This window comes from Streptomyces sp. NPDC005794, assembly GCF_042871445.1.
In the GTDB taxonomy this organism is placed as follows: Bacteria; Actinomycetota; Actinomycetes; order Streptomycetales; family Streptomycetaceae; genus Streptomyces.
Genome location: NZ_JBIAIN010000018.1, coordinates 1 through 115,343 on the forward strand (window position 1 = coordinate 1; position 115,343 = coordinate 115,343).

The 115,343-nt window shown below is 71.2% G+C and carries 98 protein-coding genes, 1 rRNA gene and 2 pseudogenes (1 of these 101 running past the window's edge); 68 read left to right on the top strand and 33 right to left on the bottom strand.

Going from position 1 to position 115,343, the window contains the following annotated elements:
- From rrf to ACFYQ5_RS26265, 3 genes are all read left to right on the top strand, one after another.
- Positions 1-92 (top strand): 5S ribosomal RNA (gene rrf, locus ACFYQ5_RS26255); the annotation flags it as partial.
- Positions 93-318: 226 nt separating this feature from the next.
- Positions 319-1,845, top strand: a complete 1,527-nt coding sequence (locus ACFYQ5_RS26260; protein ID WP_389200966.1) for a hypothetical protein — start codon at positions 319-321, stop codon at positions 1,843-1,845.
- A complete protein-coding gene (locus tag ACFYQ5_RS26265; RefSeq protein ID WP_389200968.1) occupies positions 1,845-2,624 on the top strand; it encodes a hypothetical protein in 780 nt (259 codons plus the stop codon). The genes ACFYQ5_RS26260 and ACFYQ5_RS26265 overlap by 1 nt, the downstream gene beginning before the upstream one ends.
- Positions 2,625-2,722: 98 nt before the next feature.
- Here ACFYQ5_RS26265 and ACFYQ5_RS26270 read toward each other — a convergent pair whose 3' ends face one another.
- Both ACFYQ5_RS26270 and ACFYQ5_RS26275 read right to left on the bottom strand, forming a co-directional pair.
- Positions 2,723-2,890, bottom strand: a complete 168-nt coding sequence (locus ACFYQ5_RS26270) for a hypothetical protein (RefSeq protein WP_389200970.1) — start codon at positions 2,888-2,890, stop codon at positions 2,723-2,725.
- Between the two features lie 137 nt (positions 2,891-3,027).
- Positions 3,028-4,308 carry a DUF1015 family protein gene (locus ACFYQ5_RS26275; RefSeq protein ID WP_389200971.1) on the bottom strand — a complete coding sequence of 427 codons (1,281 nt, stop codon included), beginning with the start codon at positions 4,306-4,308 and terminating at the stop codon, positions 3,028-3,030.
- A 72-nt stretch (positions 4,309-4,380) separates the two neighbouring features.
- Here ACFYQ5_RS26275 and ACFYQ5_RS26280 point away from each other — a divergent pair, with 72 nt between their 5' ends.
- From ACFYQ5_RS26280 to ACFYQ5_RS26295, 4 genes are all read left to right on the top strand, one after another.
- Positions 4,381-5,412, top strand: a complete 1,032-nt coding sequence (locus ACFYQ5_RS26280) for an HAD hydrolase-like protein (protein ID WP_389200974.1) — start codon at positions 4,381-4,383, stop codon at positions 5,410-5,412.
- A gap of 287 nt (positions 5,413-5,699) precedes the next feature.
- The gene (locus tag ACFYQ5_RS26285; RefSeq protein WP_389201213.1) at positions 5,700-6,701 is read left to right on the top strand and encodes a FecCD family ABC transporter permease; all 1,002 of its coding nucleotides are present in this window, start codon (positions 5,700-5,702) and stop codon (positions 6,699-6,701) included.
- Entirely contained in the window at positions 6,698-7,756 is a 1,059-nt protein-coding gene (locus ACFYQ5_RS26290) for a FecCD family ABC transporter permease (protein ID WP_389200976.1), read from the top strand. Before ACFYQ5_RS26285 ends, ACFYQ5_RS26290 begins: the two co-directional genes overlap by 4 nt.
- 56 nt (positions 7,757-7,812) lie before the next feature.
- A complete protein-coding gene (locus ACFYQ5_RS26295) occupies positions 7,813-8,616 on the top strand; it encodes an ABC transporter ATP-binding protein (RefSeq protein WP_389200978.1) in 804 nt (267 codons plus the stop codon).
- A gap of 12 nt (positions 8,617-8,628) precedes the next feature.
- Here the strand turns inward: ACFYQ5_RS26295 and ACFYQ5_RS26300 are convergent, their stop codons facing one another.
- Positions 8,629-8,976, bottom strand: a complete 348-nt coding sequence (locus ACFYQ5_RS26300; RefSeq protein ID WP_389200980.1) for an alkyl sulfatase C-terminal domain-containing protein — start codon at positions 8,974-8,976, stop codon at positions 8,629-8,631.
- A gap of 42 nt (positions 8,977-9,018) precedes the next feature.
- On the opposite strand from ACFYQ5_RS26300, the gene ACFYQ5_RS26305 reads away from it, so the two are divergent.
- From ACFYQ5_RS26305 to ACFYQ5_RS26325, 5 genes are all read left to right on the top strand, one after another.
- Positions 9,019-9,333, top strand: coding sequence for a hypothetical protein (locus ACFYQ5_RS26305; protein WP_389200982.1), 315 nt, complete (start codon positions 9,019-9,021; stop codon positions 9,331-9,333).
- Between the two features lie 7 nt (positions 9,334-9,340).
- On the top strand, positions 9,341-10,156 hold the full coding sequence (locus ACFYQ5_RS26310; protein WP_389200983.1) for a TlyA family RNA methyltransferase: 816 nt from the start codon (positions 9,341-9,343) through the stop codon (positions 10,154-10,156).
- The gene (locus tag ACFYQ5_RS26315) at positions 10,153-11,076 is read left to right on the top strand and encodes an NAD kinase (protein ID WP_389200984.1); all 924 of its coding nucleotides are present in this window, start codon (positions 10,153-10,155) and stop codon (positions 11,074-11,076) included. The genes ACFYQ5_RS26310 and ACFYQ5_RS26315 overlap by 4 nt, the downstream gene beginning before the upstream one ends.
- Positions 11,077-11,159: 83 nt before the next feature.
- Positions 11,160-12,905 (top strand): DNA repair protein RecN, encoded by a 1,746-nt coding sequence (gene recN, locus ACFYQ5_RS26320; RefSeq protein ID WP_389200986.1) that lies wholly within the window; start codon positions 11,160-11,162, stop codon positions 12,903-12,905.
- Positions 12,906-13,080: 175 nt separating this feature from the next.
- Positions 13,081-14,160: a glycosyltransferase family 4 protein gene (locus tag ACFYQ5_RS26325; RefSeq protein ID WP_389200988.1), complete on the top strand. Its 1,080-nt coding sequence runs from the start codon at positions 13,081-13,083 to the stop codon at positions 14,158-14,160.
- 3 nt (positions 14,161-14,163) lie between these two features.
- On the opposite strand, the gene ACFYQ5_RS26330 is transcribed toward ACFYQ5_RS26325, so the two are convergent.
- The 3 genes from ACFYQ5_RS26330 to ACFYQ5_RS26340 all read right to left on the bottom strand — a co-directional run bounded on the left by ACFYQ5_RS26330 (position 14,164) and on the right by ACFYQ5_RS26340 (position 19,343).
- Positions 14,164-15,792 (bottom strand): PucR family transcriptional regulator, encoded by a 1,629-nt coding sequence (locus ACFYQ5_RS26330; RefSeq protein ID WP_389201215.1) that lies wholly within the window; start codon positions 15,790-15,792, stop codon positions 14,164-14,166.
- A gap of 107 nt (positions 15,793-15,899) precedes the next feature.
- Positions 15,900-17,300, bottom strand: a complete 1,401-nt coding sequence (locus ACFYQ5_RS26335; RefSeq protein WP_389200990.1) for an FAD-binding oxidoreductase — start codon at positions 17,298-17,300, stop codon at positions 15,900-15,902.
- 240 nt (positions 17,301-17,540) lie between these two features.
- Entirely contained in the window at positions 17,541-19,343 is a 1,803-nt protein-coding gene (locus tag ACFYQ5_RS26340) for a glycoside hydrolase family 15 protein (RefSeq protein ID WP_389201216.1), read from the bottom strand.
- A gap of 439 nt (positions 19,344-19,782) precedes the next feature.
- Here ACFYQ5_RS26340 and ACFYQ5_RS26345 point away from each other — a divergent pair, with 439 nt between their 5' ends.
- The 14 genes from ACFYQ5_RS26345 (at position 19,783) to ACFYQ5_RS26410 (ending at position 35,136) form a co-directional block, all read left to right on the top strand.
- On the top strand, positions 19,783-21,453 hold the full coding sequence (locus ACFYQ5_RS26345; RefSeq protein WP_389200992.1) for a CTP synthase: 1,671 nt from the start codon (positions 19,783-19,785) through the stop codon (positions 21,451-21,453).
- A 77-nt stretch (positions 21,454-21,530) separates the two neighbouring features.
- On the top strand, positions 21,531-22,157 hold the full coding sequence (locus tag ACFYQ5_RS26350) for an NUDIX domain-containing protein (RefSeq protein ID WP_389200994.1): 627 nt from the start codon (positions 21,531-21,533) through the stop codon (positions 22,155-22,157).
- Between the two features lie 218 nt (positions 22,158-22,375).
- The gene (locus ACFYQ5_RS26355) at positions 22,376-24,451 is read left to right on the top strand and encodes a tetratricopeptide repeat protein (RefSeq protein WP_389200995.1); all 2,076 of its coding nucleotides are present in this window, start codon (positions 22,376-22,378) and stop codon (positions 24,449-24,451) included.
- Positions 24,452-24,614: 163 nt separating this feature from the next.
- A complete protein-coding gene (gene ald / locus ACFYQ5_RS26360; RefSeq protein WP_389201218.1) occupies positions 24,615-25,730 on the top strand; it encodes an alanine dehydrogenase in 1,116 nt (371 codons plus the stop codon).
- Between the two features lie 358 nt (positions 25,731-26,088).
- Entirely contained in the window at positions 26,089-27,207 is a 1,119-nt protein-coding gene (locus tag ACFYQ5_RS26365; RefSeq protein ID WP_389200996.1) for a ParA family protein, read from the top strand.
- Entirely contained in the window at positions 27,192-27,785 is a 594-nt protein-coding gene (locus tag ACFYQ5_RS26370) for a hypothetical protein (RefSeq protein WP_389200998.1), read from the top strand. The genes ACFYQ5_RS26365 and ACFYQ5_RS26370 overlap by 16 nt, the downstream gene beginning before the upstream one ends.
- Positions 27,786-27,886: 101 nt before the next feature.
- On the top strand, positions 27,887-28,936 hold the full coding sequence (locus tag ACFYQ5_RS26375; protein ID WP_389200999.1) for a segregation and condensation protein A: 1,050 nt from the start codon (positions 27,887-27,889) through the stop codon (positions 28,934-28,936).
- A complete protein-coding gene (gene scpB, locus ACFYQ5_RS26380; protein WP_389201001.1) occupies positions 28,933-29,583 on the top strand; it encodes an SMC-Scp complex subunit ScpB in 651 nt (216 codons plus the stop codon). The genes ACFYQ5_RS26375 and scpB overlap by 4 nt, the downstream gene beginning before the upstream one ends.
- Positions 29,583-30,719 carry a pseudouridine synthase gene (locus ACFYQ5_RS26385; protein ID WP_389201004.1) on the top strand — a complete coding sequence of 379 codons (1,137 nt, stop codon included), beginning with the start codon at positions 29,583-29,585 and terminating at the stop codon, positions 30,717-30,719. The genes scpB and ACFYQ5_RS26385 overlap by 1 nt, the downstream gene beginning before the upstream one ends.
- Before the next feature lie 130 nt (positions 30,720-30,849).
- Positions 30,850-31,503, top strand: coding sequence for a nicotinamide riboside transporter PnuC (pnuC, locus tag ACFYQ5_RS26390; RefSeq protein WP_389201005.1), 654 nt, complete (start codon positions 30,850-30,852; stop codon positions 31,501-31,503).
- Positions 31,500-32,579: an AAA family ATPase gene (locus ACFYQ5_RS26395; protein WP_389201008.1), complete on the top strand. Its 1,080-nt coding sequence runs from the start codon at positions 31,500-31,502 to the stop codon at positions 32,577-32,579. Before pnuC ends, ACFYQ5_RS26395 begins: the two co-directional genes overlap by 4 nt.
- Entirely contained in the window at positions 32,576-33,319 is a 744-nt protein-coding gene (locus ACFYQ5_RS26400) for an NUDIX domain-containing protein (protein ID WP_389201010.1), read from the top strand. The genes ACFYQ5_RS26395 and ACFYQ5_RS26400 overlap by 4 nt, the downstream gene beginning before the upstream one ends.
- The gene (locus tag ACFYQ5_RS26405; protein WP_389201012.1) at positions 33,316-34,338 is read left to right on the top strand and encodes an ADP-ribosylglycohydrolase family protein; all 1,023 of its coding nucleotides are present in this window, start codon (positions 33,316-33,318) and stop codon (positions 34,336-34,338) included. The genes ACFYQ5_RS26400 and ACFYQ5_RS26405 overlap by 4 nt, the downstream gene beginning before the upstream one ends.
- A 3-nt stretch (positions 34,339-34,341) precedes the next feature.
- Complete coding sequence (locus tag ACFYQ5_RS26410; RefSeq protein ID WP_389201014.1) at positions 34,342-35,136, top strand: DNA polymerase beta superfamily protein; 795 nt, start codon at positions 34,342-34,344, stop codon at positions 35,134-35,136.
- A 19-nt stretch (positions 35,137-35,155) separates the two neighbouring features.
- On the opposite strand, the gene ACFYQ5_RS26415 is transcribed toward ACFYQ5_RS26410, so the two are convergent.
- Positions 35,156-35,722 (bottom strand): helix-turn-helix domain-containing protein, encoded by a 567-nt coding sequence (locus ACFYQ5_RS26415; RefSeq protein WP_389201015.1) that lies wholly within the window; start codon positions 35,720-35,722, stop codon positions 35,156-35,158.
- Between the two features lie 47 nt (positions 35,723-35,769).
- Between ACFYQ5_RS26415 and ACFYQ5_RS26420 the strand changes: the two genes are divergently transcribed.
- Positions 35,770-36,663, top strand: a complete 894-nt coding sequence (locus tag ACFYQ5_RS26420) for a class I SAM-dependent methyltransferase (RefSeq protein WP_389201017.1) — start codon at positions 35,770-35,772, stop codon at positions 36,661-36,663.
- A 59-nt stretch (positions 36,664-36,722) separates the two neighbouring features.
- Positions 36,723-37,442, top strand: coding sequence for an NUDIX hydrolase (locus tag ACFYQ5_RS26425; RefSeq protein ID WP_389201019.1), 720 nt, complete (start codon positions 36,723-36,725; stop codon positions 37,440-37,442).
- 4 nt (positions 37,443-37,446) lie between these two features.
- Here ACFYQ5_RS26425 and ACFYQ5_RS26430 read toward each other — a convergent pair whose 3' ends face one another.
- From ACFYQ5_RS26430 to ACFYQ5_RS26445, 4 genes are all read right to left on the bottom strand, one after another.
- Positions 37,447-37,668: a helix-turn-helix domain-containing protein gene (locus ACFYQ5_RS26430; RefSeq protein WP_389201020.1), complete on the bottom strand. Its 222-nt coding sequence runs from the start codon at positions 37,666-37,668 to the stop codon at positions 37,447-37,449.
- The gene (locus ACFYQ5_RS26435; RefSeq protein WP_389201022.1) at positions 37,668-38,165 is read right to left on the bottom strand and encodes a DUF2975 domain-containing protein; all 498 of its coding nucleotides are present in this window, start codon (positions 38,163-38,165) and stop codon (positions 37,668-37,670) included. Before ACFYQ5_RS26435 ends, ACFYQ5_RS26430 begins: the two co-directional genes overlap by 1 nt.
- A gap of 62 nt (positions 38,166-38,227) precedes the next feature.
- On the bottom strand, positions 38,228-38,920 hold the full coding sequence (locus ACFYQ5_RS26440; RefSeq protein ID WP_389201023.1) for a DNA polymerase beta superfamily protein: 693 nt from the start codon (positions 38,918-38,920) through the stop codon (positions 38,228-38,230).
- Positions 38,921-38,939: 19 nt separating this feature from the next.
- Positions 38,940-39,347 (bottom strand): Rieske (2Fe-2S) protein, encoded by a 408-nt coding sequence (locus tag ACFYQ5_RS26445; RefSeq protein ID WP_389201026.1) that lies wholly within the window; start codon positions 39,345-39,347, stop codon positions 38,940-38,942.
- A 136-nt stretch (positions 39,348-39,483) separates the two neighbouring features.
- On the opposite strand from ACFYQ5_RS26445, the gene ACFYQ5_RS26450 reads away from it, so the two are divergent.
- From ACFYQ5_RS26450 to der, 7 genes are all read left to right on the top strand, one after another.
- Positions 39,484-39,846 (top strand): DUF1304 domain-containing protein, encoded by a 363-nt coding sequence (locus ACFYQ5_RS26450; protein ID WP_389201027.1) that lies wholly within the window; start codon positions 39,484-39,486, stop codon positions 39,844-39,846.
- Between the two features lie 4 nt (positions 39,847-39,850).
- Positions 39,851-40,480 carry a TetR/AcrR family transcriptional regulator gene (locus ACFYQ5_RS26455; RefSeq protein WP_389201028.1) on the top strand — a complete coding sequence of 210 codons (630 nt, stop codon included), beginning with the start codon at positions 39,851-39,853 and terminating at the stop codon, positions 40,478-40,480.
- Positions 40,481-40,515: 35 nt separating this feature from the next.
- Positions 40,516-40,878 carry a chorismate mutase gene (aroH, locus tag ACFYQ5_RS26460; protein WP_389201030.1) on the top strand — a complete coding sequence of 121 codons (363 nt, stop codon included), beginning with the start codon at positions 40,516-40,518 and terminating at the stop codon, positions 40,876-40,878.
- Positions 40,875-41,960: a prephenate dehydrogenase gene (locus tag ACFYQ5_RS26465; RefSeq protein ID WP_389201032.1), complete on the top strand. Its 1,086-nt coding sequence runs from the start codon at positions 40,875-40,877 to the stop codon at positions 41,958-41,960. Before aroH ends, ACFYQ5_RS26465 begins: the two co-directional genes overlap by 4 nt.
- Before the next feature lie 122 nt (positions 41,961-42,082).
- Positions 42,083-42,799 (top strand): (d)CMP kinase, encoded by a 717-nt coding sequence (gene cmk, locus ACFYQ5_RS26470; protein ID WP_389201033.1) that lies wholly within the window; start codon positions 42,083-42,085, stop codon positions 42,797-42,799.
- Positions 42,796-43,464: a lysophospholipid acyltransferase family protein gene (locus ACFYQ5_RS26475; RefSeq protein WP_389201034.1), complete on the top strand. Its 669-nt coding sequence runs from the start codon at positions 42,796-42,798 to the stop codon at positions 43,462-43,464. Before cmk ends, ACFYQ5_RS26475 begins: the two co-directional genes overlap by 4 nt.
- A 56-nt stretch (positions 43,465-43,520) precedes the next feature.
- Entirely contained in the window at positions 43,521-44,990 is a 1,470-nt protein-coding gene (gene der / locus ACFYQ5_RS26480; protein ID WP_389201036.1) for a ribosome biogenesis GTPase Der, read from the top strand.
- A gap of 70 nt (positions 44,991-45,060) precedes the next feature.
- Here der and ACFYQ5_RS26485 read toward each other — a convergent pair whose 3' ends face one another.
- Positions 45,061-45,369, bottom strand: a complete 309-nt coding sequence (locus ACFYQ5_RS26485) for a hypothetical protein (RefSeq protein WP_389201038.1) — start codon at positions 45,367-45,369, stop codon at positions 45,061-45,063.
- A 140-nt stretch (positions 45,370-45,509) separates the two neighbouring features.
- Positions 45,510-46,292 (bottom strand): hypothetical protein, encoded by a 783-nt coding sequence (locus ACFYQ5_RS26490; protein WP_389201041.1) that lies wholly within the window; start codon positions 46,290-46,292, stop codon positions 45,510-45,512.
- Between the two features lie 312 nt (positions 46,293-46,604).
- On the opposite strand from ACFYQ5_RS26490, the gene ACFYQ5_RS26495 reads away from it, so the two are divergent.
- On the top strand, positions 46,605-47,885 hold the full coding sequence (locus tag ACFYQ5_RS26495; protein ID WP_389201043.1) for a glycosyltransferase family 4 protein: 1,281 nt from the start codon (positions 46,605-46,607) through the stop codon (positions 47,883-47,885).
- A 429-nt stretch (positions 47,886-48,314) separates the two neighbouring features.
- Positions 48,315-48,530, top strand: a complete 216-nt coding sequence (locus ACFYQ5_RS26500) for an I78 family peptidase inhibitor (RefSeq protein WP_389201045.1) — start codon at positions 48,315-48,317, stop codon at positions 48,528-48,530.
- A 94-nt stretch (positions 48,531-48,624) separates the two neighbouring features.
- Here ACFYQ5_RS26500 and ACFYQ5_RS26505 read toward each other — a convergent pair whose 3' ends face one another.
- Positions 48,625-49,659, bottom strand: coding sequence for a phosphatase PAP2 family protein (locus tag ACFYQ5_RS26505; protein WP_389201047.1), 1,035 nt, complete (start codon positions 49,657-49,659; stop codon positions 48,625-48,627).
- A gap of 481 nt (positions 49,660-50,140) precedes the next feature.
- Between ACFYQ5_RS26505 and ACFYQ5_RS26510 the strand changes: the two genes are divergently transcribed.
- Together ACFYQ5_RS26510 and ACFYQ5_RS26515 are read left to right on the top strand one after the other, a co-directional pair.
- Positions 50,141-51,853, top strand: a complete 1,713-nt coding sequence (locus ACFYQ5_RS26510; protein WP_389201049.1) for an MFS transporter — start codon at positions 50,141-50,143, stop codon at positions 51,851-51,853.
- Between the two features lie 89 nt (positions 51,854-51,942).
- A complete protein-coding gene (locus tag ACFYQ5_RS26515) occupies positions 51,943-53,163 on the top strand; it encodes an acyl-CoA dehydrogenase family protein (protein ID WP_389201050.1) in 1,221 nt (406 codons plus the stop codon).
- Positions 53,164-53,185: 22 nt separating this feature from the next.
- Here ACFYQ5_RS26515 and ACFYQ5_RS26520 read toward each other — a convergent pair whose 3' ends face one another.
- On the bottom strand, positions 53,186-53,626 hold the full coding sequence (locus ACFYQ5_RS26520; protein ID WP_389201052.1) for a cell division protein SepF: 441 nt from the start codon (positions 53,624-53,626) through the stop codon (positions 53,186-53,188).
- Positions 53,627-53,913: 287 nt separating this feature from the next.
- Here ACFYQ5_RS26520 and ACFYQ5_RS26525 point away from each other — a divergent pair, with 287 nt between their 5' ends.
- The gene (locus ACFYQ5_RS26525; protein ID WP_389201053.1) at positions 53,914-55,140 is read left to right on the top strand and encodes a DUF5685 family protein; all 1,227 of its coding nucleotides are present in this window, start codon (positions 53,914-53,916) and stop codon (positions 55,138-55,140) included.
- A gap of 30 nt (positions 55,141-55,170) precedes the next feature.
- Here ACFYQ5_RS26525 and ACFYQ5_RS26530 read toward each other — a convergent pair whose 3' ends face one another.
- Positions 55,171-56,106 (bottom strand): ABC transporter substrate-binding protein, encoded by a 936-nt coding sequence (locus ACFYQ5_RS26530; RefSeq protein ID WP_389201055.1) that lies wholly within the window; start codon positions 56,104-56,106, stop codon positions 55,171-55,173.
- A gap of 449 nt (positions 56,107-56,555) precedes the next feature.
- On the opposite strand from ACFYQ5_RS26530, the gene ACFYQ5_RS26535 reads away from it, so the two are divergent.
- From ACFYQ5_RS26535 to ACFYQ5_RS26580, 10 genes are all read left to right on the top strand, one after another.
- Positions 56,556-57,419, top strand: coding sequence for an amino acid ABC transporter permease (locus ACFYQ5_RS26535; RefSeq protein ID WP_389201057.1), 864 nt, complete (start codon positions 56,556-56,558; stop codon positions 57,417-57,419).
- Complete coding sequence (locus tag ACFYQ5_RS26540) at positions 57,416-59,257, top strand: FAD/NAD(P)-binding protein (RefSeq protein ID WP_389201059.1); 1,842 nt, start codon at positions 57,416-57,418, stop codon at positions 59,255-59,257. Before ACFYQ5_RS26535 ends, ACFYQ5_RS26540 begins: the two co-directional genes overlap by 4 nt.
- Before the next feature lie 44 nt (positions 59,258-59,301).
- Complete coding sequence (locus tag ACFYQ5_RS26545) at positions 59,302-60,207, top strand: amino acid ABC transporter permease (protein ID WP_389201060.1); 906 nt, start codon at positions 59,302-59,304, stop codon at positions 60,205-60,207.
- Positions 60,208-60,242: 35 nt separating this feature from the next.
- Positions 60,243-60,995, top strand: a complete 753-nt coding sequence (locus tag ACFYQ5_RS26550) for an amino acid ABC transporter ATP-binding protein (RefSeq protein ID WP_389201220.1) — start codon at positions 60,243-60,245, stop codon at positions 60,993-60,995.
- A 30-nt stretch (positions 60,996-61,025) separates the two neighbouring features.
- Positions 61,026-62,000, top strand: coding sequence for an ABC transporter substrate-binding protein (locus tag ACFYQ5_RS26555; RefSeq protein ID WP_389201062.1), 975 nt, complete (start codon positions 61,026-61,028; stop codon positions 61,998-62,000).
- A 15-nt stretch (positions 62,001-62,015) separates the two neighbouring features.
- Positions 62,016-63,095, top strand: coding sequence for an LLM class flavin-dependent oxidoreductase (locus ACFYQ5_RS26560; protein WP_389201064.1), 1,080 nt, complete (start codon positions 62,016-62,018; stop codon positions 63,093-63,095).
- The gene (locus tag ACFYQ5_RS26565) at positions 63,092-64,381 is read left to right on the top strand and encodes an NtaA/DmoA family FMN-dependent monooxygenase (protein ID WP_389201066.1); all 1,290 of its coding nucleotides are present in this window, start codon (positions 63,092-63,094) and stop codon (positions 64,379-64,381) included. Before ACFYQ5_RS26560 ends, ACFYQ5_RS26565 begins: the two co-directional genes overlap by 4 nt.
- A 4-nt stretch (positions 64,382-64,385) precedes the next feature.
- Positions 64,386-65,192 (top strand): DUF1684 domain-containing protein, encoded by an 807-nt coding sequence (locus ACFYQ5_RS26570; protein ID WP_389201067.1) that lies wholly within the window; start codon positions 64,386-64,388, stop codon positions 65,190-65,192.
- A 274-nt stretch (positions 65,193-65,466) separates the two neighbouring features.
- Positions 65,467-66,369, top strand: coding sequence for a S1 family peptidase (locus ACFYQ5_RS26575; protein WP_389201069.1), 903 nt, complete (start codon positions 65,467-65,469; stop codon positions 66,367-66,369).
- 187 nt (positions 66,370-66,556) lie between these two features.
- A complete protein-coding gene (locus ACFYQ5_RS26580; RefSeq protein WP_389201072.1) occupies positions 66,557-67,039 on the top strand; it encodes a hypothetical protein in 483 nt (160 codons plus the stop codon).
- 10 nt (positions 67,040-67,049) lie between these two features.
- Here ACFYQ5_RS26580 and ACFYQ5_RS26585 read toward each other — a convergent pair whose 3' ends face one another.
- Positions 67,050-67,979, bottom strand: a complete 930-nt coding sequence (locus tag ACFYQ5_RS26585) for a DUF4231 domain-containing protein (RefSeq protein WP_389201074.1) — start codon at positions 67,977-67,979, stop codon at positions 67,050-67,052.
- A 212-nt stretch (positions 67,980-68,191) separates the two neighbouring features.
- On the opposite strand from ACFYQ5_RS26585, the gene fxsA reads away from it, so the two are divergent.
- The 4 genes from fxsA (at position 68,192) to fxsT (ending at position 76,124) form a co-directional block, all read left to right on the top strand.
- Entirely contained in the window at positions 68,192-68,356 is a 165-nt protein-coding gene (gene fxsA / locus ACFYQ5_RS26590; protein ID WP_389201075.1) for an FxSxx-COOH cyclophane-containing RiPP peptide, read from the top strand.
- 110 nt (positions 68,357-68,466) lie between these two features.
- Positions 68,467-70,743 (top strand): radical SAM/SPASM protein FxsBH, inactivated beta-hydroxylase extension form, encoded by a 2,277-nt coding sequence (fxsBH, locus tag ACFYQ5_RS26595; RefSeq protein WP_389201077.1) that lies wholly within the window; start codon positions 68,467-68,469, stop codon positions 70,741-70,743.
- 150 nt (positions 70,744-70,893) lie between these two features.
- A complete protein-coding gene (gene fsxC, locus ACFYQ5_RS26600; protein ID WP_389201079.1) occupies positions 70,894-72,195 on the top strand; it encodes an FxsC protein in 1,302 nt (433 codons plus the stop codon).
- Positions 72,192-76,124 carry an FxSxx-COOH system tetratricopeptide repeat protein gene (gene fxsT, locus ACFYQ5_RS26605; protein ID WP_389201080.1) on the top strand — a complete coding sequence of 1,311 codons (3,933 nt, stop codon included), beginning with the start codon at positions 72,192-72,194 and terminating at the stop codon, positions 76,122-76,124. Before fsxC ends, fxsT begins: the two co-directional genes overlap by 4 nt.
- 51 nt (positions 76,125-76,175) lie before the next feature.
- Here the strand turns inward: fxsT and ACFYQ5_RS26610 are convergent, their stop codons facing one another.
- Complete coding sequence (locus ACFYQ5_RS26610; protein ID WP_389201082.1) at positions 76,176-77,042, bottom strand: alpha/beta fold hydrolase; 867 nt, start codon at positions 77,040-77,042, stop codon at positions 76,176-76,178.
- 455 nt (positions 77,043-77,497) lie between these two features.
- Here ACFYQ5_RS26610 and ACFYQ5_RS26615 point away from each other — a divergent pair, with 455 nt between their 5' ends.
- Positions 77,498-78,583, top strand: a complete 1,086-nt coding sequence (locus ACFYQ5_RS26615; protein WP_389201084.1) for a S1 family peptidase — start codon at positions 77,498-77,500, stop codon at positions 78,581-78,583.
- Between the two features lie 91 nt (positions 78,584-78,674).
- On the opposite strand, the gene ACFYQ5_RS26620 is transcribed toward ACFYQ5_RS26615, so the two are convergent.
- The 4 genes from ACFYQ5_RS26620 to ACFYQ5_RS26635 form a co-directional block, all read right to left on the bottom strand.
- On the bottom strand, positions 78,675-80,678 hold the full coding sequence (locus ACFYQ5_RS26620) for an N-6 DNA methylase (RefSeq protein ID WP_389201086.1): 2,004 nt from the start codon (positions 80,676-80,678) through the stop codon (positions 78,675-78,677).
- Between the two features lie 322 nt (positions 80,679-81,000).
- Positions 81,001-81,207 carry a DUF397 domain-containing protein gene (locus tag ACFYQ5_RS26625; protein ID WP_389201088.1) on the bottom strand — a complete coding sequence of 69 codons (207 nt, stop codon included), beginning with the start codon at positions 81,205-81,207 and terminating at the stop codon, positions 81,001-81,003.
- Positions 81,204-82,055, bottom strand: a complete 852-nt coding sequence (locus tag ACFYQ5_RS26630) for a helix-turn-helix transcriptional regulator (RefSeq protein ID WP_389201090.1) — start codon at positions 82,053-82,055, stop codon at positions 81,204-81,206. Before ACFYQ5_RS26630 ends, ACFYQ5_RS26625 begins: the two co-directional genes overlap by 4 nt.
- 120 nt (positions 82,056-82,175) lie before the next feature.
- On the bottom strand, positions 82,176-83,507 hold the full coding sequence (locus ACFYQ5_RS26635; protein ID WP_389201091.1) for a serine hydrolase domain-containing protein: 1,332 nt from the start codon (positions 83,505-83,507) through the stop codon (positions 82,176-82,178).
- A 286-nt stretch (positions 83,508-83,793) separates the two neighbouring features.
- Here ACFYQ5_RS26635 and ACFYQ5_RS26640 point away from each other — a divergent pair.
- Positions 83,794-84,021: pseudogene (locus ACFYQ5_RS26640) on the top strand (leucine-rich repeat domain-containing protein); the annotation flags it as partial.
- A 202-nt stretch (positions 84,022-84,223) separates the two neighbouring features.
- Here the strand turns inward: ACFYQ5_RS26640 and ACFYQ5_RS26645 are convergent.
- On the bottom strand, positions 84,224-85,366 hold the full coding sequence (locus ACFYQ5_RS26645; protein WP_389201221.1) for a Dyp-type peroxidase: 1,143 nt from the start codon (positions 85,364-85,366) through the stop codon (positions 84,224-84,226).
- A 215-nt stretch (positions 85,367-85,581) separates the two neighbouring features.
- Here ACFYQ5_RS26645 and ACFYQ5_RS26650 point away from each other — a divergent pair, with 215 nt between their 5' ends.
- Entirely contained in the window at positions 85,582-86,793 is a 1,212-nt protein-coding gene (locus ACFYQ5_RS26650) for a right-handed parallel beta-helix repeat-containing protein (protein WP_389201093.1), read from the top strand.
- 7 nt (positions 86,794-86,800) lie between these two features.
- On the opposite strand, the gene ACFYQ5_RS26655 is transcribed toward ACFYQ5_RS26650, so the two are convergent.
- The 3 genes from ACFYQ5_RS26655 to ACFYQ5_RS26665 form a co-directional block, all read right to left on the bottom strand.
- Positions 86,801-87,481 (bottom strand): hypothetical protein, encoded by a 681-nt coding sequence (locus ACFYQ5_RS26655; protein ID WP_389201222.1) that lies wholly within the window; start codon positions 87,479-87,481, stop codon positions 86,801-86,803.
- A 308-nt stretch (positions 87,482-87,789) separates the two neighbouring features.
- Entirely contained in the window at positions 87,790-90,207 is a 2,418-nt protein-coding gene (locus ACFYQ5_RS26660; RefSeq protein WP_389201224.1) for an SdrD B-like domain-containing protein, read from the bottom strand.
- A gap of 371 nt (positions 90,208-90,578) precedes the next feature.
- On the bottom strand, positions 90,579-90,920 hold the full coding sequence (locus ACFYQ5_RS26665) for a hypothetical protein (protein ID WP_389201095.1): 342 nt from the start codon (positions 90,918-90,920) through the stop codon (positions 90,579-90,581).
- A 138-nt stretch (positions 90,921-91,058) separates the two neighbouring features.
- Between ACFYQ5_RS26665 and ACFYQ5_RS26670 the strand changes: the two are divergent.
- A pseudogene (locus ACFYQ5_RS26670) lies at positions 91,059-91,310 on the top strand (transposase family protein); the annotation flags it as partial.
- Between the two features lie 351 nt (positions 91,311-91,661).
- Positions 91,662-95,201 carry a HelD family protein gene (locus tag ACFYQ5_RS26675; protein WP_389201097.1) on the top strand — a complete coding sequence of 1,180 codons (3,540 nt, stop codon included), beginning with the start codon at positions 91,662-91,664 and terminating at the stop codon, positions 95,199-95,201.
- A 120-nt stretch (positions 95,202-95,321) separates the two neighbouring features.
- Here ACFYQ5_RS26675 and ACFYQ5_RS26680 read toward each other — a convergent pair whose 3' ends face one another.
- Positions 95,322-96,386 (bottom strand): DUF3533 domain-containing protein, encoded by a 1,065-nt coding sequence (locus tag ACFYQ5_RS26680; RefSeq protein WP_389201099.1) that lies wholly within the window; start codon positions 96,384-96,386, stop codon positions 95,322-95,324.
- Between the two features lie 156 nt (positions 96,387-96,542).
- On the opposite strand from ACFYQ5_RS26680, the gene ACFYQ5_RS26685 reads away from it, so the two are divergent.
- The gene (locus tag ACFYQ5_RS26685; protein ID WP_389201101.1) at positions 96,543-100,046 is read left to right on the top strand and encodes a DNA polymerase III subunit alpha; all 3,504 of its coding nucleotides are present in this window, start codon (positions 96,543-96,545) and stop codon (positions 100,044-100,046) included.
- Positions 100,043-101,041: a hypothetical protein gene (locus ACFYQ5_RS26690; protein ID WP_389201103.1), complete on the top strand. Its 999-nt coding sequence runs from the start codon at positions 100,043-100,045 to the stop codon at positions 101,039-101,041. Before ACFYQ5_RS26685 ends, ACFYQ5_RS26690 begins: the two co-directional genes overlap by 4 nt.
- A gap of 94 nt (positions 101,042-101,135) precedes the next feature.
- Here ACFYQ5_RS26690 and ACFYQ5_RS26695 read toward each other — a convergent pair whose 3' ends face one another.
- The 3 genes from ACFYQ5_RS26695 to ACFYQ5_RS26705 all read right to left on the bottom strand — a co-directional run bounded on the left by ACFYQ5_RS26695 (position 101,136) and on the right by ACFYQ5_RS26705 (position 104,788).
- On the bottom strand, positions 101,136-102,161 hold the full coding sequence (locus tag ACFYQ5_RS26695; protein WP_389201105.1) for a lytic polysaccharide monooxygenase: 1,026 nt from the start codon (positions 102,159-102,161) through the stop codon (positions 101,136-101,138).
- Positions 102,162-102,387: 226 nt separating this feature from the next.
- Positions 102,388-103,962 carry an alkaline phosphatase D family protein gene (locus ACFYQ5_RS26700; protein WP_389201106.1) on the bottom strand — a complete coding sequence of 525 codons (1,575 nt, stop codon included), beginning with the start codon at positions 103,960-103,962 and terminating at the stop codon, positions 102,388-102,390.
- 127 nt (positions 103,963-104,089) lie between these two features.
- Positions 104,090-104,788 carry a response regulator gene (locus tag ACFYQ5_RS26705; protein WP_389201108.1) on the bottom strand — a complete coding sequence of 233 codons (699 nt, stop codon included), beginning with the start codon at positions 104,786-104,788 and terminating at the stop codon, positions 104,090-104,092.
- Positions 104,789-104,920: 132 nt separating this feature from the next.
- On the opposite strand from ACFYQ5_RS26705, the gene ACFYQ5_RS26710 reads away from it, so the two are divergent.
- The 4 genes from ACFYQ5_RS26710 to ACFYQ5_RS26725 are packed head-to-tail and all read left to right on the top strand — an operon-like array spanning position 104,921 to position 109,435.
- The gene (locus ACFYQ5_RS26710; protein WP_389201110.1) at positions 104,921-105,904 is read left to right on the top strand and encodes a Bug family tripartite tricarboxylate transporter substrate binding protein; all 984 of its coding nucleotides are present in this window, start codon (positions 104,921-104,923) and stop codon (positions 105,902-105,904) included.
- Positions 105,901-106,431, top strand: a complete 531-nt coding sequence (locus ACFYQ5_RS26715; RefSeq protein WP_389201111.1) for a tripartite tricarboxylate transporter TctB family protein — start codon at positions 105,901-105,903, stop codon at positions 106,429-106,431. Before ACFYQ5_RS26710 ends, ACFYQ5_RS26715 begins: the two co-directional genes overlap by 4 nt.
- 3 nt (positions 106,432-106,434) lie before the next feature.
- A complete protein-coding gene (locus ACFYQ5_RS26720) occupies positions 106,435-107,922 on the top strand; it encodes a tripartite tricarboxylate transporter permease (RefSeq protein ID WP_389201113.1) in 1,488 nt (495 codons plus the stop codon).
- 34 nt (positions 107,923-107,956) lie between these two features.
- Positions 107,957-109,435, top strand: a complete 1,479-nt coding sequence (locus ACFYQ5_RS26725) for a trifunctional class I SAM-dependent methyltransferase/NUDIX hydrolase/VOC family protein (RefSeq protein ID WP_389201115.1) — start codon at positions 107,957-107,959, stop codon at positions 109,433-109,435.
- 45 nt (positions 109,436-109,480) lie between these two features.
- Here ACFYQ5_RS26725 and ACFYQ5_RS26730 read toward each other — a convergent pair whose 3' ends face one another.
- Complete coding sequence (locus ACFYQ5_RS26730; protein ID WP_389201117.1) at positions 109,481-111,319, bottom strand: AMP-binding protein; 1,839 nt, start codon at positions 111,317-111,319, stop codon at positions 109,481-109,483.
- A 173-nt stretch (positions 111,320-111,492) separates the two neighbouring features.
- Between ACFYQ5_RS26730 and ACFYQ5_RS26735 the strand changes: the two genes are divergently transcribed.
- Together ACFYQ5_RS26735 and ACFYQ5_RS26740 are read left to right on the top strand one after the other, a co-directional pair.
- Entirely contained in the window at positions 111,493-112,338 is an 846-nt protein-coding gene (locus tag ACFYQ5_RS26735) for an alpha/beta fold hydrolase (RefSeq protein WP_389201118.1), read from the top strand.
- A 1-nt stretch (position 112,339) separates the two neighbouring features.
- Positions 112,340-113,599, top strand: coding sequence for a hypothetical protein (locus ACFYQ5_RS26740; protein ID WP_389201121.1), 1,260 nt, complete (start codon positions 112,340-112,342; stop codon positions 113,597-113,599).
- 9 nt (positions 113,600-113,608) lie between these two features.
- On the opposite strand, the gene ACFYQ5_RS26745 is transcribed toward ACFYQ5_RS26740, so the two are convergent.
- A complete protein-coding gene (locus tag ACFYQ5_RS26745) occupies positions 113,609-114,109 on the bottom strand; it encodes a DUF402 domain-containing protein (protein WP_389201122.1) in 501 nt (166 codons plus the stop codon).
- On the bottom strand, positions 114,090-115,010 hold the full coding sequence (locus tag ACFYQ5_RS26750) for a GNAT family N-acetyltransferase (protein ID WP_389201125.1): 921 nt from the start codon (positions 115,008-115,010) through the stop codon (positions 114,090-114,092). Before ACFYQ5_RS26750 ends, ACFYQ5_RS26745 begins: the two co-directional genes overlap by 20 nt.
- A gap of 96 nt (positions 115,011-115,106) precedes the next feature.
- On the opposite strand from ACFYQ5_RS26750, the gene ACFYQ5_RS26755 reads away from it, so the two are divergent.
- Positions 115,107-115,343: the 5' portion of a GntR family transcriptional regulator gene (locus tag ACFYQ5_RS26755; RefSeq protein ID WP_389201127.1), read on the top strand. The gene runs 138 nt beyond the window's last position; the window shows 237 of its 375 coding nt (coding positions 1-237); its start codon is at positions 115,107-115,109; its stop codon lies off the right edge, out of view.

Genomic DNA, 115,343 nt, shown 5'->3' on the forward strand with positions numbered 1-115,343 from the left:
CGCCCGGTTACATTCCGAACCCGGAAGCTAAGCCTTTCAGCGCCGATGGTACTGCAGGGGGGACCCTGTGGGAGAGTAGGACGCCGCCGAACAATCTTTCAGGACCCTTGGTCCCAGCGTTCATGCTGGGGCCGAGGGTCCTTTTTTGTTTGCCGAAGCGCGTCGGATGGTCGGCTGCGCGAGAATGTCTGTGGTACCCGATGACAGGAGTCACCCCCATGTCCACCAACTCTTCCGACGACCGTCCGGAGCGCGAGCCGCGTCGCCGGGACGGGGGTGACAAGGGCGGCTTCCGAGGCGGTCGTGACGACCGGTCCGGTGCGCCTCGACGTGACAACGACCGTGGTGGCTTCCGCCGCGACGACCGCGACCGGGACCGTGGCCCGCGCCGTGACGACAGTCGTGGTGCTGCCGGCACCGGTGGCGGTTTCCGCCGCGACGACCGCGACCGGGACCGTGCTCCGCGCCGTGAGGACGACCGTGGTGGGTACCGCGGTGGTCAGCGTGATGACCGTGGTGGTCGTCCCGCCGGCGGTGGTTTCGAGCGTCGTGACGACCGGCCGCGTGGCCCGCGCCGTGACGACGAGCGTGGTGGCAGCACCGGCGGCGGCTTCCGCCGAGACGACAATCGCGGCTCAGGCGGCGGTGGTGGTTTCCGCCGTGACGACAGCCGTGGTGGTAGCGCCGGTGGTGGTTTCCGCCGCGACGACAGCCGTGGTGGCAGCGCCGGTGGCGGTTTCCGTCGCGACGACCGCGACCGGGACCGTGGCCCGCGCCGTGATGACGACCGGCCCAGCAGCTTCCGTCGTGACGACCGTGCTCCGCGCCGTGAGGACGACCGTGGTGGGTACCGCGGTGGTCAGCGTGATGACCGTGGTGGTCGTCCCGCCGGCGGTGGCTTCGAGCGTCGTGACGACCGGCCGCGTGGCCCGCGCCGCGACGACGACCGTGGTGGCAGCACCGGCGGCGGCTTCCGCCGAGACGACAGCCGAGGCGGCAGTACCGGTGGCGGTTTCCGTCGCGACGACCGCGACCGGGACCGTGCTCCGCGCCGTGAGGACGACCGTGGTGGGTACCGCGGTGGTCAGCGTGATGACCGTGGTGGTCGTCCCGCCGGCGGTGGCTTCGAGCGTCGTGACGACCGGCCGCGTGGCCCGCGCCGTGACGACGAGCGTGGTGGCAGCACCGGCGGCGGCTTCCGCCGAGACGACAATCGCGGCTCAGGCGGCGGTGGTGGTTTCCGCCGCGATGACAGTCGTGGTGCTGCCGGCACCGGTGGCGGTTTCCGTCGCGACGACCGCGACCGGGACCGTGGCCCGCGCCGGGATGACGACCGGCCCAGCAGCTTCCGTCGTGACGACCGTGCTCCGCGCCGTGAGGACGACCGTGGTGGGTACCGCGGTGGTCAGCGTGATGACCGTGGTGGTCGTCCCGCCGGCGGTGGCTTCGAGCGTCGTGACGACCGGCCGCGTGGCCCGCGCCGCGACGACGACCGTGGTGGCAGCACCGGCGGCGGCTTCCGCCGAGACGACAATCGCGGCTCAGGCGGCGGTGGTGGTTTCCGCCGTGACGACAGCCGTGGTGGTAGCGCCGGTGGTGGTTTCCGCCGCGACGACAGCCGTGGTGGCAGCGCCGGTGGCGGTTTCCGTCGCGACGACCGCGACCGGGACCGTGGCCCGCGCCGTGACAACGACAGGGGCAACGACCGTGGTGGCTACCGGGGTCGTGACGACCGTGGCGGTTACCAGGGACGTGACGACCGGGACCGTGAGCCCATCAAGCGGCTTCCCATTCCTGACGAGGTCACCGGCGACGAGATCGACAAGGACGTCCGACAGGAGCTGATGAGCCTGCCGAAGACCCTCGCCGAGGATGTCGCACGGAACCTCGTCATGGTCGCCCGTCTGATCGACGAGGACCCTGAGCAGGCCTACGCCTATTCGCGTATCGCCCTTCGGCTGGCGTCGAGGGTCGCCGCGGTACGTGAGGCGGCGGGCTTCGCCGCGTACGCCACCCAGAAGTACGCCGAAGCGCTGGCCGAGTTCCGGGCGTCGCGTCGGATGACCGGCTCCGTGGAGCTGTGGCCCGTCATGGCTGACTGCGAGCGCGGACTGGGCCGGCCCGAGCGGGCCATGGCCATGGCCGGTGAGCCCGAGGTGCAGAAGCTGGACAAGGCCGGCCAGGTCGAGATGCGCCTGGTCGCCGCAGGCGCCCGCAGGGACATGGGGCAGATCGACGCTGCGATCGTCACGCTGCAGAGCCCTGAGCTCGCCTCCAGCGCCGTCCACTCGTGGACGCCGCGCCTGCGTTACGCCTACGCCGACGCGCTCCTGGAAGCAGGTCGCAAGGACGAGGCCCGTGAGTGGTTCGGGAAGGCCCTGGAGGCCGACAAGGACGGTGCGACCGACGCGTCCGACCGGCTGGCCGAACTCGAAGGTGTGGAGTTCGTCGATGTGCTCGACGACGACGAGCACACCGGCCGAGCGGACGACGCCGAAGGCGTCGAAGGCCGGACCACGGACGACCAGGACGAGGCCGACGAGGCCGAGTTCGACGACGCGGACGACGCGGACGACGTGGACGGCGAAGAGGACGGCGACGTCGACGGGCCCGCGAAGGCCTGAGTACCGCTGACAAACGGAACATGAAGAGGGCGGCACCCACAACGGGCGCCGCCCTCTTTTGCGTGCGGGGGCCTCGAAGCCCATGGCATCAGGCGATGTCAGGCCTGACCGGTCGGCCTGACCAGGAGTTCAGCGACAGCCACGTGGCGTGGACGGGTGACGACACAGGTGAGGGCGTCGGCCACGAGGTGGCTTTCCCCGTCGGCGGTGAGGCCGGCGGGGAAGACATGGGCGCTGCCTCCAAAGGCGCGTATGCCGACGGCCACGGAGCGGGCGGCAGCCTCACCTGCACCGCAACGACCGCCGGCCCCGTGGCCCGACCGCCCCGTGCCCCGACCACGAGCGCCGCCGCGTCGGTCTCGCCACAGCCGTGCGCCGCGCCTTCGCGCCTGAGGGGATCTGCTCAGCCTGCGCCGAGACTGCGCAGGACCAGCCCCGTGGCCGGCTTGGGGCCGAACGAGGTCGACTTGCGGGGCATCGTGACGCCCTGTCTGGCCAGGTCCCGGACCACGTCCTCGCGCACGGGGTGCATCAGTACCGCCGTGGCGCCGTGCCGTTCCGCCTGCTCGACCGCCGCCGCCGTGTCATGGATGTAGGCGATGTGCTCGGGGGCGTCAGGGATCCGCCATACGTCGTCGAGGAGCGTGGAATGCAGCACGGTCGCGTCGAGCGCACGCCAGGCGTCCGGCCGGTCGGCACGGATCGTGCGGGCCAGCAGCTGCTCGTCGGGCCGGTCGACCAGGTGGAACCGGCCGTCGCCCGCGAGAAGGAAGGCGTTGCCCTCCGTGGCGGCGTCCGCGAGCGCGTCGAGCGCCCGGGGCAGCGGCCCGTCGACGGACCGGACGCGGAAGCGGCCGTCGAGGGCGCGGAGCGCCTGGGCGACCGGGAGGCGGTGCAGCAGCCGGTGGATGGCGCGCACCCGCAGCGGATAACGGGCGGTGTCCACGAGCAGGACGAGACCGAAGTCCCAGGGGCCGGGTACGGACTGCTCCTGCTGGAGCCGCAGATACGTGGCCCAGCGGTGGTGGCCGTCGGCGATCAGGGCCTGGCGGCGGGAGAGGTCGGACTCGATCTCCGCCTGCTCCGCAGGATCGGTGACGGCCCAGAGACGGTGGCTGAAACCGTCCTCGGTCGTCGTGGTGAGGAGCGGAAGGCGTTCCACCACCCGCTCGATGACGGCCGTCGTGCCGCTCGGCGTGCCGTCACCCGCGTAGCTGAGGAGCAGGGGTTCGAGGTGGGCGGCCGCCGTGCGCATCAGGTCGGCGCGGTCCTCCACGACATCGGCCATGACGTCCTCGTGCGGCAGGACGACGCCCTCCGACGCGGGGGACAGCGCCAGGGCCCCGATCACACCGCGCTGAAGGATGTCGTCGGCGCGCTGCTCGTAGACGTACAGCACGGGCACCGGGTCCGGGGCGAGGACGCCCTCCGCGAGCCAGTGCTTCAGGGTGTCGGCTGCCTGCCGGTGACGCTCGGAGGCCGTGCCGGCCTGCGGGAGGATCAGCCGCACGATGTTGTGCGGGTCGGCGGACTCCAGGTGGTGCAGACCGTCCGGCCGTACGACGACGTCGTACGGAGGTGAGGTGACCGCCGCCAGGCTGCCGACCCGCTCGGGGACGTATCGCAGTCCACGGAAGGGGATCAGCCGTAGTCCCTGGCCGGCGGCGCACCCGGTTGTGTTCATCCGGGCATCGTATGTGCGCTCCGGCGATGGGCGATGATCGGGGGAGAGGCATGGAATGAGGAGCACAGGTATATGAGTCATCAGCAGTACAGGTCCCGGCCGCTCGGAAGCGCCGTGGCGCTGAGCGAGGCGTACGACACGGCCCTGCTCGATCTCGACGGAGTGGTCTACGCGGGCGGGCACGCGATCGTGCACGCCGTCGGGTCGCTGGGCAGCGCACGCGCGGGCGGCATGCATCTGGCATACGTGACGAACAACGCGCTGCGGACGCCGGACGCGGTGGCGGAGCACCTGACGGAGCTCGGGGTGCCGGCCGATGCCGCTGATGTGATCACGTCGGCGCAGGCGGTGGCCCGGCTGATGGCCGATCAGCTGCCGGCCGGGGCCAGGGTGCTCGTGGTCGGTGGCGAAGGGCTGCGGGTCGCGCTGCGCGAGCGGGGCCTGGTGCCGGTGGAGTCGGCGGACGACGAGCCGGTGGCCGTGGCGCAGGGTTTCGGCGGGCCCGATCTGCCGTGGGGACGGTTCGCCGAAGCGGCGTACGCGATCTCGCGCGGGGCCGTGTGGTTCGCGTCCAACACGGACCTGACGATCCCGGGTGCCCGGGGTATCGCCCCTGGCAACGGTGCGGCGGTGGAGGTCGTACGCATCGCCACCGGTGCCGAGCCGCAGGTCGCCGGCAAGCCGCTGCCGCCGATGCACCGCGAGACCGTGCTGCGGACGGGGGCGAAGCGGCCGTTGGTCGTCGGGGACCGGCTGGACACGGACATCGAGGGAGCGTTCAACGGCGGCGTGGACTCGCTGCTCGTCCTCACCGGGGTGACCGACGCGGCACAGCTGATCGCGGCCGAACCCAAGTACCGCCCGACCTATGTGGACCGGGACCTGCGGGGGCTGCTCACCGGGCAGCCCGAGGTGCCGGAGGAGGACGGCGTCTTCCGCTGCGGCGGCTGGACGGCCGTGGCGCGCGGGGACGTGCTCGTGCTGGAGGGCGACGGCGACACGATCGACGGGCTGCGGGCCCTGTGCGGGGCCGCGTGGACGCATGCCGGGGAGGGCTCGTGCGGGCTGGACGCGGGGAAGGCAGTGGCCAGGCTCGGGCTGTAGCCGCGGACGCCCGGGGCACGCTCCGCGGAGCCGTGGCCCCGGGCCGGATGTCGCGGCGTCCCCACGGGCGCCGTGTGCGGAGCCCGCGCGATCGGTCCGCGCGGAGCGCGTGGCATCCGGGGCCGAGAGCGGGCTGATCGCTGAAAGGCGCAGGGCCGGGGCCTACGACGTATGCCTCCGGCACCCATGGGTCGCCGGATCGGAGGGTAGGCTACCCTAACCCGGTGTTGGTCGAGAGTCCTTCTGAAACGAACGCCGCCGCTCGCGCGGCCGCGCCGGACGAACCCGTGCGCGCCGGGCGCCATGCGGTACGAGCCGCCGGCCTGCTGGTCGCCGTAGGTGTGCTGGTGCTGGTGTGCCTCGCGAGTGTCGCGATCGGCGCCAAGGCCCTCCCGCTCTCCGAGGTGTGGCACGGTCTGTTCCACTACGCGGGCACCAGCGGGGACGTCCTCGTACGGGATGTACGGGTCCCGCGCACCGTGCTGGGGCTGATCGTCGGGGCCGCGCTGGGGCTGGCCGGCGCGGTGATGCAGGCGCTGACCCGTAACCCGCTCGCCGAGCCCGGTCTGCTGGGCGTCAACGCGGGCGCGGCGGCGGCCGTCGTCTCGGCCATCGCCTTCTTCGGCGTCACCTCGCTGACCGGGTACGTCTGGTTCGCGTTCGGCGGTGCCGCGATCGTCTCCGTGGCGGTGTACCTGCTCGGCGGAAGCCGCTCCGCGAACCCCGTGCGCCTGGCGCTCGCCGGTACGGCGGTCACCGCGGCGCTGTTCGGTTACGTCAACGCCGTACAGCTGCTGGACTCGGCGGCGCTGGACCGGTTGCGCTTCTGGACCGTGGGGTCGCTGGCCTCGGCGAACCCGGAGACCGTGGGCAAGGTGTGGCCGTTCATCGCGCTCGGGGTGCTGCTGGCCCTCTTCCTCGCCCGGCCGCTCAACGCGCTGGAGATGGGCGACGACACGGCCAGGGCGCTCGGCGCGCACCTGACCCGTACCCGCGTCCTCGCGATGGTGGCCGTCACCCTGCTCTGCGGGGCGGCGACCGCCGCCTGCGGGCCGATCGTCTTCATCGGGCTGATGATCCCGCACCTGGTCCGCACCCTCACAGGCCCGGACATGCGGTGGATTCTGCCCTACGCGGCCGTCCTCGCGCCCGTGCTGCTGCTGGGCGCCGACGTGGTGGGCAGGGTCATCGCCCGCCCCTCCGAGCTGCAGGTCGGCATCGTCACCGCGTTGCTGGGCGGGCCCGTCTTCATCCATCTCGTACGGCGCAAAAGGATGGCCCAGCTGTGAAGGCCGCGCAGGACACCACCAGAACCGTCCACGCCCTGCGGACGGCCGGCGGGCTCTCCTTCCGGGTGGACGCGCGCGCGTCCGCCGTGATCGCGCTGCTCGTCGCGGCGGCCGCCTTCGCCGCCGTGGTGCTGATCGGCAGCGGCGACTACGCCATGTCACCCGGGCAGGTCGTCACCACGCTGTTCGGCAACGGAACCTTCCAGCAGGAGTTCATCGTCACCGAACTCCGGCTGCCCAGGGTCCTGGTCGGGCTGCTGGTCGGCGCCGCGCTCGGTGTCGGCGGCGCCGTGTTCCAGAGCGTCTCCCGCAATCCGCTCGGCAGCCCCGACGTCCTCGGCTTCGGCCAGGGTTCCGCGGTCGGCGCACTCATCGTGATCGTGCTCTTCCACGGCGGACCCACCGAGGTCGCGGCGGGTGCCGTCGGCGGCGGCCTGCTGACGGGCGCCGCCGTCTACCTGCTGGCCTGGAAGCGTGGGGTGCACGGCTACCGGCTCGTGCTCGTCGGCATCGGCGCCGCCGCGATGCTCACCGCGGCGACCCACTATCTGATCACCAAGGCCAACCTCGTCGACGCCACCCGCGCGGTCGTCTGGATGACCGGCTCGCTGGACGGCCGGGACTGGGCCCAGGTCTGGCCGCTGCTCGCGGTCTGCTGTGTCCTGATGCCCCTGATCCTCGGCCACGGCCGGGCCCTGCGCATGATCGAGATGGGGGACGACGCCGCCCACGCCCTGGGCGTACAGGTGGAACGCACCCGGCTCGTCCTGCTGTCCTGCGCCGTGCTGCTCGTCGCCGTCGCCACCGCCGCCGCCGGGCCCATCGTCTTCGTCTCGCTCAGCGCCCCGCAGGTCGCCCGCCGCCTCACGCGCGCACCCGGCCCCAACCTGGCGGCCGCGGCCGCCACGGGCGCGGCCCTGCTGCTGGTCGCCGACTGGACCGCCATGAACGCCTTCGGGGACCGCCAGCTCCCGGTGGGCGTCGTCACGGGCGTGCTCGGCGGCTGCTACCTGCTGTGGCTCCTCGTGTCGGAGCGCAGGGCGGGGCGCGTATGAACCAGGGAACGCCGGGCACCTCGCAGACCATCCCCACAGACTCCGGGAGTACGACCATGCAGCGCCTCACCGCGGATTCGGTGACCCTCGGCTACGACCGGCGGGTCATCGCCGAGAACCTCTCGGTCGAGATCCCCGACAACTCCTTCACGGTCATCGTCGGCCCCAACGCCTGCGGCAAGTCGACCCTGCTGCGCGCCCTCTCCCGGATGCTGAAGCCGACAGGCGGAGACGTCCTGCTGGACGGGCAGTCCATCCACCGGATGCCCGCGAAGAAGGTCGCCAGGACCCTGGGCCTGCTGCCCCAGTCCTCCATAGCCCCGGACGGCATCACCGTCGCCGACCTCGTCTCGCGCGGCCGCTACCCCCATCAGGGGCTGCTGCGCCAGTGGTCGCCCGAGGACGAGCGGATCGTGAAGGAGTCCATGGAGTCGACCGGCGTCGGCGAGCTCGCCGACCGCTACGTCGACGAACTGTCCGGCGGCCAGCGCCAGCGGGTCTGGATCGCCATGGCCCTCGCCCAGCAGACGCCGCTCCTGCTGCTCGACGAGCCGACGACGTACCTCGACATCCAGCACCAGATCGACGTACTCGACCTCTGCGCGGAACTGCACGAGACGCAGGGCCGCACCCTGGTCGCCGTGCTGCACGACCTCAACCACGCCGCCCGGTACGCCACCCACCTCATCGCCCTGCGCGAGGGCGAGATCATCGCCGAGGGCGCGCCCGGGGACGTCGTCACCGCACAGCTCGTGGAGGAGGTCTTCGGGATGCGGTGCCAGGTCATCGACGACCCCGAGACGGGAACCCCGCTCGTCGTCCCCGCCGCCCGCAGGAAGCGCACGGCGGCCTCCGTCTGAGCCCCTGACGGGCTACAGCAGCGACTTGAGCTTCAGCAGATCGCGGAACCCGGCCTCCAGCCGCACCCGGCCGGACGCCCAGGCCTTCGCGAAATGCAGCTCGCCGCCCACCATGGCCACCAGGTCGTCCCCGGTCATCGCGAGCCGGATCTCGGCCTTCTCCCTGGGCGGGCCGTCGTGCGTGTCCAGCACCCGGATCCGGCCGTTCGCCAGCCGTCCGGTGAACGTCACGTCGAGATCCCTGATGTGGCAGCTCAGCGAGCGGTCGAGGTCGGCGGCGCCGCGTACGTCGCCGTCGGCCCCCGCCAGATTGCCGGAAAGTGTGTCGAGTGCGCTGCGGCACTCCTCCATGGTCGCCATCGTCACCGACGGTACACCGGCCCTTCGAGGTAGCGTTCCCGCATGAGTGACTGGATGCCGGGGCCGGACACGGCGCAGCGGGACGAGGCGGACGAAGCGGCCGCGACGCTGCCCGCCGCGCCTCCCGCGCCCTCCCTCGACCCCGTCCCGCCCGCGCCCCTCGGGGTCGCGCGCACCCCCACCGGGCACCCCGGTGTCGATGGGCGACTGGAGCGGCTGGCCGACGCGGACCACCTCGCGGCGGACGGCCACGCCGAGGTGTACGAGGATGTACACCGTGGGCTGCGCGACGAACTCACCGCACTGGACGCACGGCCCGCACCCGCACCGACGCCCGCGCACGACAACAGGAGCTGAACCGAACGTGGCAGGAGTGGCACGTCGCCGCCTCGACGCCGAGCTGGTACGCCGCAAGCTGGCCCGCTCGCGCGAGCACGCGAGCCAACTGATCGCAGCGGGGCGGGTGACCGTCGGCGGGAACACCGCGACCAAGCCCGCCACCCAGGTCGAGACCAGCGCCGCCGTCGTCGTCGTCAAGGACGACAGCGACCCCGAGTACGTCTCGCGCGGCGGGCACAAACTCGCGGGCGCCCTCGCCGCCTTCGTTCCGCTGGGTCTGCAGGTCGAGGGGCGGCGGGCACTGGACGCCGGGGCCTCGACCGGCGGCTTCACCGATGTACTGCTGCGGGCCGGCGCCGGCCATGTCGTCGCCGTCGACGTCGGCTACGGACAGCTCGCCTGGTCGCTGCAGTCCGATGAACGCGTCACCGTCAAGGACCGCACCAACGTACGGGAGTTGACGTTGGAGCAGATCGACGGGAAGGCGGTGGACCTGGTGGTGGGAGACCTCTCGTTCATCCCGCTCGGCCTGGTGCTGCCCGCCCTCGCGCGCTGCGCCGCCCCCGATGCCGACCTGGTGCTCATGGTCAAGCCGCAGTTCGAGGTGGGCAAGGAGCGCCTCGGCAGCGGCGGTGTGGTCCGCAGCCCCGAGCTGCGGGCCGAAGCCGTACGGGAAGTGGCGCGCCGGGCCGGTCTGCTGGGCCTCGGCGTCCACGGGGTCACGGCGAGCCCGCTGCCCGGCCCGTCGGGAAATGTCGAGTACTTTCTGTGGCTGCGGGCCGGCGCACCTGAGCTGGATCCCGCGGATGTCGACCGTGCAGTGGCGGAGGGGCCCCGTTGACGACGCATGCGGCACAACCGGAGAACGCGGAACGCACTGTCTTCCTGCTGGCGCACACCGGCCGTCCGGCTGCGATCCGCAGCGCCGAGCTGGTGGTCCAGGGCCTGCTGAGGAACGGCCTCGGCGTCCGGGTGCTGGCCGTGGAGGCGCAGGACCTGCCGCTGCCGCCCTCGGTGGTGACGGTCACGGACGCGACGCCCACCGCCGTGGACGGCTGCGAACTGCTGATCGTGCTCGGCGGGGACGGGACGCTGCTGCGCGGCGCCGAGATCTCCCGCGCCTCGGGCGTACCGATGCTCGGCGTCAACCTCGGACGGGTGGGATTCCTGGCCGAGGCCGAACGTGACGACCTGGACAAGGTGGTCGACCGGGTCGTCACCCGGGCGTACCAGGTCGAGGAGCGCATGACCCTCGACGTCGTCGTGCACAGCAACGGTGACATCGTGCACACCGACTGGGCGCTCAACGAGGCCGCCGTCCAGAAGGTCTCGCCCGAGCGGATGCTGGAGGTCGTCCTGGAGATCGACGGACGGCCGGTGACCGGCTTCGGATGCGACGGGATCGTCTGCGCCACCCCGACCGGCTCGACCGCGTACGCCTTCTCGGCGGGCGGCCCCGTCGTCTGGCCGGAGGTCGAGGCCCTGCTCATGGTGCCGATCAGCGCCCACGCGCTGTTCGCGAAGCCGCTGGTGACCTCGCCCGACTCCGTGCTGGCCGTGGAGGTCCAGCCGCACACCCCGCACGGGGTGCTGTGGTGCGACGGGCGGCGGACCGTCGAGCTGCCCGCCGGGGCCAGGGTGGAGGTACGGCGCGGCACGGTGCCCGTACGGCTCGCGCGACTGCACCAGGCGTCGTTCACCGACCGTCTGGTGGCCAAGTTCGCGTTGCCCGTACAGGGCTGGCGGGGCGCTCCGCACTGATTTCCCGGGCCGCTGCGCACACCCGCGTGAGTGAATCCGTCACCGGGGTCCGTCACACACCGGGCTCCGGACCTCGTAAGGTCATGTCCGTGTTGGAGGAGATGCGGATACGGTCGCTCGGAGTCATCGACGACGCGGTGGTGGAGCTGTCACCCGGTTTCACCGCGGTGACGGGCGAGACCGGCGCGGGCAAGACCATGGTCGTCACCAGCCTCGGGCTGCTGCTCGGCGGGCGCGCCGACCCCGCCCTGGTGCGGGTCGGTGCCAAGGCCGCGGTCGTCGAGGGGCGGATCACGGTGTCCCGGGGCGACGCGGCGGCGGTGCGCGCCGAGGAGGCCGGGGGCGAGATCGAGGACGGTGCGCTGCTCATCAGCCGTACCGTTTCGGCGGAAGGGCGCTCCCGGGCCTATCTCGGGGGCAGATCCGTGCCCGTGGGAGTGCTCGCCGAGCTCGCCGACGAACTCGTCGCCGTGCACGGCCAGACCGACCAGCAGGGCCTGCTCAAGCCGGCACGGCAGCGTCAGGCCCTGGACCGTTACGCCGGTGGCCGTGTGGAGGGCCCGCACACCGAGTACGCCGCCGCCTACCGGCGGCTGCGCGCGGTCGTCGCGGAGCTCGACGAGCTGACCACCCGGGCCAGGGAGCGCGCCCAGGAAGCGGATCTGCTGCGCTTCGGCCTCGACGAGGTCGCCGCCGTGGAGCCCTTGCCGGGGGAGGACACCGAACTCGCCGCGGAGGCCGAACGGCTCGGCCACGCCGAGGCCCTCGCCTCTGCGGCGGCCCTCGCCCACGCGGCGCTCGCGGGCGATCCGGAGGACCAGGAGGGCCTGGACGCCACCACGGTGGTCGCCGCCGCCGGGCAGTCCCTGGACGCCGTACGGGCGCACGACTCCGCGCTGGCCGCGCTCGCCGACCGGATCGGCGAGATCTCGATCCTGCTGGCCGACGTGGCCGGTGAACTCGCCGGATACGCCGATCAGCTGGACGCCGACCCGCTGCGGCTCGCCGCCGTGGAGGAGCGGCGGGCGGCGCTCACCGCGCTGACCCGCAAGTACGGACAGGACATCACCTCCGTGCTCACCTGGGCCGAGGACGGCGCCTCCCGGCTGACCGAGCTGGAGGGCGACGACGACCGCATCGGTGAGCTGACGGCGGAGCGCGACGCACTGCGCGCCGAGCTCTCCGTCCTCGGGCAGGCGCTGACCGACGCGCGGACGGAGGCGGCGGCGCGGTTCGCCGCCGCCGTCACGGAGGAGCTGGCGTCGCTCGCGATGCCGCACGCACGGGTCTCCTTCGCCATCGGGCAGACCGAGGCGCCGGACGAGGCGTCCGGCATCGACATCGGAGGCCGGAGCGTGCTCTACGGGCCGTCCGGCGCCGACGAGGTGGAGCTCCTGCTGGCCCCGCACCCCGGGGCCCAGCCCCGGCCGATCGCCAAGGGCGCCTCGGGCGGTGAGCTGTCCCGGGTGATGCTCGCCGTGGAGGTGGTCTTCGCGGGCTCAGACCCCGTGCCCACGTACCTCTTCGACGAGGTCGACGCGGGTGTCGGCGGCAAGGCGGCCGTCGAGGTCGGCCGGCGGCTGGCGAAGCTGGCCAGGTCCGCGCAGGTCGTCGTGGTCACCCACCTGCCGCAGGTGGCGGCCTTCGCCGACCGGCAGTTGCTGGTCGAGAAGACCGTGGACGGATCGGTGACCAGGAGCGGCGTCACGGTCCTGGAAGGTGAGGACCGCGTGCGGGAGCTCTCCCGGATGCTCGCCGGGCAGGAGGACTCGGAGACCGCCCGGGCACACGCCGAGGAGCTGCTGGAGACCGCGCGGGCCGACGGATAGCGGGCCGACGGCGTCAGTTCCGCGCCGCCCTGCTCACTCGTACGAGTGGGGCGGCCCGATCCGCTGTCGCCGTGACGGCGGGAAGAACGTTTCGTCGGTGCCGGAACGTGCGTACGGACTGGCATCCTTGGAGCTGTACATACCGCCGAGTCGGGAGCCCCGGGAGCCAATCAACGTGTCACAGCTGCGTACGGTCCAAGTCCTGGGCGGCGGTGCCGGAAGCAGCGCTCATGTCAGCTCGCTCGCCGCGGGTCTGGTCGCGAGGGGCGTACAGGTCACCGTCTGCGCCCCGGCCGGTTCCGGCCACGCCCACGGCCTTCCCGCGACGGGCGCCCGCTTCGTCGCGGTGCCCCGGCGCAGTGACCCCGCCGCCGTCGCCGCGCTCCGGACCGCCTGCACCGGGGCGGACATCGTCCACGCGCACGGGCTGCACGCCGCCGTACGCGCCGGGATCGCGCTCAGCGGCCGGGGCACCCCGCTGGTCGTGACCTGGCACACCCGCGCCCATGCCGAGGGCGCCCGCGGCCGGCTGCTGCGGCTGCTGGAGCGAAGGGCCGCCCGCGCGGCCGCCGTCGTGCTGGGCACCTCGTGGGAGCTGGTCGACCGAGCCCGCCGCCGGGGCGCCAGGGACGCGCGGCTCGCGCCGGCCGCGATGCCCGCGAGTCGCTTCCCCAGTGCGCCGGAGTCCCCCGACGACGGCAAGACGCGCGCCGAACTGGGCGCGATCGGAAGGCCGTTACTGGTATCGGTGGCGCAGCGCGGTCACGAGACGCTGCTGGACGCGGTACGCGAGTGGCGCGCGCTGGACCCAGTTCCCCTGCTGGCTGTCGTGGGGGAGGGGCCCCGGTCCGGTGCCCTGCGGCGCCGGATCGCGGCGGAAGGGCTGCCCGTCGTCCTCGCCGGCGGCTCGGACGACATCGGCGAACTCCTCGCCGCCGCAGACATCGCCGTACTGTCCGGTCAGGGGGAGGGAGGGTCGCTGCTCGCCCGGGGAGCCCTGCGGCTGGGCATCCCGCTGGTCGCGGCCCGCGCCGACGGACTGCCCGAACTCGTGGGCGAAGCAGCCCAGTTGGTCCCGTACGGGGATGCCGGAGCGCTGGCCGGTGCCGTCGTGCGGCTCCTCGGCGACCCCGGGCAGCGGGAGCGACTCGCCGACTCGGGGCGCGCGCAGGCCGCGAACTGGCCGACCGAGGACGACACGATCGCCCATGTGCTCTCCGTCTACGACGAGTTGGCGCAATCGCCGACGGGGTAGGCCTCAGCGCGTGTGGCGGCGGGCCCGCAGGGCCAGGCTCAGGGCGAGCACCGACTGCGGGTCGTCCAGGTCCGTGCCGAGCAGTTCGCCGATGCGGGCCAGCCGGTTGTAGAGCGTCTGCCGGTTCAGATGCAGTTCGCGTGCCGCCTCCGCCTTGCGGCCCGCGTGGGCGAGGTACGCCTCCAGCGTGGGCAGCAGCGCCGGGCGCGAGGTCCGGTCGTGCTCACGCAGCGGCCCGATCGCCCGGTCCACGAACGACTCCAGATCCGGATGGTCACGCAGCCGCCACAGCAGCAGGTCGATGTCCAGGCGGCGCGCGTCGTACCAGGGGCGCTCCGTGAGCCCCTGCGCGGCGGTCGCCGCCTCCGCCGCGTGCCGCAGCCCCGGGCCCGCCGCCGCCCAGCCGACCGCGGCGCCGACCACCACGACGACCGGCGTACGGTCCCCGGCCCGCTCCAGGCCCGCCCGGCCGGTCCCGGTCCGCAGTGCCGCCGCCACCCGGTCAGCGAGCGCCGTACGCGTCGTCCCGGGGCGCAGCGCCAGCAACAGCGGAACCCTGCCCTCCACCGGGCGCACCCCCACCAGTGCGGGCGCACCCACCGCGGCGAGCTCCTCCGCCACCGCCCGGGCCAGCAGCGCCCAGCTGCCCGACGGCGCCGACTCGGGCGCGAGCCGCATCACCACCGGCAGCAGCGGATCCCCGCCCGGCCTGAACCCCAGCACCCCGGCCTGCGCGGGGGCGTCCTCGGGAGCGACCCGCCCCTCCGCGAGGTCCGTGAGGAAGTCCCCGCGTCCCCGGGCCGCCAGTTCGTCCTCCTGACGGGCCTGCATCAGCACGACCGCCAGGATGCCCGCCGCCCGCTCGGCCGCCATCCGGTGCACCGTCACCAGGGGGCCCGACACCGCGAGCAGTACCAGCCGGGCCCGTACGGAACCGGCACCGAGCCCGCCTCCCGGTACCTCCACCAGGACCGCGCCGGCCGGTGGCGCCTCACGGGCCGCGCGTGCACCGCGCAGCCCCTCCCAGACCTGCAGCGGATCGGCGCCCACCGGCCCGGTCCCGGTCCCCGCGGCGAACAGCAGCCGGCCGTCCGGGGTCTCCAGGAAGACCGGGTTCGCGGCGAAGTCCGCCAGGATCCCCAGGACCTGCGGCACCCCGCCGCCGCCGAGCACCGCCTGGGTACACCGCCGGTGGACCTCCTCCGCCCGCTGGAGCAGGGTGTAGTGGCCGTTGACGATCTCGGTGTGGATCTCCTCGGTCACCGCTACGAACGGCACCTCGCGGTGCAGCTGGACGAGCGGCAGCCCCGCTGTCCGCGCGGCCTCCACGATCGCCGCGGGCAGCCGGCCGAAGCGCGGGCCGAGTTCCACGACCAGGGCCGCGATGCCGCGGTCGGCCAGCTTGCGGACGAAGGCGCGCTGGTCGGCGGGCCGTGACCCGAGGCCGAGACCCGTCGTGAGCAGCAGCTCGCCGCCCTTCAGCAGGGCGGGGATGTTCGGCGCCTCACCGGCGTGCACCCAGCGCACCGCACGGTCCAGCCGGTCCGCGCAGGTCAGCACCTCCGGGAGCCCGCCGCGCAGCCCCGGCAGTTCCAGCGCCCGCCGCACGGTGATCCCGCCCTCTGTCTCCACCGGCTCCGGCCTCGTACTTCCGTTCGTGCGCATCCGCGCTCGTGCCCTCGTGTACGAGGGGCGCGAACACCCCCGGTCAGGAAGTTACCGGCCCTCGCCCGGGCACGTCACACCACGGCCACGGCCGGCTTGACGTTGTGGTTCAGATGGAACACGTTGTCCGGGTCGTAGCGAGCCTTCACGCGGGACAGCCGCTCGTAGGCGTGCTCCCCGAACCCGGCGACGACCCGTTCCTGGCCCTCGCGTCCGATGAAGTTGAGGTAGACCGCCCCGCTCGCCCACGGCATGACGGCGCGGCGTACCTCGCGCACCCATGCTGTGGCCCGCTCGTCGTCCGCCGCGCTCTCCCAGACACCGAACGGATGTACGGCCCACGGGGAGGAGCGCCACGGCAGCGGGTAGTCGGCCGGCCCCCGGGCCACCGCGCCGCCCATCGGGAACAGCACGTGCTGGGAACCGGAAGGGACGGGCATCGTGGCGGCGCCGGCACAGAAGGCGGCTGCGGCCTCGTCGGGAAAGCCGTCCAGATACTCCGCCGACCAGTGGTTCCGCATGCCGGGCGGATCGTCGAGCATGCACTGCAGGTCCGCGTAGGGAATGGCGGTGATCATGTCCGCCTCGCGCTCCAGGGCCAGCAGGGGGGCCGCCACGTCGCGCAGCTCCGCCTCCGTACCGGCGTAGGTGACCAGGACCGCGCACACGAGGCCGCCCACCATGGCCTCGGGCACCCACTCCTCGGGCGGCCCGGTGATGTAGAGGCAGGCGCCGCCCGCCGCGTCCGGGGCGGACTCCATCACGTCCCGGTACGCACGGACCGCTTCCGGGCCGTTCTCGGGGCGGAGGAGGAGCAGCGCCATGCTCATCGCCGGCAGGTCGTGCAGCCGGAGCGTCAGGGAGGTGACCACCCCGAAATTGCCGCCGCCGCCGTGCAGGGCCCAGAAGAGCTCCGGGTTCTCGTCCGCGCTCGCGTGTACGGTGCCGCCGTCCGCCGTCACCACATCGGCGGCCAGCAGATTGTCACAGGCCAGTCCGAAGGCGCGCTCCAGCCACCCCGACCCGCCGCCCAGGGTGAAGCCGCCGACACCGGTGGTGGAGACCCGCCCGCCCGTGGTCGCCAGGGCGTACGGCTGGGTGGCCCGGTCCAGGTCTCCCATGGTGGCGCCGCCGCCCACGCGGGCCGAGCGGGCGTCCCTGTCGACGTCCACCGCGCTCATCCGGCGCAGATCGATCACCAGGCCGCCTTCGCTCAGGGCCATGCCCGCCACGCTGTGACCGCCTCCGCGGACGGCGACCTCCAGGTCCTCGTCGCGTGCGAAGCGCAGCGCCCGCGCGACATCCGCCTCGGTGACGCACTGGGCCACCACTGCGGGTCTGCGGTCGATCATGCTGTTGAAAACGGCACGGGCCTCGTCGTAGCCCGGGTCGCCGGGGACGTGGATCTCACCGGTGAAACCGGAGCGGAAGCCGGTCGGGGCGGCGCCCGTCGTCGAAGGCGTGCGGGGTGTCATGTGAACCCCCTTTGCAGGGCTTAGCAGGACCCTCCCAGCGTAGGCCCGGCCGCGGACATCGGCCGTTCCGCAGGGGCACCGCCCGAGGGGTCGAGCCGGCACCGGACGGCCAGGCTTCCTCCCGCTGTACGCGAGGAGGGGATCACCCGGGCAGGGGCATGGACCCCGCCCCCTGTCCTGTCGGCCACGCGGCGGACATCGCCGGGGGAGAGGGACACGGGGGCGGGATCCCACGCAGGATCAGCCGACGTACGCCCCACTGGCCGTCAGCCGCAGCGCCGTGTCGATCAGCGGCACATGGCTGAACGCCTGCGGGAAGTTGCCCACCTGGCGCTGGAGCCCGGAGTCCCACTCCTCGGCCAGCAGGCCGAGGTCGTTGCGGAGGGAGAGCAGCTTCTCGAAGAGCCGGCGGGCCTCGTCGACCCGGCCGATCATCGCCAGGTCGTCCGCCAGCCAGAACGAGCAGGCCAGGAACGCACCCTCGTCGCCCTCCAGGCCGTCGACACCCGCGTCGTCGCCCTCGGTGGGGTAGCGCAGGACGAAACCGTCCTCCGTGGACAGCTCCCGCTGGATCGCCTCGATCGTGCCGATGACGCGCTTGTCGTCCGGAGGCAGGAAGCCCATCTGCGGAATCAGCAGCAGGGACGCGTCCAGCTCCTGGGATCCGTAGGACTGGGTGAAGGTGTTGCGTTCGGGGTCGTAGCCCCGCTCGCAGACATCGCGGTGGATGTCGTCACGGAGCTGGAGCCACCGCTCCAGCGGCCCCTCCGCGTCCCCGGACTCGATCAGCTTGATCGTGCGGTCGACCGCGACCCAGGCCATCACCTTGGAGTGCACGAAGTGCCGGCGCGGCCCGCGCACCTCCCAGATGCCCTCGTCGGGTTCCTCCCAGTGCTTCTCCAGGTAGCTGATCAGCTTGAGCTGGAGGCCCATCGCGTAGTCGTTGCGGGTCAGCCCCGTCATGTGCGCCAGGTGCAGCGCCTCGGTGACCTCGCCGTACACATCGAGCTGCAGCTGGTTCGCGGCGCCGTTGCCGACCCGGACCGGGCCGGAGTTCTCGTATCCGGGCAGCCAGTCCAGCTCCGCCTCGCCGAGCTCCCGCTCACCCGCGATGCCATACATGATCTGCAGGTTCTCCGGGTCGCCCGCGACGGCCCGGAGCAGCCACTCGCGCCAGGCGCGGGCCTCCTCGCGGTAACCGGTGCGCAGCAGGGAGGACAGGGTGATCGCCGCGTCCCGCAGCCAGGTGTAGCGGTAGTCCCAGTTCCGCGAACCGCCGATGTCCTCCGGCAGCGAGGTGGTCGGGGCCGCCACGATGCCGCCGGTCGGTGCGTAGGTGAGCGCCTTCAGCGTGATCAGCGAGCGGACGACCGCCTCACGGTAGGGCCCGTGGTACGTGCACTGCTCGACCCACTCACGCCAGAAGTTCTCCGTCGCCTCCAGGGAGGCCTCGGGTTCCGGCATGGCCGGCGGCTCGTGGTGGGAGGGCTGCCAGCTGATGGTGAAGGCGATCCGGTCGCCGGGGGACACGGTGAAATCGGAGTACGTGGTCAGATTCTGGCCGTACGTCTCCGTGTCGGTGTCCAGCCAGACAGAGTCGGGGCCCGCGACGGCGACCGTGCGGCCGTCGACCTTGTGCACCCAGGGGGTGACCCGTCCGTAGCTGAAACGCATGCGGAGTTCGGAGCGCATCGGCACCCGGCCGCTCACGCCCTCCACGATGCGGATGAGCTGCGGCGCTCCGTCACGCGGCGGCATGAAATCGGTCACGCGGACCGTGCCGCGGGGGGTGTCCCACTCCGATTCCAGGATGAGTGAGTCGCCGCGGTAGCGGCGCCGGTCCGCAGCAGGGGGCTCCGCCCCCTCGGGACGGGCGGGTCCCAGCCGCCAGAAACCGTGCTCCTCGGTACCGAGAAGTCCGGCGAAAATCGCGTGTGAATCGAAACGGGGCAGGCACAGCCAGTCCGCTGTGCCGTCCCGGCAGACCAGGGCTGCGGTCTGCATGTCTCCGATGAGTGCGTAATCCTCGATGCGCCCGGCCACGTGCGTCTCCAGTCGAACGGCCATGTCGCCCCGAAGGGCGCTTACTGCTGGTCAAGGGGTCGTTGTAATAGAACCGACGAGCTCTTGCGCGGGTGAGCGGGCTGGGGTGGAGCCGCTGGGCCGGCCAACTCGGCAGCGAGTGTTTGAGCAGGATACGACGCACCAGAGGGTTCCGCGCGACACTGTCCACAGGTTGTCCGTCGCCTGGTACCGGCGAATGGGTGGGACCTGAAACGGTCGTGATGATCTTGTGTTCGTGAGGAAGGGGCATGGCCGGAAGCGGCCTCTCTTCGTCGCTGTTACCCTGGTAGCCCGTGGACCGGTGGTCGTCCCCCCAGTGGACGAGGCCCCCGAACCGCAGCGACGGCGCCTCCGGAATTCTCCGTACGGCATGCCGGCACGCACCTCACGATCGCGACCACGGGAGCCCCCTTTGGCTATGCAGCCCACATCCACGACGACCAAGCACATCTTCGTCACCGGGGGTGTCGCCTCCTCCCTCGGCAAGGGTCTGACTGCCTCCAGCCTGGGTGCCCTGCTCAAGGCACGTGGCCTGCGGGTCACCATGCAGAAGCTCGACCCCTACCTGAACGTCGACCCCGGCACGATGAATCCCTTCCAGCACGGTGAGGTGTTCGTCACCAACGACGGCGCCGAGACCGACCTGGACATCGGTCACTACGAGCGCTTCCTCGACGTCGACCTCGACGGTTCGGCCAACGTCACGACCGGCCAGGTCTACTCGCAGGTCATCGCCAAGGAGCGGCGCGGCGAGTACCTCGGCGACACCGTCCAGGTCATCCCGCACATCACCAACGAGATCAAGCACCGCATCCGCCGCATGGCGACCGACGACGTGGACGTCGTCATCACCGAGGTCGGCGGCACGGTCGGCGACATCGAGTCGCTTCCCTTCCTGGAGACGGTCCGCCAGGTCCGCCACGAGGTCGGCCGCGACAACGTCTTCGTCGTGCACATCTCGCTCCTGCCCTACATCGGCCCGTCCGGCGAACTGAAGACGAAGCCGACCCAGCACTCCGTCGCGGCCCTGCGCAACATCGGTATCCAGCCGGACGCCATCGTGCTGCGCGCCGACCGCGACGTCCCGACCGCCATCAAGCGCAAGATCTCGTTGATGTGCGACGTCGACGAGACCGCAGTGGTGGCCTGCCCGGACGCCCGGTCGATCTACGACATCCCCAAGGTGCTGCACACCGAGGGCCTGGACGCCTACGTCGTCCGCAAGCTGGACCTGCCGTTCCGTGATGTGGACTGGACCACCTGGGACGACCTGCTGGACCGGGTCCACAACCCCGACCACGAGGTCACCGTCGCCCTGGTCGGCAAGTACATCGACCTGCCCGACGCCTACCTCTCGGTCACCGAGGCCATCCGGGCCGGCGGCTTCGCGAACAAGGCGCGGGTCAAGGTCAAGTGGGTCGCCTCCGACGACTGCAAGACCCCGGCGGGCGCGCAGCAGCAGCTCGGCGACGTCGACGCGATCTGCATCCCCGGCGGCTTCGGCGAGCGCGGTGTGGTCGGCAAGGTCGGCGCGATCCAGTACGCCCGCGAGAACAAGGTGCCGCTGCTCGGCCTCTGTCTCGGCCTCCAGTGCATCGTGATCGAGGCCGCGCGGAACCTCGCCGGGATCCCCGACGCCAACTCCACCGAGTTCGACGCGGCCACCTCCCACCCCGTCATCTCGACGATGGAGGAGCAGCTCGCGTACGTGGAGGGCGCGGGCGACCTGGGCGGCACCATGCGGCTGGGCCTGTACCCGGCGAAGCTCGCCGAGGGCTCCCTGGTCCGTGAGGCCTACGCGGGCGAGCCGTACGTCGAGGAGCGCCACCGCCACCGCTACGAGGTCAACAACGGCTACCGCGCCGAGCTCGAGAAGAAGGCAGGGCTGGTCTTCTCCGGCACCTCCCCGGACAACAAGCTCGTCGAGTACGTCGAGTACCCGCGCGAGGCGCACCCCTACCTGGTCGCCACCCAGGCGCACCCGGAGCTGCGCTCCCGCCCCACCCGCCCCCACCCGCTCTTCGCCGGTCTGGTGAAGGCCGCCGTGGAGCGCAAGGTCGCGGCGCACGGGACGGACGCCGACGCGTAAGGCGCTACGGTTGACCGGGGTACGGATCCTTCACGGGATGCGTGCCCCGGTTTCTGTTTGTTCGTGGGAGGACGTACATGGGTTTCCAGGACACGCCCGAGGAGTGGCAGGTCACCGCGACGGTGACCCCCTTCACCGGTAACAAGACCAGCGTCCGCACCGACGACGTCGTGATGCCCGACGGGAGCGTCCACAGCCGCGACTACCAGGTCCACCCCGGTTCCGTGGCCGTGCTCGCGCTCGACGCGGAGGGACGGGTCCTCGTCCTGCGGCAGTACCGGCACCCGGTACGCCACAAGCTGTGGGAGATCCCGGCGGGACTGCTCGACATCCCCGGCGAGAACCCCTTGCACGCCGCGCAGCGCGAGCTCTACGAGGAGGCGCACGTCAAGGCGGAGGACTGGAGGGTGCTGACCGACGTCTACACCACACCCGGCGGCTGTGACGAAGCCGTGCGCATCTTCCTCGCCCGGGACCTCTCCGAGGCCGACGGTGAGCGCTTCGAGGTCTCCGAGGAGGAGGCCGACATGGAGCAGGCGCGGGTGCCCCTCGAGGAGCTCGTGAGGGGTGTGCTCGCCGGTGACCTGCACAACAACTGCCTGGTCGTGGGCGTCCTGTCGCTCACCGCGGTGCTCGCGGGCGACGGAGTGGACTCGCTGCGCCCGGCTGAGGCGCCCTGGCCTGCCCGCCCGTTCGAGGCCTGACCCGGTCCGGCCCGCCCGTCCGAGTCCGTTGCCGGTCCGTCCCCCATCGGGGCGGGCGGCAACGGGCCGATCGGGGGCCAATCGTACGAAACGCTGATCCGATCGAGGGATGTACCGGTCGCGCTCGGCCGTGATCGTCCGTACCACTGAACTACGCTCGAAAGGCCCCGACCGGAGTTCCGGCGGGCAACCGCGTGGAGCGAAGTGGAGCGTGGCCCGTGACCGATCAGGCGGTGGACACCAGCGGCCCGGCCGAAGTGGCGGGGACGGCGGGAGCCAAGAAGCCGCCGGACGTCGCTCCAGCCCAATTCTTCGGCCGTGAGCGCGAGTTGAAAGCCCTTCAGGAAGACATCGAGCGCGCGGGTCTGGACACCCTGGCCGGCCGCAAAGCGGCTCGAGCCCGGGTCCTGCTGATCGCGGGACGGCCCGGATCCGGACGCACCGCTCTCGCCGTCGAACTCGCCCGACGGCTGGCGGAACCCGGTGACTATCCCGACGGGGTCTTCCGGGTCTCGCTCACCGAACCCGGCGGCGAGCGCGTCCCCGTGGAGCGCATCGCGCGCGCACTCCTCGACCTGCTCTCCGTCGCCGGCCCGCCCGGAGCGGATGAGGACGAGCTCTCCGAGATGGTCCGTGAGGCGTTCGCCGTACGCCGCGCGCTGATCCTCCTCGACGACGCCGTGGACGCCGAACAGGTCGATCCGCTCCTGCCGGACAACCCGGACTGCCTGGTCGTCGCCACCGCGACCGGCCCCCTCACCGGAATCCCCGGCGTCCGCCCGTGCACCATCGGCGGACTGGACGCGGGCTCCGCCGTGCACCTGCTCGCCCGCACCATCGGCCAGGTCCGCATCACGGTCGATCCGCGCACCGCCGAGACGCTCACGGAGGAGTGCGGGGGGCAGCCCGCCGCCCTGACCCTGGTCGCGGGCTGGCTCGCCGCACGGCCGGGCGCGTCGGTCGCCGACGTGGCCAAGCAACTGCGCGACCAGCAGGACGACCCCGAACAGCCCACCGGATCACGGCCGTTGGCCCGTGCCTTCCGGTTGGTCCACGACTCGCTGCCGCAGGCCGCCGCCCGGATACTGCGGCTGCTCGCCCTCGCCCCGGCCGGGCTGGCCGACGCCCACACCGCCTCCGCGCTGGCCGGATGCTCCGTGTCGGCCGCCCGGACGACCCTGGACGACTTCGCCCGGTTCGGTCTGCTCCGGACGAACGGTGCCGAGCTGCCGCAGTACGAGGTGCCCGGCTGCCTCGCCCCGCTGGTGCGTGCCGTGCTGGAGGAGCAGGAGCGGCCCGCCGAGATCCAGCTGGCCCGGGCCAGGATGCTGGAGCGGACCGTACGCCGGCTGCAGGCCTGCCGTGCGGTCACCGATCCCGAGGACTCCCCGGCCCGCCGCAAGCTCGCCGGGCTGCCGCGCTCGCTGCGCTTCCCTCACCCGGAGTCCGCCGCCGAGTGGCTGCGGATCCGCGAGCCGGCACTGCTGGCCGCCGCCCGGGCCGCAGTACGCGAGGGAGACCTGGACACCCTGGCCCGCCGCCTGGTCGCCGCCCTCGTCCGCGCTCTCGCCGTGCACCGGGGCACCGAGGACGCCGCTCCCGTGCTGTACGGGCTGCACGGCCTGGTCCTCGACGTGGCGGAGCGCCGCGAGCTTCCCCGGGAGAAGGCCGCCGCCCTGCTCAACCTCGCCGACCTGGACGCCAGGACCGGCCGTACCCGGGAGGCGCTGGCCCGCTACCGGGCCGCACTGGACGCCGGACGCGCGGCGCACGACCTCTACGCGACCGGCAGGGCGATGGAATCCGCGGGTGGCGCCTACGCGGAGCTGGGGGACTTCAACCGGGCCTCCGACTGGTACGGCCGGGCGCTCGCGCAACGGCTCACGCAGGGGGAGCGGGCCGACGAGGCGCGGCTGTACGGGCGGCTCGGAGCGGTCCACACGTACGCGGGGCGCTACGGCGAGGCGCTGCGCAACTGGCGTGCGGCGGCGGCGGGCCACCGCAGGCTCGGGGACCTCCTGGGCCAGGCGCGGGCGCTCAGCGAGGCCGCGCGGGTGCAGGAGTACGCGGGCCGGCCACAGGAATCGCTGCACACCTGCCGGGAGGCGGTCGGCCTGGCGCGCCGGGCGGGTGACGCGCGCCTCCAGGCCGCACTGGAGCTCAGGCTCGCGGACACCCTGGACCGGCTCGGGGACCCCGCGGCGGCCCGGCTGCACCGGGCGGCCGCCGACAGGCTGCTGGGCGAAGAGGGCCGGACCGCTGATCAGGGAGGGCTCGACCTACGAAATCCGTAGTGCTTCGATCAAAACTTAATGCTTTGTAAGGCTGGACAGCGAGAAGTCCTTCATTAATGATGGCTCTGCCGCAGATCTCAGCGGTGTCTCCCCCTATGCTTGGTTCATACGGGTATCTCCCGCTATGTCCGAGCGATTCTCCGAGCCAAGGACCGTGATCGACGTGAAGGTCGGCATCCCCCGCGAAGTCAAGAACAACGAGTTCCGGGTGGCGATCACCCCTGCCGGAGTGCATGAGCTCGTCCGTCACGGCCACCAGGTCCTCGTCGAGCGGCACGCCGGCGAGGGGTCCTCCATCCCGGACGAGGAGTACGTCGCCGCCGGCGCGCGGATCCTGCCCACGGCCGACGAGGTCTGGGCCGCCGCGGACCTGCTGCTCAAGGTCAAGGAGCCGGTCGCCGAGGAGTACCACCGCCTCCGCAAGGGTCAGACGCTCTTCACGTATCTGCACCTCGCCGCCTCCCGTGAGTGCACGGACGCCCTGCTCGGGTCGGGCACGACCGCCATCGCGTACGAGACCGTCGAGACCGCGAACCGCGCGCTGCCGCTGCTCGCCCCGATGTCCGAGGTCGCCGGCCGCCTCGCCCCGCAGGTCGGCGCGTACCACCTGATGCGCTCGGTCGGCGGGCGCGGTGTGCTGCCCGGTGGCGTCCCCGGCACGGGCTCGGCCAGGGCCGTCGTCATCGGGGGTGGAGTCTCCGGCTGGAACGCCACACAGATCGCCGTCGGGCTCGGCTTCCACGTCACGCTGCTCGACAGGGACATCAACAAGCTGCGCGAGGCCGACAAGGTCTTCGGCACCAAGGTGCGGACGGTCGTCTCCAACGCGCTGGAGCTCGAGAAGGCCGTCGTCGAGGCCGACCTCGTCGTGGGCGCGGTGCTGATCCCGGGGGCGAAGGCGCCGAAGCTGGTCACCAACGAGCTCGTCGCCAAGATGAAGCCCGGAAGTGTTCTTGTCGACATCGCGATCGACCAGGGAGGCTGCTTCGAGGACTCCCGTCCGACGACACACGCCGAGCCGACCTTCATGGTGCACAACTCGGTCTTCTACTGCGTCGCGAACATGCCGGGCGCGGTTCCGAACACCTCCACCTACGCCCTCACGAACGCCACGCTGCCCTTCATCCTGGAGCTCGCGAACCGGGGCTGGGCCGATGCCCTGCGCCGTGACGCCGCGCTCGCCAAGGGTCTCAACACCCATGACGGCCAGGTGGTTTACCGCGAGGTGGCCGAGGCGCACGGACTCGACCACGTCGAACTGGGCACGCTTCTCGGCTGAGCGGTCAACCCTCTCCGTCAACCTCACGCGTCCGGCCGGACCTTGCCCAGCGAGGTCCGGCCGGACGCGTGAGGGGTCCCGGCCCAACCCGCCGGAGACGTAACCCTCTACCCTTTTTGCACCCCCGCGAAAGGTGCGCCCCGGGCGCTCCGCGCTCTTGACAGAGGGGTGTTCGATTGCCGACACATCGGGCCGGGTCCGGCGGATTGTGTTGCTGCGAACCGGTGACACGCCATAGAGTCGCCAATCGTCGGCATGGTGCCACGCTGACCTATCGATAAGTTTCCTGGTCACATCCAAGGAGGTAAGACGACTTGTGAATGAGTCGACAATTACTCCCGGGGGTGGTCAACCAGGGATGCCTGCACGGGGTCTGAGCCCGAACGGGTTCGAAGCTGTCGGCTCCGTCGCTGTCCGCACCTTCGCCACCCACCAGCACATGACGACAGCCCCCCAGATGATGGACGGCCTACACGTGAACGCCATGGCCGGCAACGAGAGTGGCCGAAAGAATGACCACTTCGCCGACTTCGCCGAGGTGCCCGAGGGGCACTTCTACGACCCCGATGCCGAATACGAGCCCGATCCGGAGTACGCGGCCACCCTCGCGCCCGACGCCGCTCGTCAGCGCCGCGAGCGGATCGGCCCGACCGGCCGGCCGCTGCCGTACTTCCCGATTCCCGGTCCGCTGACCGAGCACGGCCCCGCGAAGATCATCGCGATGTGCAACCAGAAGGGCGGCGTCGGCAAGACCACGTCGACCATCAACCTGGGCGCCGCACTCGCGGAGTACGGCCGGCGCGTCCTGCTCGTCGACTTCGACCCACAGGGAGCCCTGTCCGTCGGCCTGGGCGTCAACCCGATGGAGCTCGACCTCACCGTCTACAACCTGCTCATGGAGCGGGGCATGGCGGCCGACGAGGTCCTGCTGAAGACGGCCGTGCCCAACATGGACCTGCTCCCCAGCAACATCGACCTCTCGGCCGCAGAGGTGCAGCTGGTGAGCGAGGTGGCCCGGGAGTCGACGCTGCAGCGCGCCCTCAAGCCGCTGATGGCCGACTACGACTACATCGTGATCGACTGCCAGCCCTCGCTGGGCCTGCTCACCGTGAACGCCCTGACGGCGGCTCACAAGGTGATAGTCCCGCTCGAGTGCGAGTTCTTCGCGCTGCGCGGTGTGGCACTGCTCACCGAGACCATCGAGAAGGTCCAGGAGCGGCTCAACCCGGAACTGGAGCTCGACGGCATCCTCGCCACCATGTACGACTCCCGCACGGTGCACAGCCGTGAGGTGCTCGCGCGCGTCGTCGAGGCCTTCGACGAGCACGTCTACCACACCGTCATCGGGCGCACGGTGCGCTTCCCGGAGACCACGGTCGCCGGTGAGCCCATCACCACGTACGCCTCCAACTCGGTCGGTGCCGCCGCCTATCGCCAGCTCGCCAGGGAGGTGCTCGCCCGGTGTCACGCCGAGTGAGTCTGCCGGGGGCCGACGAACTGTTCCGTACCACCGGGGGCATGGGCCTGCAGGCCTCGTCCTCCGCCGAGCGGCGACGCAAGGCGAGCGGCGAGGGGCGGGTCCCCGCACCGGCCGCAGGAAGCGACGCGGCGGCGGACACCGGCCAGGGTGGCGCACCGGGCAGCGGTGACACACCCGCCGGGACGTCCCAGGAGGAGCACTCCGCGGCGGACGCCGACGGCGGCGGCTCACGCAGCCGCGCCGACGGGGACGAGCGGGCTGCCGTCGCCCCTCCCCGGGCGCGTACCGCGCACCCGCAGGAAACCACCACCGTCCAGCCGCAGCGCGGACGCGGGGGCGGGCGGGGAGCGAACCGCCGTCCCAGCGGCCGGGAACGCCACGACGAGAAGATCACCGTCTACGTGTCGGCCGAGGAACTGATGGACCTCGAGCACGCGCGCCTCGTGCTGCGCGGTGAGCACGGACTGGCCGTCGACCGCGGGCGCATCGTCCGGGAGGCGGTGGCCGTGGTGCTGGCCGACCTGGAGTCGCGCGGCGACGCGAGCATCCTCGTACGGCGGCTGCGCGGCCGCTGACCGGTGCCGCGCCGGTAGCCTGCCGGGGGAGGGCCGCCGTACGGGCGGCCCTGCCCCGGGGCCCACCGCCCGCCTCCCGCCGCTCCCCTGGACCCCAGCACATGCCGACTGCCGACGACACGCCCCGCCCGCCCCGCCGTGCCCTCGGCCGCGGGCCGGGGGTACGGGCTGCGGCGGCTCCCGAGGCCCCGGAGCCCCCTGTGGCCCCCGTGTCTCCGGGCGAGGCCCCTGCGGCCTCACTCGCGCTCTCGGCGCCCTCGGTGCCCCCGGAGTCCCCGACGGTCCTGCTGGACGCTCCTGGGCCCGTCGAGAGCCCCCCAGGAGAAGCCGCCGAGGCCGGCGACGACCGCCGGTTCACCGTGCGTCTGGTCAATTTCGAGGGCCCCTTCGATCTGCTCCTCCAACTGATCTCCAAGCACAAGCTCGATGTGACCGAGGTCGCGCTGTCGAAGGTCACCGACGAGTTCATGGCACACATCCGGGCCATGGGGCCCGACTGGGACCTCGACCAGACCACCGAGTTCCTCGTCGTCGCCGCGACCCTGCTCGATCTGAAGGCCGCCCGGCTGCTGCCCACCGCGGAGGTGGAGGACGAGGCGGACCTCGCCCTGCTGGAGGCGCGGGACCTGCTCTTCGCGCGGCTGCTGCAGTACCGCGCGTACAAGCGGATCGCGGAGATCTTCAGCGACCGGCTGGAGTCCGAGTCCCGCCGCTACCCCCGCACCGTGGGGCTCGAGCCCCAGCACGCCGAGCTGCTGCCCGAGGTCGTGATCAGCATCGGCCCCGAGGGATTCGCCCGGCTCGCGGTGAAGGCGATGCAGCCCAGGGCCGAGCCGCAGGTGTACGTCGAACACATCCACGCGCCGCTGGTCAGCGTGCGCGAGCAGGCGGAGATCGTGGTGGCGCGGTTGCGGGCGGAGGGCGAGATCAGCTTCCAGGCGCTCACCGAGGACGCGGGGGACACCCTCACGGTCGTCGCCCGCTTCCTGGCGCTCCTGGAGCTCTACCGGGAGAAGGCGGTCACGCTCGACCAGGAGGAGGCGCTCGGTGACCTCCTGGTGCGCTGGGCCGGGGGCGAGGGGGCCGAACCGGTGGTCACGGACGAGTTCGACCAAGAGGTGCGCGAGCCACAGGAGGACGTACAGGCATGAGTGCAGACGACGACGGGCGCGACGCCCCTGTTGCCGGGCTCGACCTCAAGCCCGCACTGGAGGCGGTCCTCATGGTCGTCGACGAACCCGCCACCGAGGAACACCTCGCCAAGGTCCTCCAGCGGCCCCGCAGGGCCGTGGCGGACGCCCTGCGGGAGCTGGCCGACGAGTACACCGTCCAGCGCCGCGGATTCGACCTGAGGCTCGTCGCCGGGGGCTGGCGCTTCTACACCCGCCCCGAGTACGCGGAGGCGGTCGAGGGCTTCGTCCTGGACGGCCAGCACGCCCGGCTCACCCAGGCGGCGCTGGAGACCCTCGCCGTGGTCGCGTACCGTCAACCGGTCAGCCGGTCGAGGGTCTCGGCGGTACGCGGAGTGAACTGCGACGGCGTCATGCGGACCCTGCTCCAGAGGGGTCTCGTCGAAGAGGCGGGCGCGGAACCCGAAACAGGTGCGATCCTGTACAGGACGACGAACTACTTTCTGGAGCGCATGGGCCTGCGAGGCCTGGACGAGCTCCCGGAGCTCGCGCCCTTCCTCCCGGAGGCGGACGCGATCGAGGCTGAGACGCTAGAGGGTGTGCCGTCGTTCGATCCGGACGCACCGGACACCCCGGAAACTCACGCAGACGACAAGACGGAATTTTGATGCGAAGCAGTGGCAGCAACAGCGGAAGCGGCAGCGGCAAGAGCGGCGGCAACCGGAACCCCCGGGGCGGCTCGGGCGCGAAGGGCGGCTCCTTCCGTCCCAAGGCCGCGGGAGGACGCGACGACAAGCAGGAGGAGCAGCGTCCCCGCCGGCCCCGCCCCGAGGAGCGCCGCTACGACGTGGGCTCCGACAAGCCGGGCGGCGACGGCGGCCCCCGCAAGGGCCGCGGCGCGGCGGCACGCGGAGGCGCGAAGGGCGGCCCGAAGCCCGCACAGAACGTGAGCAAGGGTGGACGCCGAGTCGGCGCTCCGTCCCGCCCCCGCGAGCTCGACGCCAAGATCGAGCAGCGCAACCGTGACCGGTACGCGGACAAGCCCGAGATCAAGACGCCCAGGACCAACCCGGGCGCCGAGCAGGAGGGTGAGCGTCTGCAGAAGATCCTCGCCCGCGCCGGCATGGGCTCGCGCCGGGCGTGCGAGGAGCTGATCGAGCAGGCCCGTGTCGAGGTCAACGGCGAGATCGTCCTCGAGCAGGGCAAGCGTGTCGACCCGCAGAGGGACGAGATCAAGGTCGACGGCCTGACCGTCGCGACCCAGTCGTACCTCTTCTTCGCGCTGAACAAGCCCGCCGGAGTCGTCTCCACCATGGGTGACCCGGACGGCCGTCAGAACCTCGGGGACTACGTGAACAACCGCGAGACGCGACTGTTCCACGTCGGGCGGCTCGACACCGAGACCGAGGGCATCATCCTGCTCACCAACCACGGTGACCTGGCCCACCGTCTGACGCACCCCAGGTACGGCGTGAAGAAGACCTACCTGGCCGCCATCCAGGGCCCGCTGCCGCGCGACCTCGGCAAGCGCCTCAAGGACGGCATCCAGCTGGAGGACGGCTACGCCCGCGCCGACCACTTCCGGGTCGTCGAGAACACCGGCAAGAACTACCTGGTCGAGGTCACCCTCCACGAGGGCCGCAAGCACATCGTCCGCCGGATGCTGTCCGAGGCCGGCTTCCCGGTGGAACGCCTCGTACGGACGTCCTTCGGGCCGATCCCGCTGGGCGACCAGAAGTCGGGCTGGCTGCGCCGCCTGACCAACACCGAGGTGGGCATGCTGATGCGCGAGGTCGGCCTGTAGCCACCGCCCGACGCCGAACGGCCCGCGGCCGGTTCCTCGTTCTTTTCGAACGGGAACCGGCCGCGGGCCTTTCGCTGTCCCCGTTTCTTCTTTATAGTCAGGATGACCATAAAGAAGGGGAGGGAACGGCGTGACGCTCGCGGACATACTCGATCCTCTGCGGCAGCCCCTGGTGACGGTCCTGGACACCCCGGTCAGCTGGACCGAGGTGCTGGGCTTCGGCAGCGGTGCGCTGTGCGTCTGGCTCGTGGCCCGTCAGCATCTCGCCAACTGGCCGATCGGCATCGCCAACAACCTGTTCTTCATCCTGCTGTTCGCCCAGTCCGGTCTGTACGCCGACGCCGGCCTGCAGATCGTCTTCATCTCCCTCGCCGCGTACGGCTGGTGGACCTGGACCCACGGGGGTGGACCAGGGACCTCCGTCCTGCCGGTGCGGAGCACCACCCGCACCGAATGGACCTGGCTGCTCGCGGCGGGGGCGGTGGGGACCCTCGCGCTCACCCTGCTGCTGTCCCGGGCCACGGACTCGACCGTGCCGTTCTGGGACGCCCTGACCACCTCGCTGTCCCTCATGGCGACGTACGGACAGTGCCGCAAGCGCGTCGAGTCCTGGTGGCTGTGGATCGCCGCCGACGTGGTCTACATCCCGCTGTACGCCTACAAGGAGCTCTACCTCACCTCCCTGCTGTACGCCGGATTCCTCACGCTCTGCGTCGTCGGACTGCGCAACTGGAACCGGGACCTCGCCCCGGACCGGCGCGAGGACGCGGTGGTGACGGCGTGAAGCGCCACGGGCACGGCCTGGTCCTCGGCAAGTTCTATCCGCCGCACGCCGGCCACCACCACCTCGTCCGCACCGCGCGGGACCGCTGCGAGAGGCTCACCGTCCTGGTCTGCGCCGCCTCCGTCGAATCCGTCCCGCTCGCCGACCGGGTCGCCTGGATGAGGGAGTCCCACCCCGACGTCCGGGTGGTGGGCACCGTCGACGACATCCACATGGACCTCACCGACGCGGCCGTCTGGGACGCCCACATGGAGGTGTTCACCGCGGCCGTGCCCGACCGGGTCGACGCCGTCTTCACCTCGGAGTCGTACGGCGAGGAACTGGCGCGCCGCTTCGGCGCGGAGTCCGTCCTCGTCGACCCGGACCGCACCCTCTTCCCCGTCTCGGGCACCGCGGTCCGCGCCGACCCCGCCCGCTGCTGGGACTATCTGGAGCCGCCCGTACGGGGCGCGCTCACCCGCCGGGTCGTCGTCCTGGGTGCCGAGTCGACCGGCACCACGACTCTGGCCCGAGCACTGGCCGACCACTACCGCCGGCGCGGCGGCGTATGGGCGGGGACCCGGTACGTCGCCGAGTACGGGCGGGAGTTCAGCGAGGCGAAACTCGCGGCCCTGCGCAGCCGGTGGCCGGCCGCCCAGTGGGAGGACGTCACCTTCACCACCGACGACTTCCCCCTCATCGCCGAGGCCCAGAACGCCAGGGAGGAGGCCGCGGCGCGGACGGGGTCCCCGGTGCTCTTCTGCGACACCGACTCGTTCGCCACCACCGTCTGGCACGAGCGCTACGTCGGCGGACGCAATCCGCTCGTCGAGAAGACCGCCGACCGGGCCGCCCACCACCTCTGGCTGCTCACCGGCCACGAGGGCGTCCCCTTCGAGGACGACGGACTGCGCGACGGCGAGGAACTGCGGCCCTGGATGACGGACCGCTTCCGTGCCGAACTCGCCCGGAGCGGACGCCGGTACATCGAGGTCACCGGGTCCCGGGGCGAGCGTCTCGCCACGGCGGTCGCCGCCGTGGACGCGCTCCTCGCCACCGGCTGGCACTTCACCGCACCCCTGCCGGAGCAACGATGAGCACCGCCCCCGAGGGGTACGACCCCCACGCTTTCATCCCCTTCGCCGTCACCGTCGACCTCGCCGTCTTCACGGTCCGCGAAGCCCGGCTCCACGTGCTGCTCGTGGAGCGGGGCGAGGCCCCCTACAAGGGGCGGTGGGCGCTGCCCGGCGGCTTCGTCCTGCCCCGGGAATCCGCCGAGGCGGCGGCCCGCCGCGAGCTCGCCGAGGAGACCGGCCTCACCAGGAAGTCCGTGTGCGCCTTCCACCTCGAACAGCTGCGCACCTACAGCGATCCGGACCGCGACCCCAGGATGCGGGTCGTCTCCGTCGCGTACGCCGCACTCGTGCCCGACCTCCCCGAACCGAGGGGCGGCGGGGACGCGGCGAAGGCGCAGTGGTGGGAGGCGGGCGGCACCGGGCCGCTCGCGTTCGACCACGACCGCATCCTGGCGGACGCGCACGACCGGATCGGCGCGAGGCTCGAGTACTCCTGTCTGGCCACCGCGTTCTGCCCGGACGAGTTCACCCTCGGCGAGCTCCAGCAGGTCTACGAGACCGTCTGGGGCGTCGAGCTGGACCGCCCCAATTTCCGGCGCAAGGTCCTCACCACGCCCGGCTTCGTCCAGGCCGTGGACGGGCCGCCGCGCCGCACCGGCGGACGGGGAAAACCGGCCGCTCTCTACCGTGCGGGTGCCGCTACCACCCTGCACCCTCCACTGCTGCGCCCGGAAGGACGCCCGGAAGGACGGACATCATGATCCAGACAAGGATTCTCACCAAGCAGGCGGCCACAGGCGCGCTGACCGGGCTGGCGCTCGGCGACGCGCTGGGCTTCCCCACCGAGTTCGACGACGTACCCGCGATCCTGACGAAGTGCGGGCCCTGGCGCCGGATGCCGCTGCCGAAGCCCGCGTTCGTCACCGACGACACCCAGATGACGCTCGCCCTGGGCCGCGGCATCCGCACGGCCATGGACCAGGGACTGCTCACCCCGGAGCGGATGGTGGGCCCGGTCAGGGAGGAGTTCGTCCGCTGGAACCGCTCACCCGACAACAACCGCGCTCCCGGCCGCACCTGCCTGGAGGCGTGTGAGCTGCTGGAGGGCAACCGGGTCTGGCAGGAGGCCAGCCGGACCGGCTCCAAGGGCTGTGGCGCCAACATGCGTGTCGCACCCATCGGCCTCGTGCCCGGCCTCAGCGACGAACAGCGGGCCGGGGCCGCCCAGCTCCAGGCGGCCCTCACCCACGGCCACCCCACCGCCCTCGCGGCGTCCGACCTGACGGCCCGCGCGGTGTTCCTCCTCGCCCAAGGGGCCGAACCGCTCGGTCTGGTGGGCCAGTTGCGCTCCTACGCCTACGAGAACCGCGGCCGCTACCTCACCCGGTGGCTCGGCGACCTGTGGCGGTACACCCATGACGCCTCGCCCGAGGCGTTCATCAGCCGGGGCTGGGACGAGTGCCTGACCGCGCTGGCGGCCGTCCAGGACGCCCTGCGTGAGCCGTCGTCGGAGACCGACCCGTGCGAGCGGACCGGCGACGGCTGGATCGCCGAGGAGGCACTCGCCACCGCCCTGCACTGCTTCCTGCTCTTCCCCGAGGAACCGTTGACCGCCCTGCGCCGGGCAGCCTGCACACGGGGCGACTCCGACTCCATCGGCTGCCTCACGGGCGCGCTGGCCGGGGCGCACCTGGGGGCGGGAGCCTGGCCCAAGGAGTGGTCGGAACGCATCGAGTACCGCAGCGACCTGCTGTCCCTGGCCGCGCTCTGGGACGCTTGATCCATGCACAGCGACACGACGCTCCTGCGAGGAGCCGGGCTGCCGGTCACGGACCTCACCGTGGTACTCGCCGAGGAGCCCTGCCCTCTCCTGTTCGCCACGGTTTCGGGCGCCCACCTGTACGGCTTCCCCTCGCGGGACTCGGACGTGGACCTGCGGGGGGTCCATGTCCTGCCCGCGGAGGATCTCGTCGGCCTCCGTGAGCCGGAGGAGACACGGTCACGGATGTGGGACCACGACGGGGTCGAGATGGACCTCGTCACTCATGATCTCCGTAAGTTCGTCCGGCTCATGCTGAAGCCCAACGGCTATGTGCTGGAGCAGCTGCTGTCCCCGCTGGTGGTGCGCACCACGGCGCTCCACGAGGAACTCGTGGGACTGGCACCGGCGGTGGTGACCCGCAACCATGCCCACCACTACCGGGGATTCGCCGGTACGCAGTGGCGGCTGTTCGAGAGGACCGGCGAACTGAAGCCGCTGCTCTACACGTTCCGCGCGCTGCTCACCGGCATCCATCTGATGCGCACCGGCACCCTCGTGGCGCATCTGCCGACCCTGCTGGACGAGGTGACAGCCGCCCCGGCGTTCCTGCCCGCACTGATCGAGGCGAAGGCGGACGCCGAACACGGGGCGGCGGACCCGGCCGGCCGTGCGGCCGCCGCGCGGGACGTCGAAGCCCTGCACGGGGTGCTCGACGAGGCGCAGGCCGCGTCACGGCTCGCCGAGGCACCTTCTGGCTTCGACGCCCTGCACGATCTCGTCGTCCGTGCGCGGCTGGGGGAGCCCGTCGCGTCCTGACTGCCCGGCGGCCGCCCTCTCACCCGCGTTCGCGCAGGTGGGAGCGGCGGCCGTCGCGGTCGAAGATCCCGAGGACCTCGGCCGGGCCGCCGACAGCGCCCAGCGCGTGCGGGAGCATCGTGGTGAACTCCGCCGCCTGACCCTCCTCGACCCGCAGCCGCCGTTCCCCCAGCACCAGCAGGGCCGTACCGGACAGCACCGTGAACCACTCCCGGCCCGGGTGTGCCTTGAGCGCCGTGGGACCTTCGGCCGGGGGGCCGGTCAGCCGGATCCGGGCCACGGTGACGCCGGGGTCACCGCGCAGTGCCCACTGGGTCAGGCCCCGGGCCGGGTGGTGCGTGGGGTTCGTGACGACATCGTCGGCGGCCGTCTCGACGAGCTGGTCGAGCGAGGTGCCGAGGGCCCGGGCGATCACGGTGAGCTGGTCCAGCGCGATCCTGCGGTGGCCGGTCTCGATCCGGCTGAGGGAGGAGGGACTGAGGTGGCAACGGGCGGCGAGGTCGTCGAGTGACCAGCCGTGCGCGGCCCGCAGGGCCCGGATCCGTTTGCGTACGAGGCCGTCGAGGTCACTGCCTTCTTGCGTCATGAGCAAGACTGTATGCGCTGTGCGCAAAACTTCGTAGGCTCGGCCGCATGACACCTTCCGCACCCCACGCCCACGACCACGCCCACGCTCATACCCATGAGCACGGCGGCTCCGACCAGCAGGACGCCCCCGCCCAGGTCCTCGACCTCGACGCCGAACTGTTCGCGCCCTACCTCGCTTCGGTGACCGCCCGGGTCGCCGGTGCGGCCGGAGGCGGCGTCACCCACGTCGTCGACCTGGGAGCGGGCACCGGGACCGGCACGTTCGCCCTGCTGGAACGCTTCCCCCGGGCTCGCGTGACAGCTGTCGACAGCTCCCCGGAGATGCTCGCCCGGCTCACCGGATCCGCCCGCGCCAAGGGCCTGGGCGACCGGGTGCGCACCCTGGAGGCGGACGCGGGCGCCGGGCTCCCCGGCATCACGGACGCCGACCTCGTCTGGGCGTCGGCCTCCCTGCACCACGTGGACGATCCGGCCGCCGCGCTCGCCGGGGTCCACGCGGCGCTGCGCCCGGGCGGGCTGCTGGCCGTCGCCGAACTGGACGGGATGCCGCGCTTCCTCCCGGACGAGGCCGTGGCCGGCCGCCCCGGGCTGGAGGCACGGTGCCGCGAGGCACTGGACGCGCTCCAGGCCGAGCGGATGCCGCACCTGGGCGCCGACTGGGGCGTCCTGCTGGTCGCGGCCGGTCTCACCGTCGAGCAGGAACGTACGGAGCCGCTGGAGCTGCGTCCCCCGCTGCCTGCCTCCACCGGCCGGTACGCCCACCTGGTGCTGGACCGCGTCCGCGGCGCCCTCGACGGCCGGGTCGACCCCGCGGACCTCGCCGCGCTCGGCACCCTGCTCGACGGCGGCCCGGCGGACGTGCGCCGCCGCGACGACCTGGTCGTCCGCTCCACACGCCGGCTCTGGCTGGCCCGCCGCCCGGCGGACACCGCCTCGTAGCCGGCCGCTCCAGGACCGGAACGGTCTACGATGACCCGGTGCCCGAGACGCTGCCCCCCGTGGGTATTGACCTCTTCGATGTGGAACGGCTTCACCTGGAGGAGGCTGAAGCGCCCCCGCTGTCACCCGAGGACGAATCGGCCAGGGACCGTGTGTGGGACCTCGCGGTCCGGGCCAACCCGACCCTCTTCGACGGGCCGGTCGTGGCGTGTGCGGGAGTGGAGTGGGCCGGGCCGCGAGCCCTGCACCTTTTCTGGGCGCGGGTGACCTACCGGCACTACGCCCTGAGGCGCGTCCCGGGTGCCACCGCGTTGCCGTCGTTGTTCGTCAACGTGGTCCAGCCGACGGACGACGGTCGTGTGGTGACGGCGAGGATGTCGCCGTCCACCGCCTCTCCGGGCCGCTGGCAGCTGCCCGGAGGCTCGGTGGAGCCGCCCCGGGACGGCGGAGCTCTGGACGAGGCCGCACTGGGCGGCGAGGCGGCGCGCGAGCTGGCCGAGGAGATGGGTATCGGCACGGCCCCCGAGGCGTTGCGGCTGTGGGCCGTCACCCGTGGGAAGCACCGCAGCATCGGACTGACCTACCTCGCTCCGGCCCTGCCGGAGTCGGCGCTGCGCGAGGGCTTCGCCGCCGCGGCGCGAGCGGAGCTCGACCGGGGCCGTGAACCCGAACTCGACGACATCGCGCTGGTGCGCCTCCCGGAGGAGCTGGCCGGCCTGGCGGGGCCGCACGCGGACTACCTGGAGCCGGTCGTCCGCCGGTACACGCGCGGGCCCTGACGTGTCAGCCGTTCTCGGGGGTATCGGATACCCACCGCAGTACGTCGCCGGGCTGACAGTCGAGCGTGCGGCAGATGGCGTCCAGTGTCGTGAACCGCACCGCCTTCGCCCGGCCGTTCTTGAGTACGGCGACGTTGGCAGGGCTGATACCGATGGCGGCGGCGAACTCGCCCACCGACAGGTTGCGTTCGGCGAGCCGACGGTCGATGTCGACGACGATCGCCATCAGATGACCTCGGCCATCTCCGTCTGGAGCGCCGTCGCCTTGCGCAGCAGACTGCGCATGATCACGGTGAGCATGGCGAAGGCGGCTCCGATGCCGGCCGCCGTGATCGCGGCCGCCAGGGCGCCCGTGATGTCCATCCCGTCGTCCGGCGAGGGGATCTCGGCCACGGCCAGGTGGGCGGCGGCCCCGATCGCCAGTGCCGTCGCCACCGCCGAGGAGCCGATGACGACGTCCACCCAACGGAACGCGCGGGGCGCGAAGATCGCCCCCTGCTGGGCCATGCCGAGCAGCCTCCATACGGCGACGAGGGCGACCTGGACGCAGGCCACCCCGAGGACGGCCAGCACCGTGTAGGGCGTGGCGAGGGGGGCGTAACCGGGGAAGCGGTCGACCTCGTCGGCCGCCGCCGTCGGGATGATGACGGCCTGGCCGAAGAGGCCGAACGCGATGACCATGGCGATGCCGGCGCGGAGCGCGGCGGTGATGAGGGGATGCATCTATCGATTATCGAGCGAATTCTATCGATGGTCAATAGGTCGAGAGCTCGCTCGCTCGTCGGTCAGCCTCCCGCCGACGTACGCCGGGTCCGGATCAGGAAGGCCTCCACGCGTGCACGGTCGGGCTCCGGTGGCAGCGGGGAGCGGGAGGCCGCCTCGTCGTTCTCCTCGGCCAGGCGCGTCATCCGGCGTTCCACCTCGGTCCACGGGACCTCGCCCCGCTTCACGGCCAGCAGCTCCTCGCGCGCGTTCCCGACCTCGATCCGCAGTTCGCCGGTCCGCAGCAGGTCCCGGCCGGACGCCAGCAGCCGCAGCAGGTGCATGGCGTGCTTCCAGCGCGGCGTGCCGTGCGCACGGACGTCGGCCTCCAGCTTCCGCCGCTGGCCCAGCGCATAGCGCACGAACGTCCCGTGCGCCTGCCGGGACAGGAAGGCTCCGCGCAGGGCGAGGAGCTCGCGTCCCGTGGCGTCGGCGTGCTCCACGAGCGGGGAGTGCAGGCACTCCAGCACATTGGGGTTCGCCCGCAGCGCAAGCTCGCAGAAGCGCTCCAGCTCCCAGGAGAACTGCTCGTCGGCCGGCCCTTCGACATGGGTCGGCGGTTTCGTGAAACCCCAGAACAGCGGGGTGGGCGCGAGGAACACCCCGCGCCGGTCCGTGTCGCTGCCGTCGGTGGCCAGTCCGAAGGCGCGGGAGCCCATCACGCAGGAGTAGACGGTGTGCTCCCGCACCAGCCGCTCGCCTTGAGGGGTGATCATGCGCGCGAGGGTACGCGCCCTACGCGAGCCGGATGCTGTCGCCTTCGACGGTGATCCTCTCGGCGGGCAGCGGGCGCGTCGCCGGGCCCCGCTCGACCGCCCCGTCCTTGATGCTGAACCGGCTGCCGTGGCACGCGCAGTTGATGGTGCCGTCGCCGACCGAGGAGACGACGCAGCCCGCGTGGGTGCATACCGCGGAGAAGGCCTTGAACTCGCCTTCGGTCGGCTGGGTCACCACGATCTTCCGGTCCTCGAGGATCGTGCCGCCGCCTGCCGGGACGTCGGCGGTCCCGGTCAGCTCGGCGTCCGCCGACGCGGGAGCGGAGCTCTCGTCGCTCCCGCCCCCGTCCGACGAGCCGCAGCCGGTCACCAGTGCCGCGGCACCCGCGGCTCCCGCGGTCATGACCGTCCTTCGTCGTGCGTTCATGGCTCTCCTCGCGTGGTGGTCGCCCAGAGGCATCGTGGCGTTGCCGGCCGCCCCGGCGAAGCAACCGCGCCCGGGACGTGCTGCCGACCGCATTTCCTGTACAGTCGTCCAGGAAATCGCCACAGGAGGCCATGTCATGCAGACCGCCGCTCATGTGCTGGTCGCGCTCGTCGCGCTGATCCACACCTATTTCCTGGTCCTGGAGATGTTCCTCTGGGACACCCCGCGGGGCCGCAAGGCGTTCTCCACCACCGCCGAGTTCTCGGCCCAGAGCGCCACGCTCGCCGCCAACCAGGGGCTCTACAACGGCTTCATGGCCGCCGGACTGGTCTGGAGCCTGATCGCCGGCGACCCCGTCGCCCACCAGGCGCAGATCTTCTTCCTGAGCTGCCTGATCATCGCCGGGGTGTACGGGGCGGCCACCGTCAGCCGCAAGATCCTGTACGCGCAGGCGGCGCCCGCCGCCCTCGCCCTCGTCCTCGTGCTGGCGTCGGGCTGAGCGCGTGACACCCGCGGTGACGGACGGCAGCAACGACCCGCGGACCGCGCGCACCCGCGCCCGGCTCCGGGCGGCGCTGCTGGAGGCCTGCCAGGAGCAGCCGCTCGAACGGGTCGGCGTCGCGGAGGTGGTGCGCCGGGCGGGCGTGGGACGCGCCACCTTCTATCTGCACTACGACGACCTGCACGCCCTCGCCGTGGACGCCTGCGCCGGAGTCGTACGCGACGCGGTCGACGCCCTGCACGCCTGGGGCCGGACGCCGCCCGGTCCGGACTCCCCGCCCGCGGAGCTCGTCGCCCTGCTCGGTGAGGTCCGCAGCCGCGCCGCGGTCTACCGGAGCCTGCTCGGGCCCGGTGGCGGCCCCTTCGGGGAACTGCTGCACCAGGAGCTCCGCCTGCGCAGCGGTGAGGAGCTGAGCCGGCGCAGGCCCGCCGCCGACGGCCACGACCTGACCGCGAGCGCCGTGGCCGGGTTGTTCACCGGGGTGGTCGCCGACTGGGTGCACGACCGCATCGACGCCTCACCCGAGCAGCTCGCCGGACGGATCTGGCGCATGCTCGTCGCCGTGCACGCCGCCGCCGCGTCTCACGGACAGAGCACCGTGACCGGCTCCTCCGCCGCACCTCTAGGCTGAAAGGGCACGCAGCACGAGGCGACGAGGGGTACGACGTGGCGGTACGAGCAGTCCGTGGAGCCGTCCAGCTGGACCGGGACGAAGCCGGGCACATGGACGAGCGGGTGAGTGAACTCCTCACCGCGGTCCTGGAACGCAATCAGCTGGCCGCCGACGACCTGATCAGCGTCTGGTTCACCGCCACCCCCGATCTGCACAGCGATTTCCCGGCGGCCGCCGCCCGGGGCCTCGGTATCGTCGACGTACCGCTGATCTGTGCCCAGGAGCTCGACATCACCGGGGCCATGCCCCGCGTGGTCCGTGTCCTCGCCCACGTGGAGACGTATCTCTCCCGGTCCGAGATCAGCCACGTCTACCTCGGCGCCACCGGCGCCCTCCGCAAGGACATCGCCCAGTGAGAACAGCCCTCGTCATCGGAACCGGCCTGGTCGGCACCTCGGCCGCCCTCGCCCTGGCGGGGCGCGGCATCCAGGTGCACCTCGTCGACCGGGACCCGTCCTCGGCGCAGACCGCCGCCGCGCTCGGCGCCGGCACCGACGAGGCCCCCGAGGGCCCCGTCGACCTGGCGGTCATCGCCGTACCTCCCGCCCACACCGCCACCGTGCTCGTCACGGCCATGCGCGACGGGATCGCCCGCGCCTACCTCGACGTCGCCAGCGTCAAGGGCGGTCCGCGCCGCGAGCTGGAGGCGCTCGGAGTCGACCTCACCCCGTACATCGGTACGCACCCCATGGCCGGCAAGGAGCGCTCCGGGCCCCTCGCGGCCACCGCCGACCTCTTCGAAGGCCGCCCCTGGGTCCTCACCCCGACCCGGGAGACCGACACCGAGGTCCTCAACCTCGCCCTGGAGCTGGTGGCGCTCTGCCGGGCCGTCCCGGTCGTCATGGACGCCGACGCCCACGACCGTGCCGTCGCTCTGGTCTCCCACACCCCGCAGCTGATCTCCTCGATGGTCGCCGCCCGACTGGAGGAGGCCGACGAGACGGCCGTACGCCTGTGCGGCCAGGGCATCAGGGACGTCACCCGCATCGCGGCGTCCGACCCCCGGATGTGGGTGGAGATCCTCTCCGCCAACCCCGGCCCGGTCGCCGACGTGCTGGCCGGCGTCGCCGCCGACCTGGACGAGACGGTCCGGGCGCTGCGCGGCCTGCAGTCCGCAGACGAGGACAAGCGCCGCACGGGCACCGAAGCCATCGAGGACGTCCTGCGCCGCGGCAACGCGGGCCGGGTCAGGGTCCCCGGCAAGCACGGGGCCGCCCCGGCGTCGTACGAGATCGTCGCCGTCCTCATCAGCGACCGGCCGGGCGAACTGGCCGCGATCTTCGCCGACGCGGGGCGGGCCGGCGTCAACATCGAGGACGTCCGCATCGAGCACGCCACCGGCCAGCAGGCCGGACTGGTCCAGCTGATGGTCGAACCGAGCGCCGCACCCGCACTGAGCGCGGCCCTCAGCGAACGCGGCTGGTCGATCCGCCCGTAGCGGGCCCGGGGGACGGGCCCCGGAGACAGGGGTACAAAGCCGCTTCGCGCACTCGGTAACCTTGTGGGGAGGGCGCCCCGGTCAGCCCTGCCCCGCTCCGCCCGCCCCCGTGTACCAGGAAGGTGTCCACCACCGTGGAAACCGTAAGCGCCGCCGCCCGGACCGCCCCGGCCGCAGTGATCGTCGCCATAGACGGCCCCTCCGGCACAGGCAAGTCGAGCACCTCCAAGGCCGTCGCCGCCCAGCTCGGCCTGAGCTACCTGGACACCGGCGCCCAGTACCGGGCGATCACGTGGTGGATGCTGAACAACGGCATCGACGTGCAGAACCCGGCCGAGATCGCCATGGCCGCCGCCAAGCCGGTCATCGTCTCCGGCACGGACCCGTCCGCCCCGACGATCACCGTCGACGGCGAGGACGCCTCGGGCCCGATCCGTACCCAGGAGGTCACCTCCAAGGTCAGCGCCGTCAGCGCCGTGCCGGAGGTGCGCACCCTGATCACCGAGCTGCAGCGCTCGATCGCCACGGAGGCCGAGCGGGGCATCGTGGTCGAGGGCCGTGACATCGGCACCACCGTGCTGCCCGACGCCGACATCAAGATCTTCCTGACCGCCTCCCCGGAGGCGCGCGCCGCCCGCCGCAGCGGTGAGGTCAAGGGCTCAGACCTCGCCGCCACCAAGGAGGCGCTGATCAAGCGGGACGCAGCCGACTCCGGCCGCAAGACCTCGCCGCTGGCCAAGGCAGGCGACGCCGTCGAGGTGGACACCACCGACCTGAGCCTCACGCAGGTCATCGAGTGCGTCGTCACCCTCGTCGGGGAGAAGCAGGCCGCGAAGTGACCGAAGCCACCGCCGCGCCGACGCTGCGCGGAGCGGCCGTCGGGCGTGGGATCGGCATCGGGCTCATGTACGGCCTGTTCAGGCCCCGTGTGCTCGGAGCGTGGCGCGTCCCCACCGCGGGACCCGTCATACTCGCGGTGAACCACGCGCACAATCTCGACGGACCGATGCTGATGGGCACCGCGCCCCGGCCCGTCCACTTCCTGATCAAGAAGGAGGCGTTCGTCGGCCCCCTCGACCCGTTCCTGCGCGGAATCGGGCAGCTGAAGGTGGACCGTACGACCGTCGACCGCACCGCCATCACGCAGGCACTCGGCGTGCTGGACGACGGCGGGGTCCTCGGGATCTTCCCCGAGGGCACCAGGGGCGAAGGCGACTTCGCATCCCTGCGCGCGGGGCTCGCGTACTTCGCGGTGCGCGGCGGGGCGCCGATCGTTCCCGTCGCTGTCCTGGGAAGCACGGAAGGCCGTGGGCGGCTGATATCGGCACTGCCACCGCTGCGCAGCCGGGTCGACGTCGTCTTCGGCGACGCCTTCCAGGCCGGTGACGGCAGTGGGCGGCGGACCAGGAAGGCGCTGGACGAGGCGACGCTGCGCATCCAGGCGGCGCTGACCGCGCACCTGGGAAACGCCAGGCGTCTCACCGGACGCCTGGGTGACACTTGAGTAGTGGGCCGCGCGATCGTGGCCCATCGATGATGATGCAAAGAGGAACGGACTTCATGAACGACCAGATTCACTCCGACGGCTCGGACCACGAGCACGGAGCACTTGGCGATGCCGAGTACGCGGAGTTCATGGAGCTCGCCGCGCAGGAGGGGTTCGACCCCGAGGAGGTCGAGGGCGCGATCGGTGAGGCCGGTCACGGACCGCTTCCCGTGCTCGCCGTCGTCGGCCGCCCGAACGTCGGCAAGTCGACCCTGGTGAACCGGATCATCGGCCGCCGTGAGGCCGTCGTCCAGGACAAGCCCGGAGTCACCCGTGACCGCGTGAGCTACGAGGCCGAGTGGGCCGGGCGCCGCTTCAAGGTCGTCGACACCGGCGGCTGGGAGCAGGACGTGCTGGGCCTCGACGCCTCCGTCGCCGCCCAGGCCGAGTACGCCATCGAGACGGCCGACGCCGTCGTCTTCGTGGTGGACGCCACCGTCGGCGCCACCGACACCGACGAGGCCGTCGTCAAACTGCTGCGCCGGGCCGGCAAGCCCGTGGTCCTCTGCGCCAACAAGGTCGACGGGCAGAGCGGTGAGGCCGACGCCACCGCGCTCTGGTCGCTCGGCCTCGGCCAGCCGCACCCGGTCTCCTCCCTGCACGGCCGCGGCACCGGCGACATGCTGGACGCCGTCCTGGAGGCCCTGCCCGAGGCACCTGCCCAGACCTTCGGCACCGCGCTGGGCGGCCCGCGCCGCATCGCGCTCATCGGCCGTCCCAACGTCGGCAAGTCCTCCCTGCTGAACAAGGTCGCCGGTGAGGACCGCGTCGTCGTCAACGCTCTGGCGGGCACCACCCGTGACCCGGTCGACGAGCTGATCCAGCTCGGCGGGACCACCTGGAAGTTCATCGACACGGCGGGCATCCGACGCAAGGTCCACCTCCAGGAGGGCGCGGACTACTACGCCTCACTGCGTACCGCCGCCGCCGTCGAGAAGGCGGAGGTCGCCGTCATCCTGATCGACTCCAGCGAGTCGATCAGCGTGCAGGACCAGCGCATCATCACCATGGCGGTCGAGGCCGGCCGCGCCATCGTGGTCGCCTTCAACAAGTGGGACACCCTCGACGAGGAGCGCCGCTACTACCTCGAGCGCGAGATCGAGACGGAGCTCGCCCAGATCGCCTGGGCCCCGCGGGTCAACGTCTCGGCTGTCACCGGCCGGCACATGGAGAAGCTGGTCCCGGCGATCGAGACCGCGATCGACGGCTGGGAGACCCGGATCCCCACCGGCAGGCTGAACGCCTTCCTCGGTGAGATCGTCGCCTCCCACCCGCACCCGGTGCGCGGCGGCAAGCAGCCCCGCATCCTCTTCGGCACCCAGGCGGGCACCAAGCCGCCGCGGTTCGTCCTCTTCGCTTCCGGCTTCCTGGAGCACGGCTACCGCCGTTTCGTGGAGCGCCGTCTGCGTGAGGAGTTCGGCTTCGAGGGCACACCGATCCACATCTCCGTCCGCGTGCGCGAGAAGCGCGGCCGCAAGAAGTGACGTAGGCGTACGGCGAAGCCCCGGACCCCCCGCAAGGAAAGCGGGGGGTCCGGGGCTTCGCCGTATGCCCTCAGGCGTCCGTGGACCCGGGCGGCAGCGCCGCGGGCCGGGCGTGGCCGGCATGCCTGCCGATCCGCTGCCAGGAGCCTGGGTTGCCGGCGCCGCCCGTGCCGTGGCTCCCCTGGACGTTCGCCGACGGACGGCCGCCCAGCGGTGCACGACTGCCGAGCATCCCGATGCCGAACGCTCTGAAGCCGAGATTCTCCTCACCGGTGCGGTCCCCGGGAAGCGTCCGGAACGATCGCCTGTACTCGGAGTACAGGGCGTCGTAGATCGGGGTGGGGGACTTGCCGCCCGAGGGGTCCCGCGACGGGCGCATGGCCGGGATCGGGGTCTGCTGATGGCGAGGAGGGTCGTATGAGTGCACGTAGGTGCCAACGACCTCACCGCCCGTCGGATGCGGGCCGGGCGGAGAAAACGCTGTTCGGAGGGCACGGGAGGGCGGCCGCACGGACATGGTCAGGTCCCGGCGAGCGGCATCGTCGCGGCGACCAGGAGGCCGTTGACCGCGGCCTTGTCCAGAGCGTCGCGGAGCAGGTCCTCGCGTGGCTGCTGGCCGATGGAACCGGCCGGCGCGGCGAAGACCAGCACGCTCTGCGACTTGCTGGCGGCCGTCCGCCAGCCCTCGGTGACCTGGAGCGGCTGGTGGGCCTGCCACCAGGCGACCGGGCTGCCGCCGCCGGCGCCCGGCTGCAGCACGGCGTGCAGCTGGCCCATGGCGAGGAGGACGGACCAGCCGGTGAGGACACCGGGCAGCCGGTTCAGGTGGGGCGTGGGCAGGAAGCCCTGCTCCAGCAGGAGCTGGAGGAACTGGTCGCCGCCGCTGCCGTCGGTGCCGGGCCGGGCGATCGGCCCGGTCGGTTCGACGACCAGGGCCGGGCGGAGATCGTCCTGGATCAGGACGAGACCGCTGGTGATGCCGAGGACGGCCTGTTCGGGCATGAGGCCCTCCGGATTCTGTGGCTCGCTGCCGGTGATGGACCGCACGGCGCCCTGGAGCTGGTCCTCCGCGATCTGGACGACCTGCGAGGGGATGCAGGTCGCATGGGCGAAGGCGAGCACGGCGGTCTCGTCGCCCACGAACAGCACCGTGCTGGTGCGTTCCTGGTCGGAGTCGCCGGGGGTGCGGCATGAGGTGCAGTCGTAACTGCCTGGGGCACTGTCGCCGACGAGCAGCCGGTCGGCTTCGGCATCGCCGATCTCGGCGCGTACGTCCTCGCTGACGTCGAGCATGCGCGGCACGGGTGGCTCCTCGGACTCGGTGCGTGGGCCGGGAGGTTCCCGGCTCATGAAGAGACAACGGAAGACCCGGGGCCGGGGTCACGCGTGAATCGAGGAGATTGGACGCCGGATGTCCGCCCGATGCGGCCGGCCGATGAACCGGAAGATTTCACAGGTGATCCGGAGCCGAACATTCCGCACAAAGGCCCCTGACACAGGCTCAAGCGTTCGTGACGTCACGGGTCTGTGCGATTTCTGTGCGAATGCTGTGGTGTCTCCTGACGCCGCGTAAGGTCCGTTGCAGACCAGTCGAACAGGGGAAACGACTACGTAATGCACATTTCATTTCTACTGCACAACGCGTACGGCATCGGGGGAACGATCCGTACCACCTTCACGCTCGCCCGGACGCTGGCGGAGCAGCACGACGTCGAGATCGTCTCCGTCTTCCGGCACCTCGACGACCCGAAGCTCGGCGCACCCGCGGGAGTGCGGATGAGCCACCTCGTCGATCTGCGTAAGTCGAGCCCGGGATACGAGGGGACGGCCGCCGACCAGGCCGGGCCCGCGTCGGTGTTCCCGCGGGGCGACACCAGGCACCGGCAGTACAGCGGGCTCACCGACAGTCGCATCGCGGCCCATCTGGGTGCGCTGGAGGCCGATGTCGTCGTCGGTACGCGGCCCGGCCTCAACGTCCACATCAGCCGGCAGGCGCGGCGCGGCCCGGTGCGGGTCGGCCAGGAGCACCTCACCCTGGAGAGCCACAGCTACCGGCTGCGCCGGGAGATAAGGCACCGGTACGCGCTGCTCGACGCCGTCACGACCGTCACCGAGGCCGATGCCCGGGACTACCGCTCCGGACTGCGGCTGCCCGGGGTGCGGATCGAGGCCATCCCGAACAGCGTGCCCGAGCCCGCCGGTCCGCCCGCCGGGTGCGACGCCAAGTGGATCGTGGCGGCGGGCCGGCTGCACCGGGTCAAGCGCTACGACGTACTCGTCCGGGCCTTCGCCGAGATCGCGACCGTGCGCCCGGAGTGGCGGCTGCGGATCTACGGAGCCGGTGACGCGTCCGGCAACGAGCAGCAGTCCCTGCGCGGGCTCGTCGACGAGCTCGGCCTCCGGGAGCGGGTGTTCCTCATGGGGTCGGCCGACCCGATGGAGGCGGAGTGGCCCAAGAACTCCATCGCCGCCGTCACCTCCGAGCGTGAGTCGTTCGGCATGACCATCGTGGAGGCGATGCGCTGCGGCGTGCCGGTCGTGGCGACGGACTGCCCCCACGGGCCCGCCGAGATCATCGACGACGGCACGGACGGGCGGCTGGTGCCGCCGGGGGACACCGGCGCCTTCGCCAAGGCCCTGCTCGGCCTGATCGACGACGACGCCCTGCGGCACCGGATGGGCCGTGCCGCGCGGATCTCCGCCGCGCGGTTCGACCCGGCCCCGATCGCGGAGCGGCACGAGAAGCTCTTCGCGGAGCTGGCCGCGGCGGGTGCCGGGAGGAGATCTCAGGGCGTGCTGCGCAGCGGGTTCCACCGCTCCAGGGGTGGCGTGCTGGACGGCGCGTACGCGCTGCGTCACAAGGCGGCGGAGGTGCTCCGCCGGCGGCAGGCCTGAGCCGGGGTGCCCGGGGCCGGCCACCCGGGCACCGCATCCCGGACCGTTGCATTCCGGATGATTCGACTGCCGGGAGCTCTTCGTGGAGGATCCGCCGCCGGCAGCGGGGTGAGTAAGACCCGCATAAGAGAGAGTGAATTCCAGGTGGCCTGCCCGTGGATTCTTCTTTTCGAGGCACTCGGATAAAAGGACCGCGCACAGCCTCCGGCCTCCGGTAATTACCTCCGGTGGCCCTTCGAGGGATATTCAGCTGACGCTGGGTAATTCCGGTGAACGCGCCGTCCGACTGCTGTTCGGGTGAAGTGGTCCCGCGTAAACACCCGTGGGGATCCTGTGACACAAGCGTGACCGCCGGGGTACAAGGGGATGCTCGGGGACCGTGATCGCCACCGCTTCCGCCACGGCGCCGAGCGGCCTACGGTGAGAGGTATGGCATCTGTACCGACCCCTCCCGCCCAGCCGGACGACACCCCCGGTTCATACGTCGGCCTCGACGCCGAGGCTGCCGAACGGCAGGCCAGAGCGCGTGGCTGGAGTACGGTCCGGGCTCTCGCGCCCGGCACCGTCATCACCATGGAGTTCCGAGGCGGACGCATCAACTTCGAGGTGGACGCCGCGACCGTGACCCGCTGCTGGGTCGGCTGAGCCCGGCCCCCGACGAGCGAAGGCCCCGACCGAAGTCGGGGCCTTCGCCGTGCGCGGGAGCGGGGGATGCGTACCGTCCCCGCAGGTCAGGGGGTCAGGGGGCGACCGGGCCGCCTGCCACCGGACGGGACGGCCCCGCGCCGCTCCGAGGCAGGCGGTCGGCGTGCGGTGGCCGACGGGAGACGGCCGGGGTCAGCGGAGTTCGTTCCGAACGCACGGGGTGCGCCCGGGCCCTGACGGCCGCGCCCGGATGACCGCCTGCGGTTCCCGCACCGGGTTCCCGAGCCCTGCTCGCGGCCTCCTGGGCGCCTCCGGCGGCCGCTCCGCCGCTCAGTGACTGCGGCAGCAGGACCGGTTCCGGCTCCACGGGAGCGGGCGGAGCGGACGCCCTGAGTCTGCGGCGGGCCCGCCATTGCTCGCGCACCGAGAGGATCAGGGTCTCGGCACGCGTGATCAGCGGCTCGAACCAGGGCAGGGCCAGCAGGATCAGCAGGCCGGCCGCCCAGCCCAGCAGGACGTCGCTGAGCCAGTGGGTGCCGATGTAGACGGTGGTGAGACCCACGCCCAGGGAGACGAAGGCGGAGAGTGCCGACAGATAGCGCCTGGCGCGCGGCGTGGTGGCCAGATAAGCGAGGATTCCCCAGGTCACCACGGCGTTGGCGGTGTGTCCCGAAGGAAATATATCGCCGCCGGCGTAGAGCTCCGCCGAGCCGATCTGGGTGGCGTAGTGCGGGCCCAGCCGCCCGAGGCCGAGCTTGACCGCGCCCACCGTCAGGTTGAGCAGCAGCAGGGAGGCGCCCAGTGTGAGCAGCGGGCGCAGCGTGTGCTGGCGCCACGAGCGCCAGCCGAGCCAGGAGGCGACCATCACGGCCGTGGGACCACGCTGGCCGAGCACGACGTAGTAGTCGAGGAAGGCGTGGAGGTCCGGCCACTGCTGATAGGGCCGGAACAGCATGACCTTCCAGTCGAGGGCCACCAGCCAGGACGAGACCAGCACCGCGACGACGATGGCGAGATAGAACGCCAAAGTCCCGCCGAAGAGAGCGATGCGGTGACGGCTCATCCGCGGGGTCTCTATCTTCGGCGGTTCCGGCTCCCGGTCCAGACGGGCAAAGATGTCGGTACGCACGCAATGGACGTTACAGCGAGTGAGTGTGGGATCCGGCCGATCTCGCGTCTTTGTGATGACGATGTGATGTGGACTTTGTCTCAGGAAGGTATCTATTCCCTGTGCGGTGGCGAATGGTTTGCACCCGTCGGCTATTCGTTTCGAGCGCTATTCGCAGAAATGTTTGAGCGTCGATGAAATGGAGCAGCACGGGTGCGCGGCGTAGGCGTGAGGCCATTCGGGGGGAGCCATCGGCCGACGGGCGGCCGCTCCGCCATGGCACCCGCGTGGCGGGGCGGCCGTCACCCCGCGTGCAGGCAGTGAAGTGGTGTACGCCACACTCGGTGGCCGGTGAACGTATGAGATGCGCCACGCGTGGCCGCCTGGAACTCGCGTACGCTGACGGCTCACTCGCCCGTCGATGCCGGGCCCGGGGGACGCCGTGAGCCGGATCCCCAGCAGGTCTGCCGAGCGCGAGGGACTCATTGTGGGAGGTACGTACATGACTGGGACGTCCACGGCCGTGAGCAGGCTGCGCGCGGCAGCCGACGGCGCCAACCGCTGGGTCGTCCTGGTCGTCCTCTGTCTCAGCCTGCTTCTCGTCGCGCTCGACGCGACCGTGCTCCACGTCGCCGTCCCGGCCGTCACCGAGGACCTGCGGCCCAGCGCCGTCGGCCTGCTGTGGATCGTGGACGCCTATCCGCTGATCTGCGCCTCGCTGCTGATCCTCTTCGGCACGCTCGGCGACCGGATCGGCAGACGGCGCGTCCTGCTCCTCGGTTACGCGCTCTTCGGGGTCGCCTCCGCGCTCGCGGCGACGGCCGGCTCGCCCGGTGTGCTGATCGCCGCGCGCGCCCTGCTCGGCGTGGGCGGCGCGATGATCATGCCCGCCACGCTGTCGATACTCCGCCAGGTCTTCCCCGACCGCCGCGAGCGGGCCATGGCCATCGGCATATGGACGGCGGTCGCCGCGGTCGGCGCCGCGACCGGGCCCGTCATCGGCGGATTCCTCGTCGAGCACTACTGGTGGGGTTCGGTCTTCCTGATCAACATCCCGCTCATGGCGCTGCTCCTCCCGGTCGGGCGCTGGCTGCTTCCCGAGTCCCGGGGCGAGAGCGACGGCCCCTGGGACGTGCTCGGCGCGCTGATGGCAGCGGCCGGTGTGCTCGGCGTCGTCCTCGGGATCAAGCGGATCGGCGGCGGCGAGGGGCTGTTGAACCTCGCCACCCTCGTTCCGCTGCTCGCCGGGGCCGCGCTGGTGGTCCTCTTCGTGCGCAGGCAGAAGCGGCGCACGCACCCCCTGATCGACATCGAGATGTTCTCCCGGCCCGCCTTCACCACCGCGGTCGGCTGCATCGTGCTCGCCATGCTGGCCCTGGTCGGCCTGGAACTCATCGCGGTCCAGTACCTCCAGCTGGTCCTGGACCTGAGTCCGCTGGAGACCGGCCTGCGGCTGCTGCCGCTGACCTTCGCCGCGATGGCGGCCGGTGCCACGGGTTCGTACACCCTGAGCCGCGTCGGTCCCCGTCGGATGGTCGGCTGGGGCTTCGTGCTCACGGCTGCCTCGGTGCTCCTGCTGACCCTGATGGGCCAGCACGACCGGCCGGTGCTGCTCACCGTCGGCTTCGTGCTGCTGGGGTTCGGGCTGCAGTCCACGCTGTTCGGGGCGTACGAGTCCATGCTGAGCGAGGCCCCCGCCGAGCGGGCGGGCGGCGCGGCCGCGATCGGTGAGACCTCGTACCAGTTGGGGGCGGGCATGGGGATCGCCCTGCTCGGCAGCGTCATGAACGCGGCCTACGCTCCCGGACTCTCCCGGCTCCACGAGGACGGCGTGCCCGCCGCCGCCGGATCGGCCGCCTCGCATTCGCTGGGCGAGGCCTACCAGGTGGCCGACCGGCTGGGCGGCCCCCTGGGCGACCTCCTGCGGAACACGGCCCGGCACGCCTTCGTCGACGGTCTTCACATCACCCTGCTGGTCAGTGCGGGGCTGCTGCTGCTCGGGGCGCTGGCGGCGCTGCGTCTGCCGCGTGTCATGGACTGTCCCCCGGCGAAGACCGGCTGCCGGGAGCCGTCGGCCGCCGTGCCGGAGCAGGCCACGGGGCCCGGCACCGCCGCCTCCGGACCTCGCCCGTCCCCGGCCCCGGAACACCGGGTTCCCCTCCCCGCCAGGCGCACACCCGCCGAGGTCACGGGCTCTGGACGATCAGCACGCTGAGCCGTACCGTCGGCACGGCGCCGTAACTACCACTGCTAGTTTCAGTACCGTGGCGCGTTTCTCTACCGTGCGAGCCGCCGGAGGCACCCATGTCCACCACCGAGTCCGCGAAGCCGTCGGCGATCCCGCCGTTCGATCCGGGCGACCCACTCGGCATCGACGACCTCCTCGGCCCCGAGGACCTCGCGATCCGTGACACCGTGCGTGGCTGGGCCACCGACCGGGTCCTCCCGCACATCGCCGAGTGGTACGAGAACGGTGAGCTCCCCGGCATCCGCGAGCTGGCCCGCGAGCTCGGCTCGCTCGGCGCGTTGGGCATGTCCCTCCAGGGGTACGGCTGTGCCGGGGCGAGCGCCGTCCAGTACGGCCTGGCCTGTCTGGAGCTGGAGGCCGCCGACTCCGGCATCCGCTCCCTGGTCTCCGTGCAGGGCTCCCTCGCCATGTACGCCATCCACCGCTTCGGCTCCGAGGAGCAGAAGCAGCGGTGGCTCCCTGGCATGGCGGCCGGCGAGACCATCGGCTGTTTCGGCCTCACCGAACCGGACCACGGCTCGGACCCGGCCGGGATGCGGACGTACGCCGAGCGGGACGGCGGGGACTGGATCCTCACCGGCCGCAAGATGTGGATCACCAACGGGTCGGTCGCGGGGGTCGCCGTCGTATGGGCGCAGACCGACCAGGCGGGCGGCGGCTCGGGGATCCGCGGCTTCGTCGTGCCGACGGACAGTCCCGGCTTCTCCGCACCCGAGATCAGGCACAAGTGGTCTCTGCGCGCCTCGGTCACCAGCGAGCTGGTCCTGGACGGCGTGCGGCTGCCCGCCGACGCGGTCCTGCCCGGGGCCACCGGACTGCGCGGCCCGCTCAGCTGCCTCAGCCACGCCCGCTACGGAATCGTCTGGGGAGCCATGGGTGCCGCGCGGGCGAGCTTCGAGGCGGCTCTGGACTACGCGAAGACCCGCGAGCAGTTCGGCAGGCCCATCGGCGGATTCCAGCTGACCCAGGCCAAGCTCGCGGACATGGCCCTGGAACTCCACAAGGGCGTCCTGCTCGCCCACCATCTGGGCCGCCGGATGGACGCGGGCAGGATCCGCCCCGAGCAGGTCAGTTTCGGAAAGCTCAACAATGTGCGGGAGGCGATCGAGATCTGCCGCACCGCGCGGACGATTCTCGGCGCCAACGGAATCTCGCTGGAATACCCCGTGATGCGGCACGCGACGAATCTGGAGTCGGTGCTCACCTATGAGGGCACCGTGGAGATGCACCAGCTGGTGCTGGGCAAGGCGCTCACCGGACTGGATGCCTTCCGGTAGGACGTTCCGGCGAGCGCCCCGCTCAGCTCTGGTTGAAGAAGCCGTCGGCGGGCCGGCCGGCGGCTTCGCCGTTGACCACCCGGGTGTGGGCCGGCGACAGCAGGAAGACCCGGGTCGCCACGCGGTCGATCGAGCCGTGCAGGCCGAAGATCAGTCCTGCGGCGAAGTCCACGACGCGCTTGGCGTCGCCGGGGTCCATCGCGGTGAGGTTGACGATCACCGGGACGCCCTCCCGGAAGAGCTCACCGATCGCACGCGCGTCCCGGAAGCTGGCCGGGGTGACGGTGGCGATCCGGCGGCCCTTGTCCTCGGCCTTCTCGGAGGCGACCTGCACGCGGGGGTCGGTCACCCATGGCTGATTAGTGCCGGTCTCAGCATCCTCGGAGTACTCGTCGTCGTAGTACCGCTCGTCGTTGTCCTCCACGAGGCCCAGCCAGGCGCTCGCCTTGCGCACCGATCCCATGGACGCCTCCTCTCACCGCGGTTCGTTGGTGTTCCGTATCTCTTTCCTATCCCTATGGTCGACCATGAAGCGGACGCAGCGCCAAGGGGATAGGCGTCGAGTAGGCGATTCGTGACGCTACTGGTGCAGAAGATGTGGCGATTCGTCAGGGTTCCTACCGCATAAGGGGGCTTGCGGAAGGAAAATATGATGCTCCCCTCCGTACGGGTGACATGGGGCGCGTACGGGTGAACGGATTGCTCGATACGATGCACGGCGCGCGCCGGTGCACGGGCGCGACCCATCAGATGAACAGTTCCCGGGGGATCGTCGTGTTCGGAATCGTGAGGCCATGTACCCATCGGCTGTCCGAAGGACTCAAGACGGAGTGGATGGCTCATCTCTGCGGTCTCTGTCTCGCTCTTCGCGCGGACCACGGGCAGTTCGCCCGCGTCGTCACGAACTACGACGGCCTGATCGTCTCGGTCCTGACGGAGGCTCAGTCCGAACGCTCCGCCGGCCTGCGGCGCACCGCGGGCCCCTGCCCGCTGCGCTCGATGCGGACGGCTCCGGTCGCCCGCGGCGAGGGGGCCCGGCTCGCCGCCGCCGTGTCGCTCGTGCTGGCGTCCGCGAAGGTACGTGACCATGTGGCCGACCGCGACGGGCTGTTGAAGCGACGCCCGGTGGCCGCCGCGGCACGCCGGGTCGCCGCGGGCTGGGACAGGGCCGGAGCGCGTACCGGCGCCGAGCTCGGCTTCGACACGGCGGTCCTGGTCGACGCCGTCGACCGGCAGACCGGCATCGAGTCCCTCGCCGGTCCGGGCACCCCGCTCCTGACGGTCACCGAACCCACCGAGACGGCCACGGCCGCGGCCTTCGCGCACACCGCCCTGCTCGCGGGCAAGCCGCAGAACGCCGTACCGCTCGCCGAGGCAGGGCGGCTCTTCGGGCGGCTCGCCCACCTGCTGGATGCCGTGGAGGACCGCGAAGCTGACGCCGCGTCGGGTGCCTGGAACCCGCTGGCCGCGACCGGTACACCGCTCGCCGAGGCCCGCCGCCTGTGTGACGACGCGCTGCACGGTGTGCGCCTGGCGATGCGGGACGCGGAGTTCACCGACGGCACACTCGCGCACGTGCTCCTGGTCCACGAGCTGCGGCGGTCCGTCGACCGGGCCTTCGGTTCCACGTCGTGCTCGCACCAGGGGGACGGTCAGCCCTCGGGGGCCTTCGGCCCGCAGCCCGGCAACCCGTACGCGCCGACGCCCGGCGGCCCGCCCGGACCGCCGCTCCCGCCGGAGCCGCCCCGCAACCGGCGTGGCCTCATAGCCGGCTGTCTGGTCTGGGCCGGCCTCGCCTGCACGTGCCAGATGTGCTGTGCCAACAGCTACCACGACCCGTGGAGCGGCCAGGAGCAAGAAGGGATCTGCCGCAACAACAGCTGCGGTGACTGGTGCGAGGGCTGCGGCGAGTGCTGCAGCTGCTGTGACAAATGCGGCAACTGCTGTGACGGCTGTGACTGCGGATGCGACTGCTGACACATGGTCAGGCGGCCGCGCCCGCCGCACTCACTTGATCTCGGGCGGCGAGATCTGCGACGTCCGGATCGCCGACTCGGAGGTGCCCCACTTCTTCAGGATGCGGTCGTAGGTCCCGTCGGCCTTGAGACCGTTGACCGCGGCCTGGAAGGCGGGTGCCAGCGGGGTGCCCTTCTTGAAGGCGAAGCCGACGTCGAGGCGCTTGTACTCGTTGAGGAAGCGCAGCCCCTCCTGCTGGGTGACGGCGTAGCGCAGTCCGTTGATCGTCGACATCAGGACGTCGCTGCGGCCCTGCTGGAGCGAGATCCAGACGGCGGCCTGGTCGGCGTACGTCTTGACCTCGTACGCCTTCTTGCCGGCGTCGGCGCACCGGTGCTTGTTCTCCTCCAGGGTCGCCTCGAAGGTGGTCCCGGCGCCGGTGCCGACGGTCAGGCCGCAGAGCTGCGTGAGGTCGGTGACCTTCTTCAGGTCGCTGTCGTCACGGACGGCGAACCCCTGCCCGTCGTTGATGTACGTCACGAAGTCGATCGTCTTCCGGCGCTCCTCGGTCACCCCGAAGTTGCCGGTGCCCAGGTCGTACTTGCCGCTGCCGAGGGCCGGCAGGATCGCCTCGAACGAGGCGACCTCCCGCTTCAGCTCCAGCCCGAGCGCCTTGGCCACCGCGTCCGCGAAGTCGATGTCGGCGCCCGCGAGTGTCTTGCCGTCCTCCTGGTAGAAGGCCCCGGGCGGAGCGCCGACGCTGGAGGCGAGGGAGAGCGCGCCCGAGTCGCGCACCTTCGCGGGCAGCAGCTTCGCCGCCTCGTCGTTCTTCTTCACCGACGAGACCACATCGGTCGTCGGAGTCCTCCCCTTGACCGAGGACGCTCCGGCCGGTGCGGCCGCGGGGTCACCCGATCCGCATGCGGTGAGCGAGAGGGCGGCCACGGTGATCAGTGCGAAAGCAGAGGTCTGCCGGGTTCGGGGCATGACGGAGTTTCTCCGGGTTCGTCGACCGCGCTCCGGTGCCTGGGCAGCACGGGGCGTCGGGGCTGGAGATCAGCTGTACGAGGGGAGGGCCGAGCGATGTTGTGTACGTGAAGGAACGCGGGGGAAACCGCTCGAGCGCCGACAGGGGCGCGAGCGGGAGGAACGGAGACGCAGGGGGTCAGCTCAACAGGAACAGGACCACACGCGACCGAAGTCGATGTGGGAGCGGGTGACCAGCCACAGCTGCGAATACATGGCCCAAGTGGAACAGGCATCCGGTTGCGCGTCAACCGAGCTGAGACGTACGGCTCACACTCCGGACAAGCTTGACAACAGCCCCGGGTGGCGCTTTTCTCAGTAGCGGACCGGCGCTGAGGGGCCCGGTCCACGTTGTGTCCGGCACTGAAGGCACGCCCCGTGTTCGATCTCTGCATCCACGGAGCCTTCGCATGTCCGCGCAGACAGAAACCCATGCCCCGTCACCTCCCGCCCCGGGCAAGCGCACCGATGAACCCGTCCCGCGCATCGTCCCCGTACGCCGAACCGGCCAGTGGGCGGCGGCCGTCGTCGTCCTGCTCCTCCTCGCCGGCGTCCTGGTCTCCGTCGTCCGCAACGACGCCTTCCAGTGGGACGTCGTCGGCGCGTACCTGACGACCGAGTCGGTGCTGCGGGGCCTCGGCCTCACCCTGTGGCTCACCGGCCTCGTCATGGTGCTCGGTTTCGCCCTCGGCACCCTGCTGGCGGTGTTCAGGCTCTCCGGGAACCGGGTGCTCCAGGCGGTGAGCTGGGGCTACATCTGGTTGTTCAGGTCGACACCGATCCTGGTCCAGCTGCTGTTCTGGTTCAACATCGGCGCCCTCTACCCGACGATCCTGGGCGTCGACACGGTCAACCTCCTCGGCCCGGTCGCCGTCGCCGTCATCGGCCTCACGCTCCACGAGGCCGCGTACGCCGCCGAGGTGGTCCGCGGCGGCATCCTCTCCGTCGAACGCGGACAGCTGGAGGCCGCCCAGTCGCTCGGGCTCCGGCCCTGGCGCCGGCTCCGGCGCATCGTGCTGCCGCAGGCCATGCGCTCCATCGTCCCGCCCGCGGGGAACATGCTGATCGGGACGCTGAAGGGCACCTCGATCGTCAGCATCATCGCCGTGCAGGACCTGCTGTACTCCGTGCAGCTCGTCTACCACCGCACCTACGAGGTCATCCCGCTGCTGCTGGTCGCCACCCTCTGGTACGTGGCCGTCACCTCGCTCCTGTCCATCGGGCAGTACTACGTCGAACGCCACTACGCCCGCGGCACGGCGGTCGCACGATGAGCTCCGCACCGGTACTCGTCGTCATCGGCGCCGGACCGCGCGGCACCGGCGTCATCGAGCGGATAGCCGCCAACGCCGCCGAGCTGTACGGGGAGCGGCCTCTGGACATCCACCTCGTCGACCCCTACCCGCCGGGCGGCGGCCGGATCTGGAGACAGGACCAGTCCCCGCTGCTCCGGATGAACTCCATGGCCGAGGACGTCACCATGTTCACCGACGACACGGTCCAGCTGGACGGCCCGGTGAGCCCGGGGCCCGCCCTGCACACCTGGGCCGAGGACGTCCGCGAGGGACGGGCCGTCATCGACGCCACTCCCGCGGTCCTGGAGGAGATCCACGGCCTCGGCGCCCAGGACTTCCCCAGCCGGCGACTGCAGAGCGCCTATCTGCGCTGGGTGTACGAGCAGGCGCTCGCCGCGCTCCCGCCCGCCATCACCGTCCACGAACACACGGGCGTGGCCCTGCGCGTCTCGGGTCCACGCGACGGCCGGCAGCACGTCCTGATCCAGGGGCGCGCCGAACCGCTCGTCGCTGACCTCGTCGTTCTGACCGTCGGCCACCTCGACGCCGAACCCGATGCGGAGCAGGCGGAGTTGGCGGCCTTCGCCGCACGACACGGCCTGGTCCACCTGCCGCCCGACTTCACCGCGGACACCGACCTCACGGCTCTGCCGGGCGGCGCCCCCGTCCTCGTACGCGGCTTCGGTCTCGCCTTCATCGACCTGATGGCGCTGCTCACCGAGGGGCGCGGCGGACGCCACGAGAACGGGGTCTACATCCCCTCCGGCCGCGAACCCGTCCTGTACGTCGGATCGCGGCGGGGCGTTCCGTACCACTCCAAGATCGGCTACCCCTGGCAGGGCGAACGGCCGCCCCTGCCACAGCACTTCGGACCTGCCCAGGTGGAGGAGATACTGAACCGCCCGGGCCCCGTGGACTTCCGGCGCGACCTGTGGCCGCTGATCACCAAGGAGCTGGGCCACGCCCACTACCACCGGCTCTTCACCGCCCACCCGGAGCGCACCGCGGTGGACCGGGGCGACTTCGAGGAGAAGTACGCCGTCGCCGATCCGGGCAGCCCCGAACTCGCGGCCCTCGTCGCCTCCGCCGTCCCCGACCCGGCCGACCGGCTCGACCTCGACGCCCTGGACCATCCCCTCGACGGCGTACGCCATGCCTCCTACGACGCGCTGCAGGACGGGCTGCGGGCCTACATCACCGCCGACCTCGACCGCAGGCACGACCCCCGGCACAGCCACGACCTCGCCGTGTTTCTCGGACTGCTGTCCGTCTACGGGCAGTTGATCCCCGTCGGGGACACCGGCGAGCGGTGGCACGGTTTCTTCAGCTACCTCGCCTCCGGGCCGCCGGGCTTCAGGCTGCGCCAGCTCCTCGCCCTCTCGCGGGCCGGGGTCGTCCGCTTCCTCGGCGCCGGCATGACCGTCGAGTCCGACGAGGAGCAAGGCGTCTTCCGCGCCCGCAGTGTCACCGTGCCCGGTGCCTCCACCGAGGCCCGCGCCCTGGTCGAGGCGAGGTTGCCCGACGCCTCGCTGCGCCGGACCCGCAGCGCGCTGGTGAGCGGACTGTACGAGGACGGCGCGGCCGGCACCGGCGCGGGGCTGCTCTCCGTCGACCCCGCCGACGGCCGGATCCTGGACCGTGACGGCCGCGCCCACCCGCGCCGTTTCGCCCTCGGCCCCCACACCACCGCACGCGCCGCCGGCGCCTTCACCCGGCCGCGCACCGGCGGTCCGGCCTTCCGGCAGAACGACGCCACCGCGCGTGCGGCGCTCGCGTTCCTGCGCGACCTCTCCTGTCGGGACCGCCTCACCGCGTGAGCGCGGCCCCTCTTCGTACCCCTGTCGCAGAAGGAACCTCCACCATGTCGCTGACCAGCGATCCACCCCTCCACCCACCGGCCCGCACCGCCGTCGCCGAAGAACAGTCGGCCGTCGACGCGTACGCGGCTCTGAAAGTCGTCCCCGTGCGCCATCCCTGGCGCTGGGTGGCCGTCGCGGCCACGGTCGTCCTGCTCGCCCAGTTCCTGAACGGCCTGATCACCAACCCCGGCTGGGAATGGGATGTCTTCGCCCGCTTCGTCACCACCGAGACGATCCTCCACGCCGTCTGGGTCACCCTGCAACTGACCTTCTACGGCACGGTCGTCGGCTTCGCGCTCGGCATCGTCCTGGCCTTCATGCGGTTGTCCGCCAGCCCGTTCCTCAGGGCGGTCTCCTACGCGTACATCTGGGCGTTCCGCTCGATCCCGCTCATCGTCCAGCTGCTGTTCTGGTTCAACCTGGCGTACCTCTACAAGGAGCTCGAGTTCGGCATCCCGTTCGGGCCCGGATTCGTCTCCTTCGACACGATGAACCTCGTCGGCGCGATGAGCGCCGCCGTCCTCGGGCTCGCCCTGCACCAGGCGGCGTACGCCGCGGAGATCGTCCGGGGCGGCGTACTGGCGGTGGACAGCGGCCAGTTGGAAGCGGCGGCCGCGCTCGGGATCCCCCGGCTCCGGCAGCTGCGGCGCATCGTGCTGCCGCAGGCGATGCGCTCCATCCTGCCGAACGCCGCCAACGAGATCATCTCCCTCTTCAAAGGCACCTCGATCGTCTCCGTCATGGCGATCGGCGAACTCTTCTACCAGGTCCAGGTCGTCTACGGACGCAACGGCCGGGTGGTGCCCCTGCTCATGGTCGCCACGGTCTGGTACATCCTCCTGACCACCGTGCTCTCCGTCCTCCAGCACTACGTCGAACGTCACTACGCCAAGGGGGCCGTGCGATGAGCGCACCGGCAGAACGAACCACCGGCTCCGACGCCATGGTCGAGATCCGGTCCGTACACAAGAGCTTCGGCTCGCTCGAGGTGCTCCGCGGCATCGACCTGTCCGTACGCGCGGGAGAGGTCACTGTCGTCCTCGGCCCCTCCGGGTCGGGGAAATCCACCCTGCTGCGCACCATCAACCACCTGGAGAAGGTCGACCAGGGCTGGATCAGCGTCGACGGCACCCTGGTCGGCTACCGCAGATCCGGCAACAAGCTGTACGAACTGCGCGAGCGTGAGGTCCTGCGTCAGCGCACCCGGATCGGCTTCGTCTTCCAGAACTTCAACCTCTTCCCGCACCTCACCGTCCTCGAGAACGTCATCGAGGCCCCGGTCGCCGCCCTCGGCCGCCCTCGCAAGGACGCCGTCGCCGCGGCGGAGAAGCTGCTGGCCCGTGTCGGGCTCGCCGACAAGGCCGGCACCTACCCCAAGCAGCTCTCCGGAGGCCAGCAACAGCGCGTCGCGATCGCCCGCGCCCTCGCACTGGAACCGAAACTGCTGCTCTTCGACGAGCCGACATCGGCGCTCGACCCCGAGCTCGTCGGTGAGGTCCTCGACGTCATCAAGGACCTGGCCCACGGGGGCACCACGATGATCGTCGTCACGCACGAGATCGGCTTCGCCCGCGAGGTCGCCGACACCGTCGTCTTCATGGACGAGGGACGGATCGTCGAGCAGGGCCCGCCCGCCGACGTACTCGACCGTCCTGTCCAGGAGCGCACCCGCGCTTTCCTCTCCAAGGTCCTCTGAGCCATGTCCCCGCAGTCAAGGAGCAGCCACGTGTCCGTCCGCCGCGCCCTCACCGTCGCCCTCGCCACCCTCACCGCCGCCGGGCTGCTCACCGCGTGCGGCGGCAGTGACGCGGCAGAGGACGTGATCCGCCCGAAGGGGGAGAAGGACACCGGCATCAACATCGGCCCCGACCAGAACCGGATCAGAGGCAAGAAGGTGGACGCCATCGCCGCCGAGGTGCCCGCCGCCGTCCGTGAGCGCGGCACGCTCCGGCTGGGCGCGAGCGCCGACGCCTCACCACCGCTCGGCTTCTACGCGACCGACGACAAGACGCGGATCGGCAGCGAGATCGACCTCGCGACCCTGATCGCCGACACGCTGGGACTGAAGCCGGAGTTCGAGCAGGTCTCCTGGGAGAACCTCTTCGTCGGTCTCGACAGCTCCAAGTTCGACGGCGTCCTCTCCAACGTCACGGTGACGGAGGAGCGCAAGGAGAAGTACGACTTCGCGACCTACCGGCTCGACAACATCGCCTTCGAGGCCAAGAAGGGATCCGGCTGGAAGGTGAAGGGCCCGGCCGACGTGGCGGGCAGGACGATCTCCGTCGCCTCCGGTACCAACCAGGAGAAGATCCTCGTCGAGTGGAGCGAGGCGAACGTCAAGGCCGGGCGGAAGCCGGTGGAGATCACGTACTTCCAGAAGGACACCGACTACTACCTGGCCCTCCAGTCGGGCCGCATCGACGCCTACCTCGGCCCGAGCCCTTCGGCCAACTACCACGTGGCGTCAGCCGGACAGTCCGAGATCGTCGGCACGCTCTCCGGCGGCGGTGACGGCATCCAGGGGAAGATCGCCGCCACCACGAAGAAGGACAGCGGCCTGGCGGAGGCGTACGGCGCGGCGATCGACCACATCATCCAGGACGGCTCCTACGCCGAGGTGCTCAAGCGCTGGGGCCTGTCCGACGAGGCCGTCGAGAAGTCGGAGATCAACCCGCCCGGCCTCCCCAAGACCGAGAACTGACCCGAGAGGTCCCGCATGTCCGTCACCAGGCCACTCCACCTCGCCGCCGAGATCGGCGGCCCGCCGCGCTACGACGCCGGCTCCCACGTCACACTCGCCCGCCTCGCCGAACGGGGCGCGCTCGACTTCGTCACCCTGAGCGACTCCTTCGCCCGCCCCGGCCCGGACGCGCTCGCCGTGCTGGCCCGCGTCGCACCGGCCACCACCCGGATCGGCCTCGTGCCGACCGTCACCACGACCCACACCGAGCCCTTCCACGTCTCGTCCGCCGTCGCCACCCTCGACTGGGTCAGCAAGGGCCGGGCCGGCTGGCAGGCGGACGTGTCGACGACCGAGGCCGAGGCCCGGCTGTTCGGCCGCCGCACCGCCGCACCCGCCACCGCGCTGTGGCAGGAGGCCGGGGACGTCGCCGACGCCGGGGCACGGCTGTGGGACAGCTGGGAGGACGACGCGGAGATCCGGGACGTCGCCACCGGCCGCTTCATCGACCGCGACAAGCTGCACTACATCGACTTCGAGGGCAGCACCTTCTCGGTCCGGGGCCCTGCCATCGTGCCCCGGCCGCCGCAGGGCCGGCCCGTCACCGTCATCGACGGCACGAGCGGCCCGGCCCGGGAGCCCGCCGCGCGGTACGCCGACGTCGTCTACGTACGGGCCACCTCCCCCGAACAGGCGGCCGCGCTCCGCGAGGACCTGCGCCGCGGTGCCGCGGCCCACGGCAGGGACCCCGACAGCCTGCGGGTCCTGGTCGCCCTCACCGTCGACCTCGGCGACGCCGAGACGGCACCGGAACCGGGGCTCGAGAGCGGCCCGCAGCTCGCCGGCCGGGGGACCTACTTCCGGGGCGGCCCGGTGGACCTCGCCGAACTCATCACCCAGTGGCACCGGGCCGGAGCGGTGGACGGCTTCCACCTCACTCCCATCACACCGGAGCGGGACCTCGAAAGGATCGTCAACGGAACCGTGGCCCTGCTCCAGCACCGCAGCCTGTTCCGCACCTTCTACCCGGGCGGCACACTCCGCGAGCACCTGGGCCTGGGCCGGCCGGCCAACCGTCACACGCTCGCGAGGACCACATCGGAGGGGACTTCATGAAGCAGATGCACCTCGCCGCCCACTTCCCGGGCGTCAACAGCACCACCGTGTGGACCGATCCCCGCTCCCGTAGCCAGATCGACTTCACCTCCTTCGAGCACCTGGCCAGGACCGCCGAACGCGGAAAGTTCGACTTCTTCTTCCTCGCGGAAGGGCTGCGGCTGCGGGAGCACAACGGCCGTATCCACGACCTGGACGTGGTGGGCCGACCCGAATCCCTCACCGTCCTCAACGCCCTGGCCGCCGTCACCGACCGCCTCGGGCTCGCCGCCACGGTCAACGCCACCTTCAACGAGCCCTACGAACTCGCCCGCCGCCTCGCGACGCTCGACCACCTCAGCGCGGGCCGCGCCGCATGGAACGTGGTGACCTCGTCCGACGCGTTCACCGGCGAGAACTTCCGCCGCGGCGGCTACCTCGACCGGGCCGACCGGTACACCCGCGCCGCTGAATTCGTCGCCGCCGCACGGGAGTTGTGGGACTCCTGGACGCCGGACGGCAGCTCGCGGCCGTTCTCCCATTCCGGGCAGCACTTCGACATCTCCGGGGAGTTCACCGTCCCCCGCTCGCCCCAGGGGCACCCCGTCGTCATCCAGGCCGGGGACTCCGGCGAAGGCCGGGAATTCGCCGCGTCCGCCGCCGATGTCATCTTCACCCGGCACGGCACCCTGGAGGCCGGACGGATCTTCTACGCCGACGTCAAGGCACGGCTGGCGAAGTACGGCAGGGACCCGGCCGACCTGAAGATCATGCCAGGGGTCACCGTCGTCGTGGGGGACACCGACGCGGAGGCCCAGCAGAAGGCCGCCGAGATCCGCCGGCAGCAGGTCTCCCCGCAGAACGCCATCCTCGCCCTGGAGCAGGTCTGGGGCCGCGACCTCTCCTCGTACGACCCCGACGGCCCCCTGCCCGGCATCGACCCGGACCCCGACTCGGACCTGGTCCAGGGAAGGGTGCGGGTCGCGGACCCGTTCTCCGTCGCCGCGAAATGGCGGGCGCTGTCGGACGCCAAGGGGCTGTCCATCCGCCAGACGGTCATCGAGTCCACGGCCCGGCAGTCCTTCATCGGCTCCCCGGAGACGGTCGCCGCCGAACTGGAGGAGTTCGTCACCACCGACGCGGCCGACGGCTTCATCCTCGTACCGCATCTCACCCCGGGCGGCCTCGACGACTTCGTCGACCGGGTCGTCCCGCTCCTCCAGGAACGCGGAGCCTTCCGTTCCGAATACACCGGCTCCACGCTGAGGTCGCACCTCGGCCTGGCCGAGCCCGTGTGGAAAGGTTGACCGCATGAGCACGGACGCACAGCAGGACAGCGAGGAGTTCCACGCCTGGCAGCGCTGGCACGAGGGGCGCATCGTCGCCGTGGCCGCGCCGCACGGCCCGCTCTCCCTCACCGGCACCCACTGGCTCGCCGACCATCCGGAGGGTCGAATTCCGGCCGTGCCCGGACTGTGGCGCGAGGAGGGAGGTGAGGTGGTGCTCACCGCCGGCCCCGAGGACGGGCTGACGGTCGACGCGAAGCCGCTGGCCGGCGAGATCCGCCTCGGCGCGGACCGGGGCCCCATCGACACCTCCCGGGTGGCGCAGGGGGAGCGCCGGCTGGTCGTGCTGAGCCGCGAGGGCCTGTGGGCGGTACGGGACTTCGACCCGCAGTCCCCGGCCCGCCACGCCTTCCGCACCATCGACGCCACCCCGTACGACCCGAAGTGGTCGCTGGACGGCACCTTCCGGGCGTACGACTCCGACCGGACCGTCCGTGTCGGGAACGCCGACGGGCGCGAGCGGGGACTGGGGCTCTCCGGCGAGATCGCCTTCACCCTGGACGGCGCCGAGCACACCCTCCAGGTGGCGGTGGAGCCCGACGGGTCGCTCTGGGCCGTCTTCGCCGACGCCACCAGCGGGAACGGCAGCTACCGCTTCCGCTTCCTGCGGCCACCGGCGCCCGACGGGGACGGCAGGGTGCGGGTCGACCTCAACCGCGCCCTGCTGCCGCCGTGCGCCTTCGCCGACCACTTCATCTGCCCCTTCCCGCCCCCTGGCAACACCCTCACGGTGGCCGTCCCGGCGGGGGAGCGGAACCGTATCGACGGCTGACCTGTCCCCCACTCAGCGGTACCAACCGGCCCCAGCAGTACCAACCGGCCCCGGCAGCCTCCAGGCGGCCGGGGCCGGAGCAGGCAATTGACCGAAAAGGCACCCTTGTGTGCCACGTCGAGGCGCCCGATACTCCCGAGCAGCGCCCGTCAGGAGCACCAGGCATCCGGAAGCCGCACGCCTTCCCGGAACGTCGCCGCGCCCCACGACCGCGCCTCACGGGTCCGGCCACACCACACGGCGGGCCCCTGATTCCCCTCGGGAGGAACGAGAAGTGAGGATCAAGCGCACCAACCCCCGCAACGGCAGCACGGCGAGACGCGGCCGCGTCACGGCCGTCACCGCGGGCCTCGTCGCCGTCGCCGCCCTCGCCGTCCCCGCGGCCAACGCCGACCAGGCCGGAACGTACGGCGCCGACCAGCTCAGCGCGGCCGGAGAGGCGGTGCTCGAAGCCGATGTCGCCGGCACCGCCTGGAACGTCGACCCGGCGACCGGACGGCTCGTCGTCACCGCGGACAGCACCGTCTCGCCGGCGGAGATCAACAAGATCAAGGAGTTCGCCGGGGCGAACGCGGGTGCCCTGCGCATCGAACGTACCCCCGGACGAATCAGCAAGCTCATCTCCGGCGGCGATGCCGTCTACGCCTCCAGCTGGCGCTGTTCCCTGGGCTTCAACGTCCGCAGCGGCAGCACCTACTACTTCCTGACGGCCGGGCACTGCACCGACGGCGCCGGCACCTGGTGGTCCGACTCGGCCCGCACCACGGTGCTCGGAACCACCACGGGCTCCAGCTTCCCGACGAACGACTACGGCATCGTCCGCTACACCAACACCTCGGTCACCAAGTCCGGCACCGTCGGCAGCCAGGACATCACGAGCGCGGCCGACGCCACCGTCGGCATGTCCGTCACCCGACGGGGCTCCACCACAGGCACCCACAGCGGCTCCGTCACCGGCCTCAACGCCACGGTCAACTACGGCAGCGGGGACATCGTCCACGGCATGATCCGGACCAATGTGTGCGCCGAGCCCGGCGACTCCGGCGGCCCCCTCTACTCGGTCACCCGGGCGATCGGTCTCACCTCGGGCGGCAGCGGCAACTGCTCCTCCGGCGGGACAACCTTCTTCCAGCCGGTCACCGAAGCACTGAGCGCGTACGGCGTCAGCGTGTTCTGACCCTGTCGGGCACCGCCGCACTCCCGTGAGCCCCCGCCGAACCCCGGCGGGGGCTCCCGTTCGGCCCGCGGCTTTTGAGAGGATGTCAGGACGGTCGGTCGCAGAGGCACCACGGGGGGCGGACGCTGTGCCCGCCCGGAGGCATGCCCTCCGGGAGCCCCCGCAGACATCAGGGGGTTCCAGGTCCGTGAAACGCATCGGAGTGACCGGTCACCGTTCCATCCCCCAGGAGCTCCACGCGCATGTGCTGGAAGGGCTGAGGGCAGCCCTGTGCGGACACGGGGGCGGCTCCTTGGAGGCGCTCTCCAGCCTGGCGGTCGGGGCCGACCAGCTCTTCGCCGACCTGGCACTGGCACACGGCGCGGAGCTGACCGCGGTCATCCCCAGCGGGGACTACGAAGCGGGCTTCGCCGACGAGGCGGAGCTCGAGCGCTACCGGGCGCTCAAGGCGAGGGCCGCCCGAGAGGTCAGGCTGGACTTCCCGCACTCCACCGACGAGGCCTACTACGCGGCGGGCGCCTACATCGCCGACCACTGCGACCGGCTGCTCGCGGTCTGGGACGGCCGGCCCGCGCGGGGTCTCGGAGGCACCGGCGACATCGTGACGTACGCCCGCAGCCTCGGACGGCCGGTCACCGTCATCTGGCGCGACGGGGTGGAGCGCGGCTGAGCCGACGGGCTCACATCCGGTGCCTGACCAGCCAGTCGGTGTGCTCGGGCGAGACGATCCGCTCGGTCTCGAAGACGGCGGCGGCCCACTGCCGTTCGGTGAGGGTGGTCTCCATCGCGGCCTGCATGTTCTCCAGGTCCTCCTCGACCAGGGAGTGCGCGGTCACCAGCGGGTGATGACGGCGCATCTCGTTCCAGGCGAGGCAGGCGGCAGCGGCGGCGGAGAACGTCCCCGTGAGAGCGAACGAACCGGCGCCGCCGAAGGTCCGCAGCACGGCGAGGACCAGCGCCGGAAGCGTCAGTGCGGCGACGGTGCTCGACCAGACGAGCGCCCCGCGCCGCGACACCGTCCGACGCCTGCGGTACCAGCGCCGCTGCTCGATCAGCCGGTCCCGGATGTACGTCTCCTTGCGTACGGTGAAGGCCTTGTCCCGTAACTCCCGCATGGACGCGGTGATGAGACCGCCGCCCGAGTCCGCCATCTTCTCCCTCGGGTCGTCCCACCCGACCTTCCGCAGCTCCTGGAGCCCTTCCTCCAGCCGGCTGGCGAACACCGCCTCCGGGTGCTGGACGGCGGAGTCGAAGGGCGAACCGTGGACCGCGTAACGCCAGCAGTTGGACTTGATGAACTCCGCTGCGGAGCGGTTGAGTTGCCAATGCGACTTCGCTTTGCGCCGGGATCCGAGGTAGGTCGTGATCAGGACACCGAGATAGGCCAACACCGCGATACCATCGAGGAGTTGGAAGCTCTCCCCGACCTCGGCACGCCAGGGCAGGGCAGCCGGCACGGTGCCCAGCACGAGCAGGACCAGCTGGCCGCGGGTGGTGTTGACCGCCTCACGCCGGCGGGCGACGGCGACGGCGTCGGTGTGATGGAAGAGTGCGGGCAGATCAGCGCTCCTGAAGACCATGCTCTGCAGTGGTCCGGGAATCGCCGTCATGATCACTCCTGTAATCGATGTGGTGGTCTCCCCGGTTCCTGCGTGAATGGGTTCCGGTCCATTTGGAGTAGTGCTGCGAATTGCTCGAGTCGCTGTGGTACGAGTCGAGTTGCACACCGGGGTCATGAGAGTAAAGTCGTGCCGCCGGACACTGCAATGGTGCAGGTGCCGGTGCTGTTTCCGTGTCCGGAACGAGCCCATCGAGGACGGCCGTGAAGACCTACGAATCAACCCCGAACTTCGCTGTCGCGAAGCGTCGTGTGCCGCTTGCGAAGATCGAAGTATCCGGCAGTGCAGCAGCCAGGAAGATGGGCCGGGTGCTCGCGACGACAGGCGGCCGCCCGACACAGATCTCGACATTCAACTCCGCGCTGTAAGAGCAGCGAGGACGGTGGCGCCGTAAAGCGGTAAAAATTCCACCCGTTCGGTCGATGGACTACTGTAGTCGTCGGTCGGATTCCTGGCGCCGCTGGACTAGAGTGGTGGAATGACAGGCCCCGCGGTACCGTTCCGCGAAATCGTGCTGAAGGTTCACAGCAGGTGCGACCTTGCCTGCGATCATTGCTATGTCTACGAACATGCGGATCAGAGCTGGAGATCCCGGCCCAAGACGGTTTCTGATCATGTCATTTCGAAAACGGCACAGCGCCTCGCTGAGCACGCAAAGACACATGCACTGCCCTCCGTGACAGTGATCCTGCACGGAGGGGAGCCTCTGCTGGCGGGCCCGCGCCGACTGCGGCGCGTCTGCGAGGAGTTCGGTTCCGCCCTGTCGGGTGTCGCCGACCTCGACCTCCGGATCCACACCAACGGCCTTCAGCTCAACCCCCGGTATCTGGACCTCTTCGACGAGTTCGACGTCAAGGTGGGCATCTCCCTGGACGGCGACCGTGCGGCCAACGACCGGCACCGGCGCTTCGCCGACGGACGCAGCAGTCACCCCCTGGTTCTGAAGGCGGTCGAACTGCTCCGGCAGGACCGCTACCGCCATCTCGATCTCGGGCTCCTGTGCACCGTCGACATCGAGAACGATCCGCACGCCGTGCTGGACGCCCTGATCGCGCTCGACCCCCCGCTCATCGACTTCCTTCTCCCGCACGCCACATGGGAAGCGCCGCCGCCCCGGCCCGACGGTTCGCCCACGGCCTACGCCGACTGGCTCCTCGCGGTCTTCGACCGCTGGCAGGAGGAGGGCGGCCCGGTACCGGTCCGCCTGTTCTCCTCGGTGCTCTCCACGCTGGGCGGTGGCCCCAGTCTCACCGAGTCCCTCGGGCTCGCCCCCACGGATCTGGTGGTCGTCGAGACGGACGGACAGCTGGAGCAGGTCGACTCCCTCAAGAGTGCCTACGAGGGTGCGGCGGCCACCGGATTCGACGTGTTCTCGCACTCCTTCGACGACGTCGCCGCCCACCCCGGGGTCCAGGCGCGGCAGCTCGGCCTGGCGGGTGTCAGCGAGACGTGCCACCGGTGCCCCGTCGTACGGTCGTGCGGCGGCGGGCTCTACACCCACCGCTACCGCTCGGCGAACGGCTTCGACAATCCGTCCGTCTACTGCGCCGATCTCGACGCGCTGGTACGGGGGATCCAGGCGCGCACGAGCTCCGTCACCGTGGCCCCCGCGCTGGCCGACCGGGACGAACTGGCCGCCGAGCAGCACGACCTGACCCGCACGCTCCTCGCCGGCCTCCATGACGCGCTGGACGGCCGTGGCGGCGCCCGGTGGGACGAGGCATGGGGGCTCGCCGGCGTTCTGGAGTCCTCCGGCGAGGGAGCCGCCGGGCTCGACCACGTCCTCGCGCACGCGTACACGCGCACCTGGCTGCTGGACGTCCTGCAGGGGCTGCACGCCGGACGGCCCGAGGCCGTCGGCCAGGCGCTGCGCCTGTCGGCGTACGTCGCGGCCGCGGCGGTGCGGTCCGGTCTCGGCCTGGAGGTGCCGGCGGACTACCGGGACGGCAGGCTCTTCCTTCCCACGCTCGGCGAGCTGCGGATCGCCGGGCCGGGCGAGTCGGGCAGGGTCCGGGTACGAGCCGTCGACGAAGGGTTCTCGGTCCGGCGGGAGGGCGGCGGCGAACGGACCGTCCCGAGGGAGGAGGACGGATCTGACTGGCTCCCGGTGCGGCACTTCGCCGTGCGGGGCGCACCGCGGTTCGCCCTCGAGGACCTGGACCCGTACCGGAACTGTTTCGAGGCCCCGGCCGCGCCCCGGCTGGGCCGGGCGGACGCGGAGGTCTGGACCGGGGCCATCGGCAGGGCGTGGGCGCTGCTGGAGCAGGCCTCGCCCCGACAGGCGTCGGAAGCCATGGAGGGCCTCACCACACTGACCCCGCTCGTCGCCGGCCGGAACACGAAGCGCGCGCACGGCTACGGGACCGTCGGAATCATGATGACCGGGGACACCCGGACGCTCGCCCGCGAATTGATGCGCGGTCTGCGAAGGGCAGGGCTGCGGGCTTTCCTGGACATCACGGATCTCTACGCACTGGACGGGGCCTGGGAGTACACGCTGCCCTGGAAGCGGAATATAAAGGTCCCTTTTTCCGGGCTGCTGGCCGACACGTACGAACGCGTGGGACTTTCCTTCCTGGTGCCCGGATTCATGGACGGCGTGCCCGAGGCACTCGACATGATGGACGGGGCGGCCGAACCCACGGTCGGAGGAATGCAGCTGCTGAGGTCGCTCAGGGACGAGGTCGGAGGTGTACATGGGACAAGTGGGATGAACGGCCTCATGAATGCCATGGATCAGGAACCTGTTCGATGAATCCTGGGTATGGATGACTGAAAAGCGGCGTTGAATGACCGAACGCCATGGGGGTGGAGCACAGTCCGCTCCGGAATGATGAATTCGCTCGCACCCTCTCCACTGTCCTGGGACGCGGGTGCTCACACAGGACGGGGGTCGTGTGCACGCATGACGCAACAGCGAGCGGACCATCGGCCGTACTTCTTTCTCAGCTACGCGCATACACCGGGGTACGGCGGTGGATCCGACCCGGACATGTGGGTCGAACGGCTTTTCCAAGATCTCTGCGGTCATGTGATGGCCATGACTAATCTCCCCGCTGGATCGCCGGCCGGCTTCATGGACCGGGAGATACGCTCCGGCGAGGGCTGGTCCGAGAGACTGGGCAATGTCCTGGCCAACTGCCGGGTCTTCGTCCCGCTGTTCTCGCCGCGCTACTTCGCCAGCGAGATGTGCGGCAAGGAGTGGTACGCCTTCGAACAGCGCGCCATTCACCACCGGGCCCGGTCGAATCAGCCGGCCGAGGCGATCGTGCCCGCGCTCTGGGTGCCGGTGCAGCCGAGCCAAGTGCCAGGACCCGCCGAACGGTTACAGTTCAATCACCGGGACTTCGGTGACCGTTACGTCAGTGACGGGCTCTACGGGCTGATCAAACTCACGCTGTTCGCCCAGGATTACGAGCAGGCCGTCTACCAACTGGCCAAGCGCATCGTCCACGTCGCCGACGCCGTGCAGATCGGCTCGGGAAGACCTCTCGACTTCCGCACCATTCCCAGTGCATTCGGCGCACCGGGCAGCGGGGCGGGCGCCCCGAGGCCCATGCGGATCACCATCGCCGCGCCCACCCGTCACGACCTGCCGGAAGGCCGGAACCCGGAGTACTACGGCGACAATCCGCAGGAGTGGAACCCCTACCATCCGGCCGCTGCCAGACCACTGGCCTATGTCGCCGAAGAGCTCGTGCGGTCCCTCAACTACCAGGCCGTCATCGCGTCGTTCGACGAGGAGCCCGGGCAACAGGAGGGCAAGCAGACGCCCAGCACCCCCGAAATCCTCCTGGTCGATCGCTGGGCCCTTCAGGACGAGGACCTGAGACGGCGGCTCGCCGCCTTCGACAGGGAGAACCGGCCCTGGGTGACCATGGTCGTCCCCTGGTGCAGGGAAGACCACCAGAGCAGGGCGGCCGAGGCCGAACTGACGCAGAAACTCGAACAGACGATGCCGGTCAAGATGCGGCAGGGGCGGGCCTTCTGCCGTGTCGCGGCCAAGGGGGTACCCAGCATGGAGGCGTTCGGCCAGATCCTGCCCCAAGTGGTCGAGGTGGCCGCCCAGCAGTATCTGAGGCATGCCACGGTCTATCCACCGGCCGGTGGACGGCACAGTGAACGGACGCGACTGATGGGGCCCATGGGCAGCACACAGTTCATACCCGACATGCACGACCCTGCGACGGATGCGGAGGACGTATGACAGCCGGTCGTGACGGGCGCATCGTCACTTTCTACTCGTACAAGGGCGGCACGGGGCGCACCATGGCCCTGGCCAACACCGCCTGGATCCTCGCCGCCAACGGCAAACGGGTGCTGGCCGTCGACTGGGACCTGGAAGCCCCGGGGCTCCACCGGTTCTTCCACCCCTTCCTCGACCCCTCGACGCTCGGTGCCACCACCGGCGTGATCGATCTGATCACCGAATACGCCTGGGCCGCGACCAACCCCGCCCAGCGGGCCGACGACTGGCACCGCGACTACGCCCGTATCCAGCCGCACGCCGTCTCGCTCACGCCCGGCCAGCTCGGCTGGGAGTTCCCGCGGGGCGGCACCCTCGACTTCGTGTCCGCCGGACGGCAGAACCGCGAGTATTCCGCGACCGTCTCCACCTTCGACTGGGACAACTTCTACGACCGGCTCGGCGGCGGCCACTTCTTCGACGCCCTGCGGGACGACATGAAGGCCAACTACGACTACGTCCTCATCGACAGCCGTACGGGCCTCAGCGACATCGCCGACATCTGCACCGTCCACCTCCCGGACGTGCTCGTCGACTGCTTCACCCTCAGCGACCAGTCCATCGACGGCGCGGCCTCGGTCGCCCGGCAGATCGCCGAGCGCTACACCGGCCGGCCCATCTCCATCTTCCCCGTCCCCATGCGGATCGACGAGGGCGAGAAGGAGAAGGCCGACGCCGGCCGGGCACTGGCCAGGCTGAAGTTCGACCGGCTGCCCCGTGACCTCTCGGGTGACGAACTCACCGCCTACTGGGGTGCGGTGGAGATTCCCTACCGCCCGTACTACGCGTACGAGGAGACCCTCGCCACCTTCGGCGACGAGGCCGGGCTCAGCAACTCGCTCCTGTCCGCGTTCGAACGTCTCACCGCGGTCGTCACGCATCAGGAGATCACTTCGATGCCTCCGGTGAGTGAGGAGGTCCGGCTGCGTATCCGCGACGCGTTCACCCGGCGCAGGCCCGCGCTGCCCGCTGATCTCTTCCTCAGCTATGTGGCGGAGAACCGCATGTGGGCGGACTGGATCGAATCGGCCCTCACCCGGGCGGGGTTCCGGGTGGTCCCGCGCGACGTCTCCGCCGACCCGGGAGCCGTGGACGCCACGCACGCTGCGGACACCGCGACCCGTACGGTCGTCCTGCTCTCCAGCGCCTATCTCAAGTCGCAGCGGGCCGTGGACCTGTGGAACAGGGCGGTCGCCGAGGATCCCGGCGGCGGGCGGCGTCAGCTGCTGCCGCTCAGGGTCAGCGACGTCCGTCTCTCCGCGCCGTACATCGACCGCAATCCGGTCGACCTGTTCCGGCTGGACGAGGTGCATGCCACCACGGCCCTCATGCGCGCCCTGGACCGGCCGGTACAGCTCGGCGACGGGATGTCTCCCGGACCCCGCTTCCCCGGCACCGTGCCCAGGATCTGGAACGCGCCACCCCGCAACCCCGGCTTCACCGGCCGCTCCCTGGTCCTGGAACGGATGCGTGACCAACTCGGTGGTGGCATGGCCGTCGTGCTGCCGCAGCCGCAGACCCTGTACGGCCTCGGCGGCGTCGGCAAGACCCAGGTGGCCCTGGAGTACGTGCACCGCTTCATGGCCGACTACGACCTGGTGTGGTGGATATCGTCCGAGCAGATCGACGACGTGGTGGCGAGCCTCGCCGAACTCGCCGTACGGCTCGGCGCCCAGGGGGGCGACGACATGGCAGCCGCTTCGCAGGAGGCGGTGGACCTGCTGCGCCGGGGTGTGCCCTCGGAACGCTGGTTGCTGGTGTTCGACAACGCCGACGATCCCGAACGTCTGAGCCGCTACTTCCCGCAGGGCGGCTCGGGCCACATCCTCGTCACGTCCAGGAACCAGACCTGGTCCCAGCACGGTGACGCGCTGCCCGTCGACGTGTTCCTGCGGGAGGAGTCGATCGAGCACCTCCAGCGCCGTGCGCCGGGGCTGAGCGACGAGGACGCCGCCCAGGTGGCCACCGCCGTCGGAGATCTGCCGCTCGCGGTCGAACAGGCGGCTGCGTGGATCGCGGAGACCGCGACCCCCATCGACACCTACCTGGAACAACTGGCCCGCCAGGCCCCCCAGGTCCTCGCTCTGAACCAGCCGGCGGGTTACCCGGAGCCGGTCGCGGCCACCTGGAACATCTCCATCGAACGCCTCAAGGAGCGTTCGCCGGCCGCGGTGCGGCTGCTCCAGCTCTGCGCGTTCTTCGCGCCGGAGCCGATCTCCGCGAATCTCCTCTACAGCAAGGAGATGATCGAGGCACTGAAGCCGTACGACGCCTCGCTCCAGGAGAAGCTGGTGCTGGGCCGCGTCATACGTGAGATCGGCCGCTTCGCCCTCGCCAAGGTCGACCAGGTGTCGAACTCCATCCAGGTGCACCGTCTGGTGCAGGCGGTGATCAGGGCACAGCTCAGCGAGGAGGAGCAGCGCGAGGCCAGGCATGTCGTCCACCGCATCCTGGCGGGTGCCCGGCCCGATGACGACGAGCCGATCGACAACCCCGAGACCTGGCCGCGCTTCGCCACGATCTGGCCGCACCTCGGCCCGTCGGACGCGCGCGACTGCAAGGATCCGGAGACCCGCAGGCTGCTGATCGACCGCGTGCGCTACCTGTGGAAGCGAGGAGACGTCCGGACGGCGGGCCGGCTCGGGGACGAACTCCGTGACGCCTGGCGGGACATGCTGGGCAACAAGGACCTGCAGTACCTCTACCTCTGCTTCCACCTCTCCAACATCCTGCGTACCCGCGGCCGGTATGTGGAGGCCAAGGAGCTCGACGAGGTGACCCTCGGCAGGCAGCGGGAGGTGCTGGGGCCGGAGCATCCGCATACGTACATGACCACCAGCAGCCTGGCCATCGACCTGGGGCTGCTCGGTGACTACGGAAAGGCGATCGAGCTGGCGACCGCGGCGCACGAGGGATTCAGCCAGATCTTCCACGACAGGCATCCCCGGACACTGGCCGCGGCGAACAACCTGGCGCTGAACCTGCGGAGCGTCGGGCAGTACGCCCGTGCCAGGGAGATCGACCAGGACGTCTACGACCTGCGGTCCGAGGTGCTGGGTCCCGAGCATCCGTACAGCCTGTCCTCCGCCATGTGTCTGGCCCGCGACCTGCGTGAGGTGGGGCGGTACGAGGACTCGGTCGGCCTGCTCAGCCGGACGTACGACAGCTTCAAGGCCACCCTCGGCCGGACCTATCCCACCACGCTCAGCGCCGCGAAGAGTCTCGCGGTCTCGCTGCGCAGGGCGGGGCAGCTGGAGGACGCGCGCAGGCTGACGGTGGCCACGCGGGCCAGGTACCGGGCCAAGTACACCGCGGCCAACCCCGAGTCACTGGCGTGCGACCTCAACATGGCGGCCGACCTGTTCGCCGCGGGGGAGGCCGTCGAGGCCAGGGACACCGCCCAGGAGGTGGTGGACCAGTACATGAACGTGCCGGGGGAGCAGCATCCGTACACCCTGGCCGCGCAGAACAATCTCGGCGTCTATCTCTCGGGGAGCGGTGCACCACTGGAGGCGGAGAAGCTGCTGACGCGGGTGGTCGCCTCCATGCGCGAGGTGTTCGGACCGGAGCACCCGAACACGCTGTTCAGCGTGATGAACCTGGCCAATGCCACGGCCGACCGGGGCGGGCTCGAGATCGTGCTGGAGACGGAGCGCACGGTGGCCGGTCAGCTCAGGGAGGTTCTCGGGGCACACCACCCGGAGACCCTGGCCATGACGTCGAACCTCGCGGTGACGCTCGACGCGATGGGGCGCGAGGACGAGGCGATCAGGCTGCGGGCGGAGACGGGCGACGAGCTGGCACGACAGCTCGGTGACGATCACCCGATGACCCGGATAGCGCGGGACGAGCGGAGGTTCCGGCGCGAGCTGGAGCCGATGGCGGTGTGAGCCGGAGGGCTCCGGGTTCCGGAAATCCGGAACCCGGAGCACCTTCCGTGATCAGCAGACCGCCGCTTCCCGTTCGTCCAGCAGCCAGTTGAGCACCTCGGGCAGCACGGACAGGGCGTCGAAGTGTGCCGCCGTCGGTTCCAGCACGGTGGTGGCGCCCGGGATCTGCCCCGCCAGCCAGCGGGAGTGGCCCACGGGTGAGAACACGTCCTTCACGCCGTGCCACAGCATCACAGGACATGTGATGTCGGCGGGGTCGAACCCCCACGGCCGGGAGAACGCGATCACGTCGTCGATCCAGCCGTACGCCGACGTGCGCAGCCCCTCGCGGAAGTTGGCGAGCAGCATCGTACGGATCCCGGCGTCGTTGACCACCATACGGTCGGAGTCGGTCAGCTCCCGGCGCAGGTCGTCCAGGAGCTGGGCCGGGTTCTGCCGGATCTCTTCCGAGCGGCTGATGAAGGATTCCGCCAGCCCGTCCGGATCCGCCGCCGCCCTGGAGTACGCGAGCACGTTCGAAGCCGCCATCCCGTCGAACCAGTCGAGTCCTTCGGCGTCGCAGGGAGCCAGGCTGACCAGAGCGGCGGTGCGGGTGACCCGGTCCGGCATCAGCGCGGCGCAGGCCAGAGCGTGCGGAGCGCCGCCCGAGCGGCCGACCACGGCGAAGCGCTCCAGGCCGAGCGAGTCGGCGATCGTCCGTACGTCCTCGGCGACGTCCCTCACCCGACGCCCTTTGAGCCGGTCGGAGCCGCCGTACCCCGGACGGTCGTAGGCGATCAGCTGCATGTTCCGCTGGTAGAGGACCATCCCGCGTGGAGCGGGACCCAGCCGGCTGCCCGGCATCCCGTGGAGGAGGAACACCGGTCTGCCGCGGGGGTCCCCCTGACGCTCGACCATCAGATGCCGTCCGTCCGCCATGCGCACCTGACTCCGCACGCCGTTCCTCCGTTCGGTCGCTCCGCCCGGTCCGGGCATCAAGTGCCCAGCGTGTACCGCCTGTTCGATGATGACCCATCGGGAGCGATACCGGCACTCCCTGGCGGAACGAGCCGGTGGTGTTCGGAACGTTCGGGGGCATTCGGTGGTGTTCGGCTTCAGGAGTGCCCTGCACAGCATCCGGACTCCAAGCGGTCGATACAAGACAGGACTAGTCCTCACCCGCTGCCGACGACCCGTTGCACCGAGTGTTCGCGAACGTAACCGACGTGGGGCGACGCCCGGTTTGTGAACGGCTCGCGGGTGAACCGTTGTCGTCGTGTGCGCGTCCGGAAGTCGACCTTGTGTGCTAGTGGACGCATCGGAATAGTGGGCGCCCCATCCTCCGTGCTCCGGACACCCCACTTGTCCGTGCACGGCCCCACAGGAGGTCGAAGTTGAAGCACCGACGCATACCCAGGAAGCGTGCGGCTCTGGCCGGATCGGCAGTCCTCGCTCTGGTCGCGGCAGGATTCACGTTCCAGACCGCGAACGCCAGTGACGACGTGCCCCAGTTCACCCCGCGTACCCTCAGCGCGCACGCGGCCGGAAATCTCGCCGCCACCCTGGACAAGGCTCTGGGCGCCGACACGGCGGGCGCGTACTACGACGCCAAGGCCGACCACCTCGTCGTCAACGTCATCGACGAGGCGGCGGCCGAGCAGGTCCGCCAGGCGGGCGGCAAGGCCAGAATCGTTCAGAACACGCTCGCCGAGCTGGCGAACGCCCGGCAGACCCTCGCCGACAAGGCCACCATCCCCGGTACCTCCTGGGCCGTGAACCCGGTCAGCAACAAGGTCGTCGTCACGGCCGACCGCACGGTCGACGGCGCGGCCTGGGACAAGCTCGGCAAGGTGGTCGCGGCACTCGGCTCCAAGGCCGAACTGAAGAAGACCGCAGGGGAGTTCAAGCCCCTCATCGCGGGCGGTGAAGCCATCTGGGGCGGCGGCGGACGCTGCTCGCTCGGCTTCAACGTGGTCAAGGACGGCGAGCCGTACTTCCTTACCGCCGGCCACTGCACCGAGGGGATCACCAGCTGGTCCGACGCGCAGGGCGGCGCGGAGATCGGCGCCAACGAAGGCTCCAGCTTCCCGGACAACGACTACGGCCTGGTCAAGTACACGTCCGACGTGGAGCACCCCAGTGAGGTGGACCTCTACGACGGCTCCACCCAGGCGATCACCAAGGCCGGCGACGCGACCGTCGGCCAGTCGGTGACCCGCAGCGGCTCCACCACCCAGGTCCACGACGGTGAGGTCACCGCCCTGGACGCCACGGTCAACTACGGCAACGGCGACATCGTCAACGGCCTCATCCAGACCACGGTCTGCGCCGAGCCCGGCGACAGCGGCGGCTCGCTCTTCTCGGGCGACACCGCGATCGGTCTGACCTCGGGCGGCAGCGGCGACTGCTCGTCCGGTGGCGAGACGTTCTTCCAGCCGGTGCCCGAGGCGCTGGCGGCATACGGCGCCGAGATCGGCTGACCTCCGGTCTCCCTTCGGTTCCGGCGAACCGGCGAGCCCGCCCCCTCACCCGAGGGGGCGGGCTCGCCCGCGCACACCGGCGGGGCCGTGACTACCTTCCAGTGGCCAGTCCGCCCGCCGCGAGCCGGTCGCTGATGTCGTCCGCGAGCTGCTCGCCGAGCACGTCCGTTCTTCTCAGCAACTGCCTGAAGGCGGTGAGGCGGCGGAACGCCTCCACGTAACCGGCTTGCTCCTCCGGAGGCAGTTGCAGCACGTGCAGGCGCCTGATGTCCACGCGGGACGAACTCGAGGCGTGTGTGCCGGCCTGACGGCCGTTGGACGGGGCGCGCAGGCAGCCGGCCAGGAAGTGGGCGCTCAGTTTCGCGGGCTCCACGCGCAGGACGTGGAGCTGAGGCCCCAGGGCGATCGGCGGACCTTCGTGCACCCACGCCCTGAACGCGCGGACCACACCGGCGACCACGACATCCCCCTCCTCGGCCACCGTCCCGGCGGCTTCGGGGGCCACCCGAGCGCTCGGGGCGCCGCTCATCAGCAGGTCGGGGACGGTGAGCAGCGGCATGCCGGTGTCGTGGGGGGATGTCGACGCCACGGTCTCAGCGGGCTGCTGACCGGTGCGCAGAGTGAGGGCTCCGGCCTTGACGAGGTCGCCGACGGTGGCCGTCGTGCAGGGGTCCCCGGTCGAGAGCCCCAGCTTCGACAGGTGCTCCGCCAGTTCGGTCAGTTGACCGAGAGATCCGGTCAACTCACCCCACAAGTCCGCTAGTTCGACGTCCGACGGGTCACCCCCCGCAGAGGTGTGGCGGCCCGGTGTGACGTCCACCTCGTCGTCCAGCAGGTCGATGAGCGGGATCCGTACGGCTCCGTCCGGAAGGTCACCCTCCGGTGCGTCGAGCTGTGACACGGCGGACAGGACGAAGTCCGTCAGCGGGACCCAGTCGGGGCCCTGTTCACGTGCCCCCGGCTCGCCCGACCGGGTCGCGTCGATCAGAAGGGCGTTCTGGGTGACCGGGCCCGCGGAGGCGGGGCCGTCGGGAGCCGCTCGCAGGACCCACAGCTGGAGCGAGACGCTGTGCGGCTGCGCGCAGCCCGGCGGCAGGGCGATGACCGCCCGCAGCATTCCCGTACGCAGCAGGGACCCCCGGATGCGGCGGCCCGCCTTGCGTGACGCGACGGCCGGGGGGAGGACGACCACGGCGGTGCCGCCGGGCCGCAGGTGTGTCAGCAGGTGCTGGACCCAGGCCAGCTCCGGCTCGGTGCGCGGCGGCAGCCCATGGGTCCAGCGCTGGTCGGTGGCCAGCTCCTCGTAGCCCCAGTCACGTTCGTTGAAGGGTGGGTTGCACAGCGCGATGTCGGCCCGCAGCCCTGCGAACGGATCGGCTCGCAGCGCATCGGCCGTCACGATCTCCGTACGCTCGTCGGCCCGGTCCTCCGTCACGAAACCGAGGCGGGCGGTGGCGAGGGCGGCGAGCGCCGGATCGCGTTCACATCCCACCAGGGCCGGTCCCGGGCCGGTGTACTCCTGTGCGGCCGCCACCAGCAGATGCCCCGTGCCGCACGCCGGATCGAAGACCGTCAGGCCGTCGGCGCCTGCACCGAGCCGGGTGCCGAGCGCGATCCTGGCCATGAGGGACGCCAGTTGCGCGGGTGTGCTGCTCAGCTGGCGTACGTGGGTGTCGAGCCAGCGCTGCAACAGGAACTCGAACGTCTCGCGCGGTCCTTCGCTCCGCCCGAGCCGGGCGGCGTCACCGGCCAGATCGCGTGCCTCGTCGGTGAGGCCCGGGAGCGTGGAACGAGTCCGGGGCGCGAGCATCCGGCGGGCCGCCTCGGCGACGGCGAGCCCTGAAGCGTCCCTGCTGCCGAGCGCTTCGAACCGGGGCCACAGGAATTCCCGGCCGGCGACGTCGTGGAGCTTGCCGTTGTCCCGCAGCCACTGCTCCACTTCGGACAGCGAGAACTGGGGGCTGACGTCCGTACCGCCGATGCGGGACGGGAACGAGTCATGGCGCCGGCGCCAGTTGCTGACCGCCGCACGCCCCACGCCCGCGATCCGGGCGATCTCGGCGAGACTGACGGGTACGGCGTCGGTTGTACGCATGCGAGGGCCTCCGGGTCCTGTCGGGCCGGGAGGGTCGGCGTCCTGGCGGCCTGAATCCTGGCAGGCTACTACGGTCATTGACTTTGTTCACAGGTCAGACTCGTGATTTCGCCGTGCAGGAAATGTGGAGGCTTGGGAATATGGATGCATTCGCTCCAGAGGGGTGCTGCGCGGAGCAGTTGGCAGCATGGGGCGGCGCAGATCTCGATGAAGGCGCCGAGGACGCTCCCTGCTGAGCCTTCTGCATGACGACGGGCTTGTCCGCATCACCTCACATGATGCGGACAAGCCCGTTGGTTCCGTGCGGGACGTCTCGTCGGAACTACCCCCGTGCAAGCGACACGAACGCCGCCCACTGGCCAGGGCCGACCCGCAGCACAGGCCCGCTGCCCGCGACCTTCGAGTCCCGCACGTAGATCGCTCCGTGGCCGGCAGCCACCTCCACGCAGTCGCCGCCGCCCGATCCGCTGTAGCTGCTCTTGAACCAGCGCAGCTCGTCCACGTTCCCGGTTACCTGCTCCATGCTCATGTCTCTCCCACCAGCTGTTCGATGAGCCGCGCAGACTCCTGGGCGTTCAGTGCCTGCGCTCGCAGCTTGCCATATCGCAGTGCGAAGCCGCTGACGTCCGCCGGATCGCTGACGATGCACCCGATCTCCTGAGACTCGATGTATCCAAGGCGCCGGAGCTCGCTCGTTTCGATCAGAACGAACGGACCGTCCAAGCCGGTATGGAAGCCGCCTCCTGTGGGCATCACCTGGACCTCCACGTTGCGCAAGGTCCCCATCTTCAGCAGGTGTTGCCACTGCTCACGCATCACCTCGACCCCGCCCACCGGGTTCCGCAACGCCTCCTCCCCGATGATGAAGGACAGCTCCGCCAACGGATCCCGCGTCAGCAGTCTCTGGCGACCCAGCCGCGCCTCGGTGTGCTGATCCACGATCTCCTCGCTGAACGGCGGGCAGTGGCCGGCGAACACCGCCCGTGCGTACGCCTCCGTCTGCAACAGCCCCGGCACCAGCAGGGGGTCGTAGGAGAAGCGGCTCAGCACCTCCGCCTCGATGAGCGCGAAGTTCCGGAAGAAGCGTGGGAGCTTCGCCCGGTCCACCTCGCCCTGGAGCACGTCCAGGACACCCCCCGCACCCAGCACCCGTTCCGCCGCGACCGTGAACGTCACCTTCGCGGCCCGCCGCCCCTGCTCGACCGAGGCGACCTGCTCCAGCGAGTAGCCGATGGCTTCACCCAGCGCCTGCTGGTTCAACCCGGCCCGCTTACGCAGGTGCTGGAGCAGCGTCCCGTACGCCACCCACACCCCCGGCAGGTCGCTGTCCTCCTTGGCCTTCACCGTCGTCGCGCGCCCGTTCCGCGTCTCCCGCACTGCCCTCACGCCCTTCCGGTCACCCACTGCGACTGGACATGGCTCAACAGCGGGGGCCGTTCCCACGTCACGGCCCCGACCCGTACAACGCCCGTACAACGCCCGTACAAGCCGGCGAGGCTAGCGTCGCAGCTGCTCGGGGGCGACCAGGCGCTGGGGCACCGGCGATGTGCCGTGGGCCCGCTCGGCCGGGGCGCCGCTCAGTGCGCCGTCCATGTATCCGAACAGCGCGTTGCCGATCGGGTCCGGCAGCGGCCGGCCGTCCTCGCCGAACCGCTCGTACTTCATCAGGTTGTAGCCGATCGCGGCCTGGCGGCGCCCGTCCTCTGTGGACAGCGCCCAGGTCCCCGCTCCGAACACGCCACCGTCGTGGCCCCAGTACCAGCCGCCGCTGGGCATCTTGAGGGTGTACAGGCCCAGGCCGTACCGCATCGCCACCTCCTGTCCCGGAGCCGGCTCGTACGCGGGAACCGTCGTCTTCATCTCCCGCAGCTCCGCCGCGCCGAGCAGCTTCCCGCTCAGGAGCCGGCGGTAGAAGTCGTTGAGGTCGTTCATCGTGGAGACCATCGCACCGGCTGTCCCGGCCCACGACATGTTGTAGACGCTGTAGTCACGTGCCGGTTCTATGAATCCGTAGAACGACTCGTACATCTTGGCGTGCGGCCCCGATATGCGGGCGGAGCGCGGAAAGTACGTGTGCCGCAGTCCGGCCTTACGAATGACGTTCCTGGTGATGTACGCCTCCGGGTCCTGGCCCGTGACCTTCTCCAGCAGCAGCCCGGCGATGATGTAGTTGGTGTTCGCGTACGAGTGCGTGCCACGGGGCGCCGGCGGCTCGGCGGCCAGGCCGAGGCGGACCAGCTCCTCAGGGGCCAGCCGGCGGAAACGGCCTTCGTCCAGGGCCGGCCCCGGGTCGGTAGCCAGCTTGGGGAAAGCAGGCAGTATGTAGTCCGCTATGCCGCTCGTGTGGTTCAGCAGCATCCGCACCGTCACCTGGCGGCCCCGCTCACCCGGCACCACCTCCGGGAGGTAGTCGCCGATGGGGGCGTCCAGGCCGATCCGGCCCTTGGCCACCTGCTGGAGGACTGCCACCGAGGTGAAGGTCTTGGTGATGCTGCCGACCCGGTGCTCGTAGTCCGGGTGCATCGGCCGTCCGGTCTCGATGTCGGCGACGCCTGTCGCTCCGCGCCACTGCTCGGAGCCGTCCCTGACCGCTGAATAGGCCCCGTACATTCCCGCCTGGTGGAAGGCGTCGAGGGAGGCGCGCAGCGCGTTCCGGTCGAGGTCGGACGTGGTGGAGACGGCAGATGTGGTGGCGGAGGGCGACAGCGGGGCCGCGGCGCCGGCCGGAAGCGCGCCGACCACGAGCGACAGCAGCGCCGCCGATGCCACGGCGGCCAGGCGCACTCTCCGGTGGCCGGGGTGAGGGTTCGGGTGGGTGCTGTTGGGCATGGACGGGTCCCGTCTCATCAGGTGTGTGTGGCAGAGCTCCCATCCTCTGCGCGCCACACCGGCCATCCATCCTCCTGTGGAACGAGCTCGTGCACAGGAAGAGATGACGTTTGTCAGGTGTCGGCCCGCACGGCGCGGGATCCGCCTCTGTCCCGGCACGCAACGCGTGGAGGCCCTCCGGTCACCGGGACCGATGCCGTCGGGCACCGGAGTCGAGGGCGACGTAGGTATCACGTCGGCGTCCCGTGGAGTGGTGTAGCCGCTCTGGGCGGGGATGTGCGCCTCTTTGACCGACACCGGCGCCGAGGCGCTGCTCAGCGGGCAGCCGCTGACCCATCTCAGGAAGCTCAACCTGCACCACAACTACCTGAGCGAGTCGATGAGACAGCGTGTCCGGGACGCGCTCGAACCGGCAGGCGTCGAAGTCGACCTCGACCCGTCCGACGCCGAGGCGGACGAGGACGAGAACGGCATGCCGGTGCCCAGCATCAGTGTGGGCCCGCTCACTTACTGACCATCCTGCCGGGCACGCTACTGGCCCGGATCCGTCCACCGCCGCCCTGGCGTTCCGACCAGTCCTGGCACGCCCGCCGATCGTCAGCCGGCTCGGGCGGCCGCCCACCGGAAGCTGCAGTTCTCCGTCGGGACCGCGGCGCGCAGGGGCACGACGAGGATCGGCGGGTAGCCGAACGGCCACAGCATCCTCGTTGACCTGTTCAGTGGAACATCTGGGCGCCGAGCGGGTGCTGCTCGTCGAAGCCGGGGAGGATGAGGAAGGTTGCGCTGGCGGTGGTGGTGGTGAATCGCAGCAGTGCGTCGGAATCATCCATATGAGCAAGAGTGTTGGTGAATGTGCGTAAGTCGTTCTGGAAGCTGATGAAGAGCAGGCCGGGCGTGGGCTCGTCGGTGCTGTAGGAGCGGCGGAGCATGAGGCCGACGCCGACCATGTTGGGGTTGGCCCGGCGGACGTGGGCGTCTGCCGGAATGAGGTAGCGACCGTCCGGTGTTTTGGCGCCGAGGTTCAGGTCCGAGGCGATGGTGCCGCCGGAGAGAGGCACGCCGGTGGCTCGGCGTCGACCGAAGACCGCCTCCTGGTCGGCGACGGAGAGCGCGGCGAACCGCGGCAGGTCGAGTTTCATGCGCCGTAGTACGGCAAGGGTGCCGCCGGCGACCGGAGCCGGCCCGGCCAGCCACAGGTGGCGTTGTTGTTGGGCCGCCGTGTGCGGTCCCACGATGCCGTCGATGAAACCGAGCGGGCTTCGTGGCGCGGAAAGCCCCTGATGCACGGGGACGTTCGTACCGCGGCGTCCGGACTGGCGCCAGCGTTCGCGCATCCGGCCACCGGTCTGCGCCAGGAGCGCGGCGGTGACGACCGGTAACAGCAGGGCGTCGCTGGCGCAGATCTGTATCAACAGGTCGCCGCCGCGCGCCTGGGAAGCGATCTGCTCGCGGGAGAACTGGGGGAGGTCCGCCGCGCCGGGCAGGGAGGGATCGGCCATGCGCACCAGGCGTGGGCCCACTCCGATCGTCACGGTGAGATCGCCCGGCGGCAGGCCCAGCAGCCGTGGATCGGTCCCCGCGGTGAGCGTGCGAATGGCCTGGCCGAGTTCGGCCAGCAGCGGGCCGACGGCCACGCCGTCGCCGAGTTCGGCCACCACCGCCAGGAGGTTCGGCTGGGCCGGGTGGGGGAGCGTGATGCCTGCTTGATAGCGGCCGACCGGCGACACCCGTGCGGAGGAAGGGGGGCGGCTTGGCTGAGTTGCAGGCGATTCGCACCCGACGGTGAGCCCTGTGGCCGCCACGGCCCCGGTGGCGCCGATGAACGCGCGGCGTGACAGATGGGACTCGGCTCGGCTCACGGTGTGAAGAATGCCATATCCGTTCTGGCGGCGGCGAATTGGGCGGCTTTCATGCCCGGATGACTTCATGCCAGGATGAGGCCATGCCTCGTCTCCGTCTTCGCGTGATGGTCGCGTTATTGAGCACACTGCCATGTGTACTGGTGGGCTGCGGGCCCGGCGATGACGGGTCGAACCGCGGCCGGCGACCGCCCGGCGCCCATGTGACGATCAGAGTGCCGGCTGACGCCCCGAGCATCTCGGACGCGGTGTCTCTCGCTCACCCCGGTGACCTGGTGCTGGTCGCGCCGGGCGTGTACCACGAATCGGTGAAGGTCTCCACGCCTCGCGTGACTCTTCGTGGTGAGTCCCGGGACAAGGTCGTCATCGACGGGCGGTTGCAGCAGCCGAACGGCGTCGTCGTCTCGGCGCCCGGGGTGGCCGTGGAGAACCTGACCGTGGAGAACAACACGCAGAACGGGGTCCTGGTCACCGGTTCGGCGAAGGCGGCCGCCGGCCTGCCGGGAGGAAGCGGCGGCTACGACACCGGCGACGAGCCCGTCACCTTCCTGAAGTCGTTCCTGGTTTCCCACGTGACCGCGACCCGCAACGGTCTGTACGGCATCTACGCATTCTCCGCCCAGAACGGTGTCATCGCGCACTCGTACGCGTCGGGCAGCGCCGACTCGGGGATCTATGTCGGCCAGTGCAAGCCCTGCAACATCGTGGTGCGGGACAACGTCGCCGAACTCAACGCGGTCGGTTACGAAGGCACCAACGCCAGCGAGGACATGTACGTGGTCGGCAACCGCCTGGTCGGCAACCGGGTCGGCCTGACCACCAACTCCGACCACCAGGAGAAACTGCTCCCGCAGAAGGGCTCCGTCATCGCGGGTAATCTGATCGCCGCCAACCAGCAGACGGCCACCCCGGAGCAGGCCGACGGCGGGTGGGGCATCGGCATCGGCGTCGACGGCGGCAGCGACAACCGGTTCATCCGCAACCGCATCGCCGGCAACCGCAACGCCGGGCTGGTGATCACCGCAACCGTCGACATACCTCCGGTCGGCAACCAGATCGTGGACAACACCTTCACCGGCAACGGACTTGACGTCGGCTGGACGTTCCCCACCGCCACGCGGGGACGGGGCAACTGCCTGCACGGCAATGACCTGCGCACCACCGTGCCCGCCCGGCTCGCGACGACTGCGGCCTGCCCCCTTCCGGCCGGGCCGCCCTCGCCGGACGGCACGTGGGTGGTGCCGAAGGCACCCGGTGGCATCCCGTTCACCGCGGTCGCGGCGCCTGCTTCGCAGCCGCAGTTCCCCGACGCCGCCACCGCGGGCGCCACCGCTGTCCCGCCCGTCCCGGCCCTGCCGAAGACGGAGGGCATCCGGCTGCCGCCGACGTCCCTGCTCGCCGCGAACGCGCGGGTGCAGACGTCCTGAACAGCGGCTACCCGGTCGGGGTGGTCCCGGGTACCGGCTTGACCGGAACGTACGTGTGGGTGGCGAAATCGATGACCACCGGCTCCGGCTGCGAACCCACGCTGACGCGGACCCGGTACATGGTGCCGTCGGAGCCGATCCAGTAGCGCACGTTGCCCGCCGTACCGGAGCGGTCAGGGGAGGACGGCCCGGTCATGACGTCCACCCGGCGCCCGTCCACCTGCTCCCGCCCCCACCAGGCGGCACCGTTCTGCGGCAGCAGTTCTGCGTTGTCCGGCCGGTCGCCGCCGAGACCGAGCGCGATGGACAGGGAGGTGTCCAGCGCGCTGCCGGACGACAGCAGCGGACGGTCGGACCAGCCCGAACGGGGCGGCGACGCGGGTGCGTGCGCCGGGGCGTCCGTCATCGGGCGGACCTGCACCGAGGTGGGCGTCCACTGGATCAGCCCTTCGCTGGACTTGGCGCGCCCGGTGCCGTGCACCACGCCGTAACCGACCTTGCGCCGATAGTCGATGGACCCGGTGACGGTCAGCCCGCCGGCGGTGCCCGGCACGGTGATCGTCACCGCGCGGCCCTGCGCCTGGTAGTTACGGAATCGCGTGATCGCCAGCCGGCTCGCCTCATCCGTCGTCAACGGGCGCGGACCGTCGGCGCCGGAGCCGCCGTCGGTGACCAGGAACGCGGCCACCGCGGCCACCCCGACGGCCGCGATGCCGATGACGGCCGCGGCCCGGCGCGACCGCGGCCATCGGCGCCGGTCAGCCGGACGGCCCGGTGGGGCTTGCCGGATTCTCACGCTCCGCGCGCGGTTCGACGCTGACACTCTCCGATTCATCCTTTCGATCACCACACCGTCCGGCCGCCGTGGGCTCGAGGCGGCCGGACGGTGTGGTGGCAGACGACGCCAAGGCCGGCCCTCCTGGACCGGCCGAGAGGTGATCTGCCCGTCCGCGCCGTCCGGAACGCGGACGGGCAGATCACCGTTGTGAGGTTCGTTCAGTGTTGCCGGGCGTGACGATTCCGGGTCACGAACGCGATGACCAGGCCCGCACCCACCAGCAGACCGGCGATGCCGATCATCTCCGCCAGCCCGGGCGTACCGGTGTTCGCCATCGAACCCCCGCCCCCACCGGCCGGGGCCGGGTGGTTGACAGGCGGCGCGGGCGACGGCGGCGTGGAGGCCGCGGGCGGCGTCGGAGTCGGCGTGGGTGTCGGTGTCGGTGTCGGCGTGGGTGTCGGGGTCGGCGATTCCTTCGGGATGTACACCCCGGCGTCGATCGTGTGATCGACCCCACCCGGCTTGTCCGGCGCCGTGACGGGCGCGTAGCCGTTGCACAACTGCCCGGTGGTCGGCGGAGTCACGTTGGAGTCATGCGCACGGTTGTCACCGGCCCGCGGGAGCGTGAACCTCAGCTCGCTCGCCGAGGGCTGCTCGGGCACCTGGCTGGTGTCCGCGGTGCACACGTCGAACTGGACCGTGTACTTCGCTCCCGGTGTGAGCTCGTACTCGGCGCCGACACCACCGAAGTAGTACTCGCCGGCGGCGTCGGTCCTGGTCGTGGCGACCTGTTTGCCGTCCGCGTCCAGAAGATTGATCGTCGCCCCCGGCAGCAGCACGTGCCCCGGGTCCTGGATCCCGTTGTGGTCGCCGTCGAACCACACGACGTTGCCGATCTGGATCGGCGCGTTCGCCGCCGCGTACGCGATGTCACCGAGCCCGCCGGCCTTGCCGAACCCGCCTTGTTCCCGGCTGACGAACTGGAACCCGTTGGCGGTCGGGTTGTTGCCGGGGCCCTGACCGGTCGTGATGTTGTGGTACCCGGTCCCTGAGGTCGCGACGTTGACGACCGGGTCGAACTCCGTGCTGACGACCCACTCCTGCTGCGGGATATAGGCCACCGATCCCAGCGCGGTCTCCTGGTGCGCGTTGGCGTAAGAGTCGCCCGGGAAGTATTCGACGACATCGGCGGCCTGGCCGCCGTTGTTGGCGGGGGTGGCGTTGTTGGGGCAGTTCCCGGTGCCTTCCCACTGGTATTCACCGGTGGGAGTGGCGCAGACCATGGTGATGTCACCACCGGACATGCCGTTCTCCGGCGTGTCGTCCCCCGGGCGGGGGTCCAGCCCTCCCCAACTGAGCACGTCCATGAACCGGTCACGGAAACCCAGGATCATCGAGCCGTCGCGGCCGAAGGCGAGCGAGGAGAGCTCCGGCTGCGGATCGATGAAGACGTTGCCCGACTTCCGGTCGTCCCACGTGTCCAGGCTGGTGTTCCACGGGTTCCAGTGGGTGGCCCGGTCGCCGGAACCGAAGACGCTGCCGCGTTCCTGCGTGAGCGGCTGGCTCAGCACCGTGGTGAACCGTTTGCCGTCGTAGGTGGAGACGAAGGCTTTCAGGTCCGCGCGCTGCTGCGTGCTCTCCGCGCTGCACACGCCGCCGACGTACAGCGTGTTGTTGTGGACCTGGAGACCGAACGGCCGCCAGTCGTCGGGGCTCGCGCACCCCGGGTCCGGGATCGGGACCGTCGACTTGGGCTCCTCGGCGGTGGCCCCTGTCGCGTCGAAGCTCACCAGGCTGCGGGTCCGCAGGTTCACCGCGTGCAGCGTGGAGCCGTCCGCCGACAGGGCCAGGCCACCGATGCTCTCCTTGCCCGGCGCGTCGGTGAACCCGGCATCCTTGATCATGTTCGCGGTGTCGTGCCGCGTCACCGCGGCGTCCGGCACCCGCGCGAACAGCTCCGGCGCACCCGAGCCGTTGACCGGCACCGTGTAGATCGCGCCCCCGCCCTGCGGCCCGTAAGGGGCGTACCGGCGGGCGAACGCACTCTGGAACAGCCGGGTCCGGGACGTGTCGTACGCCAACCCGAACGTCGTGCCCACCTGGTCCTGCGTAGCCAGCGTGGTCGGGCACGCCACATCGGTGGGACACGTGCCCCGGGCCTCCGTCCCGAACGCCACCAACGCCCGGTTGTCGGTCCCGTTGGCGCCGTTGTGGATCGGCACGAAGTACCGTGAGTCCGGCAGCGCGTAGTCGGCCGGGTCCCACACCCCTGTCACCACCGAGGCGTTCTTTCCGCCCGACACATCCACGAACGACGTGAAGCTGTCGAAGTGGTTCTCCGCCGTCGACGCAGGCGCCGCCCGCAGATAGCCGCTGTACGGTGCCGGGATGCTGACGTCGACGCGGTACTGGCCGCCGGTCAGTACGGTCGACCGCGACACTACGACCTTTCCGGTGGTGTCCGTTACGCCGGTGACTTCGTGCCCGGAGGGGTCGGAGATCTCCACCTTCATGCCCCGCTGCGGCACGTCCATCGTCGTGTTGATCACGCCGGTGCCGAAGAAGTCGCGCAGCACCTCGACCGTCACCGTGCCATCGGCGGTCGAAGCGGCGGCTGGTCCAGCCGTCGCCCCCATGGCGCCGCCTGCCAGCAGAAGAACAGCTAACCCCATGCGCGCCAGCGGCTCCACAAGCCTTAGAGCCGACCGGGGCGAGTCTCTTCCGACTCGGTTCATGGCATCACACTCCACACTTCTCTTGTCATGAAACGAAGCACCCGCTTCTCGCTGCACGTCCACCTCGTGGCCCCGGCGGGGACGCCAGCGGCGAACGCTCACGGAAAAGAAAAAAGGGCCCACTGCTGTTGCGTGGACCGCTTTGTGGTGATCGCTTGAGGATGCTGAGGTCGAGTTGTAAGTGTTGCAGGTCAGGACAAGCGAACGCGCGTTCAGAATCTCGGGCAGGAGGGCCCTGGGTTGCCTGTTCTTGGAAGTCAATCACAGTCTTTTCACCCCCCACCGCCGACCTCACTGACCGCCATCGCGAGCCATACTCTATCCGCTGAATTCTCGCCTTCACCAGCCGAACCCCTGGCATCCATCTGGGATGCGCGATAGTCCTCGAGCACCAGAATAGTGACCGGAAGAATGTGCGGGAGCCACGTGATGGCCGGAACGGGTCCCGTTGGATGCGTGACGCCCGGCTGATGGGTCCGGACGCGCTCGTCGCGCAGGGGCAACGTGTAGTCGAGGTCGCTCCGATTCGGCCTGTTCACGATTGACTTGGCGTCACACTTGGTGTGCGGCAACGAGACCCGGACAGCGGTGCAGGTACTGCCGTTGGTGATCATGTGGTTGTCCAGACCCCTGAGGGCCGAGCGAGACCGTGCCTGCCCGAACACCATCGCCCCTCCCCGCCGCGCTGGAGCAACTAGGCTCCCAGGCTGGTGCTCTTGTCCCCGATGAAGTCGTTGACCTGCGCCGATTGTGTTCCCATCCTGGCCGACCGCGCCTACCCCGGCGCCGGCCCCTGGGTCACCACCGGCCGCAGACGCTCACCCAACGGCCGGCTGACACCGACAGAACGGACGGTCAACCGGGCACTGGCCACGACCCGAGCACCCGTCGAACGCGCTATGGCGCGACTCAAATCCTGGCGAATCTTCCGAAGACCGCGATGCAGCCCGAACCGCATGACGTCAATCGCCAAAGCCGTCCTCACCCTGGAGAGGCAACGCTGAAACTGCTCACTGACGCTCTCTCGGGCCGTGGCCTGCCCCCTTGTCGACGCCTACGCCGAGCGCTGGGGGGTGCACGGTCCCTGCCGCCCACTCCAAGACCGTGTGGGCGCGATTGAAATGTTGTTCAATCGTGAACTGAGTCAATGGTGATCGTGCCGGTCGGGCGACTTCTTACGGGGGTGGCTCGGCAATCCCGGACTAACGAAGTGGTTGTGAACTGAGTTAATGGGTGCGATGCTTGGATGGCGGTACTGACCGGCACTCAAGGGTGCGACACGGCAGACCAGTTGGCCGGGGGGCGGGCGCATGCCCGTAGCGGCGTTCCACTGGGTTGCCAGGGAGGGGCAGTAGATGAACACCACCACACGCGATCAGGTCATCGGCGATGAACAGAAGGCCGTGGACCGCGCGTACGACTGCTACGCCGAGCGCCTGGCCGAGATGACCGGGGCCTCGGCGGCAACTGCCGCCGCCAGTAACAAGGACGGCATCGCCAACCGGCTCGACACCGAGGAGAAGGCGGCGGCGTACGACGGACTCGGTGGCGAATCTCTGGTCACCGCCCGCGTCGACGCGCCGGAAATGACGGGCGGGGAGTGCCGGCCCTGGTACGTGGGGCGGCGTGCCGTCTCCGACATCCGTACCCGTGACACCGTCGTCGTGCTGTGGACCAGCCCGGTCGCGACCAAGTGGCTCGCGGCGCAGCCGGACACTCCCGGTGACATCACTCTGCGGCGCCAACTGCGCTGTGTGCAGCGCGTCGTCGAGGACTACTTCGACGACATCGCTCCGGTTGTTCCCGTAGCCGTCCCCAGCTCCGCGCTTCCTGCCGTCCCGACGCCCCGGACGGCAGGGGACGACGCCGTCGCCCCGGAGCCCGTCGACGCCGACGGAGCGGACCCGGAGAGGCCGGGCGCCGCCACACCCGGTGCGCGCCCGCCGGTCCGTACCCCCGCCGATGTCGCCCGGCTCCAGCGCCGCAAGCCCCTCCAGCCGGACGACCTCCTGCTCCGTGAGCTCCAGCGCTCCCGCAGCGGCCGCATGCGGGACATCGTCGAGACCATCCGCCGCGATCAGATGGACCTGGTCACGGGTTCTCCGTCCGACATCCTCGTCGTGCAGGGCGGGCCGGGCACGGGCAAGTCCGCGGTCGGTCTGCACCGCGTGACCTGGCTCGTCAACAACAACCACTTCAAGGCGCAGGACATGCTGGTCATCGGCCCGCACCAGCGGTTCCTCGACTACGTCGGCCAGGTCCTGCCCACCCTCGGCACGCGCGACGTCAACGCCGTCCAGCTCTCCCGTCTGTGGGACGGCGAGATCCTCGGCACCGACACGCCGAAGTCACGGCTGGTGAAGTCCGACGAGCGCATGGCCGCCGTCCTGCGGCGCCGTGTCGAGCAGGAGTGCCGCCCCGAGGCCATCGACCGCCTCCTCACCCCGCCCTCCTTCGACGGGGACGAGCCGGCGTTCACCGTCACCGCAGGCAGCACGACCCTGCGCGTCCCGCGCTCCGAGGTCCAGGCCCTCTTCGAGGAGGCGCGTGGCGGCGAAGGCGCCCACCGCGAGCGCCGTGACCGCTTCCGCAGCCTGCTCGTCGACCGGCTCCTGCGGGAACTCGCAGCCCTGGCCCCTCGTCGTGGCGCGGACGGCACGATCCGCCGCAGCCTGGAACGCAACCGTCAGGTGGAGCGACTCCTCGACCGTGCCTGGCCGTCACCGGGCGCCCGGGAAGCGCTGCGCAGCCTCTACGACTCGCCCGACCTGCTGAGCACCTGCGCCGAGGGAATCCTCGACGAGACGGAACAGGCCGCCCTGCACCGGGCCAGGGCAGAGCGGGCCGAGGACGACCCCTGGTCCCTGGACGACCGTGTCTGTCTCGAAGAGCTCCGCCACCTCATCACGGGTGAGACCCCGCGACGCTACGGCCACATCGTCGCCGACGAGGCCCAGGACCTGACGCCCATGCAGGCCCGCGCCCTGCGCCGCCGCGTCGCGCGAGGCGGTTCGATGACCGTCCTCGGTGACCTGGCCCAGGCCACCGGCCCTTACCCGTACACCGGATGGGACCGCCTCGGCGCGCTCCTGTCCGACCACGGTGACTGGCGCGTCGAGGAACTGACCACCAGCTATCGCGTACCCGCCGAGATCATGGCGTTCGTCGCCCCCCTGGCTCGCGCGGTCGCACCCTCGCTGCCCTACCCGACGGCCGTGCGGGAGGCCGGTGCGGACGCGGTACGGACGATCGCCACCGAGCCGTGGAAGCTGCTCGGCGACACCGTCACCCAGGCCGTCCGCCTCGTCGGCAGCAGCGACGGGCGCACTTTGCGGTCCGTCGCCGTCATCGTCCCCGACGACTCCGGCTGGCTCGACGAGATCGCCCGCCACCTGGACGAGGCCCACGGGATCACGGCGCAGGAACGTGAGGCGGTGTCCGTGCTGGCCGCCGCGCAGGCCAAGGGCATGGAGTACGACCACGTCCTCGTCGTCGAGCCCGCCACCATCGCCGACCGCGGCCCGTCCGGGCTGCGCCAGCTGTACGTCGCACTGACCCGCAGCACCCAGAGCCTGACCGTTCTGCACACCGCCCCCCTCCCGGAGGCCCTGACGGACACCGCCGGAGGCACGCAGGAGCCGCTCCCCGAGGCCGGATCCGAGGTCGATTCCGGCACCGGCACCGCACCGGTGGCTGTATCGGACGTCCCGGAGATCGGTACCGACATCCGGGTCCGGGTCATCGGTCACACCACCGGCGGCAACTACAAGGTCGAGGCGATCTCCCCGGCCACGGACCGTCCGCTGCTTATGGCCGTGCGCCATGGCTCGACACCTCCCGCCCACGGGGCGGAGCTGGACGCCTGGGTGCTCCGTCACGCCTCCAGCGTCAGCTTCGTCACCGTTGACGCACGCGGTCGCCGGCCCATCTCGCCCACCATGGCCCGGCGTTACGCGGACGCGCTCGCAGTCGTCGAGGACCTGGCCGGCGGGACCGTCCCGGAGGACTTCCGTGCCCGGCTGTCGGAGCTCAAGGGCATGGCCAACCGGTGCCTGCGCCTGGACCAGCACGACTGGCTGGACGTCTGGCATGTCCTCGGTTCTCCGGACCGGGCCCGCCTGAACCTGCTGCGCGACCTGGCGGCCGACGCCAACCGCGCTTCCTCCTCCGGCGCACCCGACCTGGACCGGTTCCGCGCCGAACTGGAGCGCAGCGGCCTGGCCGAGGAGCTGGCCGAGGCGCGCCGGACCCTCGAGCGCCGCATCGGCGGCGCAGCCGGACCGGTGGCGGAGGACGAGCAGGACGGCGCGGACTCCACACAGCCGTCCGAGACACCTGAGTCACCCGAGGCATCTGAGACACCCGAGGCACCTGAGTCACCCGAGGCACCTGAGCCGTTCGAGCCGAAGGAAGAAGAACCCATGACCACCACCGCGGACGCGCCCACCGCACCGGAACACGCGGAACAGCCCACGGGCCTCCTCGACGTCCTCGCGGCCTCGGCCGCGACGGACCGCATGTGTAAGACCCATGAGGCGGTGCGCTTCGAACTGAAGGCGGCCCTCCTGCGCGCGGGCCGGGAGCTGGAACCCGAACATCCGGTCGTCGACGTCACCTGCGTCACGGACAACGGCCATGTGCTCTACGAGGTGCTCGGCGCCGGCCTTCGCGCGTACGCCGACCTCCGCGCGGGAGCGGCACGCCTCCGAGAGATCAACCACATCCTGCCCACGCCGGCCGACCGTCTCTGCCTCGTCCTGTCCGGGCCCCCGGCCGAGGACTGGTCGGCCGCCACCGTCCACGACGTGTTCGGCGTCGACGTCCTGTGGCGCACCCCGCAGCAGACCTGGGCCGGCCAGGACGTCGACACCTCGCCGGGGGCGGAGCGGGCATAGAGCGCCCCTGCGGCCGGCCGCCGCGCGAAGAGCTCGCTGCCGCACGCCGCCACAACAACACGGGCGGCAGGGGCCGGATGCGCTACCGCTGCGCCGACGATGCTGGGCTGATACCGGGGCTCAGCCCAGGTGCGAGCCGCTCCCGGGGGAGGCCGCCGCTTCCCCGGGAGCCGTCCTCCGCCCCGCCTCCTCCGGGCCCCAGCGGCGCATCGACAGGAGCAGGGTCAGGACCGTGCCGGCGACCGCCCAGGCGGAGAGCACCAGCAGGGGGCCGGTGACCGCGTTGCCCTTGAAGTACGCGATCGAGCGGGCCACCCAGGTACCCGCGCCGGGCGGCAGGGCGGGGCCGATCGCCCGCCAGAAGTCCGGCAGCATCGGCAGCGGGAAGGCGCCGCCCGCGCTCGGGTTGCCCGCGATCACGATGAGCAGGACGGCCAGACCGATCCCGACGATGCCGGTGAGTGCCTCCAGGGCGAGCGTGATCATGCCGACCGCGAAGACGACCAGGGCGCCCAGACCGGCCAGGGCCCACACGCTGCCCGGGAGCGCGCCGAGGACCGGGCCGATGATGACCGCACCGCCGATCCCGCCCGCGATCGAGTACAGCGCCATGACCGCGGTGCGGATCACCGCGCGCTGCCGGTTGGCGGGTTTGGCGCCCGCGCTGATCGCCAGGATCGAGGCGCAGAGGTAGCCGCCGACGCACCAGCCCACGACCAGGTAGAACGAAGAGAGGCCGTCGAAGTCGTCGGGGGAGGCGGGGGCCACGTCCACGGTCCGTACCGTGCGCTGTCGGGGCCCCTCCGCCTCCTTGATGATCGTGGTCAGCGAGGTGGCCAGCACGGTGCCGCCGCCGGAGGCGACGAGCACGGTGTCGGTCGCCCCGGTGGGGCTGACGATCAGGGCGCCGTCGATGTCGCGGTTCTGGATCTGGCGGCGGGCCTCGGCCTCGCCGGAGACCGCGCGCGGATCGAGCGGGCCGCCCGGCAGGTCGTCCAGCTGAGCGACGAGCTGCCCGGACACCTGCTGCGGGGCGACGACCCCGAAGGGGACGTCCGTCGGGTCGGGCCTGTGCAGCGCGCCGACGTAGGAGGCGATGAACAGCAGCTGCAGCGCCAGTACGCCGATGACCAGCAGTGCGGCCCGTGTCGTGACGGCGTTCTTCACCTCGTCGGCGAATGTCATGCCCCCACGGTCCGGCCAGGGCGTGGTTCGCGCAGGCGGTGGCGGGCCGAATGGCGGAGAGGTGGCCGCACCCTCGGTTATCGTACGAACGTTCGAAACTTGGTCTATGGTGGAGAGCGAGGGGGTGGCGAGTACGGATCGGTCCAGGAGGTGCGGATGCCCGGGTTCACGCATCTGCATACCGTTTCCGGGTTCTCCCTGCGGTACGGGGCCTCGCATCCGGAGCGGCTGGCCGAGCGCGCCGCCGAGCGGGGGATGGACGCCCTCGCGCTGACCGACCGTGACAGCCTCGCGGGCGCGGTCCGCTTCGCCAGGGCGTGCGAGGGGGCCGGGATACGGCCGGTCTTCGGGGTGGAGCTCGCGGTGGCGCGACAGGTGGAGGGGCGGGCGAAGGGGGAGGAGGGTGCCTACCGGGCGCGCGTGCCGGTCCGTGGGGGTGCCTTTGTCGATGAATCCGCACCCCGGGTCACCTTCCTGGCCCGGGACGGTGCCCATGGCTGGGCCGAGCTCTGCCGGCTGGTCACCACCGCCCACGCCCCCGGCGCCGGGGACCCGGATGCCGGGCAGCCACTGGTCGGCCGGGACGCGCTGCCCGCCGAAGGGCTCACCGTGCTGCTCGGCCCCGCCTCCGAGGTGGGGGCCGCGCTGGCCTCGGGCCGGCCCGACCGGGCCGCCGCGCTGCTCGCCCCCTGGCGGGAGATCTACGGCGACGCCCTGCGCCTCGAAGCCGTCCACCACGGCCGCGAGGGGACCGGCCCCGGCTCGCTGCGGCTCGCCGCCCGTACCGTCGGCTTCGCCGCCGAACAGGGCGTGCGGGCAGTGCTGACCAACGCCGTCCGGTACGCCGACCCCGGGCAGGGCCCCGTCGCCGACGTACTCGACTCGGCCCGCCGGCTCGTCCCCGTCGACCCGCGCCGTTCCCCCCTCGACAGCGGGGAGCGCTGGCTCAAGGACGCCCCCGCGATGCGGGAGACCGCCGAGCGGATCACCTCCGCCGCGGGGCTCGGGCGGGACGCGGGACAGCGGCTGCTCGCGGAGACCCGGCGCACCGCCGACGCCTGCCGCGTCGACCCGGCGGACGACCTGGGGCTGGGCAGCGTCCACTTCCCCGAGCCGCGTCTCGTCGGAGCCGGGCGGCGCACCGCCCAGCGGGTGCTGGCCTCCCGCGCCGCCGCGGGCATGGTGCGGCACGGCTACGACCGCAGGCGCGACTACTGGGAGCGGATGCACCACGAGCTGGACATCATCGCCCACCACGGCTTCGCCTCCTACTTCCTGACGGTCTCCCAGGTCGTCGACGACGTGAAGGACATGGGCATACGCGTCGCCGCACGCGGCTCCGGGGCCGGCTCCCTGGTCAACCATCTGCTCGGGATCGCCCACGCCGACCCGCTCGAACACGGGCTGCTCATGGAACGGTTCCTGTCCAAGCGGCGCTTCGTGCTGCCCGACATCGACATCGACGTCGAATCCGCCCGCCGCCTCGACGTCTACCGCGCGATCATCGGCCGTTTCGGCGCCGAACGGGTCGCGGCCGTCTCCATGCCGGAGACCTACCGGGTGCGCCACGCCATCCGTGACGTCGGCGCCGCGCTCTCCATGGACCCGGGCGAGACCGACCGGCTCGCCAAGGCCTTCCCGCACATCCGGGCCAGGGACGCCCGTGCCGCGATGGAGGAACTGCCCGAACTGCGCGCCGTGGCCGGGCGGAAGGAGAAGTACGGCCGGCTCTGGGAGCTGGTCGAGTCGCTGGACGCACTGCCGCGCGGCATCGCCATGCACCCGTGCGGGGTGCTCCTCTCGGACGACTCGCTGCTACGGCGTACGCCGGTCGTACCCACCAGCGGCGAGATCCCCCACGGCCCCGACGGAACGGGCGGCGGCCCCTTCCCGATGGCCCAGTTCGACAAGGACGACGTGGAACACCTCGGGCTGCTCAAGCTCGATGTGCTCGGCGTACGGATGCAGTCGGCGATGGCGCACGCGGTGACCGAGGTGAAGCGGGCCTCCGGACGGGAGGTCGACCTGGACGCCGTACCGCAGGGTGACCCGGAGACGTACCGGCTGATCAGGAGCGCCGAGACGCTGGGCTGTTTCCAGATCGAGTCGCCGGGCCAGCGCGACCTGGTCGGCCGGCTCCAGCCTGCCACCTTCCACGACCTGGTGGTCGACATATCGCTGTTCCGGCCGGGCCCGGTCGCCGCCGACATGGTGCGGCCGTTCATCGAGGCCAGGCACGGCCGCGCGCCCGTGCGGTATCCGCACCCCGACCTGGAGGAGGCGCTGCGTGACACCTACGGGGTGGTCGTCTTCCACGAGCAGATCATCGAGATGGTGAACATCATGACCGGCTGCGGACGCGGCGAGGCCGACCGGGTGCGGCGCGGGCTCTCCGACCCCGGGTCGCAGGCACGGATCAGGGTCTGGTTCGCGCAGCGGGCGGCGCGGAGGAGGTACGACGCCGAGGTGATCGCCCGCGCCTGGGAGATCATCGAGGCGTTCGGGAGCTACGGCTTCTGCAAGGCACACGCGGTCGCCTTCGCCGTGCCGACGTACCAGTCGGCCTGGCTCAAGGCGCACCACCCGGCGGCCTTCTACGCCGGGCTGCTCACGCACGACCCCGGGATGTACCCGAAGCGGCTGCTGCTCGCGGACGCGCGGCGGCGCGGGGTGCCGGTGCTGCCGCTGGACGTGAACCGGTCGGCGGCCACCCATCGGATCGAACTGGTGTCTGGTGGCAACAGTGACAAATGGGGATTGCGACTGGCTCTCTCGGACGTCCACGGCATCAGTGAGGCCGAGGTCGCCCGGATCGAGGCCGGGCAGCCCTACACCTCGCTGCTGGACTTCTGGCAGCGGGCCAGGCCCGGAAAACCGGCCGCCGAACGGCTCGCCCAGGTCGGCGCGCTGGACGCCTTCGGTGCCAACCGCCGGGATCTGCTGCTGCACCTGTCCGAGCTCCACCGCGCCCAGCGGGGTTCCGGTTCCGGCGCGGCGGGCGCCCAGCTCCCGCTCGGCGACGGGCACCGGACCGGTACCGTCGGGCTGCCCGACCTCAACGACGCCGAACGCCTCAGCGCCGAGCTCGGCGTCCTCAGCATGGATGTGTCCCGCCATCTGATGGGCGATCACCACGCCTTCCTGGAGGAGCTGGGCGCGCTCTCCGCCAAGCGGCTGAAGGCGGCCGGGCACGGGGAGACCGTGCTGGTCGCGGGCGCCAAGGTGGCCACCCAGACTCCGCCGGTCCGCTCCGGGCGCCGGGTCATCTTCACCACCCTGGACGACGGGACGGGTCTGGTCGACCTCGCCTTCTTCGACGACAGCCACGCCGCCTGCGCGCACACCGTCTTCCACTCCTGGCTGCTGCTGGTGCGCGGGGTGGTCCAACGGCGCGGCGCGCGCAGCATGAGCGTGGTCGGCTCGGCGGCCTGGAACCTGGCCGAGCTGGCCGAACTCCGGCGCACCGGCGGCCTCGACGCGGTCGCGGCACGTCTGGCGGAGGAGCCCGCCGCCGGCGAGGAGGAGATGTCCGATGGCGGCCGCCGTATCCAGCTGCCGACCGGCTACGAGATGAACCCCTGGTCCGATCTCCAGCCGGCCGGCGAAGGGGCGCCCACCGGAAGGAAGTTGTGGCACCGAAGCCAGGGGAGCGCGGGATGAACGACCAGCCGGCCGTCCTGTGCCTGCGGTTCCGCCGGATCGGCGGCGGACTGCCGGACAGCGCGGGTTACGAGGGGCTGCTCGCCCTCCTCGGGGCGTTCACCCCGGTCGTCGAGGCGGCACCGCCGGGCGCCGCGCTCGCCGATGTCAGCGGTGCGCTGCGCTACTTCGGGCAGGACGCGGCGGGCCTGGCCTCGGTGATCCGGGTGCGCGCCCTCGCTCTCCACGGCGTGGACTGCGCGATCGGGGCGGCCTCCAACCCCATGCTGGCCAGGATGGCCGCACGGCAGGCGACGGCCGGGACGACCTTCGTGGTGCCCCCCGGCGAGCACGCCGGCTTCCTCGCGTCCAAGCCCGCCGCCGCGCTGGACGGCGTCGGGACGGCGACCGCGCGCACCCTGTGCGGATACGGGCTCGACTCCGTCGGCCGGATAGCCGCCGCGCCGCTCGCCACCCTGCAGCGGATCACCGGCGTACGGACCGGGCGCGAGCTGTGGGAGCGGGCCAACGGCGTCGACCGTACGGGGGTCGTGCCGAACGCCGCCGCCCGGTCGATCGCCGCCGAACGTTCCTTCCCCCGTGACGAACTGGACCCGGAGCAGCACCGCCGCGCGCTCCTCTCACTCACCGAGGAGCTGGGCGCCAGGCTGCGCGGCGACGGGCAGGTGTGCCGCGCGCTCGCGGTCTCCGTGCGCTACGCCGGCCGCACCGGTTACGCGACGCTGACCCGCAGCCGTACGCTCCCGGAGCCCACCGCCCACTCGGCGGCGCTCAGCGCGCTCGCGTACCGGATCCAGGACTCCTTCGCCCTGCAGCGGGCGCGGGTGAGGGGGATCGGGCTGCGGGCGGAGGGGCTCGACGACGCGGAACGCGCCGCCCATCAGCTCACCTTCGACCCGGTGGACGAACGGGCGCGGCGGATCGAGGCGGTGTCCGACCGCCTGCGGGCCAGGTTCGGCCCGCAGGCGGTGAAACCGGGACGGCTCGCGGCCTGACCTTACGTCTCCCGTCCGACCACCTGCGCCTCGGCCATCGGCTGAGACGCGTACGGCCGGGCCCCCGGTGACCGGAGGCCCGGCGGTCACCGGGTCAGGCGCGGTGCGCGCCGTCCGCGGCCCGGCGGCGGACCGAGACGAACAAGGCACTCGCACCGAGGGCCAGCGCGGCGGCCCCGCCGATCGCGAGGTACGAGGTGCTGCTGCTGCCACCCGTCTCGGCGAGCACCTCGCCCGCCGGGGAGGCCGCGACGTTGTTCGGCTCGGGAGCGTTCGCCCCGGCCTCCGCGGCGCCGGATTCGGGGGCCGGGGCCGCCTCGGTGACCTCCGCGCCGGTCGCCGCGTCGTCGTCACCATGGCCGTGGTGCTCGACGGACGACTTGTCGGCGCCCTCGTCGATCTCCACCTCCGACGGGGCGGAGGCCGCCGGCGCCGGTGCGGCCTCGGTGGTACCGCCGTCGGCGCCCTCACCGCCGAAGGCCACGTCGGAGCAGGCGTAGAAGGCCTCGGGGGAGTCCGACCGCTGCCAGACCGTGTAGATCAACTGCCGCCCCGACGCCTCCGGCACCGTGCCGTCGAAGACGTACGACCCGTTCTCCAGCGCAGGGTCGGTGGCCGTGGCGAACGGCTTCTCCTGGAGGTCCGACCACTTCAGGGGCTGCGCAGGGTCGTAGCCCGCCTTGGTCAGGTACAGCTCGAACGAGCCCCTGTGCGGTGCCGTGGCCCGGAACCGGAAGGTGTGGCTGCCCGCCTCCATGGGCGTGGACGGCCAGTCGGCGCGCGGCAGGTCGAGCCCCTTGAACTTGTCGTTGCCCGCGCTGCACAGCTTGCCGTCCGGGATCAGCTCACGGTGCTTGCCCGCCGCGTTGGCGATGTTCACACCGTTCCAGTCGTACAGCGCCTGGGTCCCGCCCGCCGCCACCGCCGCCTGGCAGGCCGCCGACTGCGGATTCTCCGGCCCCTCCGCGAAACAGGCCGAGACCCGGCTCACCGGATCGCTCAGCGAACCGTGGGCCGCGGCCGGGGCGGCGGAGAGCCCGGTCAGTGCGAGCGGCGCGACGCCGAGCGCGACGATGCTTCCGGCGATCCTGTGGCGGCGGGTGGTGGCGATGACGGCCATGGTGGTGGTTCTCCTTCGGCGACGGGGCTGTTGACCAGGTCTGGTGATCAGCAAGCTAGCCGCCGTCAGGAGTGGATCCGGGCGGGAAAAGGCCCAGGTGGCGATCGTTATGGCGGGCTTAAGGGGCGGTTAGGAGAGGGCTCAGGAACGGGCCGGTGGGACGTCATGGACAGGGGATTCGGGCACACCCACCCGGATCCCCGTCCATGACGTCCCACCGGTCGCCTCAGACCTGGACGCCCGGCGTCCCGTCCTCCACGACCACGCTGGCGCGTGTGCTGATCGTCGCGTCCGGCTTCGTCACGAAGGGCAGGACGCGGAAGTCGCTCGTCCACCGCTCGCGGTCCACCGTGACACGGACGTAGCCGCGCTGGCTGTTGAAGAACTTCATGTGCGGGTTCGCCGCGAGGAACGTCTCGCCCTGAGCCGTCATGTCCGCGCCGTCGCCGCCGCTCGTGAGCGAGGTGCCCACGAACTCCGAGCCGACGGTCGCCGATTCCGGGTCGGTGTAGTCGCGCTTGAGGTCCCAGGCGTAGTTCTGGTGGCGGTCACCCGTGATGACGACCAGGTTGCGTACCCCGCGGGTGCCGGCCTCGGCGAGCAGCCGGTTGCGTTCGGCGACGTAGCCGTCCCAGGGGTCCATCCAGACCGTCGTGCCGGGGCCCGGGTCCTGGTCGGTCTGCCCCATCGGCGCCTGGTTGCCGAGCACCTGCCAGCGTGCCTGCGAGCGGCTGAAGCCCTTGAGGACCCAGTCCCGCTGCCGGGACCCGAGCAGGGTGCGGTCGGTGCCGAAGCGGTCGTCGCAGTCGGCCGAGGCGCCGTCGCCGCACGGCTGGTCGTCGCGGTACTGGCGGGTGTCGAGCATGGTGAAGTCGGCGAGCCGGCCGTAGGAGAGCCTGCGGTACATCTGTACGTCGGGGCCGTTCGGCAGCTGGGTGCGGCGCAGCGGCGCGTGCTCGTACAGGGCCTGGAAGGCGGCGGCCCGGCGCTGCAGGAAGGTCTCCGGGTTCTCGTCGTTCTCGGAGGTCTCGTCCGCCCAGTTGTTCTCCACCTCGTGGTCGTCGAACGTCATGATCCACGGGAAGTTGGCGTGTGCCTCGCGCAGCGGTGCCTCGGACTTGTAGAGGCCGTACTGGAGGCGGTAGCGGGCCAGGTCGAGGGTCTCCGTGTGGAACTTGGGGTCGGTCGTCACACCGCGCTTGTTCGTCTTGACGCCGGACTCGTAGAGGTAGTCGCCGAGGTGCACCACCAGGTCCAGGTCCTCCTGCGCCATGTGGTGGTACGCCGTGAAGTAGCCGTCCTGCCAGGCCTGGCAGGAGGCGAAGGCGAACTTCAGCTCGCGCGGGGAGTCCGAGGGGGCCGGGGTGGTGCGCGTACGCCCCACGGGGGAGATCGCGGTGCCGGCCTTGAAGCGGAACCAGTAGGTGCGGTCGGGGGCGAGCCCGTGCACCTCGGGGTGGACGGAGTGCGCCAGCTCGGGAGTCGCGACGACGCTGCCACGGCGCACGACCCGGCGGAACCGCTCGTCGAGCGCCACCTCGTAGTGGACACGGACGGGCTTGGCCGGCATGCCGCCGAGGCCGTCCTGAGCGAAGGGGTCGGGAGCCAGGCGGGTCCAGAGCACGACGCCGTCCGACGTCGGGTCACCCGAGGCGACGCCCAGGGTGAACGGGTCACCCTTCAGGGTGGGCATGGCGAACGCGGACTGGGTCTCCCACGCTCCCGTTCCGAGCATCAGCGCGGCGGCTGCCGCCCCGCCGAATCCGAACATCTGCCTGCGGGACACGGAATACGCGACCACGGTTCGTCCTCCTCGGTTGATCTGCGCCAACCTCGGACACGCTGCCGGGAATTGATGTCATGCTCACACGCAGCGCATGGCCGGGGACCGAGCGATACGTGAACAGGACAGCTGTGCGGGGAACGGCTCAGGACACCGCGCGGTAGCGGCGCTCCGGCCGGCCCGTCCCGCCGTACCGCAGGGACACCTCGGCCCGTCCCGTCTCCGCGAAGTACTCGAGGTAGCGGCGCGCGCTGACCCGGGACAGGGCACCCGCCTCGGCGGCCTCGGAGGCCGACAGCCCCGTCGGGTGTTCGCGCAGGACGCGCTCGACCAGGTCCGCGGTGGGAGCCGCCAGGCCCTTGGGGAGCTCGCGGGAGCCCGGCGGGCGGGTGCCGAAGATGCGGTCCACGTCTTCCTGGCGGGCTTCCTGACGGGACTCGTCCAGCGCGTCGAGCCGGTTGCGCAGCGAGGCCACGTGCAGCAGCTGCTCCTGCAGGGCGGAGCGGTGGAACGGCTTGATCAAGTAGTGCAGGGCGCCCGCCCGCAGGGCCGCCCTGACCACCCCGGCGTCGCGCGCGGCCGTGATGAAGAGCGCGTCCGCGCTGTGGGTGTCCCCGTCCCGTTCCTCCGCCGCGCGCAGTTCCCGCAGCACTTGGATCCCGTCCATGTCGGGGAGGAAGATGTCGAGCAGGACCAGGTCGGGACGCAGCCGGCGGGCCGCGCGCAGGGCGTCGGCGCCCGTGTGGGCCACACCGACGACCGTAAAACCGTGCAATGCGGACACATAGCGGCTGTGCAGCTTCGCGACCATGAAGTCGTCGTCCACCACCAGCACTTTCGTCACGCCGTCACCGTAGGGCGCGACCGCAACGACCACAACGTCCATTGATTCCGGAACGGCGACAGCTCGTTAACGCGCAGGCAACATGTGGGCCACCTCACACGCATGCACATACGGCTCGAAAGGCGGCATCCGGTGCGACTGCGCACTCCACTCGCCCTGTTCGGGGCCGCGCTGCTGGTGGTCGTCGGGCCACCGCTGCTGTCCACCGGCAGCGGCTCCGACACCGGCACGCAGATTCCCGGACTGCGCTTCATGGTTCCCAACACACCCGGCGGCGGTTACGACATCACGGCGCGCACCGCGGCGAAGAACGCCGAGGACGCGGGCCTCACCCACGGCATCGAGGTGTTCAACCTGCCCGGGGCGGGTGGCACGGTCGGCGTGACCCGGCTGGCCGCCGAGCACGGCAACGGCAAGCTCGCCATGTCCATGGGCCTCGGTGTCGTGGGCGCCGTGCACACCAACAAGTCGCCCACGACCCTGGCCGACACCACCCCGATCGCCCGGCTCACCGAGGAGCAGGACATCGTCGTCGTCGCCAAGGACTCCCCGTACAAGACGATCGACCAGCTGCTCGCCGCCTGGAAGAAGGACCCGGGGAAGATCCCGGTGGGCGGCGGGTCCTCACCCGGCGGGCCCGACCACCTGGCACCGATGCTGATGGCGAAGGCCGCCGGGATCGCCCCCAAGCAGGTCAACTACATCCCCTTCGACGGCGGCGGCGAACTGCTCGCCTCGATCCTCGGCAACAAGGTCGGCTTCGGCGTCTCCGGCGTCGGTGAGTACCTCGACCAGATCGAGGCCGGTGAGCTGCGGCTGCTCGCCGTCACCGGACCGAAGCGGGTCCCGGGCCTCGACGCGCCCACCCTCCGTGAGGCCGGTCTCGACACCGAGTTCACCAACTGGCGCGGCATCGTCGCCCCGCCAGGACTCTCCGACGCCGAACGCGACAAGCTCATCGGGCTGGTGAGTGAACTCCACGACTCGAAGCAGTGGCAGGACTCCATGGAGAAGAACGGCTGGGACGACGCCTTCCTCACCGGAGAGGACTTCGGCGACTTCCTGGAAGGCCAGGACCGGCGTGTCGCCACCGTCCTCAAGGAGCTGGGACTGTGACGGACGAGACCACACCCTCCCGGCCGGCCGCCGTGCGTTCCTGGCTGCGCGAACACTCCGAACTCGGCGTCTGCGTCCTGCTGCTCGTGCTGGGCGTCCTGGTCCTGACCGACGCCCTCACGATGAACGTGGACATCACCCAGCGCGGGCCCGTCGGCCCCACGACCGTCCCGGTCGCCGTCGGCACCGGGCTGCTGGCCGTCGCCGTACTGCTGGCCGTCGACGTCCTGCGCGGCGGCCGGGGCGAGGCGGAGGGCGGCGAGGACGTCGACCTCGACGAACCCGCCGACTGGCGCACCGTCGCCCTGCTGACCGGCGTCTTCCTCGCCTTCGCCGTCCTCATCGGCCCGCTCGGCTTCCCCATCTCCGGCGCCCTCCTCTTCTGGGGCTCCGCGTACGCGCTGGGCAGCCGCCACCACGACCGCGATCCGCTCATCGCGGCCGGGCTCTCCCTGGTGACCTACTTCGTCTTCGACAACCTGCTCGGGGTGCCCCTCCCGGGCGGCCCGCTGATGGGGGTGCTCTGACCCATGGATTCCCTCAACTCCCTCATCGACGGTTTCGGCACGGCGCTCACGCCGGTCAACCTGCTCTGGGCCGCACTCGGCGTCCTGCTCGGCACGGCGATCGGCGTGCTCCCCGGCATCGGCCCCGCCATGGCCGTGGCGCTGCTGCTGCCGGTGACGTACGGACTCGAACCGACCGGCGCCTTCATCATGTTCGCCGGGATCTACTACGGCGCCATGTTCGGCGGCTCCACCACCTCGATCCTCCTCAACACCCCGGGGGAGAGCGCGGCCGTCGTCGCCGCGATCGAGGGCAACCCGATGGCGAAGGCCGGACGCGGCGCCCAGGCACTCGCCGCCGCGGCCATCGGTCACTTCGCCGGCGGCATGATCGGCACGATCCTGCTGGTCGTCCTCGCCCCGACCGTCGCCTCCCTCGCCGTCGACATCGGCGCCCCCGACTACTTCGCCATCATGGTGCTGGCCTTCATCGCCGTCACCTCCGTCCTCGGCTCCTCACGGATCCGCGGCCTCGCCTCGCTCCTCATCGGTCTCACCATCGGCCTCGTCGGCCTCGACCAGATGACGGGCCAGCAGCGCCTCACCTTCGGCTCGCTCCAACTGGCCGACGGCATCGACGTGGTGATCGTCGCGGTCGGGCTCTTCGCCATCGGGGAGGCCCTCTGGGTCGCCGCACATCTGCGCCGCTCCACCGGGAAGCCGATCCCCGTCGGCCGCCCCTGGCTCGGGAAGTCCGACGTCCGGCGCACCTGGAAGTCCTGGCTGCGCGGGCCCCTCATCGGCTTCCCGTTCGGCGCGATCCCGGCGGGCGGCGCGGAGATCCCCACCTTCCTCTCGTACGTCACCGAGAAGCGGCTCTCCAAGCACCGTGACGAGTTCGGCAAGGGAGCCATCGAGGGCGTCGCCGGTCCGGAGTCGGCGGCCTCCGCCTCCGCCGCCGGAACCCTGGTCTCCATGCTCACGCTCGGCCTGCCCACCACGGCCGTCGCCGCCGTCATGCTGGCCGCCTTCCAGCAGTACGGCATCCAGCCCGGACCCCTCCTGTTCGAGCGTGAACCCGAGCTGGTCTGGGGCCTGATCGCCTCGCTCTTCGTCGGCATGGTGCTGCTGCTCGCGCTGAACCTGCCCCTCGCGCCGCTCTGGGCGAGACTGCTGAAGATCCCGCGCCCCTACCTCTACGCGGGCATCCTGTTCTTCGCCGCCGTCGGGGCGTACGCGGTCGGCGGGGAGGCGGTCGACCTGGTGATCCTGCTGGTGATCGGGCTGATCGGCTTCGGGATGCGGCGGTACGGACTGCCGGTCCTGCCGGCGATCATCGCCGTCATCCTCGGCCCGTCCGCCGAACAGCAGCTGCGGCGCGCCCTCCAGATCAGCGACGGCAGCGTCACGGGACTGGTCGACACCCCGTTCTCGGTGACCGTCTACGCCATCGTCGCGCTGATCCTCGCGTGGCCACTGGTGAGGAAGGTGCTGGGACGAAATCGAGGGTGAGGAAATGCCGGCGGCGGCTGACAGAATCGCGGACATGACCACGATCGACTGGGACGCCGCCGCCGACTCCTTCGACGAGGAACCCGACCACGGTCTCCACGACCCGGTGGTCCGCAGCGCCTGGGCGCGGCGCATGGAGACCTGGCTGCCCACCGCCCGCTCCGCCGTCCTCGACCTCGGATGCGGTACGGGAAGCCTGTCCCTGCTGGTCGCCTGCCAGGGACACCGTGTCACCGCCGTCGACCGGTCACCGCGCATGGTGGAGCGGGCACGGGCCAAGCTGACCGGCACCGGCACCGAGGTGTTCGCCGGCGACGCGGCGCACCCCCCGGTCGGCAAGCAGCGGTTCGACGTCATCCTCGCCCGGCACACCGTGTGGCTGCTGCCCGACCCCGCGGCCGCCCTGCGGCACTGGTTCACGCTGCTGCGGCCGGGCGGCCGCCTGGTACTGATCGAAGGCGTGCGGAACGGCACCGGCCTCTCCGCGGCCGACCTCACCGCGCTCCTCACCGAGCACACCGAGCGCGTCCACCACGAGCCGCTCTCCGGGGACTCCCGGCTCTGGGGCAAGGAGGTCGACGACGAACGGTACGCCCTGGTGGCCCGCGCCGAGCCGCCGCACCGGCACACCGAGGTCGTCGACGTCCACCTGATCCTGCGCAGGGGCTCCGAGGTGCTGCTCGCCCGGAGGGCCGGCACGGGGTATGCGGACGGGCTGCTCCACGCCCCCTCCGGTCACACGGAGGACGGCGAGGACGTCCGGGCGGCGATGATCCGGGAGACGGCCGAGGAGATCGGCGTCGAACTGGACCCGGACGAGCTCCGGGTGGCCCTGGTCATGCAGCACAGGGGGCCGGGCGGCAAGCCCAGGATGGGCTGGTTCTTCGAGGCGGACCACGACCCGGCGCGCCCGCCCCGCAACGCGGAACCGGACAAGTGCTCCGAGCTGGACTGGTTCCCCCTGGACGCGCTGCCGGACGACATGGTGGCGTACTGCCGTGCGGGCCTCGACGGATACCGTTCCGGGCAGCGTTTCCTGATCCACTGGCACCAGGACGCCGACACCGTCGCGTACGCACCCCGGGGGACGCGGCGGGCCGTCCCGCTGCCGGTGGCGGCGAGCCCCACCGGCCGGCTGCACCACATCGAGCTGTGGGCGACCGACCTGGCCGAGGCCGAGGCGGAGTGGGGCTGGCTGCTCGGCGAGCTGGGTCATGTCCCGTACCAGCGCTGGGCGCAGGGCCGCAGCTGGCGGCGCGGCGACACCTATGTCGTGGTCGAACAGTCACCGCACCTGGCGGCCCGCACGCACGACCGGCTGCGCCCCGGCCTCAACCACCTGGCGTTCCACGTCGCGGACCGCGCCACGCTCGACGCACTGGTGGCACGCGCTCCGGGACGCGGCTGGCGGCTGCTCTTCCCCGACCGCCATCCGTACGCGGGCGGCAGCGGGCACTACGCGGCGTACCTGGAGAACACCGCGGGGTTCGAGGTGGAGCTGGTCGCTCCGTGAGCCGGGGCGGATGCTCCGTGGCCGCCGCGCCCGGAGCCGGGTGGGTCAGCCCTCGGCCGCCAGCCGGGCGGTGATGTCCTCACGCAGCCGTACCTTGTCCGTCTTGCCGACCGCCGTCAGAGGGAGCGCCGGAACCTCGACGAGACGTTCCGGCAGCTTGAACCGGGCGAGTCCGCCGGCCTCCAGGTGCCTGCGGATCTCCCGCAGCGGCGGCGCGCCGGCCCCGGTGCCCACGACGTACAGGCATACGGCTTCGCCCAGCATCCGGTGTGGCATCGCGACGGCCGCGGCGGCCCGCACATCCGGGTGTGTCAGGACCAGAGCCTCCATCTCGTCCGCCGGGATCTTCTCCCCTCCGCGATTGATCACGTCCTTCAGACGCCCGGCGACCACGAAGTTCCCGGACGGGTGGCGGCGGACGAGGTCGCCGGTGCGGTAGAAACCGTCAGGGGTGAACGACTCGGCCCCCGCGTCGCCGTGGTACCGCGTGATGACTCCCGGGCCCCTGACCAGCAGTTCGCCGATGTCGCCCTCGGCGACGCGCCGGCCCTCCTCGTCCACCACGAGCGTCTCGTCACCCGGCGAGGACGGCCGACCCTGCGTGGTGAACGTGACCTCGGGCGGATCATCGAGCCGGGTGAAGTTCAGCTGGCCCTCACTCATGCCGTACACCTGCTGGATCCGGCAGTCGAAGACGTCGGCCAGCCGGGCGGCCGTGGACGCGTCCAGGCGCGCCCCGCCGACCTGCAGGACCCGCAGGCTCGACAGGTCATGGCAGCCGGAGGCGGCGCGGGCGGTGAGCCACTGCCGGGCGAGCGCGGGAGTGAGCGCGCAGTGGGTGACGCGTTCCCGCTCGACCAGTGCCAAGGCCGCCGTCGCGTCGTCCGGTGTGCCGAGGACGACCTTTCCGCCACGGGCGAGCGTGCCGAGTATCCCCGGAGCGGAGAAGGCGAAACCGTGTGCCACGGGCAGGACCGCGAGGAACACCGATTCCGGCGTCAGTCCCGAGACCACCGCCGCGGCACGGATCACGTGCCCGAGCGCCTCATGGGTGCGGGCGATGGGTTTGGGTGCGCCCGTGGTCCCGCTCGACAGCAGGAAGAGGGCGGTGTCCGAGGGGTGCCGGTCCGCGTGCGCGGGGGGTGGGTCACCGGCCTCGACGAGCCGGTCGATGTCCACGTGCCCCCCGGCCGGGCCCGTGGGGCCCGGGACGAGGAGGGTCCGTACGGACGGATGCCGCTCACGGAGCCGCTCCGCGAGCCCCAGGTGGTCGAAGCGCCGGTGCAGGGCCGGGACGGCGATGGCCGCCGGTGCCAACGCGGTGAGCACCGGGCCCAGTTCGTGTTCGCGCAGGGCGGGAAGGGCGAGAGCTGGGCGCACCCCGAGTCTGACCAGAGCGAGCACGAGTACGACGAACCGGACCTGGTTCGGCAGCTGCACGAGTACGGTCTCGCCGGTCCGGATGCCGGAGTGTGCCAGCCGGGCGGCGCAGCCCGACACCGCGGCGTCGAGCTCCGCCCTGGTGAAGGTGTGGCCGGCGTCGGCCAGTGCGGCGCGGTGACCCGCGTGCAGACGGGTGCCCAGCACGAGGTCGTCCAGGAACTCCGGGCGCCACCAGCCGCGGTCCCGGTACTCCGCGCAGACGTCGGCGTCCGCTTCGGGTTCGCGCTCGTCGAGGACTTCGGCGAGTTGTCGCACGGTGTAGTCGTGCTCGGTCCAGAGATCGATGCGGGTGGCGAACCGGTCGGCCAACTCCACCTGGATCTGCGTGAGGTCGACGGAGTCGAGCGCGAGGTGTGCGCGCAACCGCGCGTCCTCGTGCAGCAGCTCTTCGCCGATTCCCAGGTCACGGAGGATTCTGCGCACTTCTTCGATGCCCGTCATTCGGACGGTATGCCCGGTGCGTCGTCGGAGGAGACCGGCGCGCGGAAGCAGTGAGAAGCACACGTGACCAGGGAGGCGTTCGAAGTGGGCGGCACCGGATCACGCACGCCCTGCACCGTCCGTGACTTCTGTGTGACGCTGTGGAATCACACCGGTTTCGGCACGGGAGTGTGATGAACCCCTTGAACAGCGGAACGCTCGCGGTACCGGGCGCGAGGATCCATTTCGAAGTACGGGGCGCAGGGCCTCTCCTGCTGCTCATCGGAGGAGGGAACTCCGATGCGGCCGTGTTCAAGCGCCTGGCAGCGGTCCTGGCAGCCGGCCACACCGTCGTCACCTACGATCCGCGCGGGAATTCACGCAGCGTGCTCGACGGGCCCCCGGTGGACCAGAGGGTCGAGGAGCACGCCGACGACGCGTACCGTCTGATCAGCCATCTCGTCGGCCCGGACGAGCCCGTGTCCGTCTTCGGGAGCTGTTCGGGCGGGCTCATCGCGCTGGAACTCACGGTCCGGCACCCGGACAGGATCCGGCTGGCCGTCGCCCACGAACCACCCGTGCTCAGCATCCTTCCGGACGCACGACTCCACCTGGCGCTCCTCGAGGACATCTGCCGGACGTACCGCAGCGAGGGCATGGCACCGGCCCTCGTCAAGCTGCAGGCCCTCCACGGCGGCAGGCCCGCTCCCGCCCTCCCCGAGGAGCACAACAACACCGACTTCTTCCTCAGCCACTTCGCCCTGCCGTTCACCCGCTTCGTCCCGGACCTCACCGCGCTCGGTGAGGTCTCGGACAAAGTGGTGTGGGCCGGTGGCCACGCCTCGCGCGGGGACCTCGTGCACCGGCCCGTGCTCGCCCTCGCCGAGCGGCTCGGCCGTGCGGTGGAACTGTTCCCCGGCGGGCATGTCGGATACGCGAGATATCCCGCCGACTTCGCGGAGCGGCTCGTCGAGATCCTCACCACCGCACCCCGCGCGGTGGACGACCGCCCGCGCGGGACGACCGGCGGAGGGCTGTGACATGCGGATCGTGATGGGGGCGCAGAACTGCGGTTTCGGTCCTGTCTCCGAGCTCGTCGCGGTCTCCCGGCCGCTCCACGGGCACGAGCGGGTGTTCGTCGGCGACGGCGTCGCCGCCGTGTTCGCCCGGCGCAACCCCGATGCCTTCGACACGGTCCACGACACCGGAGGCATGAGCGGTGAGGCCGCGGCGGAGATGACCGACGAGCTGCTGCGGGGCAGCGATCACGTGATCTCCGTCATGGACGCCGAGCTGGTGATCCGGTCCGTCGTGGCCCGGCGGCCCGTGACCATGGTGGACAGCCTCTTCAGCTTCTGGCAGCTCACACAACCGCTGTCCGGCATCCACGAACGCTGCGCGACCATGCCACGCTCCGGCCTCGCGGCCGCCGAGCGGCACCTGACGGGCCTTTCGCCGCACGAGCGGGTCGTCGCGGCCCACCTGCTCGCCACGCACAGCGTCGTACAGAACTTCCCCGGCGTCACCGAGCGAGCAGCGGAGTTCGCCGCTCTGGGCCCCGGCCCACGGATGCACCGGACCGGCTCGATCGTCGACGTCGAAGGGCTGCGGAACGTCACGCGAGCCGCCGAACCGGAACACGATCTGCTCATCAACGTCGGCGGGTTCAAGAACTTCCTCCTGGACTTCGACGTCAACGACGACTACGTGCGCCTGTTGGACCGGTGGATTCCGGATCTGCTGCGCGACTGGCCCCGGTTCCGCCGCGTCCTCGTCTGCGGAGGCCCGTTCGGCGAGGGCCGGGAGCGGACGGTCTCGGCGGCCGGCGGGACGGCGGACTGCCGCCTCCTGCGCCAGCGTGAGCTGCTCCAGGTGGCGGCGAGCACTCCGGACTATCTGATGGCCCCCGGGCTCACGGCGCTCCACGAAGCGATCGCCCTCGGGCGGCTGCCCCTGGCGGTCCACGAGCAGCACTACGCCCATGTGTTCACCATGCGCGCCCTGGACGGCACAGAGTTCGGGCGGAGCGGCGGCCGGTTCACGGACGTGGTGCCGGGCCATCCGCTGCCGGAGGACGACTTCGCCGGGACGGCGGCCCTCGTCGAGCTGGCCGGCCGTATCCGGAAGGACGACGAGCTCTACGCGAGGTACCGGCGGACCTTCAACGAACGCATCGAGCACTACGTCTCGCTCACCCCGGCGCAGCGACAGCACGGTGTGGAGGAACTCGCGAGCCTCCTCGGCGGTGAGCCGGTCCACACGGCCATGACCGGCATCCTGGGCGCGCCCCGTGCCGCGTGAAGGACCCCGCTACCCGAGCAGTCCCGCCAGCCCCTCGGTGCGGGCCAGGTGTTCCAGCTCGTCCAGGGCCCGGACGGCCGCGTCCGCCGCCGTGGGGTCGCGGTCGGCGAGCCCGCTCTCCTCGAACTCGTCCTCGTCCAGCCGCAGTACGGACGATCCGTCCGCCGACACCCACAGATCCAGGTCCAGGTCCTCGACCACCAGTTCCGTGCCCAGGAGCACCGCGGGCCGGGTGATGTCGCAGTACCAGCCCTTCAGCTGCCCGCCGCCGGTGCGGACCTCCTTCACCGCGTACCACCGGTCGCGCCAGTAGTGCTCGGTGAAGACATCGCCCGGCTCGAAGCGTACGAACCCGAAGTCCCGGACCCCCGGAGCCGCCCAGGGGGCCCGGACGGTGATCCGGGTCCCGTCGTCGCCGACCGGCTCGGCCGGGTAACGGATCTTGGTGTGGCCCGCCTTGACCAGGGCGACCGTCAGAGTGGTTCCGGGCTCAGCCGATTTCGCGGACATGACGTACCTCCGTGGCGCAGATCTCGTAGCCGAACCAGCGGTTGACCGCCAGCATCGGGTCGTTGCCGGCGTCGTTGCCGGTGTAGGCGTCCGTGTATCCGGCGGCCCGCGCCCGGTGCAGCGAGTCGTTCTTGGCGAGCTTCGCCAGACCCCGGCCGCGGAAGGCGCGCAGGGTGCCGGTCATGCCCGACCAGTAGCGGGTCAGACCGTCCGTCTGCGCGGCGCTGAACGCCGCGACCTGCCCGTCCACCACGACGACCGTGGTGAGCGCGTGGTCGAAGCCGGGCTGCCGCCAGGTCGTGGCCAGCCAGTCCTCGTAGTCGGAGAACTCCACCGGAGTGTCGCTCGGTTCGTCCGCGGTCGTCTCCGCGTCGGCCTCGAAGAGCGGACGCGGGTCGTCCTCGTAGTCGGCGGCGGTGCGCAGCTCGACCCCGGCGGGGAGCTCCTGGAGCGGCGGGAGAGTGCCGTCCGCCAGGCCGAGACGGAGGAAGTGCGCCGGACGGCGTGGCGCGTACCCGCGCTTCTCGGCGAACGCGCGGTTGGCCGGCTCGTCGAGCACCCAGCTGTAGACGGTGGTCGCACCGACACCGGCCAGATGCTCCTCGCCGGTCCGCACCAGCAGCGACCCCGCGCCCCGCCCCGTGCTGCCCGGCCGTACGTACGGATTGCAGAACCCCTGGCCCGGCTTCGCGCTCTCGTGGGAGACGCCCACCTGCGCGGTGCCGATCACCTCGCCGCCCTCCTCGGCGACCAGGAGCCGGTAGTGCCGGTCGGGGTGGGCGGCGGCCAGGTCGCTCAGAACCTGCTCCGGAGTCGTCACCATGTACGGAAGCGCGGCACGCCGCACCCGAACCCAGGCCTCCGCGTCATCGGGCCGGAAATCACGTACGAGAACCGTCATGGACGCGACGCTAACGCGGGGCCCGGCCCGTACGCCTCCGAATAATCTCCGGCGGCGCCATCGGTGACGGGATCCGCGGTGCGAGAGAATCGGCCCGTGACCCTGAAGATCGCCGTTGACCCGGACTCCGCCACCGCCCCGTACGAGCAGCTGCGTGCCCAGCTGTCCGAACAGGCCCGCTCCGGTGCCCTGCCCGTGGGCTACCGGCTCCCGACCGTACGCGGTCTCGCCGGTGAACTGGGCCTCGCCGCCAACACCGTGGCCAAGGCCTACCGCGTGCTGGAGGCCGACGGGGTGATCGAGACCCGGGGCCGCAACGGGACCTTCGTCGCC

Excerpts from the sequence above, each read along its gene's own strand:
- ACFYQ5_RS26485 (WP_389201038.1), bottom strand. The coding sequence starts at position 45,369 with ATGCGCCCGTCGCGGGACCCCTCGGGCGGCAAGTCCCCCACCCCGATC.
- ACFYQ5_RS26385 (WP_389201004.1), top strand. The coding sequence starts at position 29,583 with ATGCGAAGCAGTGGCAGCAACAGCGGAAGCGGCAGCGGCAAGAGCGGC.
- ACFYQ5_RS26525 (WP_389201053.1), top strand. The coding sequence starts at position 53,914 with ATGAACAGTTCCCGGGGGATCGTCGTGTTCGGAATCGTGAGGCCATGT.
- ACFYQ5_RS26345 (WP_389200992.1), top strand. The coding sequence starts at position 19,783 with ATGCAGCCCACATCCACGACGACCAAGCACATCTTCGTCACCGGGGGT.
- ACFYQ5_RS26740 (WP_389201121.1), top strand. The coding sequence starts at position 112,340 with ATGCGGATCGTGATGGGGGCGCAGAACTGCGGTTTCGGTCCTGTCTCC.
- ACFYQ5_RS26635 (WP_389201091.1), bottom strand. The coding sequence starts at position 83,507 with ATGCCCAACAGCACCCACCCGAACCCTCACCCCGGCCACCGGAGAGTG.
- ACFYQ5_RS26295 (WP_389200978.1), top strand. The coding sequence starts at position 7,813 with ATGCAGCGCCTCACCGCGGATTCGGTGACCCTCGGCTACGACCGGCGG.
- ACFYQ5_RS26450 (WP_389201027.1), top strand. The coding sequence starts at position 39,484 with ATGCAGACCGCCGCTCATGTGCTGGTCGCGCTCGTCGCGCTGATCCAC.
- ACFYQ5_RS26335 (WP_389200990.1), bottom strand. The coding sequence starts at position 17,300 with ATGACACCCCGCACGCCTTCGACGACGGGCGCCGCCCCGACCGGCTTC.
- ACFYQ5_RS26540 (WP_389201059.1), top strand. The coding sequence starts at position 57,416 with ATGAGCTCCGCACCGGTACTCGTCGTCATCGGCGCCGGACCGCGCGGC.
- ACFYQ5_RS26695 (WP_389201105.1), bottom strand. The coding sequence starts at position 102,161 with ATGGCCGTCATCGCCACCACCCGCCGCCACAGGATCGCCGGAAGCATC.
- scpB (WP_389201001.1), top strand. The coding sequence starts at position 28,933 with ATGAGTGCAGACGACGACGGGCGCGACGCCCCTGTTGCCGGGCTCGAC.
- ACFYQ5_RS26400 (WP_389201010.1), top strand. The coding sequence starts at position 32,576 with ATGAGCACCGCCCCCGAGGGGTACGACCCCCACGCTTTCATCCCCTTC.
- ACFYQ5_RS26725 (WP_389201115.1), top strand. The coding sequence starts at position 107,957 with ATGACCACGATCGACTGGGACGCCGCCGCCGACTCCTTCGACGAGGAA.
- ACFYQ5_RS26620 (WP_389201086.1), bottom strand. The coding sequence starts at position 80,678 with ATGCGTACAACCGACGCCGTACCCGTCAGTCTCGCCGAGATCGCCCGG.
- recN (WP_389200986.1), top strand. The coding sequence starts at position 11,160 with ATGTCCGTGTTGGAGGAGATGCGGATACGGTCGCTCGGAGTCATCGAC.
- ACFYQ5_RS26535 (WP_389201057.1), top strand. The coding sequence starts at position 56,556 with ATGTCCGCGCAGACAGAAACCCATGCCCCGTCACCTCCCGCCCCGGGC.
- der (WP_389201036.1), top strand. The coding sequence starts at position 43,521 with ATGAACGACCAGATTCACTCCGACGGCTCGGACCACGAGCACGGAGCA.
- ACFYQ5_RS26585 (WP_389201074.1), bottom strand. The coding sequence starts at position 67,979 with ATGACGGCGATTCCCGGACCACTGCAGAGCATGGTCTTCAGGAGCGCT.
- ACFYQ5_RS26690 (WP_389201103.1), top strand. The coding sequence starts at position 100,043 with ATGAACGACCAGCCGGCCGTCCTGTGCCTGCGGTTCCGCCGGATCGGC.
- ACFYQ5_RS26550 (WP_389201220.1), top strand. The coding sequence starts at position 60,243 with ATGGTCGAGATCCGGTCCGTACACAAGAGCTTCGGCTCGCTCGAGGTG.
- ACFYQ5_RS26430 (WP_389201020.1), bottom strand. The coding sequence starts at position 37,668 with ATGGCGATCGTCGTCGACATCGACCGTCGGCTCGCCGAACGCAACCTG.
- ACFYQ5_RS26495 (WP_389201043.1), top strand. The coding sequence starts at position 46,605 with ATGCACATTTCATTTCTACTGCACAACGCGTACGGCATCGGGGGAACG.
- ACFYQ5_RS26610 (WP_389201082.1), bottom strand. The coding sequence starts at position 77,042 with ATGGCGGACGGACGGCATCTGATGGTCGAGCGTCAGGGGGACCCCCGC.
- ACFYQ5_RS26625 (WP_389201088.1), bottom strand. The coding sequence starts at position 81,207 with ATGAGCATGGAGCAGGTAACCGGGAACGTGGACGAGCTGCGCTGGTTC.
- ACFYQ5_RS26685 (WP_389201101.1), top strand. The coding sequence starts at position 96,543 with ATGCCCGGGTTCACGCATCTGCATACCGTTTCCGGGTTCTCCCTGCGG.
- ACFYQ5_RS26745 (WP_389201122.1), bottom strand. The coding sequence starts at position 114,109 with ATGTCCGCGAAATCGGCTGAGCCCGGAACCACTCTGACGGTCGCCCTG.
- ACFYQ5_RS26545 (WP_389201060.1), top strand. The coding sequence starts at position 59,302 with ATGTCGCTGACCAGCGATCCACCCCTCCACCCACCGGCCCGCACCGCC.
- ACFYQ5_RS26405 (WP_389201012.1), top strand. The coding sequence starts at position 33,316 with ATGATCCAGACAAGGATTCTCACCAAGCAGGCGGCCACAGGCGCGCTG.
- ACFYQ5_RS26275 (WP_389200971.1), bottom strand. The coding sequence starts at position 4,308 with ATGAACACAACCGGGTGCGCCGCCGGCCAGGGACTACGGCTGATCCCC.
- ACFYQ5_RS26365 (WP_389200996.1), top strand. The coding sequence starts at position 26,089 with ATGCCTGCACGGGGTCTGAGCCCGAACGGGTTCGAAGCTGTCGGCTCC.
- ACFYQ5_RS26375 (WP_389200999.1), top strand. The coding sequence starts at position 27,887 with ATGCCGACTGCCGACGACACGCCCCGCCCGCCCCGCCGTGCCCTCGGC.
- ACFYQ5_RS26520 (WP_389201052.1), bottom strand. The coding sequence starts at position 53,626 with ATGGGATCGGTGCGCAAGGCGAGCGCCTGGCTGGGCCTCGTGGAGGAC.
- fxsT (WP_389201080.1), top strand. The coding sequence starts at position 72,192 with ATGACAGCCGGTCGTGACGGGCGCATCGTCACTTTCTACTCGTACAAG.
- ACFYQ5_RS26675 (WP_389201097.1), top strand. The coding sequence starts at position 91,662 with ATGAACACCACCACACGCGATCAGGTCATCGGCGATGAACAGAAGGCC.
- ACFYQ5_RS26280 (WP_389200974.1), top strand. The coding sequence starts at position 4,381 with ATGAGTCATCAGCAGTACAGGTCCCGGCCGCTCGGAAGCGCCGTGGCG.
- ACFYQ5_RS26660 (WP_389201224.1), bottom strand. The coding sequence starts at position 90,207 with ATGGGGGCGACGGCTGGACCAGCCGCCGCTTCGACCGCCGATGGCACG.
- ACFYQ5_RS26410 (WP_389201014.1), top strand. The coding sequence starts at position 34,342 with ATGCACAGCGACACGACGCTCCTGCGAGGAGCCGGGCTGCCGGTCACG.
- ACFYQ5_RS26300 (WP_389200980.1), bottom strand. The coding sequence starts at position 8,976 with ATGGCGACCATGGAGGAGTGCCGCAGCGCACTCGACACACTTTCCGGC.
- ACFYQ5_RS26440 (WP_389201023.1), bottom strand. The coding sequence starts at position 38,920 with ATGATCACCCCTCAAGGCGAGCGGCTGGTGCGGGAGCACACCGTCTAC.
- ACFYQ5_RS26735 (WP_389201118.1), top strand. The coding sequence starts at position 111,493 with ATGAACCCCTTGAACAGCGGAACGCTCGCGGTACCGGGCGCGAGGATC.
- ACFYQ5_RS26530 (WP_389201055.1), bottom strand. The coding sequence starts at position 56,106 with ATGCCCCGAACCCGGCAGACCTCTGCTTTCGCACTGATCACCGTGGCC.
- ACFYQ5_RS26500 (WP_389201045.1), top strand. The coding sequence starts at position 48,315 with ATGGCATCTGTACCGACCCCTCCCGCCCAGCCGGACGACACCCCCGGT.
- ACFYQ5_RS26560 (WP_389201064.1), top strand. The coding sequence starts at position 62,016 with ATGTCCGTCACCAGGCCACTCCACCTCGCCGCCGAGATCGGCGGCCCG.
- ACFYQ5_RS26680 (WP_389201099.1), bottom strand. The coding sequence starts at position 96,386 with ATGACATTCGCCGACGAGGTGAAGAACGCCGTCACGACACGGGCCGCA.
- ACFYQ5_RS26515 (WP_389201050.1), top strand. The coding sequence starts at position 51,943 with ATGTCCACCACCGAGTCCGCGAAGCCGTCGGCGATCCCGCCGTTCGAT.
- ACFYQ5_RS26265 (WP_389200968.1), top strand. The coding sequence starts at position 1,845 with ATGAGCCTGCCGAAGACCCTCGCCGAGGATGTCGCACGGAACCTCGTC.
- ACFYQ5_RS26350 (WP_389200994.1), top strand. The coding sequence starts at position 21,531 with ATGGGTTTCCAGGACACGCCCGAGGAGTGGCAGGTCACCGCGACGGTG.
- ACFYQ5_RS26305 (WP_389200982.1), top strand. The coding sequence starts at position 9,019 with ATGAGTGACTGGATGCCGGGGCCGGACACGGCGCAGCGGGACGAGGCG.
- ACFYQ5_RS26570 (WP_389201067.1), top strand. The coding sequence starts at position 64,386 with ATGAGCACGGACGCACAGCAGGACAGCGAGGAGTTCCACGCCTGGCAG.
- ACFYQ5_RS26720 (WP_389201113.1), top strand. The coding sequence starts at position 106,435 with ATGGATTCCCTCAACTCCCTCATCGACGGTTTCGGCACGGCGCTCACG.
- ACFYQ5_RS26415 (WP_389201015.1), bottom strand. The coding sequence starts at position 35,722 with ATGACGCAAGAAGGCAGTGACCTCGACGGCCTCGTACGCAAACGGATC.
- ACFYQ5_RS26420 (WP_389201017.1), top strand. The coding sequence starts at position 35,770 with ATGACACCTTCCGCACCCCACGCCCACGACCACGCCCACGCTCATACC.
- ACFYQ5_RS26510 (WP_389201049.1), top strand. The coding sequence starts at position 50,141 with ATGACTGGGACGTCCACGGCCGTGAGCAGGCTGCGCGCGGCAGCCGAC.
- ACFYQ5_RS26445 (WP_389201026.1), bottom strand. The coding sequence starts at position 39,347 with ATGAACGCACGACGAAGGACGGTCATGACCGCGGGAGCCGCGGGTGCC.
- ACFYQ5_RS26730 (WP_389201117.1), bottom strand. The coding sequence starts at position 111,319 with ATGACGGGCATCGAAGAAGTGCGCAGAATCCTCCGTGACCTGGGAATC.
- ACFYQ5_RS26665 (WP_389201095.1), bottom strand. The coding sequence starts at position 90,920 with ATGATCACCAACGGCAGTACCTGCACCGCTGTCCGGGTCTCGTTGCCG.
- ACFYQ5_RS26435 (WP_389201022.1), bottom strand. The coding sequence starts at position 38,165 with ATGCATCCCCTCATCACCGCCGCGCTCCGCGCCGGCATCGCCATGGTC.
- ACFYQ5_RS26565 (WP_389201066.1), top strand. The coding sequence starts at position 63,092 with ATGAAGCAGATGCACCTCGCCGCCCACTTCCCGGGCGTCAACAGCACC.
- fsxC (WP_389201079.1), top strand. The coding sequence starts at position 70,894 with ATGACGCAACAGCGAGCGGACCATCGGCCGTACTTCTTTCTCAGCTAC.
- fxsBH (WP_389201077.1), top strand. The coding sequence starts at position 68,467 with ATGACAGGCCCCGCGGTACCGTTCCGCGAAATCGTGCTGAAGGTTCAC.
- ACFYQ5_RS26750 (WP_389201125.1), bottom strand. The coding sequence starts at position 115,010 with ATGACGGTTCTCGTACGTGATTTCCGGCCCGATGACGCGGAGGCCTGG.